General features: G+C 70.3%; 92 protein-coding genes, 2 rRNA genes and 1 pseudogene (2 of these 95 running past the window's edge). 52 read left to right on the forward strand and 43 right to left on the reverse strand.

Going from position 1 to position 113,700, the window contains the following annotated elements:
- Positions 1–2,298, forward strand: a 23S ribosomal RNA gene (locus tag AC6JA9_RS00905) (it extends 666 nt beyond the left edge of the window).
- 163 nt (positions 2,299–2,461) lie between these two features.
- Positions 2,462–2,578, forward strand: a 5S ribosomal RNA gene (gene rrf / locus AC6JA9_RS00910).
- A 71-nt stretch (positions 2,579–2,649) separates the two neighbouring features.
- Here rrf and AC6JA9_RS00915 read toward each other — a convergent pair.
- On the reverse strand, positions 2,650–3,537 hold the full coding sequence (locus AC6JA9_RS00915) for an SRPBCC family protein (protein ID WP_497958946.1): 888 nt from the start codon (positions 3,535–3,537) through the stop codon (positions 2,650–2,652).
- Entirely contained in the window at positions 3,534–3,893 is a 360-nt protein-coding gene (locus AC6JA9_RS00920) for an ArsR/SmtB family transcription factor (protein WP_497958947.1), read from the reverse strand. Before AC6JA9_RS00920 ends, AC6JA9_RS00915 begins: the two co-directional genes overlap by 4 nt.
- Positions 3,894–4,092: 199 nt before the next feature.
- On the opposite strand from AC6JA9_RS00920, the gene AC6JA9_RS00925 reads away from it, so the two are divergent.
- From AC6JA9_RS00925 to AC6JA9_RS00955, 7 genes are all read left to right on the forward strand, one after another.
- A complete protein-coding gene (locus AC6JA9_RS00925; RefSeq protein WP_426748542.1) occupies positions 4,093–5,220 on the forward strand; it encodes an outer membrane beta-barrel protein in 1,128 nt (375 codons plus the stop codon).
- 203 nt (positions 5,221–5,423) lie between these two features.
- Positions 5,424–5,513, forward strand: a complete 90-nt coding sequence (gene kdpF / locus AC6JA9_RS00930) for a K(+)-transporting ATPase subunit F (RefSeq protein WP_046710363.1) — start codon at positions 5,424–5,426, stop codon at positions 5,511–5,513.
- Positions 5,514–5,525: 12 nt separating this feature from the next.
- A complete protein-coding gene (kdpA, locus tag AC6JA9_RS00935; RefSeq protein WP_497958948.1) occupies positions 5,526–7,244 on the forward strand; it encodes a potassium-transporting ATPase subunit KdpA in 1,719 nt (572 codons plus the stop codon).
- A gap of 3 nt (positions 7,245–7,247) precedes the next feature.
- The gene (kdpB, locus tag AC6JA9_RS00940) at positions 7,248–9,308 is read left to right on the forward strand and encodes a potassium-transporting ATPase subunit KdpB (RefSeq protein WP_223752103.1); all 2,061 of its coding nucleotides are present in this window, start codon (positions 7,248–7,250) and stop codon (positions 9,306–9,308) included.
- 12 nt (positions 9,309–9,320) lie between these two features.
- Positions 9,321–9,977 (forward strand): potassium-transporting ATPase subunit KdpC, encoded by a 657-nt coding sequence (kdpC, locus tag AC6JA9_RS00945; RefSeq protein ID WP_223752102.1) that lies wholly within the window; start codon positions 9,321–9,323, stop codon positions 9,975–9,977.
- A gap of 228 nt (positions 9,978–10,205) precedes the next feature.
- The gene (locus tag AC6JA9_RS00950) at positions 10,206–11,372 is read left to right on the forward strand and encodes a sensor protein KdpD (RefSeq protein WP_223752101.1); all 1,167 of its coding nucleotides are present in this window, start codon (positions 10,206–10,208) and stop codon (positions 11,370–11,372) included.
- A complete protein-coding gene (locus AC6JA9_RS00955; RefSeq protein ID WP_497958949.1) occupies positions 11,369–13,198 on the forward strand; it encodes a HAMP domain-containing sensor histidine kinase in 1,830 nt (609 codons plus the stop codon). The genes AC6JA9_RS00950 and AC6JA9_RS00955 overlap by 4 nt, the downstream gene beginning before the upstream one ends.
- Before the next feature lie 123 nt (positions 13,199–13,321).
- Here AC6JA9_RS00955 and AC6JA9_RS00960 read toward each other — a convergent pair whose 3' ends face one another.
- Positions 13,322–13,786 (reverse strand): hemerythrin domain-containing protein, encoded by a 465-nt coding sequence (locus AC6JA9_RS00960; RefSeq protein ID WP_223752099.1) that lies wholly within the window; start codon positions 13,784–13,786, stop codon positions 13,322–13,324.
- Positions 13,787–14,131: 345 nt separating this feature from the next.
- Between AC6JA9_RS00960 and AC6JA9_RS00965 the strand changes: the two genes are divergently transcribed.
- Entirely contained in the window at positions 14,132–15,859 is a 1,728-nt protein-coding gene (locus AC6JA9_RS00965; RefSeq protein ID WP_223752098.1) for a hypothetical protein, read from the forward strand.
- A 211-nt stretch (positions 15,860–16,070) separates the two neighbouring features.
- On the opposite strand, the gene AC6JA9_RS00970 is transcribed toward AC6JA9_RS00965, so the two are convergent.
- Both AC6JA9_RS00970 and AC6JA9_RS00975 read right to left on the reverse strand, forming a co-directional pair.
- On the reverse strand, positions 16,071–17,093 hold the full coding sequence (locus AC6JA9_RS00970) for a sigma-54 interaction domain-containing protein (protein WP_483579377.1): 1,023 nt from the start codon (positions 17,091–17,093) through the stop codon (positions 16,071–16,073).
- Between the two features lie 6 nt (positions 17,094–17,099).
- A pseudogene (locus AC6JA9_RS00975) lies at positions 17,100–17,468 on the reverse strand (response regulator); the annotation flags it as partial.
- A gap of 206 nt (positions 17,469–17,674) precedes the next feature.
- Between AC6JA9_RS00975 and AC6JA9_RS00980 the strand changes: the two are divergent.
- The 7 genes from AC6JA9_RS00980 to AC6JA9_RS01010 all read left to right on the forward strand — a co-directional run bounded on the left by AC6JA9_RS00980 (position 17,675) and on the right by AC6JA9_RS01010 (position 23,224).
- Positions 17,675–18,037 carry a hypothetical protein gene (locus tag AC6JA9_RS00980; protein WP_223752097.1) on the forward strand — a complete coding sequence of 121 codons (363 nt, stop codon included), beginning with the start codon at positions 17,675–17,677 and terminating at the stop codon, positions 18,035–18,037.
- A gap of 144 nt (positions 18,038–18,181) precedes the next feature.
- Entirely contained in the window at positions 18,182–18,538 is a 357-nt protein-coding gene (locus AC6JA9_RS00985) for a hypothetical protein (protein ID WP_223782069.1), read from the forward strand.
- Between the two features lie 416 nt (positions 18,539–18,954).
- Positions 18,955–19,308: a hypothetical protein gene (locus tag AC6JA9_RS00990; protein ID WP_223782070.1), complete on the forward strand. Its 354-nt coding sequence runs from the start codon at positions 18,955–18,957 to the stop codon at positions 19,306–19,308.
- Positions 19,309–19,355: 47 nt separating this feature from the next.
- A complete protein-coding gene (locus AC6JA9_RS00995; RefSeq protein ID WP_223782071.1) occupies positions 19,356–19,850 on the forward strand; it encodes a PTS sugar transporter subunit IIA in 495 nt (164 codons plus the stop codon).
- 248 nt (positions 19,851–20,098) lie between these two features.
- The gene (locus tag AC6JA9_RS01000; RefSeq protein ID WP_223782072.1) at positions 20,099–20,596 is read left to right on the forward strand and encodes a PTS sugar transporter subunit IIA; all 498 of its coding nucleotides are present in this window, start codon (positions 20,099–20,101) and stop codon (positions 20,594–20,596) included.
- Between the two features lie 106 nt (positions 20,597–20,702).
- Positions 20,703–21,776 (forward strand): saccharopine dehydrogenase family protein, encoded by a 1,074-nt coding sequence (locus AC6JA9_RS01005; RefSeq protein ID WP_223782073.1) that lies wholly within the window; start codon positions 20,703–20,705, stop codon positions 21,774–21,776.
- 287 nt (positions 21,777–22,063) lie between these two features.
- Positions 22,064–23,224: a methyl-accepting chemotaxis protein gene (locus AC6JA9_RS01010; protein ID WP_223752091.1), complete on the forward strand. Its 1,161-nt coding sequence runs from the start codon at positions 22,064–22,066 to the stop codon at positions 23,222–23,224.
- 63 nt (positions 23,225–23,287) lie between these two features.
- Here AC6JA9_RS01010 and AC6JA9_RS01015 read toward each other — a convergent pair whose 3' ends face one another.
- From AC6JA9_RS01015 to AC6JA9_RS01045, 7 genes are all read right to left on the reverse strand, one after another.
- Positions 23,288–24,943 (reverse strand): formate--tetrahydrofolate ligase, encoded by a 1,656-nt coding sequence (locus AC6JA9_RS01015; protein ID WP_497958950.1) that lies wholly within the window; start codon positions 24,941–24,943, stop codon positions 23,288–23,290.
- Positions 24,944–25,208: 265 nt separating this feature from the next.
- Positions 25,209–26,363, reverse strand: coding sequence for a TSUP family transporter (locus tag AC6JA9_RS01020; RefSeq protein ID WP_497958951.1), 1,155 nt, complete (start codon positions 26,361–26,363; stop codon positions 25,209–25,211).
- The gene (locus AC6JA9_RS01025; RefSeq protein WP_497958952.1) at positions 26,360–26,962 is read right to left on the reverse strand and encodes a rhodanese-like domain-containing protein; all 603 of its coding nucleotides are present in this window, start codon (positions 26,960–26,962) and stop codon (positions 26,360–26,362) included. The genes AC6JA9_RS01020 and AC6JA9_RS01025 overlap by 4 nt, the downstream gene beginning before the upstream one ends.
- 114 nt (positions 26,963–27,076) lie before the next feature.
- Entirely contained in the window at positions 27,077–27,787 is a 711-nt protein-coding gene (locus AC6JA9_RS01030) for an MBL fold metallo-hydrolase (protein ID WP_408888465.1), read from the reverse strand.
- A 174-nt stretch (positions 27,788–27,961) separates the two neighbouring features.
- On the reverse strand, positions 27,962–29,245 hold the full coding sequence (locus tag AC6JA9_RS01035) for a sigma-54 interaction domain-containing protein (protein WP_497958953.1): 1,284 nt from the start codon (positions 29,243–29,245) through the stop codon (positions 27,962–27,964).
- A 299-nt stretch (positions 29,246–29,544) separates the two neighbouring features.
- Positions 29,545–30,816 (reverse strand): NAD(P)/FAD-dependent oxidoreductase, encoded by a 1,272-nt coding sequence (locus tag AC6JA9_RS01040; protein ID WP_223782078.1) that lies wholly within the window; start codon positions 30,814–30,816, stop codon positions 29,545–29,547.
- Between the two features lie 219 nt (positions 30,817–31,035).
- Positions 31,036–33,753: an AsmA family protein gene (locus AC6JA9_RS01045; protein ID WP_497958954.1), complete on the reverse strand. Its 2,718-nt coding sequence runs from the start codon at positions 33,751–33,753 to the stop codon at positions 31,036–31,038.
- 572 nt (positions 33,754–34,325) lie between these two features.
- On the opposite strand from AC6JA9_RS01045, the gene AC6JA9_RS01050 reads away from it, so the two are divergent.
- Together AC6JA9_RS01050 and AC6JA9_RS01055 are read left to right on the forward strand one after the other, a co-directional pair.
- Positions 34,326–35,681, forward strand: coding sequence for a DUF2254 domain-containing protein (locus tag AC6JA9_RS01050; RefSeq protein ID WP_223782491.1), 1,356 nt, complete (start codon positions 34,326–34,328; stop codon positions 35,679–35,681).
- Between the two features lie 22 nt (positions 35,682–35,703).
- Positions 35,704–36,174, forward strand: coding sequence for an MgtC/SapB family protein (locus tag AC6JA9_RS01055; RefSeq protein ID WP_223752083.1), 471 nt, complete (start codon positions 35,704–35,706; stop codon positions 36,172–36,174).
- Between the two features lie 7 nt (positions 36,175–36,181).
- On the opposite strand, the gene AC6JA9_RS01060 is transcribed toward AC6JA9_RS01055, so the two are convergent.
- Together AC6JA9_RS01060 and AC6JA9_RS01065 are read right to left on the reverse strand one after the other, a co-directional pair.
- Positions 36,182–38,059 carry a SulP family inorganic anion transporter gene (locus AC6JA9_RS01060; protein ID WP_497958955.1) on the reverse strand — a complete coding sequence of 626 codons (1,878 nt, stop codon included), beginning with the start codon at positions 38,057–38,059 and terminating at the stop codon, positions 36,182–36,184.
- 106 nt (positions 38,060–38,165) lie between these two features.
- On the reverse strand, positions 38,166–39,107 hold the full coding sequence (locus AC6JA9_RS01065; protein ID WP_223752081.1) for a LysR family transcriptional regulator: 942 nt from the start codon (positions 39,105–39,107) through the stop codon (positions 38,166–38,168).
- A gap of 71 nt (positions 39,108–39,178) precedes the next feature.
- On the opposite strand from AC6JA9_RS01065, the gene AC6JA9_RS01070 reads away from it, so the two are divergent.
- Both AC6JA9_RS01070 and AC6JA9_RS01075 read left to right on the forward strand, forming a co-directional pair.
- A complete protein-coding gene (locus AC6JA9_RS01070) occupies positions 39,179–39,754 on the forward strand; it encodes a peroxiredoxin-like family protein (RefSeq protein ID WP_497958956.1) in 576 nt (191 codons plus the stop codon).
- Positions 39,755–39,988: 234 nt separating this feature from the next.
- Positions 39,989–41,761 (forward strand): DUF885 domain-containing protein, encoded by a 1,773-nt coding sequence (locus AC6JA9_RS01075; protein ID WP_223782083.1) that lies wholly within the window; start codon positions 39,989–39,991, stop codon positions 41,759–41,761.
- A 30-nt stretch (positions 41,762–41,791) separates the two neighbouring features.
- On the opposite strand, the gene AC6JA9_RS01080 is transcribed toward AC6JA9_RS01075, so the two are convergent.
- The 4 genes from AC6JA9_RS01080 to AC6JA9_RS01095 form a co-directional block, all read right to left on the reverse strand.
- A complete protein-coding gene (locus tag AC6JA9_RS01080; RefSeq protein WP_223752078.1) occupies positions 41,792–42,238 on the reverse strand; it encodes a fibril protein in 447 nt (148 codons plus the stop codon).
- Between the two features lie 177 nt (positions 42,239–42,415).
- Positions 42,416–43,579: a 4-hydroxy-3-methylbut-2-enyl diphosphate reductase gene (locus AC6JA9_RS01085; RefSeq protein ID WP_497958957.1), complete on the reverse strand. Its 1,164-nt coding sequence runs from the start codon at positions 43,577–43,579 to the stop codon at positions 42,416–42,418.
- 154 nt (positions 43,580–43,733) lie between these two features.
- Positions 43,734–45,734, reverse strand: a complete 2,001-nt coding sequence (locus AC6JA9_RS01090) for a M56 family metallopeptidase (protein WP_497958958.1) — start codon at positions 45,732–45,734, stop codon at positions 43,734–43,736.
- Positions 45,731–46,132, reverse strand: coding sequence for a BlaI/MecI/CopY family transcriptional regulator (locus AC6JA9_RS01095; RefSeq protein WP_046710388.1), 402 nt, complete (start codon positions 46,130–46,132; stop codon positions 45,731–45,733). The genes AC6JA9_RS01090 and AC6JA9_RS01095 overlap by 4 nt, the downstream gene beginning before the upstream one ends.
- A gap of 403 nt (positions 46,133–46,535) precedes the next feature.
- Between AC6JA9_RS01095 and AC6JA9_RS01100 the strand changes: the two genes are divergently transcribed.
- Both AC6JA9_RS01100 and AC6JA9_RS01105 read left to right on the forward strand, forming a co-directional pair.
- A complete protein-coding gene (locus AC6JA9_RS01100) occupies positions 46,536–47,471 on the forward strand; it encodes a hypothetical protein (RefSeq protein WP_497958959.1) in 936 nt (311 codons plus the stop codon).
- Positions 47,472–47,535: 64 nt separating this feature from the next.
- On the forward strand, positions 47,536–48,234 hold the full coding sequence (locus tag AC6JA9_RS01105; protein ID WP_497958960.1) for a hypothetical protein: 699 nt from the start codon (positions 47,536–47,538) through the stop codon (positions 48,232–48,234).
- 112 nt (positions 48,235–48,346) lie between these two features.
- Here AC6JA9_RS01105 and AC6JA9_RS01110 read toward each other — a convergent pair whose 3' ends face one another.
- Positions 48,347–49,141, reverse strand: a complete 795-nt coding sequence (locus AC6JA9_RS01110; RefSeq protein WP_141330039.1) for a sterol desaturase family protein — start codon at positions 49,139–49,141, stop codon at positions 48,347–48,349.
- A gap of 299 nt (positions 49,142–49,440) precedes the next feature.
- Here AC6JA9_RS01110 and AC6JA9_RS01115 point away from each other — a divergent pair, with 299 nt between their 5' ends.
- Entirely contained in the window at positions 49,441–49,785 is a 345-nt protein-coding gene (locus tag AC6JA9_RS01115) for a hypothetical protein (protein ID WP_267698526.1), read from the forward strand.
- Positions 49,786–49,794: 9 nt separating this feature from the next.
- On the opposite strand, the gene AC6JA9_RS01120 is transcribed toward AC6JA9_RS01115, so the two are convergent.
- The gene (locus tag AC6JA9_RS01120; protein ID WP_223782089.1) at positions 49,795–50,934 is read right to left on the reverse strand and encodes a hypothetical protein; all 1,140 of its coding nucleotides are present in this window, start codon (positions 50,932–50,934) and stop codon (positions 49,795–49,797) included.
- Between the two features lie 18 nt (positions 50,935–50,952).
- On the reverse strand, positions 50,953–52,392 hold the full coding sequence (locus AC6JA9_RS01125) for a vWA domain-containing protein (RefSeq protein ID WP_223782090.1): 1,440 nt from the start codon (positions 52,390–52,392) through the stop codon (positions 50,953–50,955).
- Between the two features lie 363 nt (positions 52,393–52,755).
- Between AC6JA9_RS01125 and AC6JA9_RS01130 the strand changes: the two genes are divergently transcribed.
- From AC6JA9_RS01130 to AC6JA9_RS01140, 3 genes are all read left to right on the forward strand, one after another.
- Positions 52,756–54,276, forward strand: coding sequence for a M91 family zinc metallopeptidase (locus tag AC6JA9_RS01130; RefSeq protein WP_426748519.1), 1,521 nt, complete (start codon positions 52,756–52,758; stop codon positions 54,274–54,276).
- A gap of 976 nt (positions 54,277–55,252) precedes the next feature.
- Entirely contained in the window at positions 55,253–56,758 is a 1,506-nt protein-coding gene (locus AC6JA9_RS01135; protein ID WP_497958961.1) for a M91 family zinc metallopeptidase, read from the forward strand.
- 3 nt (positions 56,759–56,761) lie between these two features.
- Positions 56,762–57,406: a hypothetical protein gene (locus AC6JA9_RS01140; RefSeq protein ID WP_223782093.1), complete on the forward strand. Its 645-nt coding sequence runs from the start codon at positions 56,762–56,764 to the stop codon at positions 57,404–57,406.
- A 4-nt stretch (positions 57,407–57,410) separates the two neighbouring features.
- Here AC6JA9_RS01140 and AC6JA9_RS01145 read toward each other — a convergent pair whose 3' ends face one another.
- Entirely contained in the window at positions 57,411–58,067 is a 657-nt protein-coding gene (locus AC6JA9_RS01145; protein ID WP_223751984.1) for a hypothetical protein, read from the reverse strand.
- A 6-nt stretch (positions 58,068–58,073) separates the two neighbouring features.
- Entirely contained in the window at positions 58,074–60,929 is a 2,856-nt protein-coding gene (locus AC6JA9_RS01150; protein ID WP_223782095.1) for a PAS domain S-box protein, read from the reverse strand.
- A gap of 291 nt (positions 60,930–61,220) precedes the next feature.
- Between AC6JA9_RS01150 and AC6JA9_RS01155 the strand changes: the two genes are divergently transcribed.
- Positions 61,221–62,900 (forward strand): sensor histidine kinase, encoded by a 1,680-nt coding sequence (locus tag AC6JA9_RS01155; RefSeq protein WP_497958962.1) that lies wholly within the window; start codon positions 61,221–61,223, stop codon positions 62,898–62,900.
- Position 62,901: 1 nt separating this feature from the next.
- Here the strand turns inward: AC6JA9_RS01155 and AC6JA9_RS01160 are convergent, their stop codons facing one another.
- Positions 62,902–65,433, reverse strand: coding sequence for a sensor histidine kinase (locus AC6JA9_RS01160; RefSeq protein WP_497958963.1), 2,532 nt, complete (start codon positions 65,431–65,433; stop codon positions 62,902–62,904).
- Between the two features lie 99 nt (positions 65,434–65,532).
- Positions 65,533–66,048, reverse strand: a complete 516-nt coding sequence (locus tag AC6JA9_RS01165; RefSeq protein ID WP_141330071.1) for a GreA/GreB family elongation factor — start codon at positions 66,046–66,048, stop codon at positions 65,533–65,535.
- A 177-nt stretch (positions 66,049–66,225) separates the two neighbouring features.
- Between AC6JA9_RS01165 and AC6JA9_RS01170 the strand changes: the two genes are divergently transcribed.
- The 4 genes from AC6JA9_RS01170 (at position 66,226) to AC6JA9_RS01185 (ending at position 70,570) form a co-directional block, all read left to right on the forward strand.
- A complete protein-coding gene (locus AC6JA9_RS01170; protein ID WP_497958964.1) occupies positions 66,226–67,707 on the forward strand; it encodes a DUF6891 domain-containing protein in 1,482 nt (493 codons plus the stop codon).
- 145 nt (positions 67,708–67,852) lie between these two features.
- Positions 67,853–69,178, forward strand: coding sequence for an IS701 family transposase (locus AC6JA9_RS01175; RefSeq protein ID WP_223752272.1), 1,326 nt, complete (start codon positions 67,853–67,855; stop codon positions 69,176–69,178).
- A 129-nt stretch (positions 69,179–69,307) separates the two neighbouring features.
- Positions 69,308–69,589: a rhodanese-like domain-containing protein gene (locus tag AC6JA9_RS01180; RefSeq protein WP_141330090.1), complete on the forward strand. Its 282-nt coding sequence runs from the start codon at positions 69,308–69,310 to the stop codon at positions 69,587–69,589.
- 54 nt (positions 69,590–69,643) lie between these two features.
- Complete coding sequence (locus tag AC6JA9_RS01185; RefSeq protein ID WP_223751979.1) at positions 69,644–70,570, forward strand: DMT family transporter; 927 nt, start codon at positions 69,644–69,646, stop codon at positions 70,568–70,570.
- Positions 70,571–70,611: 41 nt separating this feature from the next.
- On the opposite strand, the gene AC6JA9_RS01190 is transcribed toward AC6JA9_RS01185, so the two are convergent.
- The 3 genes from AC6JA9_RS01190 to AC6JA9_RS01200 all read right to left on the reverse strand — a co-directional run bounded on the left by AC6JA9_RS01190 (position 70,612) and on the right by AC6JA9_RS01200 (position 72,540).
- Positions 70,612–71,541 carry an alpha/beta fold hydrolase gene (locus AC6JA9_RS01190; protein ID WP_223751978.1) on the reverse strand — a complete coding sequence of 310 codons (930 nt, stop codon included), beginning with the start codon at positions 71,539–71,541 and terminating at the stop codon, positions 70,612–70,614.
- A 327-nt stretch (positions 71,542–71,868) separates the two neighbouring features.
- Positions 71,869–72,114, reverse strand: a complete 246-nt coding sequence (locus AC6JA9_RS01195) for a hypothetical protein (protein ID WP_223751977.1) — start codon at positions 72,112–72,114, stop codon at positions 71,869–71,871.
- A gap of 207 nt (positions 72,115–72,321) precedes the next feature.
- Positions 72,322–72,540, reverse strand: coding sequence for a hypothetical protein (locus AC6JA9_RS01200; protein ID WP_483579325.1), 219 nt, complete (start codon positions 72,538–72,540; stop codon positions 72,322–72,324).
- Positions 72,541–72,799: 259 nt separating this feature from the next.
- Here AC6JA9_RS01200 and AC6JA9_RS01205 point away from each other — a divergent pair, with 259 nt between their 5' ends.
- Together AC6JA9_RS01205 and AC6JA9_RS01210 are read left to right on the forward strand one after the other, a co-directional pair.
- Complete coding sequence (locus tag AC6JA9_RS01205) at positions 72,800–74,104, forward strand: phytoene desaturase family protein (protein ID WP_473570884.1); 1,305 nt, start codon at positions 72,800–72,802, stop codon at positions 74,102–74,104.
- Positions 74,105–74,108: 4 nt separating this feature from the next.
- Positions 74,109–75,068, forward strand: coding sequence for a sigma-70 family RNA polymerase sigma factor (locus tag AC6JA9_RS01210; protein ID WP_497958965.1), 960 nt, complete (start codon positions 74,109–74,111; stop codon positions 75,066–75,068).
- Positions 75,069–75,090: 22 nt separating this feature from the next.
- Here the strand turns inward: AC6JA9_RS01210 and AC6JA9_RS01215 are convergent, their stop codons facing one another.
- Positions 75,091–75,906 (reverse strand): prolipoprotein diacylglyceryl transferase, encoded by an 816-nt coding sequence (locus AC6JA9_RS01215; protein ID WP_267698513.1) that lies wholly within the window; start codon positions 75,904–75,906, stop codon positions 75,091–75,093.
- Positions 75,907–76,379: 473 nt separating this feature from the next.
- Between AC6JA9_RS01215 and popC the strand changes: the two genes are divergently transcribed.
- From popC to AC6JA9_RS01235, 4 genes are all read left to right on the forward strand, one after another.
- On the forward strand, positions 76,380–77,807 hold the full coding sequence (popC, locus tag AC6JA9_RS01220; protein WP_141330969.1) for a subtilisin-like protease PopC: 1,428 nt from the start codon (positions 76,380–76,382) through the stop codon (positions 77,805–77,807).
- A 63-nt stretch (positions 77,808–77,870) separates the two neighbouring features.
- Positions 77,871–78,284, forward strand: coding sequence for a PopC secretion inhibitor PopD (gene popD / locus AC6JA9_RS01225; protein WP_046710407.1), 414 nt, complete (start codon positions 77,871–77,873; stop codon positions 78,282–78,284).
- Positions 78,285–78,567: 283 nt separating this feature from the next.
- Positions 78,568–79,011, forward strand: a complete 444-nt coding sequence (locus AC6JA9_RS01230) for an SRPBCC family protein (RefSeq protein WP_497958966.1) — start codon at positions 78,568–78,570, stop codon at positions 79,009–79,011.
- A 202-nt stretch (positions 79,012–79,213) separates the two neighbouring features.
- Positions 79,214–81,571, forward strand: a complete 2,358-nt coding sequence (locus tag AC6JA9_RS01235) for a lytic transglycosylase domain-containing protein (protein ID WP_497958967.1) — start codon at positions 79,214–79,216, stop codon at positions 81,569–81,571.
- Positions 81,572–81,628: 57 nt separating this feature from the next.
- On the opposite strand, the gene AC6JA9_RS01240 is transcribed toward AC6JA9_RS01235, so the two are convergent.
- The 5 genes from AC6JA9_RS01240 to AC6JA9_RS01260 all read right to left on the reverse strand — a co-directional run bounded on the left by AC6JA9_RS01240 (position 81,629) and on the right by AC6JA9_RS01260 (position 85,528).
- A complete protein-coding gene (locus AC6JA9_RS01240) occupies positions 81,629–82,375 on the reverse strand; it encodes an SDR family oxidoreductase (protein ID WP_223751970.1) in 747 nt (248 codons plus the stop codon).
- 217 nt (positions 82,376–82,592) lie between these two features.
- Positions 82,593–83,810 carry an aminotransferase-like domain-containing protein gene (locus AC6JA9_RS01245; RefSeq protein WP_267698510.1) on the reverse strand — a complete coding sequence of 406 codons (1,218 nt, stop codon included), beginning with the start codon at positions 83,808–83,810 and terminating at the stop codon, positions 82,593–82,595.
- Between the two features lie 3 nt (positions 83,811–83,813).
- Positions 83,814–84,290 carry an Lrp/AsnC family transcriptional regulator gene (locus AC6JA9_RS01250; protein ID WP_082164907.1) on the reverse strand — a complete coding sequence of 159 codons (477 nt, stop codon included), beginning with the start codon at positions 84,288–84,290 and terminating at the stop codon, positions 83,814–83,816.
- Positions 84,291–84,569: 279 nt separating this feature from the next.
- Positions 84,570–85,070, reverse strand: a complete 501-nt coding sequence (locus tag AC6JA9_RS01255; RefSeq protein ID WP_223751968.1) for a hypothetical protein — start codon at positions 85,068–85,070, stop codon at positions 84,570–84,572.
- Positions 85,071–85,132: 62 nt separating this feature from the next.
- Entirely contained in the window at positions 85,133–85,528 is a 396-nt protein-coding gene (locus tag AC6JA9_RS01260) for a hypothetical protein (RefSeq protein ID WP_223751967.1), read from the reverse strand.
- 600 nt (positions 85,529–86,128) lie between these two features.
- Here AC6JA9_RS01260 and AC6JA9_RS01265 point away from each other — a divergent pair.
- Positions 86,129–87,454: an AHH domain-containing protein gene (locus AC6JA9_RS01265; protein ID WP_497958968.1), complete on the forward strand. Its 1,326-nt coding sequence runs from the start codon at positions 86,129–86,131 to the stop codon at positions 87,452–87,454.
- Positions 87,455–87,471: 17 nt separating this feature from the next.
- On the forward strand, positions 87,472–88,038 hold the full coding sequence (locus AC6JA9_RS01270; protein ID WP_141330985.1) for an imm11 family protein: 567 nt from the start codon (positions 87,472–87,474) through the stop codon (positions 88,036–88,038).
- A 9-nt stretch (positions 88,039–88,047) separates the two neighbouring features.
- Here the strand turns inward: AC6JA9_RS01270 and AC6JA9_RS01275 are convergent, their stop codons facing one another.
- Complete coding sequence (locus AC6JA9_RS01275; RefSeq protein WP_497958969.1) at positions 88,048–88,986, reverse strand: TraB/GumN family protein; 939 nt, start codon at positions 88,984–88,986, stop codon at positions 88,048–88,050.
- A gap of 241 nt (positions 88,987–89,227) precedes the next feature.
- Here AC6JA9_RS01275 and AC6JA9_RS01280 point away from each other — a divergent pair, with 241 nt between their 5' ends.
- The 6 genes from AC6JA9_RS01280 (at position 89,228) to AC6JA9_RS01305 (ending at position 96,314) form a co-directional block, all read left to right on the forward strand.
- Positions 89,228–89,980, forward strand: a complete 753-nt coding sequence (locus AC6JA9_RS01280; protein WP_267698507.1) for a TetR/AcrR family transcriptional regulator — start codon at positions 89,228–89,230, stop codon at positions 89,978–89,980.
- A gap of 9 nt (positions 89,981–89,989) precedes the next feature.
- Positions 89,990–90,985: a 3-oxoacyl-ACP synthase III family protein gene (locus AC6JA9_RS01285; RefSeq protein WP_223751964.1), complete on the forward strand. Its 996-nt coding sequence runs from the start codon at positions 89,990–89,992 to the stop codon at positions 90,983–90,985.
- A 15-nt stretch (positions 90,986–91,000) separates the two neighbouring features.
- A complete protein-coding gene (locus AC6JA9_RS01290; RefSeq protein WP_267698506.1) occupies positions 91,001–92,554 on the forward strand; it encodes a class I adenylate-forming enzyme family protein in 1,554 nt (517 codons plus the stop codon).
- 124 nt (positions 92,555–92,678) lie between these two features.
- On the forward strand, positions 92,679–93,281 hold the full coding sequence (locus AC6JA9_RS01295) for a hypothetical protein (RefSeq protein ID WP_223751962.1): 603 nt from the start codon (positions 92,679–92,681) through the stop codon (positions 93,279–93,281).
- A gap of 190 nt (positions 93,282–93,471) precedes the next feature.
- Positions 93,472–95,130 (forward strand): hypothetical protein, encoded by a 1,659-nt coding sequence (locus AC6JA9_RS01300; RefSeq protein ID WP_497958970.1) that lies wholly within the window; start codon positions 93,472–93,474, stop codon positions 95,128–95,130.
- 2 nt (positions 95,131–95,132) lie between these two features.
- Complete coding sequence (locus tag AC6JA9_RS01305; protein ID WP_408888439.1) at positions 95,133–96,314, forward strand: alpha/beta fold hydrolase; 1,182 nt, start codon at positions 95,133–95,135, stop codon at positions 96,312–96,314.
- Between the two features lie 524 nt (positions 96,315–96,838).
- On the opposite strand, the gene AC6JA9_RS01310 is transcribed toward AC6JA9_RS01305, so the two are convergent.
- Positions 96,839–97,858: an alpha/beta hydrolase family protein gene (locus tag AC6JA9_RS01310; protein ID WP_497958971.1), complete on the reverse strand. Its 1,020-nt coding sequence runs from the start codon at positions 97,856–97,858 to the stop codon at positions 96,839–96,841.
- A gap of 156 nt (positions 97,859–98,014) precedes the next feature.
- On the opposite strand from AC6JA9_RS01310, the gene AC6JA9_RS01315 reads away from it, so the two are divergent.
- A complete protein-coding gene (locus AC6JA9_RS01315; protein WP_223782116.1) occupies positions 98,015–99,052 on the forward strand; it encodes a synaptic vesicle VAT-1 family membrane protein in 1,038 nt (345 codons plus the stop codon).
- Positions 99,053–99,160: 108 nt separating this feature from the next.
- Here AC6JA9_RS01315 and AC6JA9_RS01320 read toward each other — a convergent pair whose 3' ends face one another.
- From AC6JA9_RS01320 to AC6JA9_RS01330, 3 genes are all read right to left on the reverse strand, one after another.
- The gene (locus AC6JA9_RS01320) at positions 99,161–99,778 is read right to left on the reverse strand and encodes a serine/threonine-protein kinase (protein WP_223782117.1); all 618 of its coding nucleotides are present in this window, start codon (positions 99,776–99,778) and stop codon (positions 99,161–99,163) included.
- A gap of 143 nt (positions 99,779–99,921) precedes the next feature.
- On the reverse strand, positions 99,922–100,518 hold the full coding sequence (locus tag AC6JA9_RS01325) for a DUF4276 family protein (RefSeq protein ID WP_141328006.1): 597 nt from the start codon (positions 100,516–100,518) through the stop codon (positions 99,922–99,924).
- Positions 100,518–101,750, reverse strand: coding sequence for an AAA family ATPase (locus AC6JA9_RS01330; RefSeq protein ID WP_497958972.1), 1,233 nt, complete (start codon positions 101,748–101,750; stop codon positions 100,518–100,520). The genes AC6JA9_RS01325 and AC6JA9_RS01330 overlap by 1 nt, the downstream gene beginning before the upstream one ends.
- Positions 101,751–102,014: 264 nt before the next feature.
- Here AC6JA9_RS01330 and AC6JA9_RS01335 point away from each other — a divergent pair, with 264 nt between their 5' ends.
- The 4 genes from AC6JA9_RS01335 (at position 102,015) to AC6JA9_RS01350 (ending at position 108,010) form a co-directional block, all read left to right on the forward strand.
- A complete protein-coding gene (locus tag AC6JA9_RS01335; protein ID WP_223782119.1) occupies positions 102,015–103,535 on the forward strand; it encodes an acyl-CoA synthetase in 1,521 nt (506 codons plus the stop codon).
- A 531-nt stretch (positions 103,536–104,066) separates the two neighbouring features.
- Positions 104,067–105,569, forward strand: a complete 1,503-nt coding sequence (locus AC6JA9_RS01340) for a ricin-type beta-trefoil lectin domain protein (RefSeq protein WP_223782120.1) — start codon at positions 104,067–104,069, stop codon at positions 105,567–105,569.
- Between the two features lie 282 nt (positions 105,570–105,851).
- Positions 105,852–106,580, forward strand: coding sequence for a response regulator transcription factor (locus AC6JA9_RS01345; RefSeq protein WP_223751954.1), 729 nt, complete (start codon positions 105,852–105,854; stop codon positions 106,578–106,580).
- On the forward strand, positions 106,577–108,010 hold the full coding sequence (locus AC6JA9_RS01350) for a sensor histidine kinase (protein ID WP_497958973.1): 1,434 nt from the start codon (positions 106,577–106,579) through the stop codon (positions 108,008–108,010). Before AC6JA9_RS01345 ends, AC6JA9_RS01350 begins: the two co-directional genes overlap by 4 nt.
- On the opposite strand, the gene AC6JA9_RS01355 is transcribed toward AC6JA9_RS01350, so the two are convergent.
- Entirely contained in the window at positions 107,958–108,557 is a 600-nt protein-coding gene (locus tag AC6JA9_RS01355; RefSeq protein WP_223751952.1) for a DUF2378 family protein, read from the reverse strand. The genes AC6JA9_RS01350 and AC6JA9_RS01355 overlap by 53 nt on opposite strands.
- Before the next feature lie 100 nt (positions 108,558–108,657).
- Positions 108,658–110,310 carry a methyl-accepting chemotaxis protein gene (locus tag AC6JA9_RS01360; protein WP_497958974.1) on the reverse strand — a complete coding sequence of 551 codons (1,653 nt, stop codon included), beginning with the start codon at positions 110,308–110,310 and terminating at the stop codon, positions 108,658–108,660.
- 500 nt (positions 110,311–110,810) lie between these two features.
- Between AC6JA9_RS01360 and AC6JA9_RS01365 the strand changes: the two genes are divergently transcribed.
- Positions 110,811–111,176: a helix-turn-helix transcriptional regulator gene (locus tag AC6JA9_RS01365; protein WP_223751950.1), complete on the forward strand. Its 366-nt coding sequence runs from the start codon at positions 110,811–110,813 to the stop codon at positions 111,174–111,176.
- 54 nt (positions 111,177–111,230) lie between these two features.
- Here AC6JA9_RS01365 and AC6JA9_RS01370 read toward each other — a convergent pair whose 3' ends face one another.
- Together AC6JA9_RS01370 and AC6JA9_RS01375 are read right to left on the reverse strand one after the other, a co-directional pair.
- Positions 111,231–112,757, reverse strand: a complete 1,527-nt coding sequence (locus tag AC6JA9_RS01370; protein WP_223751949.1) for a response regulator — start codon at positions 112,755–112,757, stop codon at positions 111,231–111,233.
- Positions 112,750–113,700: the 3' end of a hybrid sensor histidine kinase/response regulator gene (locus AC6JA9_RS01375; protein ID WP_497958975.1), read on the reverse strand. Its footprint extends 1,095 nt past the window's final position; only the last 951 of its 2,046 coding nucleotides appear in the window; its start codon lies off the right edge, out of view; it ends in the stop codon at positions 112,750–112,752. Before AC6JA9_RS01375 ends, AC6JA9_RS01370 begins: the two co-directional genes overlap by 8 nt.

Raw genomic sequence — 113,700 nt, forward strand, 5'->3', positions numbered from 1 at the left:
GGTGGAGCCGGAGCGAAAGCGAGTCCTAAAAGGGCGAATTAGTTGCGTGTATTATAACCCGAAGCGGGGTGATCTACACATGGCCAGGTTGAAGTGCGGGTAACACCGCATGGAGGACCGAACTCATGAAAGTTGAAAATTTCTGGGATGAGCTGTGTGTAGGGGTGAAAGGCCAATCAAACTCCGTGATAGCTGGTTCTCCCCGAAAGATATTTAGGTATCGGCTCGGGCAATTCAATACTGGAGGTAGAGCACTGGAACGGCTAGGGGTCTCACCAGATTACCAAACCGTACCAAACTCCGAATGCCAGTAATTGTTAGCCCGGGACGCAGTCAGTGGGTGATAACGTCCATTGGCAAGAGGGGAATAACCCAGACCGACAGCTAAGGCCCCCAAATCTAGTCTAAGTGAACACTAGAAAGGATGTGGCAGGTCATTGACAACCAGGAGGTTGGCTTAGAAGCAGCCATCCTTTAAAGAAAGCGTAATAGCTCACTGGTCAAGACAGGCCGCGCCGAAAATGTAACGGGGCTCAAGACTAGTGCCGAAGCTTCGGGTCATACGTAAAGCGTATGGCGGTAGGGGAGCGTTCCAACTGCAGCGAAGGCCGACCGAAAGGGCGACTGGAGCGGTTGGGAGTGCTGATGCCGAAATGAGTAGCGATAAAGGGGGTGAGAAACCCCCTCGCCGTAAACCCAAGGTTTCCTGGGTCAAGTTAATCTTCCCAGGGTTAGCCGGAACCTAAGTCGAGGCCGAAAGGCGTAGATGATGGAAAGCGGGTTAATATTCCCGCGCCATCTTGCAAGCGTTGAACTAAGGGAGGACGGAGAAAGCTAGACGAGCTGACCGGCGGTTGTGTCAGTCTAAAGGCGTAGGGGTGTCGCGTACGAATAAAGGCGCGGCAGCTATCCTCGAGACCTTATGGCGCCCCGTAAGGGGTAAGTCGTCGATGCTCTGCTTCCAAGAAAAGTCCCGTAGGGAGCTTGCAGGGTGTCCGTACCGTAAACCGACACAGGTGGGTGAGGAGAAAATCCTAAGGCGCTTGAGAGAACTCTCCTCCAAGGAACTAGGCAAATTTCCACCGTAACTTCGGAAGAAGGTGGGCCTCTGGTAGGTGAAGGCGTACAGCTGGAGCCGAGAGAGGTTGCAGAGAAATGGCGGTAGCGACTGTTTACCAAAAACACAGGACTCTGCGAAGGCGACAAGCCGACGTATAGGGTCTGACTCCTGCCCGGTGCTGGAAGGTTAAGGGGATTCGTCAGCCGCAAGGCGAAGCGATGATCCGAAGCCCCAGTAAACGGCGGCCGTAACTATAACGGTCCTAAGGTAGCGAAATTCCTTGTCGGGTAAGTTCCGACCTGCACGAATGGAGTAACGACTTCCGCGCTGTCTCGGAGAGGGACTCAGCGAAATTGAAATAGCTGTGCCGATGCAGTTTACCCGCAGCAAGACGGAAAGACCCCGTGAACCTTTACTATAACTTGACAGTGACACTAGGGATTGACTGTGTAGGATAGGTGGGAGCCTTTGAAGCCGGGCCGCTAGGTTCGGTGGAGGCAACGGTGAAATACCACCCTGTTGATTTCTGGTGTCTAACCATGTCCCGTTAGCCGGGATTGGGACACTGTCTGGTGGGTAGTTTGACTGGGGCGGTCGCCTCCCAAAGAGTAACGGAGGCGCGCGATGGTTCCCTCAGCCCGATTGGAAACCGGGCGGCGAGTGCAATGGCATAAGGGAGCTTGACTGCGAGACGGACACGTCGAGCAGGTGCGAAAGCAGGTCATAGTGATCCGGTGGTCCTGAATGGAAGGGCCATCGCTCAACGGATAAAAGGTACTCCGGGGATAACAGGCTTATCTCCCCCAAGAGTTCACATCGACGGGGAGGTTTGGCACCTCGATGTCGGCTCATCGCATCCTGGGGCTGGAGCAGGTCCCAAGGGTTTGGCTGTTCGCCAATTAAAGCGGTACGCGAGCTGGGTTCAAAACGTCGTGAGACAGTTTGGTCCCTATCTGCTGTGGGCGTAGGATACTTGAGAGGCTCTGACCTTAGTACGAGAGGACCGGGTTGGAGGCACCGCTGGTGTACCAGTTGTCTCGCCAGAGGCATCGCTGGGTAGCCATGTGCCGATTGGATAACCGCTGAAAGCATCTAAGCGGGAAACCGACCTCAAGACCAGGTATCCCGGGCGCAAGCCCCTGAAGACCCGTCGAAGACTACGACGTTGATAGGCTGGGTGTGTAAGCGCGGTAACGCGTTGAGCTAACCAGTACTAATTGGTCGAGCGGCTTACTTCCCCCTATCTCTTGCGCGCCCCCTCAAGGGGAGTAAGGGACTCGGGGCCAAGGCCGAGGCTTGAATGCATGCGCATTCACCCGGAAGAAACTTCTAAAAGCACAGCGAGGCTTGATACTCGCAGAATGCTGCAACTTACCCTTCGTATGCACTGTCTCTATGTTTTCCGGTGGCAATGTCGGAGGGGTCACACCCGTTCCCATCCCGAACACGGAAGTTAAGCCCTCCAGAGCCGATGGTACTCCGCGGGAAACCGCGTGGGAGAGTAGGTCGCTGCCGGATTCTTTTTGAGAAGCCCTCGTCGCCTCGTGCGACGGGGGCTTTTCTTTTTTCCTCACGGCCCTCGACGCGCTTTACCGCGTGGCGAGGAGCTCGGCGAGTCGATCGAAGTTCTGCTCATTGGCTTCCTCGACGAAGCCGCGGACCTTCTCGACCTCCTCCTTCGACTCGAAGCGCATTCGCCAGGTGAGGCGCGTCTTGAGTCCCTCGTCCGCGAAATCGAGGCGCATCTCGAAGTGATGTGACTCCTGGAGGTGTCGGAAGACGACCCGCTCCATGGGGACCACCTGCGTGAACTCCTTGTGCATGGTGTATCGGGCTCCATCCGGTCCCTGCATCACGAAGCGCCACTGACCTCCTGGGCGGAGCTCAAATACCTCGAAGGTGTTCGTCGAGCCCTTCGGTCCCCACCACCGCGACAGCTGCTCCGGGTCGCTGAATGCCTGGTACAGCCGGTCTCGGGAGGTGTCGAAGCGCCGAGAGGAGACGATGTCTCGGGACTCCTCGAGCACCCGCCCCAGCCTGTCGAAGTGTTCCGCCGTGCCTCCCTCACGTGAGCGCATCCCATCCTCACCGTCGAGGAAGGTGGCTTGCTCGGTGAACACCATCCTCGTCCCGCCTGTCTTCGTCGCGTGCAACTCCACCGTGGCCAGTGACACGGACAGGTGCTTGTCGCCCACGTGCATGTCGTAGACGTAGACCAGTCGCTCGTCGGGGATGATGGAGTGGTAGCGCGCGGTGAAGACACTCGCGTGGCGCCCCTCGAACTGTCCGTGGAGCAGCTCCGTTCCGCCCACGCGGAAGTCGAGCTCACGCTTCACGAGGCGCCACCGCTCAGGCGGACCGATGAACCACTGGGCCTTCATCTCCACGTCGGCCCAGGCCGCGAAGACCCGGGCAGGAGAGGCTTTGTACGTGCGCTCGATGCTGAATGTGCCGTGAACGGCGGGACGTGCCTTCATGAGCTGCCCTTCTTTCGGGGGGAAGGCGTGGGGGATTCGGGGCCATCCAGCAACTCGCCCAAGCGGTCGAAGCGGCGCTCCCACAGGCCGCGCCGCGCGGAAATCCAGTCCTCGGCCACGCGCAGCCCCTCTGGCTGGATGTGACAGGAGCGCACACGCCCGACCTTCTCCGTGCGCACCAGGCCGCTCTCCTCGAGCACATGGAGGTGCTGAACGACCGCCGCGAGGGTGATGTCGAGCGGCTTCGCCAGGTCGCTGACCGACAACGAGCCCTGACTCAGGCGCTCGACAATGGCTCTCCGCGTGGAGTCACCCAGCGCCTGGAACACCCGGTCTACGGCGCCATGGTTTAGCATGGGCTTAAGTATGCGCTGTGCGCCCTGACTGTCAAGCCGTGGCTTAAGTGTTCGGTGCGGGCTTCAAGCTGCACGGCGACTGTGGAGTCATCGTGCAGGCTGCAATGCGCGCGGCGGCCAGCGCTGCCCAACCCCGCGATAGTCCTACGGATTCGTCAGAGGGTGGGTGGTACGCGCGGTGCTCATTGGATGGGCACCCATGTTGTCCATCGACTCCACTCAGCTGCTTCTCTCCCTGCTCCTCCGGCAGGCCGATGCGCCCCTGCCTGCTGCCGACACCACGGCCAACGACTCGGCGGCGACCCGCTTCCTCTCCCGGGTCCAGCCCGAGGGCGGCGTCGATGTGTACTTCGCCCACAACTTCAACCGCCCCGCGAACAAGGCCAGCTTCCTCCCCGGCACCGGCACGTCCGCCAAGCGCGATGGCGAGGTGTCCATCAACCTGGCCTCGCTGGGGCTGAGCGCCGAGCCCGCTCCCGTGGGCTTCAAGGTGCTCCTGGGCTTTGGAACGGGGGCGGAGGTGGTGCACTCGGCGGAGCCCGAGGGTGTCGCCTCTGGACCTGCTGCGTGGCGCTACGTCCAACAGGCGTCCGTGTCCTTCGCCACGGGGCCGCTGACCCTGGAGGCGGGGCTGTATCCCAGCCACATCGGGCTCGAGTCGTTCCAATCCCAGCTCAACTGGACGTACACCCGCTCGTGGATGGGCGAGTACTCGCCCTATTACCAGACGGGCATCAAGGGGACCTGGGCCTTCGACCCGGCGTGGAGCGCGCAGCTTCAAGTCCTCAATGGCTGGCAGACCGTGGGTGACAACAACCGCGGGCTCGCCGTGGGCACTCAAGTGGCCTACGCGGGCGAGCGCCTCTCCGCGGCCCTCAACACCTTCATCGGCGAGGAGGGCGCCACGGGCGACGAGGGGCTGCGCCTCTTCGCGGACGCGGTGGCGACGTTTCGTGTCCTGCCCTCGCTGTGGCTCGCCGCGACCGCGGATGTGGGGACACAGCGTCTTCCCTCGGGAACTCGCGCGAACTGGTACGCGGCGGGGCTCAATGCCCGGGTGCTGCTCGCGGAGCCCGTGGCGCTCGCCGCGCGTGTCGAGGCCTACCGGGATGCCGATGGCTTGATGACCGGCGTCGCGCAGACCTTGTCGAGCGGGACCGTCACGCTCGAGGTGAAGCCCGCGGAGCAGCTCACCCTCAAGCTGGAGGCACGGCATGACCGCTCGACGGAGGCGGTGTTCGCGGGCCGCGCCACGGCCGATGACGGCTCGCCCGTGCCGAAGGACACCGAGACGCTCGTCGTGCTCGGCGCCACCGCCTTCTTCTGATGTGCCCCCGGAGACCTTCCATGGATTTCGTCCTCGTCCTCGTCACCGTCGGATTCTTCACCCTCGCGCTTGGCTACACCCATGGCTGTGAACGGCTCTGAGCGCACCCTGCCCGCTTTCGTGCACCCCGCCGGATGCTCCCTCGCGCCGTGCACTTCGCTCATGCGCAGCTCCACTCCACGCCTCACCCGGAGTCCCCACTCATGACCTTCGAATACGCCGCCGGCGCCGTGCTCGCCGTCCTGCTCACCGTCTACCTCGTCTATGCCCTGCTCCGCCCCGAGCGCTTCTGAGGGCCCTCTCCAATGACTCTCATCGGCTGGCTGCAAGTCCTGTTGTTCTTCGCCCTCCTGCTCGCGCTGACGAAGCCGCTGGGTGTCTATCTCTTCCGTGTCTTCGAGTCCGAGGCGCGGCCGTTGCCCCGGCTGCTCGGCCCCGTGGAGCGGGGGTTGTTGCGCCTGAGTGGCGCGAGCGAGCGGCGTGAGCAGACCTGGGTGGAGTACTGCGGGGCCCTGCTGGCCTTCAGCCTGGTGAGCCTGCTCATCCTCTACACCCTCCAGCGGGCGCAACACCTGCTGCCCTTCAATCCCCAGAAGCTCGGCGCCGTGGGGCCCGACCTCGCCTTCAACACCGCCGCCAGCTTCGTCACCAATACCAACTGGCAGTCGTACGCCGGTGAGTCCACCCTGAGCTACCTCACGCAGATGGCGGGCCTGGCGTGGCAGAACTTCGTCTCCGCCGCCGCGGGGCTCGGAGTGGCGCTGGCGCTCGCTCGCGGCTTCACCCGACGACCGGGGCCCGAGGGCTCGAAGACGCTCGGCAACTTCTGGGTCGACCTGGTGCGCGGCACGCTCTACGTGCTGCTGCCCCTGTGCTTCGTCGCCGCCCTGTTCTTCGTCTCGCAGGGGATGCTGCAGAACCTCGCTCCCCATCACTCGCTGACGACGCTCGAGGGTGGGACGCAGACGCTCGCGATGGGACCGGTGGCCTCGCAGGAGGCCATCAAGATGCTCGGCACCAACGGCGGTGGCTTCTTCAACGCCAACAGCGCCCACCCGTTCGAGAACCCGACGCCGCTCACCAACCTGGTGCAGATGCTGCTCATCTTCGCCATCCCCTCGGCGCTCACCTACACCTACGGGAAGATGACCGGTGACACCAAGCAGGGCTGGGCCCTCTTCGCCGCCATGTCGTTGCTGTTCTTCGTGGGAGTGCTCGCCGCCTACTCCGCCGAGGTCCAGCCCAACGCCGCCGTGTCCGCCGCGCAGGTGGCCCACGTCGGCAACATGGAGGGCAAGGAGGCGCGCTTCGGCACCGCCGCGTCCACGCTCTTCGCCGTCGTCACCACCGATGCATCGTGCGGCGCCGTCAATGCCATGCATGACAGCTTCAATCCACTGGGCGGGCTCGTGCCGCTCGTCAACATGCAGCTGGGCGAGGTCATCTTCGGCGGCGTGGGCGCGGGCCTCTACGGCATCCTCATCATGGTCGTGCTCTCTGTCTTCATCGCCGGACTGATGGTGGGCCGCACCCCCGAGTACCTGGGCAAGAAAATCGAGGCCCGGGAGATGAAGCTCGCGATGCTCTACGTGCTCATCTTCCCGCTGTTCATCCTCGGGCTGTCCGCCGTCGCGGCCGTGCTCCCCCAGGGCGTGTCCTCGCTCAACAACGCGGGACCGCATGGCCTGTCTGAAATCCTCTATGCGTTCACCAGTGGCACGGCCAACAACGGCAGCGCGTTCGCGGGCCTCAACGCGAACACCCCGTTCTGGAACATCTCACTGGGGCTGGCCATGCTCGGCGGGCGCTTCCTGATGATTGTCCCCGCGCTCGCCATCGCCGGCTCCATGGTGGGCAAGAAGGTGGTGCCCGCGGGGCCCGGCACCTTCCCGACGAACGGCGTCCTCTTCACCGGCCTCCTGGTGAGCATCGTCGTCATCGTCGGCGCGCTCACCTTCTTCCCCGCCCTCTCCCTGGGCCCCATCGTCGAGCACTTCCTCGCCGGGGCCGGAAAGGTCTACTGAGCCATGAGCTCCTCGTCCTCGAAGCCCGCGTCACTCTTCGACGCGTCACTGCTCAAGCCCGCGCTGCTCGACAGCCTCAAGAAGCTCCACCCCCGGGATGTGGCTCGAAACCCCGTCATGTTCGTGGTGTGGGCCGGTAGCCTGCTCACCACCGTGCTGGTGGTGAAGGACCTCGTGTCGCCGCGCACCGACGGCGCGCCCCTCTGGTTCACCGTGTCCGTGGCCCTGTGGCTGTGGTTCACCGTCCTCTTCGCCAACTTCGCCGAAGCGGTCGCCGAGGGGCGCGGCAAGGCTCAGGCGGGGGCCCTGCGCAAGATGCGCAAGGACACCACCGCGCGCCGTCTTTCCGAGGGGCGCGAGGAGCGGGTGCCCGCGCCTGACTTGCGCAAGGGCGACCTGGTCGTCTGCGAGGCTGGAGACCTCATCCCGGGCGACGGCGAGGTGGTGGAGGGCATCGCCAGCGTGGATGAGTCCGCCATCACCGGCGAGTCCGCGCCCGTCATCCGTGAGTCCGGCGGTGACCGCTCCGCGGTGACCGGCGGCACCAAGGTGCTGTCGGACCGCATCGTCGTGCGCATCGCCGTCAACCCGGGCGAGTCCTTCCTCGACCGCATGATTGGTCTGGTGGAGGGCGCGGCCCGGCAGAAGACGCCCAATGAAGTCGCGCTGCACATCCTCCTCGTCGGGCTCACGGTGGTGTTCCTGCTGGCGTGCGTGTCGCTGGTGCCGCTCGCGCTCTACTCGGGTGTGCCGCTGTCGGGCACCGCCGTGGTGGCGCTCCTCGTGTGCCTCATCCCCACCACGATTGGCGGACTCCTGAGCGCCATCGGCATCGCCGGGATGGACCGGCTGTTGCGCAAGAACGTCCTCGCCATGAGCGGCCGAGCCGTCGAGGCGGCGGGTGATGTCGACACGCTGCTGCTCGACAAGACGGGCACGATTACACTCGGCAACCGCATGGCCACGGAGCTGCTGCCCATGCCCGGCGTGCGCCTGGAGGAGCTGGCCGAGGCCGCTCAGCTCGCGAGCCTGGCCGATGAGACCCCCGAGGGACGCTCCATCGTCACGCTGGTCAAGGACACCTACAAGCTGCGTCCTCGCGAGCTCCTGGCGCACCAGGCGACGTTCGTTCCCTTCACCGCGCAGACGCGGATGAGCGGGTGTGACCTGGTGGAGCCTCACGCGCGCAGCATCCGCAAGGGCGCGGTGGATGCCATCGTCAAGCATGTGCAGGGGCAGGGCGGCCCGGTGCCTTCCGAGTTGGCGCTGGCCGCGGGACGTATCGGAGACGCGGGCGGGACGCCGCTTGCTGTCGCGGAGGGCTCGCGACTGCTCGGCATCATCCACTTGAAGGACGTGGTGAAGGGCGGCATCCGCGAGCGCTTCGACCGCTTCCGCGCCATGGGCATCCGCACGGTGATGATTACGGGCGACAACCCTCGCACCGCCGCGGCGATTGCTCGTGAGGCCGGCGTGGATGACTTCCTCGCGGAGGCGACTCCCGAGGCCAAGCTCGCGCTCATCCGTACCGAGCAGGCCAAGGGCAAGCTGGTGGCGATGACGGGCGATGGCACCAACGACGCTCCCGCGCTCGCTCAGGCCGATGTCGGCGTGGCGATGAACACCGGCACCCAGGCGGCGAAGGAGGCGGGGAACATGGTCGACCTCGACTCCAATCCGACCAAGCTGCTGGAGGTCGTGGAGGTGGGCAAGCAGCTCCTGATGACTCGGGGCACGTTGACCACGTTCTCCATCGCCAATGACGTGGCGAAGTACTTCGCCATCCTGCCGGCGCTGTTCATGGGTGTGTTCCCCCAGATTGCTCCGCTCAACGTCATGGGGCTGACGTCGCCCTTCAGCGCCATCCTCGCCGCCGTCATCTTCAACGCGCTCATCATCATCGCGCTCATTCCCCTGGCGCTGCGCGGTGTGCGCTACCGGCCGCTCGGCGCGGCGGCGCTCCTGCGGCGCAGCCTGCTCATCTACGGGCTTGGCGGCGTCATCGTTCCCTTCGTCGGCATCAAGGCCCTCGACGTGCTGCTCACGGCCGTCGGTCTCGCTTGAGGACTGGTCATCATGGTCTCCACTCTCGTAACCGCGCTTCGTGTTGGTGTCGTCACCCTGGTGCTCACGGGCTTGCTGTATCCCCTTGCTGTCACCGGCGTGGCCTCGCTGCTCTTCCCCTCCGAGGCCCATGGCTCCCTCGTGAAGGACGAGCAGGGCCGTGTCGTGGGGAGCGCCCTCATCGGTCAGGGGTTCACTCGCGCGGACTACTTCCAGCCGCGCCCCTCGGCCGCCGGGAGTGGCTACGACGCGGCCGCGTCCTCGGGGAGCAACCTGGGGCCCACTTCGCAGAAGCTCCGGGACCGTGTCTTGGCCGAGGCCTCGCGGCTGCGTCGTGAGAATCCGGATGCGCAGGGCGCTGTTCCCGCGGAGTTGGTCACCACGTCCGCGTCCGGGCTGGACCCGCACCTGTCGCCGGAGGCGGTGCGGTGGCAGGTGCCTCGTGTCGCGAAGGCTCGCGGCGTGGCTCCGGAGCGCGTGCTGGCCGTGGTGGGCTCGCATGTGGAGGGGCGCACCTTCGGCGTGCTCGGCGAGCCTCGGGTGAATGTGCTGTTGCTGAACCTCGCGCTGGACCGACAGTTCGGTCGTCCGGCCGTCGAGCCCGGGGTCCCGATGGGTGGCGCGGTGGCTCCGTCCGCCACGCCTGCCCGGGGCGCGGCCAGCCCGTGAGGGCTGGGTTGTCGTCCGCAGCGTCGAGGACGGTCGACATCATGGCGCTGGAGCCGTCGACGGGAGTTGCTTCGTCGTCGAGAGTCGAGGACGTTCGCCGTCATGGCATTCGAAGGGCGTCGTGTCTCCTTGTCGAATCGAGGTCCTTCGACCTTCATCATGGGCCGGGTCGATGAGCGCTGAGCTGACTCGGCATGTGATTCGTTTGTCGCGCTCCGAGGTTCTCGGATGACCCCCCGTCGCTCGCGTGCGGAGGACTTCCTGGAGCTGGTCGAGCGCGGCCGGCGCGGTCGGCTCAAGCTCTACATCGGCTTCGCGGCCGGCGTCGGCAAGACGTACCGCATGCTCGAAGAGGCCCATGCGCTGAAGCGGCGCGGCGTGGACGTGGTGCTCGGCTTCGTGGAGACCCACGGACGCAAGGAGACCGAGGCCCTGGTCGCTGGACTCGAGGCCGTGCCTCGCAAGACGTACTCCTATCGCGACGTCCTCGTCGAGGAGATGGACCTGGAGGCGGTCCTCGCTCGCAAGCCCCAGGTCGCTGTCGTCGACGAGCTGGCTCACACCAACCTCCCCCTGTGCCGACATCGCAAACGCTACCAGGATGTCCAGGCGCTCCTCGACGCGGGCATCAACGTCATCGGCGCCTTCAACGTGCAACACCTCGAGAGCCTCAATGACCTGGTGGAACGCACCACCGGCGTCGTCGTCCGGGAGACGCTGCCCGACAGCTTCCTCAAGGGCGCTGACCAGGTCGTGAACCTGGACCTCGCCGTGGAAGACCTCCACGAACGACTCAAGGCCGGGAAGATCTACGCCGAGGACAAGGTGCCCCATGCCCTGGAGCGCTTCTTCACCGGCGAGAACCTGTCCACCCTTCGCGAGCTCGCCCTCCGCGAGGTCGCCGAGAGCCTGGACCGCGCCACCTCCGGACTGTCCTCCCGCTCCGGCGAAGACGAACCTCGCAAGGGCGCGTCCTGGGGCCGGGTGCTGGTCGCCATGTCCAGCCATCCTCCTCGCGCGGCCACCCTCCTGCGCCGGGGCTCGCGCATGGCCGGTCGGCTGAACACGGACTGGTTCGTCGTCTATGTCGAGACGCCTCGCGAGGCGCCCCACCTCATCGACGCCGAGGCGCAACGCCACCTGCTGGCCAACATCGAGAAGGCTCGCGAGCTGGGCGCCGAGGTGGTTCGTCTTCGCTCGAAGGACCCCGTCGAGGCCATCCTCGACTTCGCCCGCTCCCATGGCGTCGGCCACATCATGGTGGGCCGCTCGCACCAGCCCTGGTGGAAGCGCGCGCTGGGCCGCGCCGCGGATGTGCGGCTGCTCCGTGAAGGCGAGGGCTTCGACATCCATGTCGTCGCCTTCGAGCCCTCCTCCGAGGAGAAACGTCCATGACCCTGCGGATGCGATTGCTGCTGGCGCAGGCGCCCCTCGCGCTCGCGCTCGCGCTGGTGGGCCTGGTCGCCGTCATCACCCTGGCCCGCTTGGGGCGCTCCGGTCAGCGCATCCTCCAGGACAACTACCGCAGCGTCCTGGCCGCCCAGCGGATGACCGAGCAGTTGGAGCGCATGGACAGCGCCGCCCTCTTCATCGTCGCCGGTGAACGCGAACGGGGGCAGTCCCAGCAGGCTTCGCAGCGTCAGGTCCTGGAGGCCGAGCTGCGGCTGCAGGAGGGCAACATCACCGAGCCCGGTGAAGCCGAGTCCACCCGCCGGCTGCGCGCGGGCTGGGAGCGCTATGTGGCCGCTTATGACGCGTTCCTCTCGCTGTCGTCTCCCGAGGAGCAGAAGGCGGCTTACTTCCGGAGCATCGAGCCCGCGTTCCGCGAGGTGAGGGACGCGGCCTCCTCCGTCCTGGCGCTCAATCAGGACGCGATGGTGCACAAGAGCGAGGACCTGCGTCGGCAGAGCGACCGGGTGAACACGCTCATGGTGCTCGCGGTGCTGGTCGCGTTCGCAGTCGGATTGTTCGCCTCCACGTCCCTCACACATCGCGCGCTGCGGCCCGTGTCCGTGCTGTCCCAGGCCGTGCAGCGGCTGGGGCGCGGGGATTACGCCGTGCGCGCCACGGTGGAGGGCTCGGATGAAATCGCGCGGCTGGGCGAGGACTTCAACTCCATGGCCGAGGCGCTCCAGCAGTACCGACAGAGCAGCCTGGGGGAGTTGCTCCAGGCCCAGGCCGCGTCCCAGGCCGCCATCGATAGCCTCCCCGATCCGGTGGTGGTGTTCGGCGCGGATGGCGGGCTGCTCAACGTCAACCGCTCGGCCGAGGACGTGCTCAAGCTGGGGCTCGAAGGCGGCGGGGATGTGCTCGGGCGCGTGGTGCCGGAGGCGCGCGACGTGCTGGAGCGCGTGCGGGGACACGTGCTCGGAGGCAAGGGCGCCTATCAGCCTCGGGGCTACGAAGAGGCGGTGCGTGTGCCGCTCACCGAGGGCGACCGGTGGCTCCTGCCTCGCGCCAGCCCCGTGTACGGTGAGACGGGCGAGGTGGTGGGCGCCACGGTGATTCTCCAGGACGTGACGCGGCTGCGACGGTTCGATGAGCTGAAGAACGACCTGGTGGCCACCGTGGCCCATGAGTTCCGCACGCCCCTCACATCCCTGCGCATGGCCGTGCACCTGGTGGCCGAGGGCATGGTGGGGCCCGTGACGGAGAAACAGGCGGACCTGCTCTTCGCGGCGCGCGAGGACTGTGAGCGGCTGCAGGGCATCGTCGATGACCTGCTCGATTTGTCTCGCATCCAGGCGGGACAGCTCCGGCTCGAAGTCCGCCGCGTGTCCGCCGAGGAGTTGGTGCAGGCGGCGCTCGACTCGCAGCGCTCGGCGGCGGAGGAGCGTGGGGTGCGGCTGTCCCGGCTCGTGGGGCTGGAGGTGGAGACCGTGGACGTGGACCCGGAGCGGATGGGGCTCGTGCTCGGCAACCTGGTGGGCAATGGCGTGAAGCACACTCCCGCGGGGGGCGAGGTGGAGGTGCGGGTGGCTCGCGATGGCGCGCGCGTCCGCTTCGAGGTGCGCGACACCGGGGAGGGCATCGCCCTGGAGCAACAGGCGCGCATCTTCGAGAAGTTCTATCGCGCGCCAGGGGCTCCCGCGGGCGGCGCGGGGCTCGGGCTGTCCATCGTGAAGGAGATCGTCCAGGCCCATGGCGGAGAGGTGGGCGTCATCAGCGCGCCTGGGCGGGGAAGTACGTTCTGGTTCACCCTGCCGGGGCAGGCCTCGTGAGGTGACGCGCGGTCTTGCCAGGTCCAGCTCCCGAGGCAGGAGGGAACGACACGGGTGTGTCTGGCCTGCCTCGAGAGCGAAGCGGGGGCCTCGGCGGCTCCGTGGGGGAGTGCGCGTCCGCCGCTACACCGTGGCGCCGCCCCAGTCCTTCATCTCCTCGCGACGAATCCTCGAGGCCTCGCGGACCAGGTCCTTGCACGACATGCCGAGCTCCTTCTCGGTGACGTTCTTCGCCACCTGCGGAAGGATGTTCTTCTCCTCGTCCGCGACGTGCCGTTTGACGACCTTCTCCAGCGCGTCCACCTTCAGCTTCACCGCGTTCATGTCGTCGCGCATCCGCACGATGTCGCCCAGCAGTTGCGTCATCTCCTGGTGCTCCTCCTCCGCGTGCTGGATCTTCTCGTCGCCCACCACGCGCGTGGCCTTCGGATAGACCCAGCGCTCCTCGATGGTGCTGTGCAGCATCAGCGCCTCCGCGAGCTGGATGCAGAGCTCCTTGCGGCTCGTGTCGTCCGAGGCGTTGCGGAACGCGAGGAACAGCGCGTCGACTTCGCGGTGCTGCTGAATCAACAGGTCGATGACGTCCACGGGTGCAGTCCTTTCAGTGGGGTCGCTCCTCAACGGTCCGCACCGCTCCGGACCCCGGCAATCACTCGCCACGCCGTGCACGCTCCCTCGTCCCAGCCTTCGCGCGGAGGAGGGCAGGGGAGCGCTCCACTCGGAGCAGAGGGCCTGGCGGCCGCACTCCGAGTCTGGGCAGGACTGGAACTCACGAGGGATGCCCGAATTCTTGAAAACTGACGAAACTTCCGCCGCCAGCCCGGGAGAATGGGGGACCAGGACGCATTTCCCCACCCCAACCCAGTGAACCCGGCAGGGTCCGCGCCGCTCCGTGAGGCGTGTGCGGACGCCGGACCCCAACCAGGACCCCCCATGGGAATCGGCAGCATCATCGGTGGCGCGGCGGAGGCCGCCCGGCGAGCAGCGGAAGCGGCGAAGCGCGCGGCGGAGGCGGCGGCGAAGAAGGCCGCGGAGGCGGCGGCGAAGAAGGCCGCGGAGGCGGCGGCGAAGGCGAAGCAGGCGAAGGAGCAGATCGAGTCGGTCGCCAAGCAGCGCACGCAGGACGTCTTCGAGCGGGGCGAGGGGCTGGTCGAGGGCGCTCGCGACGTGAAGCAGCAGGTGCGCGAGACCGCGGGCGACGTCTTCGAGGGCGTGAAGTCCACGGCGGGCAGCGCCCTGCGCGACACCGTGCAGAAGGCGGGCCCCGTGCTCGACACGGCGACGGACATCGCGGCGGGCGGGCTCGACAAGCTGGGGCAGGCCATCCAGGACGCGCCGGCGCCCAACCCGCTGCAGGGCATCACCCAGGACATCGCCGGTGGCGTCCTCCAGGGCGCTGCGGACGTGGTCCGGGACCCGGTGGAGACCGCGGGCGAAATCAAGCAGGCGCTCAGCCTCAACCACCAGGTCGACCAGCTCAAGCCGGGCGAGAGCGTCTCCGTGGGGCTCAACGGTGAGGCGGATGTCTCCGGTGTCGGCGTCACCGCCAAGGGCGACCTGGCCGTCAGCCGCAGCGCCGAGGAGGGCGGTGGCTACACCGTCTCCGTGAGCGGAGAGGTGGGCGCGGGCGTCATCGCGAAGCTGGGCGCGAAGGGCGCGGCGGACGCGAGCGCCAGTGCCTTCGCCACGGCCGGCGCCAAGGTGGAGTTCCAGTTCGACACCGCGGAGGAGGCCAAGCGCGCCACGAAGATCATCGCGGCCTCGGCCGCCACGGCGGGGGCCTCGGCGAGCAACCCGCTGCTCGGCCAGGGGGTGAACCAGGTGCTGGGAGATCCGCTGTCGGACCTCGCGGGCCTGGGCGACAAGGTGAGCGCGGTGGAGCTCCAGCTGGGCGCGGAGGCGAGCGTCTCGGGTGAGCTGGGCATGAAGGGCCTGCCGGAGGTGCTCAGCGCGGGCGCGAGCGCGGGCGTGAGCGCCAATCAGGGCACCACGGCGCGCATCGAGATGGAGAACGGCCAGCCGAAGTCGCTGAAGCTCACGCAGTCGCTGGAGATTTCGGGCAACGCGGGCGCGAGCGCGGGCCTGGGGATTCCGAGCCAGGGCGAGGGTGGCACCAGCGCGTCACTGCCGACGAATGCCTCCGCAGGAGTCCAGGGCTCGCTGAAGGTGGAGCTGGAGCAGAGCATCGACCTGCCCGAGAACTTCAACCCGGCCGACTTCCTCAAGGACCCGAAGGGCACCGCGCGCGAGGTGGGCCAGACGGCCCTCCAGACGCATGAGGCGAAGCTGACGCTCACCGACTCGCGCCAGGGTTCCGCGCAGGCGCTCGGTCTGGGCGGGAGCGCGGGTCGCGAGGTGAAGGCGGAGATCAGCGGCAACCTCCAGGACATCGCGCGCAGCGGTGCGTTCAGCAGCATCGCGAACGGCGACGTGGGCCAGGCGGTGACGCAGCTCCGCGACAAGGTCGACATCAAGGCCACCGTGCAGGACAAGACCACGGTGAACGGTGACATCGGCGTCGGCGTGCACGCGGGCGTGGGCGGTGGCGAGGTGGGGCTCACCACCGAGCGCACCCACGTGGGCGAGGAGCGCGAGCTCAACGCCGCGCAGCTCGCGGAGCTGTACCTCACGCAGCGCTGGTCCGCGGGCATCCCGGGCTGACGCGCAACGCCGGGCGCGTGGGGTGCGCGCGCCCGGTGTCCCGTCTCACGGAAGGCTGGAGGCGCACGGTCGCGCCCGGTGTGGCGTTGGCTCATGCTCGGCCTGGCGTCGGCTCGTGCTCGGGCGCCTCATGTGACGGGGACTCATGCCCCTGGTCCCCGTCCCGTGCGCGACCTGTCCACCTTCCGCAAGACACGGGCTGCCCGTGGGCTCAGCTGTCTGCCTTGCCTCCGGATTCGTACTTCTTGCGCTTGCGCCACAGCGTGGACGCGTCGATGCCGAGCACCTTCGCGGCCTCGTCCAGCGTGGGCGCGGAGGCCATGACCCGCAGCGTGTGCTCGCGCTCCACCTCCTCCAGCGTGTGCGGCCCGCCCAACGCCACCACCGTGCCCGCCGCAGCGGCGATGCGGTCCGGGAACGCCTGCGGCTCCAGGACTCCCGCGGGCCACACGATGAGCGCCCGCTCGATGGCGTTTCTCAGCTCACGCACGTTGCCCGGCCATGGGTACGCGAGCAGCATCTGCTCCGTCGCGGGCGACAGCTCCGGCGTCACCGGCCGCTGTCCTGTCCTCGCGAAGAACGCCACGAAGCGTCTCGCCAACGCGAGCAGGTCCTCGGGCCGCTCACGCAGCGAGGGCAGCTTCACCTCGATGACGTTGAGCCGGTAGAACAGGTCCTCGCGGAACCGTCCCTCCGCCACGTCCTTCTCCAGGTCCCGGTTCGTCGCCGCCACCACCCGCACGTCCGCCTTGCGCGTGCGGCCTTCTCCCAGCCGCTCGAACTGCTTCTCCTGGAGGAAGCGCAAGAGCTGCGCCTGGAGCGACGGGCTCATCTCCGCGATTTCATCCAGGAACAGCGTGCCGCCCTCCGCCTGCTCCACGCGGCCGGGCTGGTCCTTCACCGCTCCCGTGAACGCGCCTCGCACGTGGCCGAACAGCTCGCTCGCCAGGAGCTGCTCCGACAACGTCGGACAGTTCACCGTGACGAAGGGTCTGCGCCTGCGCACGCTCATCGAGTGCAGGGCTCGCGCGAGCACGCCCTTGCCCGTGCCGCTCTCTCCTCGCAGCAGCACCGCCGCGTCGGAGGTCGCCGCTCGCGACACCAGCCCTATCGCCGCGTGCATCACGGGAGAGGAGGTGTCCAGCGTGGCCTCCGGCACCGCCTGCGCGAGCTGTCCCTCGAGGCTCTCCAGCTGCGAGGACAGCGCCCGGTGCTCCCGTGAGCGGTCCAGCACGTGTCTTATCTGCGCGGGCGTGAAGGGCTTGGGCAGATAGTCGCGCGCGCCCCGGCGCACCGCCTCCACCGCCGTGTCGAACGTCGCGTACGCGGTGATGAGCACCACGTCCAGGTTCGGTGACTCCGCGAGCAGGCGGGGCAGCAGGTCCAGGCCACTCGCGGTCCCCAGCTTCAGGTCGACGAACGCCAGGTCCGCGGGCCCCTGGGCGAGCGCCGCCAGCGCCGCCTCCGGCGTGGCCGCCTCTCGCACCTCGCAGCCGAAGCCCTCCAGGCAGACCCGCAGCGTGTGGCGGATGTTGCGCTCGTCGTCCACCACCAACACCCGCATCGGCCGCTCGCCGGAAACCGGGGTCGGCTCCATCCGTGCATCCATGCGTTGATTCTAAGTGCATCGGCCGCGCCCGGCCGTGTCTCGTTGGGGCTCGTGCGTCGTGTCGGGGACTTCCGCGCACCGCACCGTGCGATGCGCAACCCCGGGGCCGCTCCCGTCGTGCAGGCTGCAACCCGGGCCGCCACTTCTTCACACCCGCGACAACGAATCCTGGCGCGTCTCCCCTCATTCCGGTGGAACATGGGGCCATGGGTCCGAACGGGAACGAGGGGGAAGCGGAGAACATCTTCACCCGGGACAGGGCGCCCACCCGCAGCCAGAAGCGCGTCCGCCAGACGGTGACGCTGGGCCTCGTCGTGCTGGTGCTCGCCGGGGTGTGGGCCTACCTCCAGGGCGGAGAGAATCGCGCGCTGAACGCCTTGTCCCCCGCGCAGCGCGAGGCGCTCTTCCAGGAGACCCGCGACGACATCCGCCTGCTGTGCATGGGCGACGCCGGGCCCAAGCTCCTCAAGCGCTGCCAGAAGCAGGCAGAGTTCCTCACGCGCTTCTCCGAGTGCGACGAGGCGTGCCGACAGGAGCTCGCGCCCCTGTTGCAGCAGGCCGTGCGCTGACGTCGAGCGGGTGGGCCCTTGCGCGATGCATGGCTTCGCGCGCGCCTGCTTGCCGAATGCAAGGGTCCTGGACCTCGGTGATGGGAGCCCTGCTCGGAGGTGGCCTCGTGCCCTGGCGGCACGGGGTTTGCCCCTGGGGAGCCCATGCGTCCCGAGCTCCGTCTGGTCCCTGACTCCACTCCCCAGGCCCCCTCGGCGCCGCCCTCCCTGGCGAGCCCCTGGTGGAGGGACCTGCTCTGCATCCTCGCGCTGGGGGCCTCCCTGGCGCTCGTCGTGGGCTGGTTGGGCTCGGAGCGCCGCGCCGTGCTGTCCCTGGAGCCCGATGAGCGTGCCCTCGTGTTCCAGGAGTCGTGGGACGGCTTCCAGCAGCTGTGCTCGGCGCCTTCTCCGCCCGGCCTGATTCCTCGCTGCCGGGAGCAGGCCCGCTTCCTCCTGCTGTTCCCCGAGTGCCAGGGGACCTGTCAGGAGCAGGCCCGGCTGCACGGTCGGGCCCTTCGCTGACCGCGGTCCGCCAGCGCGGCTCGAACACGCTTCCAGTCCGCGACTCCGGAGCGCCGCGTCCGCGCTGCGGTGGCTCGACGCTCCGGTGAGCTCCTCCCACGGAATTCCGCCCTCGTGCCGGGGCTGGCATGCGTCCCCGACGTCGCGAGCGCCCTGGAGTGTCACGTCCCTCGTGGGCGCCGGGCGCGGTTTGCAGTCATCGCGGTCGGAGCGGAATGACACGGCGCTCGGGGGGAGACCTCGCGTGTCGCGAGGCTCGGTGGCCCTTGAGGTTGCGGTCTGCACGGTGGGGCCGAGCTCGCTCGGGGAAAAGTGGCCGGATTCCGGGCGTCTGGTGGTGGGGGTGGTCGGCACGGTGGATGCGATGGAGGTGCCTCGTGCCGGGCGATGTGCGGCCCGGTCCTTGGGAGGACTTCATGGTGCTGCGTCGATTCGTGAGGTCGATGGTTCGTCGGGAGGCTCGGCGTGAGCCTGGCCTGTTGCTCGGGGAGGCGCCGCTCAAGGCGGTGCGTCTGCTGGGCGCGGAGCGGCTGGCCGAGGCGCGTGGGCGTGCGGAGCATGCCTTGAAGGGGGCTCGGCGGTGCTCGTGCTGCCGAGGGTTGCTGGAGCATCTGCATGACCGGCTCGGCTCCACGTTGTTCCTGGATGATGACCCGGAGCAGCTCGCGCGGGCGTTCGACGCGGAGGAGCGCGATGGGTTCACGGCTCGCGTGCTGGCGGCGTGCATCGTCCTGTCGGGTCGCGAGCGGGTGGCGGCTCCGGCGCTCTGAGGTTCACGGTGGTGGGCCCGGGACTGCTCGGGCCGTGGGAGGTCGTCATGTTGAGGTGGACTGAGTTCCTGGAGGTCGAGGCCATCCGTCCGTCGCTGCGGGCGCGGGAGCGGGTGGGCGTGCTGCACGAGCTGGCGGGGATGATGGCGGATGAGGCGGGAGTGCCCGCTCGCGAGCTCGCCGTGCACCTGCTGGCGCGCGAGCAGCTCGGCTCGACGGCGATGGAGGGCGGCGTGGCGGTGCCGCACTGTCGACATGCTCGCGCTGGACGCATCGTGACGTGTCTGGGCATCCATCGGGGCGGGCTGGCCTTCGGTGAGCCCGAGGATGGACTGGTGCGCATCTACGTGGGCCTGGTGTCGCCGCCGGATACCGGGGGCCTGCACCTCAACGTGCTCTCCCGCATCGCCACGTTGCTGCATGACGCGCGTGTTCGTGACGCGCTGATGGCGGCGGCCTCTCCGGCGGCGGTTCGCGCGCTGCTGGTTCGCGCGGAGGAGGAGGTGCTCCCGCTTCGCGGTGAAGTGGCCGTGGCGCGCTGAGTCGTGCCCTCGGAGGCGAGGCTGTTGTTGCTCGCGTGGCAGCGCGGCGCGGGTTCGGGCGTCGCGGGTCCTGGTTTGGGGGAGTCCGAGAGCCTGAGAGGAGCGGGGTGGCTCGGACCTGGTCCGGAAAAACGCGAGAGAAGTGTGTAGTGGGCTCGAAGAATTCGCGGGGAGGGATGCGGATTCGCGAGCGCGGATGCATCTCTGCGCCGACTCGGGCGGTGGCGGCTTGCCCGAGGAGGTGCGGCATGTTGCGGTGGACGGATTTCCTGGAGGTCGACGCTGTCCGCCTGTCGTTGGAGGCGCGAGAGCGGGTGGGCGTGGTGCACGAGCTGGCGGGGCTGATGGCGGCCCGCGCCCGGGTGCCCGCGAAGGAGCTGGCGGAGCACCTGCTGGCGCGCGAGCGACTGGGCTCGACGGCGATGGCGGGGGGCGTGGCGGTGCCGCACTGCCGGCTGGTCGGTGTGCCGCGCATCGTCACGTGCGTGGGGATTCATCCGGAGGGCCTGGACTTCGGCGAGGCCAACGGCGGGCGCGTGCGCGTCTTCGTGGGGATGGTGTCTCCGCCGGACCCTGCGGGCCTGCACCTCAACGTGCTCGCGCGCATCGGCGCGCTCTTGCGCAACGCGAGGCTGCGTGAGGCGCTGCTCACCGCGCCGTCTCCGGCGGCCTTGCGCGCGCTGCTGGTCTGCGTGGAGGACGCGCACGTGAGCCAGCGCTCCGAGGCCGCCGTGGCGCGGTGGTGAGGCGCTCAGTCCTCGCGCGGACTTGTCGAGATAGCGAACAGATGGTGACGGGCCGGCCGATACGCCGGGCCTCCCGACGCGGCGCGTCCTGGTAGCGTCGCCAGCCGTGACGACGACCTCGACCACCTCGCCTCGCTGGCTGTTGTATGGCGCCTCCGGCTACACCGGCCGCCTCATCGCGGAGGAGGCCGTGCGCCGCGGCCACCGCCCTGTGCTGTCCGGCCGCTCCCGCGAGAAGCTCGCGCCCCTGGCGGAGCTGCTCGGCCTGGAGGTCCGCCCCGCGTCGCTCGACGACCCACGCCAGCTGGCCGCCGCCATGGACGGCCTGCCGCTCGTGCTCCACGCCGCCGGCCCCTTCGTCCACACCAGCGAGCCCATGCGCCTGGCGTGTCTCGCCGCCGGCGCCCACTACCTGGACATCACCGGCGAGATTCCCGTCTTCGAGGACTCCTTCCGCCACGACGCCGACGCCAAGGCCCGCGGCGTCTCGTTCATGTCCGGCGTCGGCTTCGACGTCGTCCCCACCGACTGTCTGGCCCGCTACGTCGGCGAGCAGGTCCCCGGCGCCACCGAGCTCGACATCGCCATCGCCGCCGTCTCCCAGGCCAGCGCCGGCACCACCAAGTCCGCCCTCATCCAAATCCCCGAGGGCGGCAAGGTCCGCCGCAACGGCCGGCTCGAGCCCTACCCCATGGGCCACGGCACCCGCCGCGTGCGCTTCAGCGACCGCGAGCGCTCCGTCATGCCCATCCCCTGGGGTGACCTCTCCACCGCGTTCCACACCACCGGCATCCCCAACATCACGACGTACATGGCCTTCCCCGCCAACAGCGCCCGCGTCCTGCGGTGGACCCACCCCATCCTCCGCCGCGCCCTGAAGCTCGCCCCCGTCCGCGATGGCCTGATGAAGCTCGTCGACGCCCGCGTGAAGGGCCCCGGGGCGGACCTGCGCACGTCCAGCCGCTCGTACGTCTGGGCCCAGGCCCGCGCCCCGGATGGCCGCTCCGCCCAGGCCTGGCTGGAGGTCGCCGAGGGCTACCTCTTCACCGCCCGTTCCTCCGTCCTCGCCGTGGAGGAGCTGCTCGCCCAGCCCACCCCCGGCGCCCTCACCCCCGCGGGTGCCTTCGGCGCCGACTTCGTCCTCCGCGTCGAGGGCTCCCGCCGCTTCGACGCCCTATGATGATCCACCCAAGTCCCGGGTCCGTTTGACCCCAGACTGGTGGAAAACCGCGCGGGGCCGGTGTGTGTCAATGAGCGGGGGTCCCTTAGCAGCCGGGTCTCAGTTGGCTATCCTGCACTTCGGCGGATCACCGGTCCGTCCGAGCTTCAGGGAGTCCACGGGGCTCCTCGGAAGGATGGCGACATGGACGGGCGCTGCAGGCTCCTCGGGGAGTCGCGCTTCAACTGCCGGAACCTGGCCGGGGCGGACGGGGTGCGTGGAGACTCGGGTGGGACGGAGGCCGTTCGGTGCGCTTGAAGCTGAAGCAGAAGGTGATGCTGTCCCCGGTGGCCGCGGCGGTGCTCCTCGTGGTCCTCGTCGTGGTGGCGCTGGCGGGCGGTCCGACGTGGCTGGTGGTCGTGCTGGCGCTCCTGGCGATGGGGACGACGGCGGGGCTCGCGTGGTGGCTGCACCGTGACCTGGCCGAGCCGCTGACGCGATTGTCCGAGGTGGCGCGGCGCATCGCGCATGACGGTGATTTGTCGCAGCCGCTGGAGCTGGGGCGGCAGGACGAGGTGGGCGAGCTGAGCCGGAGCCTGCAGGTGATGGCGGACCGGCTGCGCGACGTGCCGGCGACGCTGAAGTCCGTGGTGGAGGAGCTGTCCTCGGCGGCCACGCGGCTGACGCAGGCGAGCCAGGACCAGGTGAACTTCCTGACGAACCAGTCGCGCAGCCTCACCGAGGCGAGCACCACCATCGCCGAAATCGCGCAGACCTCCAGCATGGCCGCGAGCCGCGCGGAGATGGTGCTCAAGGTGGCCGCGCAGGCGGACCAGTTCAGCTCCTCCGGGCAGCACTCCATCGAGCAGAGCGCGGAGGGCATGCAGCAGATTCGCGAGCGCGTGGGCGCGCTGGTGGGCAGCATCGCGCACCTGAGCGACCAGGCCGTGCACGCCGGCGAAATCATCAGCAGCGTGAAGGATTTGGCGGACCAGTCCAACGTGCTCGCGCTCAACGCCGCCATCGAGGCCGCGCGCGCGGGCGAGGAGGGCCGGGGCTTCGCGGTGGTGGCGCGGGAGATGCGCGCGCTCAGCGGGCAGTCGCTCCAGAGCACGCAGCGCATCGGGAAGATCCTGCTCGAGATCAACCAGGCCATCCGCCAGACGACCTCCATCGCGGAGGGCGACAGCGAGAAGATGGAGCAGAACATCGAGCAGGTGCTGGCCTCGGCGAACTCGCTGAAGGAGATCACCACCGTGGTGCAGGAGAGCAGTCAGGCCGCGCGCCAGATTGTCGCCTCCGTCACCCAGCAGAACGCGGGCATCGCGCAGATGACCGAGGTGATGACGCAGCTGTCCTCGATGATGGCGGACGTGGTGACCTCCACCATGACGGCCGAGGAGGCCGTGACCCAAATCAACGCCACCCTGGGACGGCTCGAGTCGCTGTCCACGTCGTTCCGCGCGTAGCCCCTGGCGCTCCGGGCGGCCCCCTCGACGAGAGCGAGGTGAGGGCCGCCCGTCGAAGCCGCGTCACTCGCCCTGCATGAGCCCGGTGATGCGCCCGTCCTCGTGGACGGTGATGCGGCGGGCGGCGGGCTCGCGAGGCAGGCCCGGCATGGTGAGGATGTCGCCGGTGAGCGCGACCATGAAGCCCGCGCCCGCGGACAGGCGCACCTCGCGCACGGTGAGCGTGAAGCCGCGCGGCCGGCCCTGCTTCGTCGCGTCATCGGAGAGCGACAGGTGCGTCTTGGCCATGCACACCGGCAGCTCCGCGCCGCCCAGCTCGCGCACGGTTTCGAGGTCCTTGCGCGCGGAGGCGGTGAAGGCCACGTCGTCCGCGCCGTACACGGTGCGGGCAATCGCGCGGACCTTCTCCTCGGGGGACTGCTTCACGTCGTAGAGGAAGCGCGGGGTGGGTGGAGACGCGTCCGTGCCGTCGAGCATCGCGAGCACCCGGTCCGCCAGCTCCAGCGAGCCCTCGCCGCCGCGGGTGAAGCCGTCACACACCGCCATCTCCACGCCGCGCTCCCGGCCGAAGGCGCGCAGGGCATCCAGTTCCTCCTGCGTGTCCTGGGGGAAGCGGTTGACGCAGATGACCGCGGGCAGGCCGAAGGCGCGCACCGATTCGAGGTGCTTGTCCAGGTGGTCGAAGCCTCGCGCGAGCGCCGCGCCGTCCGGCTCCGCGACGCGGGCGAGCGGGGTGCCGCCGTGGTACTTGAGCGCGCGCAGCGTGGCGACGAGGACGACGCCGCGCGGCCACAGGCCCGTGCTCCGGCACTTGATGTCGAGGAACTTCTCGGCGCCCAGGTCGAAGCCGAAGCCCGCCTCCGTGACGACTTCGTCCGCGTACGCGAGGCCCATGCGCGTGCCCACCACGGAGCTGCACCCGTGGGCGATGTTGCCGAACGGGCCCGCGTGCACGAGCGCGGGGCCGCCCTCGCGCGTCTGGACGAGGTTGGGCATCAGCGCGTCCTTGAGCAGGGCGACCATGGCCGCCGCCGCGTCCACGTCCCTGGCGCGCACGGGCTTGCCGTCCGGTGCGTGGCCCACGACGACGCGGCCCAGGCGCTCCTCCAGGTCCTTGAGGTCCTCGGCCAGGGCGAGGATGGCCATGACCTCGCTGGCGGCGGTGATGTCGAACGCGCCCTCGCGCGGCACGCCGTGCGCCTTGCCGCCCAGGCCCACGATGACGTTGCGCAGGAAGCGGTCGTTCATGTCCAGCGCGCGCCGCCAGCGCACCCGCGTCGAGTCGATGGCCACCGGCTGGCCGTAGTACACGGCGTTGTCCACCAGCGCGGCGAGCAGGTTGTTGGCGCTGGTGATGGCGTGCAAATCACCCGTGAAGTGCAGGTTGATGTCCGCCGCGGGCTCCAGGCTGGCCTGCCCGCCGCCGGTGCCTCCGCCCTTCACGCCGAAGACGGGGCCGAGGGACGGCTCGCGCAGCGCGGCCACGGCGCGGCGTCCTCGGCGACGCAGGCCCATGGCCAGCGCCACGGACATGGTCGTCTTGCCCTCGCCCGGAGGCGTGGGGTTGATGGCGGAGACGAGCACGAGGCGGCCTTGTCTTCCGCCCTGCTTGCCGAGTGCACCGAGGGAAACCTTGGCGCGGTTCGTGCCCCACGGGTGCACGTCGTCGGGGGACAGGCCCAGTTCGGCGCCCACTTCTGCGATGGGTCTCAGCTTCATGCAGGGGACTCTCGACGCGCGCGGGGCACGGGTCAACCGATGTGGTGTGGGCCCGTCCGGGGCGGGACGGATATGGGCGCGGGGTGCGGTGCCGCGCGGCGGACGGATGTGGGGGCGCGCTGGGCGGGACGTGATGGCGATGCGGTGACAGGGCGGGGTGTGCGCCGCTGGTTGGGAGGTGCGGTGTGGCACTTGCTCGTGAGGCGCCTGGTGCTGATAGGCGAGCACCGTGACGCCGGGGTGTCCGCACGGAAGTGTCTTGGTGTCAGAGCCCTCGCGCCGTGGTTCGCTGACGGGCCGTGCGCAGGTGCTTTCGCACCATGAGGGTGGAGAGCCCCACGCCTGTCGCCAGGATGAGCCAGGGCCAGGCTCCCGCGCTGGCCAGTCGTCGTGTCAGGTCGCCGAGCGCGGTGCGCGGGAGTTGGGCCAGGAGCAGGAACGTCGCGGTGGCGAGCACGAAGAGGGCGAAGCCTCGGCGCAGGACTCCGGGGGCCACGCGTCCGGCGAATCTTCCTCCGAGCATGCTCCCCACGAGGGCGATGGCGAGCACCTCGCTCGTGAGGCGCCAGGGGAGCTCCGCATGGCCCAGATGGCCGATGAGCCCCGCGGCGCACTGGAGCGCGATGACCACCAGCGAGGTGGCGGTGGCCATCGGCGTGGACAGGCCGACCAACGTGAGCGCGGGGACGATGAGGAAGCCGCCTCCCGCGCCCACGAGCCCCGAGAGCGTTCCTACGCCCACTCCCTGCACCACCACGCGCACCACGGAGACGGAGGAACCGCTCGCGATGCTCGCGGGACGTGGCTCCTCGGTGCGCCCCAGGGACACGGAGGAATCGCTCTTGATGCTCGTGGGATGTGGCTTCTCGGTGGGCCCCATGGAGACGGAGGAGTTGCTCTCGATGCTCTCGGGACGTCGCTTCTCCGTGGGCCGCGTGTGCTGGTCGACAGCGGTCGAGATGCCTGGCTCGGCTTCCGTAACCTTCACTGCATTCTGTACGGACGTAGCTCGTGCGTCCGAGATGCCGGTCGTGACGTGGCCGCTCGTCACCGGCGTAGGTGCATCCGAGCGCAGCAGCATGGCGACCGAGGCCGCGACCATCACCCCCGCGAAGCACAGCAGCAACATCGTGGGCGACAGGAGCGGGTTGAGCTTTCCTCCCAGGAACGCCCCCGCCATCCCTCCCGCTCCGAACAGGAGCGCCGTGCGCCACCGCACCCGGCCCGCTCGCGCATGCAGCAGCGCGCCGCTCGCGCTCGTGACGCCCACCACCACCAGGGACATGGCGATGGCCGTGCGCGGCTCCACTCCCAGCACGTACACCAGGAGCGGCACCGTGAGGATGGAGCCCCCGCCTCCCAGCAACCCCAGCAACACTCCCACGAGCAACGCGCCCGCCATCCCCACGGCCCACATCATGGACGACTGCCTCCTCCAGGCTTCGCGACCGCGAGCAGGTCCCGGACCTCTCGCAGCGTCTTCTCGAACGCCGCCGCGTCTCCTCGCTCCTTCGGCGGCTCTGCCTGGAGCGCATCCAGCACCGCACCCAGTTCCTCGCGAGAGGGCTCCGGTGGCAGCGACTCCACCGCGGGCACGCGCATCCCCGTGAGCCTCGCGCGCAGGGTGTCTCGCACCTGTCCGAGGCTCGGGAGCGGCTCCGTCGTCAGTCGCACCACCGGCAGCGCATGCGCGTTCCACGCGAGCATCCCGCCCGCCAGGTTCATCACCCGAGTGAAGCCCATCGCCACCAACTGCGTGGCCGCCTTCGCGGACCTCGCACCCGAGCGACAGATGAGCAGCACCTCCGTGTCCCTCGGCCACAACGTCGCCGCCTCGCGCAGGGTGGCGAGCGGCGCCGGATGCACGCCCTCGAGGTGACCCAGAATCCCATCCAGCTCGACGGGCTCGCGCACGTCCACCAGGTGCAGCCCCGGGGGCCGCCCGGTCGCGAGCTGCTGGACGTCCACGTCGCGATAGCCCTCCGGCCGGGGAGGGGCGTTGTCGTAGAGGTGACTCAAGCTGCGGCTCCTTCGATTCGAGCAAAAGGGTCCCCGCTCCGCGTCCCTCGGGGGAGGCGGCTGGGGCTCTGGAGGTGCGGGACTGGCGACGTGCCCCAGCGGGCACGGGTCACATCACGCGGACGGTGACTGGGAATCCGCCGGGGCGGTGAGACCGCAGGCGCGATTGGCCGGCACGGCCACGTCCAGCTTGCGCGGCGGCGGAATCTGTCGCGACTTCATGAAGTGCACGAAGTCGTCCCGCGTCCTGCCCGCGAGGCGTGGGTTGTGTCGCTTCTCCTCGCCCACCGAGGACGACGTGAAGCCCGCGTAGTCATGGGCGGGGAACACCTCCGTCGCGTCGGGCAGGACGAACAGCTCGCGGGTGATGGAGTCGTAGAGCTGCCCCGGGTCTCCATTCTGGAAGTCCGTGCGGCCCGTGCCGCGCACCAGCAGCGCGTCCCCCGTGAACAGTCGGCCGTCGCACAGGAAGCTCAGGCTGTCGTCGGTGTGACCCGGCGTCTCCAGGACGCGCAGCTCCAGCTGGCCCACCCGCACCACGTCGCCATGCTGGAGCTGCCGGTCGACACAGGGCGCGCCCTTCGCTGACGCCATCACCCGGGCGCCCAGGCGCTCGCGCAGCTGCCCGGCGCCGGTGACGTGGTCCGCGTGCACGTGCGTCTCCAACACCACCACCAGCTTCAACCCCAGCTCCTCCAGCAGCCGGGTATCCCGCTCCACCTGCTCCAACACGGGGTCGATGAGCACCGCCTCCCGCGTCGCCGGGTCCGCCAACAGGTAGGTATAGGTCGAGGACTCCGAGTCGAAGAGCTGCCGGAAGAGCATGTCCACTTCCCTCCTGGGTTGGTCGCAGCGCATGTCCAGCGGTACTGCGAGCCCCATGCCAGCGATGCGGCTCCGAGTGACGGCCCGAGCGCGCCGGTCGTTGCACCCACTTCGAGGAAACAGGTGAAACACCTGGGTGAAACGGCCGCCCTGGATTCGAGGACGGTCGCTCGCTCAGCGCGCAGCTTCGCCCAAGGTCCGCAGGCGGCGCCAGAGTGTCACGCGACTGACGCCGAGCAGGCGCGCGGCCTCGGAGCGATTGCCGCCCGCCCGGGTGAGGGCCGCGCGTACCTGCTCCTCGTCGAGCGTGGCGCCGGTCGTCGCCACGGGGAGGTGGGTGAGCGCCTTCGCCTCGGAGAACTCGGGGGGCAGGTCCACCTCGCGCAGCACCGCGCCCTCGCCGATGACGTAGGCGTACTCCATGACGTTGCGCAGCTCGCGCACGTTGCCGGGCCACCCGTGGGACTCGAGCAGCTTGCGCGCACCAGGCGCGATTCGCTCCACACGCCGCGTCCCCCGCTGGTGCAGCTCGTCGAGGAAGCGCAGTGCGAGCGGAAGAATGTCGCCCCGACGTTCTCTCAAGTTGGGGAGAAAGATGGGGACGACACGCAGGCGGTACATGAGGTCCGCGCGGAAGCGGCCGGCCTCGACCTCGCGACGCAGCGCGCGGTGGGTGGCGGCGATGATGCGCACGTCCACGGGGACGGGGGCGCGGCCACCCACGGGGATGACGGTGCGCGTCTCGAGGACTCGCAGCATCTTCGCCTGGAGGTCGAGGGGGAGCTCCGCGACTTCATCGAGGAAGAGCGAGCCGCCGTGCGCGAGCCGGAAGTGTCCCGGGCTGTCTCGCACCGCGCCAGTGAAGGCGCCGCGCACGTGGCCGAAGAGTTCGCTCTCCAGGAGGTTGGGGGGGAGGGCCGCGCAGTTGATGGCTCGGAAGGGGCCCTTGCCGCGAGGGGACAGTTCGTGCAGCGCGTGCGCGATGTGCTCCTTGCCCGTGCCGGACTCGCCTCGCACGAGCACGCTCGATTCGGTGCGCGCGACCTTCTCGACGATGCGGAAGACGCGGCGCAGCTCCGCGTCCTGGGTCCACAGGCCGTGGAACACCTCGGCGCCCTCCAGGGCGGGAGGGGAGGTGTCCTGGCGGACGGTGAGCGCCCAGCCGTCCTTGCCGAGCGCCGTCGCGCGGACCCGGATGGTGCCTCCGGCGCGTAGCCTCGCGGTCGTCTCGCGTCCGGTGGTGAGGAGTGCGTCCAGGCGCTCGGCGCCACCCTGGAGGGAGAGCAGCTCCGTGAGCGGGGTGCCCTCGCGCACGGGGGCGACGAGCTGGGACTCCAGCGCGGAGGTCGCGCCCACGACGCGGCGCTCCGCGTCCACGAGGAGGACGGCGCCCGCGAGCGCGTCGAGCGCGGACAGGGCGAGCCGAGGCGGACGCTGCGGAGGGCGGGACGTGGGCATGCTCCGGGGTGCATAGCGCGGAGCGGGTTCGCGGGCACGCCCGCGACGGTCCGTTCGCCGCATGCGCGGCATGCCGTCGCCGTGGCGCAGGATGGCGCACGTGGCGGTTCATGCTCGGCGGCGCGGCCTGCCGCTGCCGTGGAGGAGGGGCGGCCATGCGCAGGCTCATGCCTGGCGGCGAGGCATGCCGTTGCCATGGCGCAGGTGCTGGCGACGTGCGCGGTGCGCGTGGCCGCTCATGCCTGGTGGCGTGCCGCCGCTGTCGCGCCGACGCGCACGGGGTGCACGCCCGCGGTGTCTCACGCCCGCCCGCGCAGCATGCCCTTCCAGTAGAGCTGCGGCAGGCCGTACTTCTTCATCAGCCACATGTCCCGTCGCTCCTGCATCGTGTCGATGAGCGGGAAGCTGGGCGTGGGCTTGCCGTCGTAGTCGAACTCCGCGAGCAGCAGCTTCCCGTAGCCCGTGGTCAGCGGACACGAGGCATACCCATCGTACCTCGCGGTGGGCGCACGGCCCGCCATGACGTCGCGCAGGTTGCGCACGAGCACCGGCGCCTGCTTGCGGATGGCGGCCCCCGTGCGACTCGTGGGCAGGTCCGACGCATCCCCGAGCGCGAAGACGTTCGGGAACACCGGGTGCTGGAGCGTGTGCTTGTCCGCGCGCACCCAGCCACTGCACGCCCCCTCGCGCGAGGTGAGCGGACTGTTCCGGATGAAGTCCGGCGCGCTCTGCGGCGGCGTGACGTGGAGCAGGTCGTAGCCCAGCGTGACGCGTGTCTTCTGCCCGTCCCGCATCGTCTCGAACGTCGCCTCTCGCCGCGCTCCATCCACCGCGACCAGGTCATGTCCGAAGTGCGTCTGGATGCCGTAGCGCTTCACCACGTCCTCCAGCACCCGCGCGAAGGGCTGCACCCCGAAGATGGCCTTCGCCCCCGAGCCGAACACCACCCGCGAGCGCTCCAGGATGCCCGTGCGTCGGAAGTGGTCGGCGGCCAGGTACATGATCTTCTGCGGCGCCCCCGCGCACTTCACCGGCGTGGCCGGATGCGTGAAGAGCGCCGTGCCGCCCTTGAACGCCTGGAGCATCCGCCACGTCTTGGGCGCGAGCCTCACGTCGTAGTTGCTGCTGACGTGCTCGGTCTCCAGCGCGTCGCGCAGACCCCGCACCTTGTCCCAGTCCAGCTGGATGCCCGGCGCCACCACCAGGAAGTCGTAGCCCACGCGCAGGCCGCCGCGCGTCCGCACCTCCTGCCGGACGGGGTCCACCTCCTCCGCGGCGTCCTTCAGCCACTTCACGCCCCGGGGGATGAGGTCGGCCTCGTCGCGCACGGTGTCCTCGACGCGCGCCTCGCCCGCGCCCACCAACGTCCAGAGCGGCTGGTAGTAGTGACGCTCGGAGGGCTCCAGGATGGCCACGCCCTTCTGCCCCAGCCTCGCGAGCCGCGCCGCCACGCAGATGCCCGCCGTGCCTCCGCCGATGATGAGCACCCGGTGACGCTCGCTCACGGGTGCCACGTAAGGCATGGGCGTCGTCGCCGGGTCGGTGCAGCCGCAGTCCTCGCTCGCGTCCATCGTGCTCGCTCCCTGCCTGGGTGAAGTCGGCAGGGGGCCTTAGCAGGGCGCATGCCACCATCGTCCCCGAGTGCGGCCCGTGTGTGCGCTGGCGCGCGGCGCTGTTTCACACTGTTTCAGGGTGTTTCATGCAACACGGCCCGGAGGAGCGAGCGCCCTGGAGAGGACGTCCGCTCGACCGGGCCGTGGGGGCTCCCGTCGTTGCGTGCGCTCGGAGCGCTACTTCCCGAAGATGCCGCGCAGGCGCTTCTTGGCTTCCTCTTCCGCGCGCTTCTTCGCCTCGGCCTCCAGGCGCTTCTTCTCCTCCTCGGCCTTGGCCTCCATCTCCTTGCGCTTCGCCTCGGCGTCGGCGCGCAGCTTCTCCTCGCCGCCCTCGATGGCCTGCTGCACCTGCTTGCCGCGCTCACCGCCGATGAGGTTGCCCGCGAGCGAGGACGCCGCCAGCTTCGCCAACGTCGTCACCGCCGGCTTCACGTCCACGCCCGTCACCTCGGGCTTCCACGCCGGACCCGTCAACTTCAGGCCCACCGGGATGTCCGACGGCGGCGTCACCTTGCCCAAGGTCAGCGTCTTCACCGTCGACGGCGTCAGCGCCACCGCGCCCGTGAGGTCCAGCGTGCCGTCCAGCTTGATGCCACCGTCGAAGCTCATCGCCGCCTCCGGCCGCGTCCACGTGATGGGCTTGGACAGCTGCGCGACGCCGTTCTTGATCTGCACGCCGAAGGGCAGGTTCTCGCTGAGCGACGTCACCTCGTTGCTCTTGAGCGCCTTGGAGGCGAAGGGGAGCGCCTTGGCGAGCGGCTCGGAGACGGACGACACCAGGTCCTTGCCCAGGAGCGTGCCGCCCAGGATGTTGCCGCTGATGCCGCCCAGCAGCGTCTCCTTGAGCTTCTCCGGCGTGTAGCCGATGCCCTTCACGTCCACGTTCCCGTTGAACGTGCCCGTCATCACCTTGCGCGGCGTGGCCTGCGCGATGGCGTCCGCCACCTGCACGCCCTCCACCTTCACCTTCGCCTCGAACGGGCGCTGCGGCGCCGCGGGGCCCAGGCGGATGCTCGTCCCGTCCGCGACCACCTTCCCGCCGAACACCCCCGAGGAGAACTTCTCCACGGTGATGAGGTCGTCCGTCATCTTCACCACGCCGGTGACGTTGGTGAGGTCCATCTGCGTGTAGCGCAGCGTGCCCACCGCGAAGCGGAGGTCGCCCCGGTAGCCGTTGAAGCGCGCGGGGTCCTCGGGAGGCAGCTCCGCGGACTCGGGCGCGGGCACCGTGCCGCCGTTGCGCGCCGCCAGCTCCTGCTCGTCGAACAGCAGCGCGTCCGCGTCCAGCTTGTTCGCCTTCACGTCCGCGGAGAACGTCGTCGTCTGCTTCTTGCCCGTGCCCGCCGTCGCGAACGACGCGCTGCCCGTCACCGTGTCTTGGAGGATGTTCGCCGTCATCTTCGGCACGTCCACCTTCATGCCCACGCCGCCCTTGCCGGGCGCGTACGTGCCCGCCGCGGCCAGCTCCATCCGCTGGCCCGGGGCCTTGTCCACCAGCAGGCCCGGGCGCAGGTCCACGCCGGACAGGTCCGCCTTCGCGTCGAACTTCAGCGCGCCGCCGCTCGCCGCCGCGCCCGTGAGGTTCGCGGTGAGCTTCATGGCGCCGCCCGCGTCCTTGGTGAGCTGCGCGGGCACCCGCAGGCGCACCGGCGTCAGGTCCACCGACACGTTGATGGCCTGCGCGGCCTGCGTCCCGCTGGCGCGCACGTCCAGGCCGATGGGACCGGCAATCATCCCCTGGAGTTGCTTCTTCAGCGGCGGGTAGTACTCGGCGAGCACGGCCGGGTCCAGGTTGCGCCCCACCAGCTCGAAGCCCTCCACCGACGGCGTGTCCGACAGCATGCCCTTCACGCGGCCCTTGCCGGTGATGTTCGCCGGGCCCAGGTCCAGCTTCAGCTTGTCGAGCGACAAGTCCCCCGTGGCCAGGTCTCCGGCGACGTCCGTGTCGAGCACCACGTCCAGCGCCTTGCCACCCTCGGCGCCCGCGAAGCGCAGGCCCAGCGCGGAGATGGCGCCGACCAGCCGCGTGGGGCCCTTGCCACCGGGCACCGCGCCGCCGAGCTCCGCCTTCCAGTCCGCGTCCAGCGTGCCCGCCTGCAGGCCCACGTCGGGCGGCAGGAAGGGACCCAGCGGGGACAGGTCAATCTTCTCCGCCTTGAGCGTCACGCGCTCCGGCGTGGGAATCAGCGTGGGCGGCAGCGGGGCCGCGTGCAGCGAGAGCTTCAGGTTCTGCTTCTGCGCGAGCACCGCCGCGGCCAGGTCCACCACCAGCGGCTTGCCGGCGCGCAGGTCCTTCACCTCGATGTCCAGGTCCTTCACCGCCAGCTCGCGCGCGCCCTGTCCCCCGGCGCGGTCGACGAAGCGGATGGTGCCGTCGGTGAGCGCCGCGCGCTCCACGTGCACGCCGGACAGGTCCGTGGGCTTCGACTCCTCCTCGGGCTTCGGCTCCTCGGGAGGGGACTGCTCCTCCAGGCGCTGGAGCAGGCGCTGCACGTTGGTGGTGCCGTCGGCCAGGCGCACCACGTTGACGGTGAGGCCGGACACCTCGGCGTTCTTCACCTGGATGTCCTTGCCGCTCGAGGAGAGCAGCGGGCCCACGGCCACGCTGACGTCCACCTTGGCGAGCGTCGCGAGCGGCAGGTCCTCGCCCTCCGCGGCGCCGATGGAGACGTCCTCCACCACCGCGCCCACGCTGGGGAAGAGCTGGGTGGAGATGTCGCCGATTTCAATCGGGCGGCCCAGCTTCTGCGAATACGTGGCGGCCTGCTCCCTGGCCGTCTTCAGCAGGATGGCGTCGAGCCGCCAGAGCACCACGAGCACGGCGACGACGAGGAGCGCGAAGACTCCCCCGAGCACGTACGGCCAGCGGCGCTTCTTCTTCACGACGTCGGACATCGCTTGGTTCCTCCTCAGGTGAGCGGCCCCGGGTCTCGGCCCGGCGCGGAGCCTGGGCTCACGTCGGGACGCTTAGCCCAGCCCGGGGCGTGCCGCACGCGTCTGGCGCGGCCACGTATCGGGGTGGCTCGGCGGGGGCCTCATCTCATCCCGGGACGGTGGAGGGGGCTGGAAATGCACGCCGCCAGGGCGCGGGGCCCGTCCGGTCGTCCCGGGGGCGAGAGCGGAGGCGCCAGCCGGCCCTCTGGCGCCTCCTTGCCACCCAACACGCTCCAGGTATCCACGGGCGCGCCGCGAGGGAAGGGGTGTGCTCCCGCTTTCGAGGTGGGCAGAGGTGTTACCGCGAGGCCGCCTCCCAGGTGGTGGAGCTCGTCGAGGCAGGTGCGGAGCGCTCACGGGCGGTGCGGACGCTCGTCTCGCGGGCCGGGCCCGCGTTGTGCCCGCCTCCGTGGGGGCCCAGCTTCGACGAAGAGGGGCTGGGGTCGGGCAGGGGCGGGGCGCATGGCACGGAGGTGACGCACATGGCGGGCGCACAGGCGTTTGCGCGGGCGGAGGCACGGCCGGGGCAAGGGATGCGGGCCCGGCCGCGAGAGGCCTTGCCCCTGCGCGGACGGGTGCGTCACCAGTCCTGGATTCCGCCCGTCGTGGGAGCCGCTCTCGGCGCCTGTCTGGCCGTGCTCCTGGTGGAGCCCTCCCCGACCCTCCTGCCCCGCCTGCTGAGTGGCGCGGCCTGGCGGGCCACGGCCGCCGAGGCGCGCGGCATGCTCTCCGCGGTGCTGGGCATCGCGCTGACCTCGCTGAGCATCGTGCTGTCCTTGTCCATGCTCGTGGTGCAGAACGCCGCGGGGCAGTATTCGCCACGTCTATTGCGTCTGTATCTGCATGGCACTGGCATCCGCGTGGTCATCCCGGTGTTCGTGGCCACGAGCGTCTTCTGCCTCGTGGCGGCGCATGAGTTCGGGTTCGTCTCGGGGCTGGAGCGCATGCCGCGACCGGCGCTCGCCCTGGCCATGCTGCTGCTCATCGCCTGCGAGGGGGCGCTCGTCTTCCAGGTGCTCCAGACCTTCCAGCTCATGCGCGTGGAGAACCTGGTCCGGCGGGTGCGTCAGGAGACGCTGACGGTCGCGCGCGAGCTCGAGCGGTTCCGCGAGGGGGACCTGGAGGCGCCACCTCCCGCGCGTGTTCGCGCGGCGGTGGCGATGCCGCTGCGAAGCCCTGGTGACGGCTTCATCGCCGCCGTCGATGCGAAGGCCCTGCTGGAGGTGGCGACGACGAAGCGCTGGGTCATCCATCTGGAGCGCGCCATCGGCGAGCCGGTGATTCGGGGGGAGCAGGTCGGCCAGGTCGAGGTGGAGCCTGCCCGAGGGCCCCCCTCGCGGCGGGAGCTGGTGGAGGCGATGGGCCGCGCCATCCGCCTGGACCACTGGCGGGACGAGGACCGGGACATTGCCCTGGGCGTGCGGCAGCTGGTGGACGTGGCCCTCAAGGCCTTGTCCCCTGGCGTCAATGACCCGTACACCGCCGTCGAGGCGCTGGACCAGCTCACGTTCCTCCTGTGCGAGCTGAGCCCGATGCGCCTGGGGCCCCGGGTGCTGGCGGACGACGCCGGGACGCCGCGCGTGTTCCTGCACGGCCCCACGCTGCGGGACTACCTGGCGTCGGTCGCGGAGCCGCTCCTGCGTTATGGCGCCTCGGAGCCCACCGTGGCGCTGCGGCTCATGCGCCTGGCCGCGGCCGTGGGGCAGCGCGCGCGGGACGCGGAGGACCGGTCCGCGGCGCGTGAGCTGCTGCGCTCCATCCCGACCGTCGCGGAGCGGGCGGCGGGACAGGGCATCGGGGTGGGCCCGCTGCTTCAGCGTCACGCCGAGGCGCTGGAGCGGGCGCTCGACGGAGGGCCCATGCCACCGCTTCCGGCCATCGGTTTCTGAGCGGGCGCGCGAGGAGTCAGGGATGGCGGCCGAGTTCGGGAGTGGAGAGATTCTGGTCCGGCTGCTCGTGGCCGGGGGGGCCGGCATCGTCCTGGGGCTGCCGTACCGCAAGCGGCCGGGCGGGGTCCGGACGCACTACCTGGTGACGTTGGGCGCCGCCCTCTTCTGCACCTCCGGGGCGAACCTGATGGCGACCCCCGGGGAGGCGCTGCGCATCATCCAGGGCGTGGCCTCCGGCATCGGGTTCGTGGGCGCGGCGAGCGTGCTCAAGCGGGGGAGCGCCATCTTCGGCATCACGACGGCCGCCTCCATCTGGATTGCCGCGGCGGTGGGCTGTGAGGCCGCGCTGGGCAACCCGTTGCTCGCCGCTTGCGTGGCGCCCGGCATCTCCGTGACGAGCTGGCTGGTGGGGCTGCTGGAGATTCGCGTCTTCCACCGCCGCAGAATCATGCGCGAGCTGCGTGGGGAGCAGAAGGAGGACCCGCCGCGCTGAGCCGCCGTCACTTCGGAGGGCCGTGGGACGTGTCGAGCCGCGCGAGGGTGCGACGCAGCTGCTCCAGCCGTCGGCGCTCCGCCTCATCCTCCGAGGAGTCGTGTGCCTCATCGACGAGCTCGCCCAGGCGGTGGAGCCCATCCCGGATGAGGGCCCACTCCTCCTCCGAGTGGTGGGCCCTGCGGGTGAGGTACTCGATGACGCCGTTGAGCGTCTGCGGCTGGAGGTCCCCGTCGCCCAGGCGGTCCGTCACCCCGGTCCTGTCCAGCAGGGCCTGGGTGGGCGCGAGCACGCGGGACAACATCAGCGTGATGTCGCGCTGGTCGAGCGACTCCTTCAGCTCACCGAGCATGTCCGCGCCGGGCACGTCCAGGTCCGCCGTCACCTCCAGGTCCAGCAGCACCGTGTGCACGGGCGCGCTCGACTGGTCCACGTGCGCGATGACGGCGTCGCGCAGCGCGGTGGCGTTGGCGAAGAAGATGCCCTCGTTCGGCCGGAGTATCAGCAGGCCCGGGACGCGCAAGGGCGCCGGGCGGCGGTGGATGTCGGCGAAGTCCAGGGTGCCCGGGACGCGGCCCAGCTCGCTCAGCCGGGGCTGGCTCGCCCGCCACACGAGGAAGGCCACCGAGAGCCCCACCGACACCATCAACCCGGGGAGCACGTCGAGCACGAGGACGCTCAGCAGCGCGCCCATGGCCAGCAGGAAGTCGGTGCGGCGCAGCGCGAAGAGGCGGCGCATCTGCTTCACGTCCATCATCCCCGCGGTGGCCAGGACCACGATGGCGGCCAGGGTGGCCTCCGGCAGCGTGCGGAACAGGGGCGTGAAGAAGAGCGCCACCAGCGCGAGCAGGGCCGCGGCGAGCAGGCTGGGCATCTGCGTGCGCGCGCCGGCCGCGTCGTTGGCCGCGGACTTCGAGAGGCTGCAGCCCACCGAGAGCCCGCGGAAGAGCCCGGCGCCCAGGTTGGCCGCGCCCAGGCCGATGAGCTCCTGGTTCGCGTCCACCTCGTAGCGGTGCTTCGACGCGAGCACGCGCGCGGGGCCGATGGCCTCCGCGAAGGTGACCAGCGCGATGCCGCACGCGCCCGGCAGCAGGCCCAGCAGGTCCTTCAAGCCGACGTCGGGAATCGCGGGACCGGAGAGGCCCGAGGGGATGTCGCCCACCACCTTCACGCCGTGGCTTTGGAGTCCCAGCAGGCCGATGCACGCGGTGCCCAGCACGAGCACCACGAGGGACGCGGGCAGCTTCGGCACCCAGCGGCCCAGCACGAGCAACAGCCCCAGGCTCACCGCGCCGACGACGAGCGTGAGCGGGTGTGTCTGCGGCAGGTGGGTGACGAGGTCCCAGAGCCGCTCGAAGAAGTTGCCGCTCCCGGCCTGGATGCCGAGCAGCTTGGGCACCTGCTTGATGGCGATGACGAGCGCGAGCCCGAAGACGAAGCCCGTGAGGAGTGAGTCGGAGAAGAACTGGGCGATGCGGCCCAGCTTGAGCACGCCGGCCAGGATGGAGATGACCCCGGCGAGCATCGCGAGCGCGGCCGTCAGCGCGATGAAGCGCGGGGTGCCGCTCTCGGCGAGGCTCGCCACCGTGGACGCGGAGAGCACGGCCACCGTGGCGGAGATGGCGACGACGAGCTGGCGCGACGTGCCCAGCAGGGCGTAGAGCACCAGCGCCACCGGGCCGGCGTAGAAGGCGGCTTGCGGTGGGACGCCCGCCAGCTCCGCGTAGGCCATGGCCTCCGGTATCTGCAGCGCGGTGATGGTGAGCGCCGCCACCAGGTCGCGCTTGAGCGAGCTGGGGCGCCACGCGGGGAGCCAGGTGAGGAAGGGCAGGTGGCGGGCGAGAGGGCGCGCGTGGGAGGTGTGTCGCTGAGGATGCGTGGACATGCGGCGGCCCTCCGGCCCATCGGGTCCCCGCACATTGGAGAGCGCACCCCTCGCGGGCATCGCCCGATGGGACGGGGCGGCCAGGGAGCCGGGTGGGCGCGAGCGCTCAGGTGGCGCGCGCGCCCGGGGATGCGCCGGGCTTGTGGAGCAGCGGGCGGACCGCCGAGAAGACCTGGTCCCGCACCCACCGGTGCGCGGCGTCGTGCTGGAAGCGCTCGTGCCACTGCATGGCGAAGCGGACGCGCGGCAGGGCGATGGGAGGTGGGCAGGTCTCCAGGTCCAGCGCGCGGATGGCGTCAGCGAAGAGCGGCATGGGGACGTTCATCAGCAGGTCCGAGTGGGCCAGCGCCTGGAGTCCGGAGAGGAACGACGGCGCCTCCAGGGCGACGTGCCGCCGCAGCCCCTGGCGCGCGAGCAGCTCCGCCAGGGGGTTGACCCGCTCGCCGCCGACATGGACGACGACGTGCCCGTGGGCCAGCCAGCGCGAGAGCGTCAGGCGCTGGCGCAGCGCCGGGTGGCCTCGGCGTCCGACGACGGCGAACCGTGGCTCGGCCAGCAGTCGCGCGTGGGTGGTGGCGTCCGCGAAGTGCGAGGGCGCGAGCGCGAGGCACAGCGGGCCCTCGGCGAGCAGTCGCGGCAGCTCCGGAGACAGGGGCCGCGCGCGCAGGCTCAGCCCTGGGGCCGTCCGCTGGAGGGCGGCGAGGAGGTTCGAGAGCACGGGGACGAACAGGTCCGGCATCACCAGCGTCAGCGCCCCGGTGTACGTCGCCGGGTCGAACGCCGCCGGGAGGCTCACGGCGGCCTCGAGCGCCCGGAGGGCCTCGGTGAGCCGGGGGGCGATGGCCTCCGCGCGCGGCGTGGGCACGAGCCCCGGGCCCGAGCGCACCAGCAAGGGGTCACCCAGCGACTCGCGCAGGCGCCGCAGCCGATGGCTCAGGGAGGACTGGCTGATGCCGAGGCGCCGGGCGGCGCGCGTGACGTGCCGCTCCTCCAGCAGGACCTGCAGCGCGTGGAGGTGCGAGGGGTCGAGGCGGTCGAAGCGCATCATCGAATGATGCCATGATGCTCATGTCGGAGATGAAGCAGCGCGATGGAGCCCCGCGTCGCTAGGTTGCGCGAATGGACTCCAACAAGCGCTCCCGTCTCCAGGTCGGCGAGGTCATCGCCCCCTTCCTCGTCACCACGCTCACCCAGGGCTCGCTGGAGCTCCCGCTGCGGAGCGCCGGCGCGCTCACGCACCTGCAGTTCCGGCGGTTCGCGGGCTGCCCCATCTGCAACCTGCACGTGCGCAGGTTCGCCGCCGCCCGGGAGCGGCTGGAGGCGGAGGGGGTCCACCCGGTGGCGTTCTTCCACTCCACCGAGGCGTCCATGCGCCCCTATCAGGGGGACCTGCCCTTCCCCGTGGTGCCGGACCCGGGGCGTCGTTGGTACCGACACTTCGGGGTGGAGCAGTCCCGGGTCTCGGCGCTCCATCCGCGGGCCATGCTGGCGGCCGTGAAGGGGCTGGCCTCCGTCCCCTCGAATCCCTTCGCGGGGGAAGGCGGGGCCCAGGGGCTGCCCGCGGACTTCCTCCTGGATGCCACGGGGCGGGTGCTCGCCCTCCATCGGGGACGCCACGCGGATGACCACTGGGAGGTGGAGGACGTGCTCGCGCTCGCGCGGACCGCGAGGGGCCAGGAGGCTCGCGCCTCGTGAGGGGCTCACTTCGTCGTCACGACGAGAACGCATCCTGACACGCGAGCGTCCGCCGCACGACGGACCCACGGGCGCGGACACGCAAGGGTGATTCACCACACGGTCAACCGTGACCTCGGGGGCGACGTGGCGGGTTGAGCGCAGGACGGCCTCCGACGTCTGCCCTTGTTTCCGCCTACCCCTTCCGGCGCACAGTGCGGACACTGGGGCCCGTCAATCTCGATGAGAGCCCTCATGCGTATCCGTGTCGCCGTCGTCCTGCTGGCCAGTGTCTGCGCGTGTGCCTCGCGCCCGAAGGAAGGAAGGGATGCGTCCTCCCTCCCCACGCCCTCGCACGCGGCCACCACCGCCTACTCCCACTTCATCCGCGAGTACCTCGACTGGTTCTCCGCCGCCAACCCCGTGCGCGCCACGCGCCTGGGCTTCCACAAGCACGACGCCCACCTGCAGGACGTCTCGCAGGTCGCGCTCGACCGGAAGGCGGAGGCGCTGCGCGGCTGGCTCACCCGGCTGGAGCAGGTGAACTGCTCGGCCCTCACCGGTGACGACGCCGTCGACGGCGTGGTGCTGGAGAACGCCATCCGCGCGGAGCTGCTGGAGCTGGAGGAGGAGCGCGTCTGGCGCCGCAACCCGGGCGCCTACGTGGGGCTCGTCTCCGGTGGACTGTCCAGCCTGTCCTCGCGCGACTTCGCGCCCCTGTCCGAGCGGATGATGGACATGCGCTCGCGCATGAACGACATCCCCCGCGTGCTCGAGGCCGCCAAGGCGAACCTCCAGGACGTGCCCCGCCTGTGGGCCGAGCAGGCCATCCGCGACGCGCGCGGCACCCAGGTGTACCTGCGCGTGGACCTGCCTCGCGCGCTCGAGGCCCAGGGCGCCGACAAGCTGCCCCCCGCCGAGCGCCAGGAGTTCGACGCCGCGCGCGCCAAGGCGCTCGAGCAGATGGAGGCCTTCACCGCGTGGCTGGAGCGGGATTTGCTCCCCCGCGCCACCGGTGACTTCCGCCTGGGCCGCGAGCGGTTCGAGAAGAAGCTGGCCCTGGAGGAGCACATCACGCTGAACGCGGACCAGCTGCGCGACATCAACGAGCGGGCCATCCGCGAGTACCAGGCCTGGGTGGCGCGCGAGACGGCCAAGGTGGACCCGACGAAGTCCCCCGCGGAGGTGATGGCCGCCCTGGTGAAGGACCACCCGCAGGCCGAGGAGCTCATCCCCCTGGCGCGCCAGCAGCTGGTGGAGCTGCAGCGCTTCGTGCGGGAGAAGGACATCCTCACGCTGCCCTCGGACTCGCTGCCGTCCGTGCGCGAGACGCCCCCGTACGAGCGGCTGGGCTTCGCGTCCATGGACACGCCGGGCCCCTTCGAGAGCAAGGCCCAGGAGGCCTACTACAACATCACCAACGTGGAGGCGGAGTGGTCCACCGAGGAGAAGGCGCAGCACCTGACGTACTTCAACCGCGCGGGCCTGCTGGGCATCACCGTGCACGAGGCCATGCCCGGCCACTTCGTGCAGCTGCTCTACGGGGCGAAGATTCCCACCGACGTGCGCAAGGTCTTCACCCCCGCCTCCGTGGTGGAGGGCTGGGCCCACTACGCCGAGCAGATGATGGTGGACGAGGGCCTGGGGCAGGGTGACCCGGCGGTGCGCCTGGGCCAGCTGCGCCGCGCGCTCCAGCGTCACGCGCGCTGGTACGCGGCGCTCGCGCTGCACGTGTACAACGAGCCGGTGGAGGCCGTGGCGAAGCGCTACGCGGAGATTGCCTACTTCGAGCCCTTCCCCGCGCTGCGCGAGGTGGAGCGCGGCACCTCCAACCCCACGTACCTGTACTACGCGCTGGGCCGCATGCAGATTCTGAAGCTGCGCGAGGACTACAAGAAGCACCTGGAGGCGAGCGGCAAGAAGTTCGTGCTGAAGGACTTCCACGACCGCTTCCTGCAGCTGGGCCTGCCCGTGTCGCTCGCGCGCAAGGTGCTCATCCCCGGCGACGAGGCGCCGTCGCTGGAGTAGCCGAGCACCCGCGCCCGACGCCTCGCGCGACTACAGCTCGATGACGTCCTCGGGCGTCTGGGGCGTGTCGCGCGAGGACAGGCCCTCGATGGTGAAGCCCCGGGGCGCGCGGATGGACGCCCCGTGGTTGGGGTCCAGGTACATGCGCACCGGGAGCCCCAGCCCGTCGTAGCTCACCTCGAACATCACCAGGTCCGCGTACTCCCGCGAGGGGCCCTCGTCACACGGCCCCAGCCGCTTCCAGGCCACGCGCTGTCCCTGGGGGCCGCGCAGCAGCTCGAAGAAGGCCAGGATGCCCGGGTTGCCCCAGCCCACCCGCACCGGGTCCTCCGCGCGGTAGCCGTAGGTGCCTCCCTCGTCCGGGAAGGTCGCGACGGGCGCGGCCTCCTGCCGGGGGGCCCTCACCACCGAGGGCCTCGACGAGGAACACGCCGAAAGCGCCAGCAACCCGACACACGCGATTCGCAGTGACACCATTGCACCCACCTCCTCCACGCCACCCGCGGCGAAGGTGTGGCCGGTGTCCGGCGCGTGCACGGCCTTCCCCCCGCGTTCCGTCGTCCAGTCGACGCTCCCACGCCCTGGCGGCGGGCCCCCGCCCGCCCGAGCGCCCCGGCCCCGGCGCCCCCTGGTCCTTCCAGAACCGGGCGCCGTCTACTTCCCGCCCTTCGCCTTGTCGCCCTTGGACATGGCGCGCATGAACGTCTCGTCGATGCCGTGGATGCGCAGGCGCACCAGCTCCTCCGGCGTGATGTTCGTGTAGCCCGCGTCGCGCAGCTTCTTCACGAAGTCCGCCGTGACGCCGTGGATGCGGAAGTTGACCAGCTCGTCCGACGTGAGCTTCGCGAAGCCCAGTTCGCGCATCTCCTTCACGAAGGCGGGCTTCACGCCGTGGACGCGGAAGTTGACCAGCTCGTCCGGGCCCAAATCCTGGAAGCCCATCCCGCGCATCTCCTTCACGAAGTCCGGCGTGACGCCGTGGATGCGGAAGTTGACCAGCGTGTCGGCCGCGAGGTCCTGGAAGCCCAGCTCGCGCATCTGCCGGGCGAAGTCCGCGCTGACGCCGTGGATGCGCAGCGAGACGATGTTCTCGGGACCCACGTCCTTGAAGCCCAGCTCCTTCATCTCCTTCACGAAGGCGGGCGTGACGCCGTGGATGTTCATGGCGATGAGGTCGTCCCACGCGAGCTTCGCGTAGCCCGCGTCCGCCAGCTCCTTCACGCGCTGGGGCGTGACGCCGTGGATGCGGCCCTGCACCAGCTCATCCAGGTCCAGCTTGTCGTAGCCCAGCCTCGACAGCTCCTTCACGTACTCGGGCGTGATGTCGAAGATGCCCACCATCAGCAGCTTCTCGACGGGGATGTCCTTGTAGCCCGCGGCCCCCAGGTCCTTGATGCGCTGGGTGGTGACGCCCGTGGCGGCGAGCTGGAACTGCTGGTTCGGCGTCAGCGAGGCGTAACCGAGCGAGGCCATGGCCTTGAGATAGGCGTCGCTGGGGGTGAAGCGGTAGTGGCCCGCGCCCTCGCCGTCCTGGAAGCTGCCGGTGAAGGCGAACGTGCCCGCCTCGCGCGGCAGGGTGAAGGTGGCCGGGCCGTCACCGGTGGACAGGCCCTGGAAGGAGGCGCGGGACTCGGTGAAGCCCAGCCGCCCCCGTCCCTTCCGCTCGTCCTCGGGGTGGCTCAGGTTGAGGTGGAGCTTGTCGGGGGACTTCTCGTGCGTGGACGCGCTCCACGTCCCGCGCAGCTCGCTCGCGGCGGACGCGGCGCTGGCCACCAGCATGAGGACACACAACAACCACGAGGACGACGCTCGGCGCATGGTGAGGCTCCTTCGATTCGAGGATGGAGCCCTCCCGTCCGGCGCGCCCCTCCGAGTGGGGCACGCCGCCGTGGGAAGGCGGTGATGGGAGGAGGGGTGTCCGGAGGCCGGAGGGAGAAAGCCCTCCGACCTCGGCGTGACGGTGTGACAGGTGTTACTTCGTGTCGCGCATGCGCCGGATGAACTCGGCGTCCACGCCGCCGGTGCGCAGGCGCACCAGCTCCTCGGGCGTGAGGTTCTTCAGTCCCGCGGCGTTCAGCTCGCGCAGGAAGTCCGGGTTGACGCCCACCGCGCGCAGCTCGGTGAGGACCCGCGGGTCCTTCGTGTCCACGCCCGCCGAGCGCATCTGCTCCAGCCACGCCGGGTTGACGCCCACCGCGCGCAGCTCCTGGAGCTGGTCCGCCGTCAGCTTCGTCAGCCCCGACTTGCCCAGCGCGCTGATGAAGCCCGGGTCCACGCCCACCGCGCGCAGCTCGATGACCTGCTGGAGCGGCAGGCCCGAGTAGCCCGCCTCCTTCAAGCCCTGGACGTACTGCTCGCTCACGCCCACGGCGCGCGCGTCCATCACGTCGCGCGGGTTCTTCGTCTCGAAGCCCGCGCCCGAGAGCGCCGCGACGTACTCCGGCGTGACGCCAAGGTGGCGCAGCTCCACCAACATGCCCGCCTCCAGCTTGCGGCCGAAGACCTCGTTCATCCGCTTCACGAACTCGGGGGTGACGCCCGCGTGGCCCATGCCCACCAGGTTGGACACGGTGGGCTCGAGGCCCATCCCGCGCAGCTCCTTCACCCGCTCCGGCGTGACGCCGGCGACCTTCAGCGCCACCAGCTGGTCCACGGAGAGCGGCTGCCCCGCGCCCACCCGGGTGCTCCCGTCGACGTCGTCCTCACGCTCGAAGTCCACCTTCACCTGCGGCGCGGCCGCGAGCTTCACCTTCGGCGCGAAGTCCACCTTCACGTCCATCGCGGGGAAGGGGGGCGCGGGAGGCGCGGCGGGAGCGGGAGGCGCGGGAGGCGCGGGGAGCATGGCGAGGGTGCGCGGAGGCGTCTGGGCCATCACCAGCGACGCCAGCGGCGCGGCGACGGCGAGGCCGCTGATGAGCGTGAGCACGGAGGCCCCCGCCACCCAGCGAGAGGAGCAGCGCGACGCGGGCGGGGACACGAGGCGGCGAACGCGCTCGGGCAGCGAGCCGCCCAGGGCGGACATGGCGTGGCTTTCGACGGCGGGCATCACGCGCAGCGTCTCCAGCGCGGTGAGGGCGCGGGCGTAGGAGACCGGGTTGGGGCTCGCGCCCACGGCCACGTCGTCGCAGCAGTGCTCGCGCTCCACGCGGATGACGTTGGACATCCACCGCACGGCCGGGTGGTAGAAGAACAGCGTCTCCACCACCACCTGCGCCAGGTTCACCGCGAAGTCATGCCGGCGGATGTGGGCCAGCTCATGCGCCAGCACCATCTCCAGCTGCCGCGCGGGCAGTCCGGACAGCGTGGACACGGGCAGCAGCACCACCGGCGACAGCCAGCCCACCGTGGAGGGCACGTCCACCTCCACCGACTGGAGCAGCCGCACCGCGCGCTTCAGGCCCAGCCGGCCCGACAGCGCGTCCAGCCGCTCCTGCCACTCCCGGGGCGCGGGCAGCGCGCGGCGCGCCAGCTGGTGCAGCCGCACCCACTCCGCCGTCAGCCGTCCGGAGCTGAGCCCCACGCCCGCCACCCACGCGAACACCAGCCAGCGCAAGAGCGTGGGGGCGGCCTTGCTCGCGCGCTCCCAGAGCCACGCCAGCGCCGTGGCCGGCGTCGCCTCACGCCAGTCGAAGCCCCGGTCGCGCGCGGCCTCGAGCGCGGGCCGGCTGTCGGCCCGGAGCGCCCGCGACACGCGCTCCATCACCTGCGCCCGCGCCGCCTGGAACGCCGGGGCCGCTTCGCCTCGCCAGGACGCGGACTGCTCGGCCCGGGCCCGCGTGGCGTGCCGCACGCCCGTGGCCACCGGCAGCGCCACGGCCAGCACCAGCGCGCCGCACGCCAGGGCATAACGCGCGTTCGCCGCGTGACGGCCCACCATCAACAGCGCCGCCGCCAGCCCCACCGCCACCAGCGCGCCCTGCCAGAGCGAGTGCACCAGCGCCCACCCCAGCGACTCCATCACCAGGCTGCTCATTCGTCCGCTCCTTCCAGGGAATCGAGCAACTGACGGAGCTGCGCCAGCTCCTGGGGGCTCGTCTTGCGCGAGGACAACGCCTGCATGGCCAGCCGCGCCGGAGAGCCACCGAAGGCGCGCTCCACCAGGTCCGTCACCAGCTGCCGCTGCGTGCGCTGCTCGGTCGCCTTCGCCCGGTAGACGTGCGCGCGCTGCGTCTCGTCGCGCTCCACCAGGCCCTTGTCCGTCATGATCTGCATCAGCTTCAGCACCGTCGTGTAGCCCGGGCCCGCGTCCCCTGGCTCGCGCCGCGTGAGGACCTCATGGACCTCCCGCACCGTGCTGTCTCCTCGCTCCCACAGCACCCGCAGGATGGCCAGCTCGCCATCCGTGGGGCGCGGCAGCACCGCCTCGCTCATGACTCCCTCGCTTCGAACATCCACGAGGCCATCATACGAACGGATTCGTAGATGTCAACGAAGGTCTTCGTAGATGCCGCCCGTGGGGTGGGATTCACTCCCGAGGTGTGGGTGACGTCAGCGCAAGGGCCGTAGCTTCCCCAGCGGGACGCCTGCCTGCTCCCAGGTTTTACCCACGAGGAGAAGAATCCGTTTTTCCGAGTGGGAAGATTTCTTCCCACGGAGGGAAGCGCGAGGGCCACGCAAGCTTCCCCCGGGTCCAGGCAGGTCGTCCTGGGGGGAGGTGGGTGCGTTGCCGCGGATGCGACCTGACAGGTCGGGCGCGTGGCACATCCGGTGAAAAAGGGTCTGCCCGGCGCGGGTCATCGGGGCTCGAGCCGCGAAGCAAAGACGAGGCAGACACATGAAGGCGTTGAGCAGTTGGATGGGGGCGGCTTGTGCCGCGGTGGTGGGGTTCTCTGGAGTGGCCCAGGCGCACGATTTGACGTGCACCAAGCTGGTGAATGGTCAGGCGTCGGTGCAGGCGACGACGTATCCGTTCACCGCGAACTACAGCTTCCAGGTCAACAACGTGCATCCGACGTTGCCGTCCATCCTGTTGACGGCCACGGACCCGTTGCTGGCGGGTGAGGGGTTCGTCTTCAATCCGCCGCCGCCGGTGGTGATTCCGGTGGGCGCGTCGGTGACGTCGAACTTCAGCGTCACCCTGGACACTGTCGAGGAGTGCCGGGCGCTGGCGCTGCTGGACGGCCTGCCGGACAACAACATCGACAACACGTTCACCGCGGGCTTCGACCTGGGCAGCTCGCTGTGCACCGCGCGCGTGACCTGTGGAGACCCCTCGGGCGAGGTGTGCGAGAACGCGACGCGTGGGCTGGACTTCTGGCGCAACCACATCCCCGCGGTGCAGCAGTGCCTCGCTGGCGGGCCCATTCCGCTGGGCAGCATCGGCATCGTCATCGGCCTGGCGGGCGCCGAGGGCATCCTCTGGGGCAACCCGGACCGCTACCCCATCACCAACCTGCCGCGCAGCCAGCTGGACCGCATCCGCTTCCTGGCCGGGCGTGAGCTGTTCGTCGCCACGTGCAACCAGCGTGTGTTCGGTGGCGTCACCGTCCCAGCCAACCTGCTCGAGCTCATCCTCACCGCGCTGGGTACGGTCAACTGCGCGGACCTGACCAGCCTCACCACGCAGCTGAGCACCTACAACAACTCCTGCACCACGGCGCCGTTCCCGGGCGGGTTCGACCCCGGTCCCTCGACGCCGGAGGCCGCGGAGGCGCTGGGCATCGACCCGACCATTCCCACGGGGCTGTTCTGCATCCCGCCCCTGCCGTGAGCGTCGGCGTCCCAATCCATTCCAGACACATCCGAATCACTGAAAGTCTTTGAGGTATCAAGTCATGAAGAAGTTCCTGATGTCGACCCTGTGGGCCTCGGCCCTGCTGTTCTCCGCCTGCGGCGGGGATGATTCCCGCCAGGTTCCTGGCAATGAAGACCCCGGCGTGGAGACGCCCGTCCCCGGCGGCGAGGACCCCGGCCCCACGCCCGGTGGCGAGGACCCGGGCCCCACGCCCGGTGGCGAGGACCCGGGCCCCACGCCCGGTGGCGAGGACCCGGGCCCCACGCCCGGTGGCGAGGACCCCGGCACGCCCTCCACGCAGAGCTTCGAGCTGCGCCTGAAGGGCGAGAGCCTGATGGACTTCACCTCGCTGAAGGTGCCCATCTCCGACGTCACCATCACCGCCGAGGGCAAGCCGGTGAACGTGCAGGTGGTGTCGAACCTGCTGGAGATCGCCGACCCCATCCACGCGCCGCTGGCCGCGCGCTTCACGGTGCCTCCCGGCGTCGACAAGGTGCAGGTCACCGTGTTCTTCAACGCCATGGGTGACTTCGCCCGTCACTCCGTGCAGGCCTCGCAGCTCGACGCCCGCGTGGCGCCCATCACCTTCGAGGCGAAGGTGTCCGACCTGAGGACGCGTGGCCGCGCGGTGCTCCACCTGGATGTGTCGCGCTCCATCGTGGACACCTCCGTGTCGGGCTCCAACGGCCTGGTGGAGACCAGCACGCTGCTGCTGCCCTCCGGCGCGGTGAAGTTCTAGCCGACACGGTAGGGGTGAGGCTCCCGGAGGGCGGCAGCGCGGCGCCCTTCGGTGAGCCCTGACAACGGGCGGGTCCTCCTCGTGGGGTCCCGCCCGTCGCCGCGCTCGGGGACTACTCGGGCTGGGTGCCCTGGCCGTCCTTGCCCTGCCAGAAGCGCTTGGGGTGTCCGTCCCCGCGCGTGCCGTTGGACAGCCGGTCCACCCACGGATAGCGCTGGGCCTCCTCGGCGGTGTAGCCCAGGTTGAAGACGGTGGGGCTCTTGGGCAAATCCCCCGCCTTGGCGTAGTAGGTGCCGAAGAGCCGGTCCCAGAAGTAGTTGGTGATGCCGTAGTTGCCCTGCTCGTTGTGGAAGTGATGCGACAGGTGCAGGCGCTTGATGTCCTTCAGGAAGCCCAGCTTCGGCGTGTAGTTCAGGTGCTGGATGCAGTGGCAGAACTCATAGAAGCACGTAATCACCATGCCCCAGCCCAGCGCCGCCGCCGCGCCCGCCTTGCCGCCGATGAGGTAGCCCAAGGGCGCCATCACCCCGCCCACCGTGGGCAGCACGTTGGCCAGCGCGCCGAACAGCACGCGCAAGTCATTGGGGTCCTGGTGGTGGTCGAAGTGGATGCGCTTCCACGTGGCCGCGGTGAGGGGCGACTTGTAGAGGAAGCGGCTGTGCAGGATGTGCTTGTGCACCAGGAACCAGCCGAGCGGGAACACCACGCTCGCGGCCGCCATGGAGAGCAGCGTGCGCACGGGGCTCTCGAACCACTTCACCGCGTACACCAGGCTGACGATGCCCACGGTGATGTAGGCCAGCACGGCGTAGTAGGTGAAGAACGAATAGACCAGGTCGCCCAGCGTCATCCGGTCGAGGTTGTGCTTCCGGTTCTTCAAGAACGAAAAGGGTGCGCTGACCGCCACGGTATGCCTCGCAGGTGGACGCTGCCCTTGGGGGCAGTGGAGCAGGTGGGCCGCGCCATGCCCGCCGGCCTGGGGCATGCGGCGCCGCTGTGAGTAGCAGGGCCCGGGCGCGCTCGCGCCACAATCATCCGGCCGGCTTTTACGTTTTTCTGCGGCCCAAGAGAAGCACCGCTGCTGTGCGTCCCCCCGGTGGGACGCCTGCCCTCCCGCCCGGGTGGGGGCCGAGTCGGCCGGTGGACTTCCCGGCGGGAAGCGCGGAGCCCATGTTCGACGCAAGAGATCAGCGCGGGGAGGCCCTCATGGCGGAAAAGGCTGGGGAAGACAAGGCGCGAGGGAGCAGGGCTCGGGGACAGGCCGCGGTGACGACGCGGCGCACCCAGCCGATGGAAGGGGAGGACCGGGGCTCGCTCGCCCTACGTCGGCCCACCTCGGAGTACCGCGCGGCGGCCGAGGAGCAGGCGGCGCGGGTGCGCGAGGAAATCGAGGCGGCGCTCCTGGTGGCACGCGACACTCGCGAGGCCATCGAACGTCGCATCGCGGACGAACTGCACGCGCCGCCCGGCAGCTTCCGGGCGCGGGCGCAGCAGCAGAAGCCCAAGCAGCGCCGGACGGCGGCGCGCAAGAAGAAGAGCCAGGCCTCCTGAAGGCGGCGCCTAGCTGTTGAGCCGCGTGGCCGCGCTGGTGGCGGGGCGCGCGGCGTCGTCCACGGGGGCGGGCGGCGTGGCGGACTCCTCGCCCAGGCCCTTGAGCCTGCGCGCCAGCTGCGCGGCCTGCTCTCCCTTGGTGCCCAGCTCGTGGCCCTGCGCGCCGACGAAGGACACGCGGGCGCGCTCCAGGAGGGCCACCTGGGCGTGGAGCTGGGCGAGCAGCCGCTCCTGCTTGCGGCCCAGGGCATCCAGGTGGTTGAGCTCCTCGCCCAGCGAGGACGCGGCGAGCTCCAGCTGGCGTCGCGCCACGGTGTCCTGGGTGGCGGCGGCGCGGGCGCGAAGCTCCTTCACCTGCGCGTCCACGTCATGGGCCACCACGGAGTCGAGCTGCGCGGTGAGGCCCGCGTGGGCCTCCGCGAGCGAGAAGCTCTCCGCGGCCATCTTCTCCACCACGCCGAGCAGCTCCTGGCGGCCGGGGCTCGCGGGCAGGCGCAGCGCGGAGCTCTTGCACTGCTGATACAGCCCGAGCGCGCGCGTGGTCAGCTCCTTGGCTTCACCCGAGAGCGTGCCCTGCAGCGTCTTGCCCCGCGCCTCGACGGCGTCGGTGTGCAGCACCAGGTGCGACATCAGCGTGCCGGTGCTCCAGAAGAGCGCCACGCAGGCGTAGCCCACCACCAGCGAGACGAGCGCGGTGTTCCCGAGAAAGTGGGCATCCAGCACCTGCTGCACGTACAGGCCCACCGGGGTGAGCACACCCGCGGCGGCGGCGCTCAGGGCGACGGGGACGGGCGCGCCGGGCTGTTCGCGGCCATGGCCCAGCCACGTCACCAGCGCGGCGGCGATGCAGCCCGCCACGCTCTGGGCCAGGGGCCACGGAGCGGAGAAGAGGAAGGGGAAGACGGGCAGCACGGTGAGGGCCGCGCGCAGCCCCCAGCCGCCACCCTTGGCCGTCCGGGCGGCGGCGAGCGCCGCGCCCAGCACCGCGAAGTAGCCCGGCTCCAGGGTGAGCCGGACGACGGGCTCGAAGGGGGCCCACAGGCGCAGCGCCAGCGCGGCGAAGATGCCCATGCACGCTCCACCCCCCAGCGCGCGCAGGGTGCGGGACTCGAACTCCTCGCGGTGGAGGATCTGCAGGGAGAGGGCCATGGGGCTGCACCGTCCTGACTAGTAGGCGTTGTTCTCGCCGAAGTTCTTCATGGTCTTCTTGTAGAGCTTCAGCGACTCGCGGCGGACCTCGTCGTCACTCGATGCCCCCTCATAGGCTGCCTGGGTCTGGTCCAGCTCCGCAAGCTCCCCCGAGAGCGCGTCCGCGGACGAGCCGAAAAGCTTCCGGGCGTTGCCCAACAGACCCATGGCGGCGCCGCGGTTGCCGCGCTTCATCTCCTCCGCGGCGGCGCGCATCTGCTGGGTTCCCAACGCTCGCACGGCGTGCACGCGCACCTCCCGGTCCAGGTTGGCGCGCACCAGCGAGGCGTCCTGGGTGACGACGGCGGACAGGGCCAGCTTCGTCTCGGCGCGCATGTCGCGGGGGACGTCCATGTAGCGCACGCTGGCCTGGAGCAGCGGGAGCGCGTCGGACGTGACCTGGGTGTTGAGCGTCAGCTTCACGACGACGCGGATGGACTGCTCGCCAGCCAGGTCGTACAGCGGCACCTTGAGGGTGGTGCCCTCGCGGGTGGAGGGCAGGCCGAGCACCTGCGCGTCGCGGGCGACGGGGGGCAGCTCCAGGCGCAGCTCCACCTGACGGGCGACGGTGCTGGTGGCCTGGTCCAGCTCGCGGGAGAAGACCTCCGCCAGCCGGGCCGAGTCCTCGATGAAGCCGGAGAAGCCGCCGCCCTGCTCGGCCATGCCGCGCATGAGGGAGGCCTGGTAGTCCTCGCCCACGCCGAGCGCGCTGACGGTGATGCCCTCATCGCGCAGCTGGCGCGTCAGGTGGAACAGCTCCGGCTCGGTGACGATGCCGGTGGTGGGCTGGCCGTCGCTCAGGAGGATGGCGCGGCTGACGCGGTACTCGCGCAGGTGGGGGCGCAGGGCGACGGCGGCCTCGGTGAGACCGCCGCTGATGTTGGTGGAGCCGTCATCGCGGATGTTGGCGATGGCGGAGAGCAGCTCCTGGCGGACGGCCTCGGTGACGGGGCGGCTGGGGAGGACCTTCACGTCGGTGCCGTAGTGGATGAGGGCCAGCCGGTCCTCGGCGGTGAGGCGACGCACCAGCTCCACGGCGGCGCTCCTGGCGTCGGCGAGCTTCTGGCCGCTCATGGAGCCGGAGCGGTCCACGACGAGGGCCAGGTTGACGGGGACGCGGCGGGCGGCGGTGGGGTTGGGGCGGGCCTTGACCTCCAGCCACGCGAAGGCCTCGCTGGGGCCCGTCTGGATGTAGCTGCCGGACAGCTTGCCGGAGAGGACGAGGGCGCCGTCATCCGGCAGGGACATGACGTGCGGCAGCAGGGTGGTGGCGGGGGGCTCGTCGGGCTGGGCCACGGTGTGGCTGGTGTCGGTGACGGGCGGGGCAGGAGGCGCGGGCGGCGGCGGAGGCTTGCCCAGCGAGAGCGCGCCCAGGGCGAGCAATCCGGCGGCGGACAGCAGCAGCAGGGTGCGGTTCATGCGGTTCCTCGGGGTGTGTGGCTTTGGCGGGAGGGACACTCGCCCGTCCGCCCCCCGGACCGCATCGGTCACCGGGAGGAGGGTCCCCCCGATGACCGATAACCCAGACGTCAGACATTGCGGCGCGAGGCATTCCGGGTCGCTGGACACCTCACCGTCCCGCTGGGTTCCCGGAGTCGGCGGATCCGGACCCCGAGGTGTCGCTCGGGGAGGATGGGGCGGATCATCATTTCTTCCCGAGAACCAAGAATCGAAGCAACTGCTCTCCGGGGATTCCGATAATCGGGAAGGTCGGAGCTTCTCCGACCGCGACTTCAGAGGGTCGGGACCGCACTGGGAGCGCGCCCGCCAGGAGAGGAAGACATGTCCACGATTGGCAAGACGGGTTCGCGCACCCCCACCTATGTGAAGCCCGAGCCGAAGGCGGAGACGGCGAAGCAGCCGGCCCAGGCGCAGCGCAACGCGGTGAAGACGGCGGTGGACCAGCGGATGAAGGACGGCTTCGACGCGGCCCCGGCTCGCGCGGGCTCGGCGTCCCGGCCGCAGGTGCTCACCGAGACGCGCACCACGGAGAATGCTCCGCCGAGCCCTGGTGGTGGGCTGGGCAAGGCCATCGCGAAGATCGCGGAGAAGGTGAAGCAGGCCGCGGGTTCGGCCACGGCGCCGCAGGTGAGCACGAACGCGAACGGTCAGACGGTGGTGGACCTGGGCGCGGGGAACAACACCGCGACGGTGACGATGAACAAGAGCGGCGGGCTGGTCATCAAGTCCGGCTCGGACACGGTGACGCTGTCGCCGGAGCAGTCGCGGAACGCCATCATCAACGGCGGCGCGGGTAACGACTCCATCACCGTGGACAAGAACGTCACGGTGGACGTGACGCTGGACGGTGGCGAGGGCAACGACAAGCTGACGGGTGGCGCGGGTCACGACACCATCCGCGGTGGCGCTGGCAACGACACCATCATCGGCGGCACGGGCAACGACTCGGTGTCCGGTGACGACGGCGACGACTACGTGGAGGGTGGCGCGGGCGACGACCTGGTGCAGGGTGGCGCGGGCCGCGACGTGCTCTACGGCCTGGACGGCAACGACTTGCTCAACGGCGGCGAGGGCCGCGACTACATCGACGGTGGCGCGGGTGACGACACGGCCACGGGTGGCGCGGGCGATGACCAGGTCATCGGCGGCCGCGGCGACGACACCCTGTCGGGTGGCGAGGGCAACGACGCGGTGGCGGGCGGCGCGGGCAAGGACACGGTCAGCGGCAACGCCGGCGACGACAAGCTCTACGTCGAGGAGGGCGAGGAGACGGCGGACGCGGCCGAGGGCGAGCGGACCATCGTCGACATGACGGACGCGGACCAGCGCGGCAGCTCGGTGAAGGTGGAGGGCTCGCCGGAGTTCCAGGCGCGCGTGCAGTCGGACCTGGACGCGATGCGCTCGCTGCCGTCGGGCCAGGAGCTGCTGGGCACGCTGGACAAGAGCGGCCGCTCGACGACGATTCGCGAGACGTCCGGTGGCAACACGGCGTCGGGTACCAACTTCAACGATGGCTTCTTCAACGCGGACGGCACGCCGGGCAAGGGCTCGGATGCGTCGGTGAACTACAACACCACGCGCATCTCGCTCGGTGGCGACGAGTGGATGAACCGTCCCCCGATCGTCGGTCTGTTCCACGAGCTGGTGCACGCGTCCGACATCGCGAACGGCACGCTGGCGAACGGCTCGAAGGACGGCGTGCGCAACCTGGAGACCTCGGCGGTGGGTCTGCCCATCGACCTGGACCAGAACCCGGCCACGCCGGACGTGGTGCAGCCGGGCCGCCCGGGTGAGAACGTCCTGCGCGACGAGCTGAACCTGCCCACCCGTCCGCACTACTAAGCCGCGCATCGATGTGAGCCGCCGATGATGGCGGGGGGCCCTCCCCGGGCGCCCCGCCTCTGGCACGGCTTCGACGTGGATTCAGGGCCGCGCAGGGCTGTGCCTGCTCCACGTGGGGGCGTGCTTCGCTCAGGCATGTGCCTCCGGCATGGCTTCGACGTGGATTCAGGGCCGCGCAGGGCTGTGCCGGCTCCACGCAGGGGCGTTCTCTGCTCGGGTATGCGCCTCCGGCGCGGCGTCGATGTGGACTCAGGGCCGCGAGGGGAGGTGCCTGCTCTACGTGGGGCTCTGCCTGGGCACGCGCCTCCGGCACGGCTTCGACGTGGATTCTGGGCCGCGAGGGGAGGTGCCTGCTCCACGTGGGGGGCTCTGCCCGGGCACGCGCCTCCGGCGTGGCGTCGATGTGGATTCAGGGCCGCGCGCAGGGATGTGCCTGCCCCACGGCGGGGGGCTGCTCAGGCACGCGCCTCCAGCGTGGCCTCAACGTGGATTCAGGGCCGCGCGCAGGGATGTGCCTGCCCCACGGCGGGGGGCTGCTCAGGCACGCGCCTCCAGCGTGGCCTCAACGTGGATTCAGGGCCGCGCGCAGGGACGTGCCTGCCCCACGTTGGGGGCGCGCTCCGTTCGAGCACTCGCCTCTGGGGCTGCGTCGACGCCAATTCAGGGCCACGCAGGGATGTGCATGTTCCACATGGGGGCTCTGCCCGGGCACTCGCCTCTGGCGCCGCGTCGACGTGATGCAGGGCACCATGTGCTGGGTTGATTCGCACTCCTCTCCGCCAACCCCCTGGAACAACAGGCTCTTTGTGCGACGCGGACGCGTCGCGCGCCAGCGACTCGGTCCCGCGCCCCCATGGAACGAGTGATCCGCGCCCTGCCCCGGGCCTCGAAGCAACTGGCGTCCTGAGGTCCCGATAATCAAGGAGTTCGGCGTTGGTCCGCCTCACAGGCACGGGCCGCCTCAGGGAGAAGCCGCATGTCCACGATTGGGAAGACCGGTTCGCGCAGCACCTCGTACGTGAAGCCCGAGCCGAAGCAGGAGACGGCGAAGCAGCCGGCCCAGCGCCCCAACGTGGTGAAGACGGCGGTGGACCAGCGGATGAAGGACGGCTTCGACGCGGCTCCGACGCGCGCGAGCGCCCCGTCCCGCACCGGTGGCAGCGACTTCGAGGGCGCGCCTCCTCCTGGCCCTGGTGGTGGACTGGGCAAGGCCATCGCGAAGATCGCCGAGAAGGTGAAGCAGGCCGCGGGGTCCGCGACGGCGCCGCAGGTGAGCACGAACGCGAACGGCCAGACGGTGGTGGACCTGGGCGCGGGGAACAACACCGCGACGGTGACGATGAACAAGAGCGGCGGGCTGGTCATCAAGTCCGGCTCGGACACGGTGACGCTGTCGCCGGAGCAGTCGCGGAACGCCATCATCAACGGCGGCGCGGGCAACGACTCCATCACCGTGGACAAGAACGTCACCGTCGACGTCACCCTGGACGGCGGCGACGGCAACGACACGCTGAAGGGCGGCGCGGGTCACGACACCATCCGCGGCGGCGCGGGCAACGACACCATCATCGGCGGCACGGGCAACGACTCGGTGTCCGGTGACGACGGCGACGACTACGTCGAGGGTGGCGCGGGCGACGACCTGGTGCAGGGTGGCGCGGGCCGCGATGTGCTCTACGGCCTGGACGGCAACGACTTGCTCAACGGCGGCGAGGGCCGCGACTACATCGACGGTGGCGCGGGTGACGACACGGCCACGGGCGGCGCGGGCGATGACCAGGTCATCGGCGGCCGTGGCAATGACCGGCTGAGCGGCGGTGAAGGCAACGACGCGGTGGCCGGCGGCGAGGGCGCGGACACCGTCAGCGGCGATGCCGGCGACGACAAGCTCTACGTCGAGGAGAACGAGACCACCGACGGCGCCGCGAGCGAGCGGACCATCGTCGACATGACCAACGCGAGCCAGCGCGGCCGCTCCGTGACGGTGGAAGGCAGCGCGGACTTCCAGGCGCGCACGCAGTCGGACCTGGACGCGATGCGCTCGCTGCCGTCGGGCCAGGACCTGCTGCGCACGCTGGACGACAGCGGCCACTCGACGACCATCAAGGAGACCACCAGCGGCAACTCCGCGTCTCCCGCCAACCGCGATGATGCCTGGTTCAACACGGACGGCACGCCGGGCAAGGGCACCGACGGCACGGTGAACTACAACACCACGCGCACCTCGCTCGGCGGCGAGGAGTGGATGACCCGTCCTCCCATCGTGGCCCTGTTCCACGAGCTGGTGCACGCGTCCGACTACGCCAATGGCACGCTGGCGCGCGGCGAGAAGAACGGCGTCAACAACCGCGAGACGTCCGCGGTGGGCCTGCCCATCGACCTGGACCAGAACCCGGCCACGCCGGACGTGGTGCAGCCGGGCCGCCCGGGTGAGAACGTCCTGCGCGACGAGCTGAACCTGCCCACCCGCCCGCGCTACTAGTCCATGCGGACCCTGCTCCAGGCTGGCGCCCTCGGCATGGCGCTGGCCATAATCGTCGGCTGCACGCGGGCGGAGCGCCCGGTGAATGCGGGAGGAAGCGTGGCCCAGGCGGACGTGGTGGAGCTGAAGGTGGAGTCGGTGTCGAGCGGGCCCGAGGGGCTCGCCGTCTCGTACGCGGTGCACAACGGCTCGCCGCGCGAGGTGCTGCTCGTGGACGGCCTGCCGGAGTGGGGGCCCACGGGCTACGTCGGCCTCGCCCCCGAGCGCGCGTACGTGGAGCTCTCCGGTGACGGCGCCGTGCTGCTGCGCGCGCTGGTGCCCGTGCCGGAGAACCTCGACGTGGAGGCGCCCGAGGTCCCCACCGTCAGCGCCCTGGCGCCCGGCGCCACCGTGTCCTCGCGTCTGGTGGTGCCCCTGCCGCTGCGCACGTCGCTGCCCTATCCCCAGGGCACGGAGACCACGCTGGAGCTGTCCGCCGTGCGCGAGCTGCGCCTGCGCGTGGGCTACCTGCCGGACGCCTCCGAGGTGCGGCTGCACGGCACGACGGAAGCGGGCGGGCGCACCTTCCGCACCGCCGAGTATGGCCAGGTGGTGACGCGTCAGCGCCTGCTGGACAGCGGGCCGCTGTCGCTCGACGGCGTGAAGTAGTCCGTCAGGGCGTGCGCCATAGCAGGCACGCCGGCGCGTCGTGTCCCGGCATGGCCAGCACCTGGAACGACGCCTCACGAGGCAGCGCGCGGAAGGCCTCCGACTCCACGGCCTTCCGCACCGCCTCACGCGCGCACTGGAGTGAGCGCACCACCAGCAGCTTCTCGAGCGGAGCGAACACCTCCAGCGCGCGAAGCCCGCGGTCCTCGGCCAGCTCCAGCAGCGCATCGCCCACCGAGCCCAGCCCGAAGCCGCCGCAGGTGTCGAAGTTGGTCGCGCTGGAGTCCAGCACGTTCTCCTCCGCGGTCTCCTCGTAGTGGTGCTCGACGAGCCCCTGGCCCCACACCTCCTGGGGCACGTAGGGGCTCACGTCGCCGCCCGCCCAGTAAAGCAACAGGCCCGACAGCGGCCGGACGCGGGCGCGGCGCACGCCGTCCAGCTCCTCCCAGACGTACGCCTCCTGCCGCAGGTAGCGAGGCTCGCGGTACATCCCGAAGCTCTTCACCAGCCCCGCCGTCATCACCGCGACGAGCCCCGCGTCCACGGCCTGGGCCTCGGCCACCTGCGCGCTCACCTGCTCGAACCCGTCCGACTCGCGCACCTGTGCGAGCAGCCGCGCGGCGCATGTCTCCAGCTCTCGCAGCTCCTCATCGGTCCACACGCGGCGTCAGGCCTCCGGAGGTCGCAGGCGGACCAGGTCATCCACCACGCGCCGCACGCGCCCCTCGTCGAAGGGCTTCTCCAGGAGGAGATTGGGGATGCTCGCCAGGAACTCGCGGGCGCCCGTGGTGAAGGCGCCGCCGGACACGAAGACGAAGCGCCCCTCCAGGCCCGCGTGCGCGCGCCGCACCAGCTCGTACACGTCGCGCCCCGTCAGGTCCGGCATCATCACGTCGCACAGCACCGCGTCCGGCTTCAGCCCCTGCTCGAGCAGCTCCAGCGCCTGTCGCCCGCTGCACGCCACCTCCACCTCGTGGCCGCGCAGGATGCGCTGAAGCACGCGGCCCACGGCGGGCTCGTCGTCCACCACCAGCACGCGTCCCCTCGGCGGACCCACCGGCGCGCCCGAGGGCTCCGGCGACGTGGCCACCGCGCGCGCCTCCGGCTCCGTGGTGGGCAGCACGACGCGGAAGGTGGTGCCCCGGCCCGGCTCGCTCTCCACGGTGATTTCACCGCCCAGCCCGTGGACGATGCTGTGACAGATGGACAGGCCCAGCCCCGTGCCCACGCCCACGGGCTTGGTGGTGAAGAACGGGTCGAAGATGCGGTCGATGACCTCGCGGGCGATTCCCACGCCCGTGTCCTGCACCTCCACCACCACGCGCGACAGCCCGTCCCGCCGCGTCGCCAGCCGGATTTCGTGCCGGTGCGCGGAGCCCTCGGGGATGGCCTGCGCGGCGTTCACCACCAGGTTGAGGAACACCTGGCTCAGCTTGCCCTCGTTCGCCATCACCGAGGGGATGTCGCCGTACTCCCGCTTCAGCTGCGCGCGGTGGCGGATTTCATTCGCCGCCATCATCGCCACCGACTCCAGCACCGTGTGCACGTCCAGCGGCGACACGCGCTCCTCGTCCGGACGGGAGAACGTCTTCAGCTGGCGCACAATCTGCCGCACCCGCTCCGCGCCCTCGCAGGCCTCGTGCAGCACCTCGCCCCACTCGGCCAGGTCCGGCTCGCCGCGCAGCCGGGCCTGCAGCGCCGCGGCGCCGTCGCCCGGGGGCAGGTTTCGGCGGAACTCGTCCGACAGGAAGCTCAGGTTGGACAGCACGAAGGCCAGCGGGTTGTTGATTTCGTGCGCGATGCCCGCCGCCAGCGTGCCCACCGAGGCCAGCCGGTCCGCGAGCGTCAGCCGCGCCTGCAGCTGCCGCTGCTCCGTCACGTCGCGCGCGATGGACACCACCGCGGGCTGTCCGTCGAAGCGCAGGGGCAGCGAGACGACCTCCGCCACGCGCGTGCGCCCGTCGCGCCGCACCAGCCGCCGCTCGCCCGTGAGCGCGCCCGCGCGCACCGCCTCCACGCCGCGCATGTCCTTGACGAACTCGGAGAGCTGACGGCCCACGAGCTGCTCGGCCCGCTCGAAGCCCAGCGTGCCCACCAGCGCCGCGTTCGCGTAGACGATGTGCCCGTCCCGCTCGATGGCCGCCGCGTCCGGCACGCCCTCCAACAGCGCGCGGAAGCTCGCCTCGGACAGCCGCAGCGCCTCCTCCGCCTGCCGGCGCTCGGTGATGTCGCGCGCCAGGCCCTCCACCGCCACCATGCGGCCCATGGCGTCCGTTACCGGCACCACCACGTGCTCCAGCCACAGCATGCGGCCGTCCGGGTGCAGGTAGCGCACCGTCACCGGCGCCCCCGCCGACGCGCGCGGCGCCTCGAGCAGCTGCTCCAGCGCGGCGCGGTCCTCCGGGTGCACGCGCCGGTACCACAGGTCCGCGTCGCCGTAGTGCGCCACCGGCCCGTAGCCCAGCTTCGCGTGCGCCACCCGGCTGACGTAGACGAAGCCCCGGGGCGCCTCGCGGCGGTACAGGTACAGCACGTCCGACGCGTTCTCCGCGAGCTGCCGGAACCGTCGCTCACGCTCGCGCAGCGCGCGCTCCGACTCGCGCCGCTCCAGCGCGACGGAGATGGCGCCCGCCGCGGCGGACAGCAGGTCCACCTCCAGCCGGTCCCACCGCCGCGCCTCCGAGCAGTTGTCGAAGCCCACGAAGCCCGTCAGCGCCCCCTGCACGCGCAGGGGCAGCACCAGGATGGAGAGGATGCCCTGCGGGTCCAGCAGCGCCCGCTCCACCTCGGGGAAGCTCGCCACCAGGCCCTCGATGACATCGCCCCGCGACAGCGTCGTCTCCCAGCGCTCCAGCACGGGCACCATGGGCACGTTCTGCAGGTCCGGGTTGTCGATTTCCGCGTGCACGCCCGGCGCGCACCACTCCGCGCGCTGGCTGCACATCCGCTCACCGGATGGGCCCGGGTGCAGGTCGAAGACGTAGACGCGGCTGGCCCCCGCGGCGAGCCCCAGCGACGACAGCACGGAGCCGTACAGGTCTCCGCCATCGCGCACCGCGAGCAGCCGCTGCTGCATCTCCACCAGCGCCGTGAGGTAGCGCTCACGCCGCGCCAGCGCCCCGTCCGACGCCTTGCGCTCGGTGATGTCGTTGAGCGTGCCGGACGTGCCCACCAGCTCGCCGTCCTCGCCCACCATCACCCGGCCGAAGACCTCCACCCAGCGGAAGCCTCCATCGCGCGTCAGGTAGCGCACCTCGATGCGCACGTGCTCCACCTCGCGCGTCATCAGCCGGCGCAGGTTCTCCCGACAGGGCGCGTGGTCCTCCGGGTCCACGAAGTCGAGGAACGACTTGCCCAGCGACACGTCCACCGCGTGGCCGGTGATTTCCGTCCACGCGCGGTTGAGGAACGTCCACCGGCCCTGCACGTCCGTCTGGAACACCACCTCCTTCAGGCTGTCGATGACGAGCCGGTAGCGTCGCTCGTGTGGAGTCCAGTCTGGCCTGGGGGGCGGCGTCTGCATGTTGAGGCTCGAGGAAGTGGACGGCGCTCATCCGGACGAGGAGTCCGGACGATGTGCAACTATCCAACGATTCAGGATTTCCTGCAGTCCAAGCAAGGGGGCTGGCCTGACCCCGGGGCAGGGATTCGGACCGCGTGCCGTTGGATGTTGTGCGAGGGCGGGGAGTTGTCTTCCTTCAGGCGGGTGGGGATGCCACCATGCCACGAGCGGAAAGTCCCTGAACTCATGTCCTCTGGCCGCGCCCAGCTTTCTTTGATTCATCAGGCGCTCGCGGAACGGGCGGAAGCCCGGTTGAGCGATGCGGCGCTGCGCCTGCTCGTGGAGCAGACGGGCGAGGCCGTGCTGCTGATGGATGCGACGGGCCGCGTGCTCGCCTTCAACTCCGAAGCCGGGTCGCGCTTTCGTATTCCCCCGCCCGAGAGAATCGAGCCTCACGGCAATCTTCCAGGCTGCGTCTGGGTTCGGTTGGACCAGGGCGGTGGGGTGCCCGCGGTGTCACCGCTGTCCCGGGCGCTCGCGGGCGAGGGGGTGCGCGACGAGCGCTGGGGCCTGCGCCGTCCGGACGGCACGCGGGTGGTGCTCGAGGGGAGCGTGTTCCCGGTGGGGCAGGAGCCCGGCGCGAAGCCGGCCGGCGTGCTGCTGCGCGCGCGGGAGGTGATGGAGGAGCCGCGGCTGGACGCGATGCGCGCGGCGCGGCTGCTCGCGGAGGCGGGCGCGCTCCTGGCCGCGGAGCTGGAGAACGAGGAGCGGGTGGAGCCGCTCTTGCGGCTGCTCGTGCCCACGTTGGCGGACGCGGGGGTGTTCTTCCTGGGGGCCGGCGGCGAGGCGGTGCGCGCGGCGGCGGCGGTGCACGCGGAGCCGGAGCGCCACGTCCTGCTGGTGGACATGCTGCGGCGCTACCCGCCGGACCCGCTGGACCCGCGCGGGCTGCCGGCCCTGTTCCTCACCGGGCGCACCGAGCGGGTGGCCGAGCTGTCGGACGCGCACGTGGAGGCCCTCACCCGGGACTCCGAGCACGCGCGGCTGTTCGCGCTCCTCGGGGTGACGCGCTACCTGGGCGTGCCGTTGGTGGCGCGCGGACGCGTCATCGGCGCCCTGGCGCTGTTCCGCTCGGAGGGGGCGCCCGCCTTCGGTGACGAGGAGGAGCGGGTGGCGGAGGAGCTGGCGCGCCGGGCGGCGCTGTCCCTGGACAACGCGCGGCTGTTGCGCGAGGCGCGCGAGGCGGTGCGGCTTCGCGACGAGTTCCTGGGCATCGCCAGCCACGAGCTGAAGACGCCGCTGACGCCGCTGCACCTCAAGGTTCAGCTGCTCCAGAAGCAGGTGGACGTGCTGGCCGCCCACGGCAAGCCCGTGTCCGCCGAGCGCGTCTCCGAGACGCTGGACGTGGTGCAGCGCCAGGTGCGCAAGCTGACCAGCCTGGTCGACAACTTGTTGGACGTGTCGCGCATCACCGCCGGCCGGCTGAAGCTGGAGCTGGAGGAGATGGACCTGGCGAGCGTGGCGGCGGAAATCCTCTACCGCTTCGCGCCGTCCGCGGCCCAGCTCCACTGCTCGCTGGAGATGCACGCGCCGGTGCCGGTGCTGGGGCGGTGGGACCGGCTGCGGCTGGAGCAGGTCGTCACGAACCTGCTGTCCAACGCGCTGAAGTACGGCGCGGGCCAGCCCGTGCGCCTCACGGTGGAGGCGGACGGGCGCACCGCGCGCCTCACCGTGGAGGATGGCGGCATCGGCATCTCCGCGCAGGACCTGCCGCGCATCTTCGAGCGCTTCGAGCGCGCGGTGAGTGACCGGCACTACGGCGGCCTGGGGCTGGGCCTCTACATCACCCGGCAGATTGTGGAGGCGTTCGGCGGCACGGTGAGGGCCACGAGCGCGCTGGGGCAGGGCTCCACCTTCGTGCTGGAGCTGCCCCGGGGCGACATCCCGGACGAGTGGCTGTCCGTGCCGGGCGCGCCCGAGCCTGGGCCCTGAGTCACGCGGCCGCGTCGGACACGGCGGGCGGCGCGACGTTGCGCGGCAGCCGGACGTGGAACGCGCTGCCCTGCTGTGGCCCCGGGCTCTCCGCCCAGATGGTGCCGCCGTGGCGCTCCACGATTTCGCGGCAGATGAACAGGCCCAGGCCCAGGCCGCCGTAGTGGCGCGCGGTGGCGTTGGAAGCGCGCGCGAAGGGACGGAACAGCCCCGCCAGGCTCTCCGGGGGGATGCCGATGCCCTCGTCCTTCACGTGCACGTGGATGCTGTCGGGCGCCTCCTCCAGCGTCACGCGGACCAGGCCCCCCTGGGGCGAGTAGCGCACGGCGTTGCTCACCAGGTTGGTGAGCACCTGGTCCAGCCGGGGCGCGTCCCAGTCGCCCTCCACGGGGTGCTCGGGCACGCGCAGCTCGAAGGTGACGCCGCCCTCGCCGCGCAGCTCGAAGCGCTCCATCACCTCGCGCAGCACGGGCCGCAGGTCCACGCGCTGGCGCTCCAGCTCGAAGCGTCCGCCCTGGATGCGCGCGGTGTCGAGCAGGTCATCCACCAGCCGGGCCAGCCGCTCCGTCTGCCGCGCCATGGAGCGCAGCGCCTTGAGCAGCCGCTCGCGCTCCGGGAAGTCGCCGCTCTTCTCCAGCCGCTGGAGCGTCAGGGCCGCGAAGCCCTTGAGCGGCGTGAGGGGCGTGCGCAGCTCGTGGCTCGCCACGCTGAGGAACTCCTCGCGCGCGCGCACCGCTTCCTTCAGCTCCGCCTGCGTGGCGCCGGTGCGGTCCGCCATCTCGTTGAAGCCGCGCGCCAGCTCTCCCAGCTCGTCGTCCTCCTCCACCTCCACGCGGCGGGTGAGGTCGCCCGCGGCCAGGGCGGCGGTGGCCTCGCGCAGCGTGCCCAGCCGGCGGATGACGTCGCGCGCGACGAGCTGCGAGAGCGCCAGGGCCAGCAACACGCCCATCAGCACCAGCCCCACCACGGCCGCGCTCATGCGCGTAATCGCCGCGTACGCCACGCCCAGCTCCTGCGTCACCACGACGCTCCAGGGCGAGCCCTCCACGGGCGCCTCGGCCGCGAGCACGCGCCGGTCCGCCGCGTCGAACGCCTCCAGCACGCCGCCACCGGGCCGCGCCAGCTCCTCCTGCAGCGCCTCCGGCAGGTGCGCGGAGCCCAAGAGCTGGGCGCCCGGCGCGGTGTCCCGGAGGATCTTCTGTCCGCGCCGGTCCAGCACCTGCACGCGGAAGCGGCGCGACGCGGGCGTGGCGGCCTCGCTCAGCCGCTCCAGCGAGAGCAGCCCCACGAGCAGGCCCCGGCGCGCGCCGTGGAGGTCGAGCTGGAAGGGCAGGGCCACGGCCACGAGCGGCTTGTCGGGCGGGCGGGTGAAGGGCAGCGACAGCGGCAGCTCCCCGGGCGCGGGGGCCTGGGGGAACAGCTCCCGCATCTGGAAGCCCCAGCCCTCCAGTCCCTCGGAGGTGGCCAGCACCGTCGCGCGCTCGTCGAGCACCAGCGCGGCGTGGAAGGTGCGCTCGCGCGCGGCGAGGTTGGAGAGGTACGGCCGCAGGGACTCGCGCTCCCCGCTCATGAGCGCGGCGCGGAAACCCGGTGACTCCAGCAACAGGTACAGCGATTCGCGCGAGTCATCCAGGTAGCGCCGGGTGAAGTCCGCCTCGCCCGCCGCCGCGTAGCGCGTGTCGTCGCGCACCTGCTTCTCGATGGCCTTCTGCGCCAGGTACGCGGCCAGGCCCCCCAGCGCGAGCAGCGGCACCAGGCCCGCGAAGGCCAGCCCGCGCAAGAGCTTCCAGCCCACTGTGCGCGGCGCGCGCGGCCGCCAGCTCACCGCCTGCGCGACACACGCGAGCGCCAGCACGGTGTAGACGCTGGCGCCCAGCCACGACGCGCCCCGCGCCAGCGCGTACGCCAGCAGCGAGAAGGGCACCGCGAGCACGCCCATCAGCAGCGCGGGCACGCGCGGGTGCAGCCAGCGCGCGGGCAGGAGCAGCCCCACGCCGCCCGCCGCGAAGAGCAGGCCCACCAGCGGCCGCAGCGGGGCCAGGTGCGCGTAGACGGACAGCGGGAAGCGCTCCGGCACGGACAGCAGCGCCACGCCGAACGCGGTGCCGGTGAGGGCGGCGAGCCCCCGCAGCATGGCGCGCTGGCGCAGGGCGGGAATCCCCTCCAGGAGCAGCCCGACGAACAGCAGCGGGTACAGCACGATGCCCGTGAGGCTGCCGGGCAGCACGTTGAGCACCCACCAGTACAGCGCGATGGCCACGCCCAGGAGCAGGCGTCCGCCCACGTCCAGCCAGCGCGGCGCGCGCGGATACAGCAGGGCGCCCATCAGGGCGATGCTGCCGGTGAGGTACACGACGCCCAGCAGCCGCACGTACGGGTACAGGGGCCGGAACGCGGCCACCCGGAACTCGTAGGGCACGTACGTCATCAGCACGCCGAACAGCAGGCCGATGAGCGCCGCGGGCCAGGTCAGCGGCAGCAGGGTGGCGGAGTCGGGCGCCTCGGAGGCGCGCGCTGTGGGGAGTGGGGACATCTTCCCGGATTCAGGCGTGGCCGGGCCCATGGTTCTAGTGCTCCCTCGCCGAGCGTCGGGGGCCTGACACCCCGGACGACCAGGGCGGGACACCCGGCGTCAGGCGACCTCGAGCACCGTCCACTCGCGCACCTCGCCCGCCAGCGTCACTTCGATGGTGTCTCCCGCCTTGCGGCCCATGAGCGCGCGGCCCACCGGGGATGCGGGGGTGATGACGGACAGGAAGCCGTCGCCGCCGGGGCCCGTCAGCTCCGTGCCCGCGCCCACGGGCAGCACGAAGAAGGTCCGCTCCGCGAAGCCCTCCTCGTCCTCGGTGCTGACGTCCACCAGCGCGCCCAGTCCCACCGGGCCCTGGCGCGAGAAGCGCGGCATGGGGGCCTGGCCGAAGTGCGTCAGCGCCTGGAGCTCCTCCTGCACCCGGCGGGCGCGGTTGGCCTGCCCCGTGGCCAGGCTGCCGAACTCCAACGCCGCGCGGCCGTCCTCCTTCTTCTCCGACTCGGTGGCCAGGCTGCGGGCCGCCTCGCGAGCCTCGGCCTCGGCCCTGTGGGCCAGCCGGTCGCTCTGCTGGAGGCGCTCGGCGAGCTGGAGGAGCAGTGCCTGCTTGTCGAGTGACATGATGGCACAGAACTGTAGCGCGCCTGGGCACCGGCTCCAGTTTTCCGTCGCCACCGGGTACCTGCTCGCGGCCTCGCGCCGTGTGGGCCGATGCGACATCCCGTGCACCTGGGCGTTCTTCCTCGTGGCAAGCCCGTACACGGCCCGTGCCCACACCCACCGGGAAGGACGCGACAGATGGAGAACGAGGAGCTGCGGGGGCACATCCGCGAAGTCGCTCGGGAGGTGCTGGGCGAGGCGCTCTCGCTGGGCGTCACCACCTGGCACGCGCCGCCTCGGGGCTACGTCAACGTCGACGAAGTCGACCCGGACACGGGACAGGTCGCCTTCCGCACCCTGACGTCGACGCTGGGCGAGGTGCACCTGCGGCTGTGGGCGAAGCAGCAAGGCCTGCTCGAGGAGGTCGAGGCGCTGGCGAAGCGGCTCAGGGCGCTCGCCCCGCGTCCTCCGTCGGAGCAGGAGCAGTGGGAGCTGCGGGTGCTCGCGCTGGCGCAGGAGGTCCTGGAGCCCGCGGGGCACGACGCCGTGGTCGAGTGGCGGGGGGACGGCCATCTGGAGGTGGGCGTGCACACCTTCGACAGGCGCGAGTGGCGCTTCCAGCTCGAGACGCTGGCGACCACGCGCGGGGATGTCCCGGAGCCGGGATGCGCGCGGCGATTGGGGCTGGAGGCCCAGGCCCTGGCGCTGGCGGCGAAGCTGGGGGCGCTGGGATTCCAGGCGATGAGGGACCCGGAGCCCGAGGACGAGGCCGCGCGGGTGCCGGGCGTGGTGGAGGCGGTGCTCGAGCAGTTCGAGTACGGCCACCACCCGTTGAACAGCCTCTTCGACTACCTGGGCATGCCGGACTGGGATGAAATTGACGACGACCGGCTGCGGCGTCGGGTGCTGGAGCAGGTCTGCGCGCACGTGCGGGCGCGCGCCGAGGAGGAGAAGACCTGGCCGGACGTCATCCCCGCGGACCGGCTGGAGGCGGCGTTCGACGTGCTGCGCGCGCGGGGCTTCGTGGCGGAGATGTCCGCGTCCACCACGATGAGCGGCGGGTGGGAGGTGTCGCGCGAGCTGGCGGACCTGCGCCGGGAGCAGGGCGAGACGATTGTCGGCACGGTGTTCTTCGACCATCAGGACGCGGCCTCCGCGATGGAGGGCCACCCGCTGCACCTGGCCTATGGGCTCGTCAACGACGCGGAGGACGACGCGCGCGAGGACGAGCGCACCGAGGCGGAGGACGCGAAGGTGAGCGAGGACGCGGCGGCGGTGGGGCGCACCATCGTCGAGGTGCTGCGCGAGCACGGCTTCACGCCGGAGTGGAGCGGCGACGCCAGCAGCCGAATCACCCTGAAGCCGGCCTTCGTCTGGCGGCGTCGGCGCGCGCGGGTGGACACCGCCGAGACGTGGTCCTTGGGTGAAGGCAACCGAATCCTGGCGCTGCTGGTGGAGTTCCTGCCCAGGCTGCGCGCGTTCGAGTTCTTCCCCGGGGACGGCGTGGGGGTGCACGAGCTGCGCTCGGACAGCCTGCGCGAGCTCACCCTTTGCTACGACCGGGAGGAGGCTGCGAAGGACGCTCTCGCCACGGTGGTGGCCCAGGCGCGCGAGCGCTTCCCCGCGCTCCAGTCGCTCACGGTGAGGGCGGGCGGCTTCGAAGAGACGGTGGAGCTCTGACTCGACTTTCGCCCTTTTGGGGTGGGATGCCCAAGCAGGGGGCCGAGAGGAGAGAGGGCTGAGGGTTGGTAAAGAGCGGCCATCGAGACCAGCTGAGAGAGGTGTCCGGCAAGACACGCCTCTTCCAGCACCTTCGAGGTCTGCGATGGCCGCTTCCCATTTGTATGCACTGCTTCGAGTCCTGCAGCTGGTTCGGCCGGCGTTCACCGAGCCCTCGTTCCTCCGCTTCCTGGTGCTGTTCGCCGGCTGGGTGTGCAGTGGAGGCACGCACGCCGTTACCGAGGCGCTGGTGGCCGCAGGAGTGTCGGGCGTGCAGCACCATGCGGCCTTCCATCGCTTCTTCTCCCGGACGCGGTGGAGTACGGACGAGGTAGGCCGACTGCTCCTGTTGAAGCTGGCGGCATTGGGACCCGTGCGGTTGGTACTCGATGACACCCTTTGCAGTCACAAGGGGCCGAAGGTTTTCGGCCTGGGCAGTCACCTGGATGCGGTTCGCTCCACCCGGGCCATGCGCGTCTTCTGCTTCGGCCACGTCTGGGTGACGCTCGCGGTGCTGGTGCACGTGCCCTTTGCTGCGCGCCCCTGGGCACTGCCCGTTCTCTTCCGGCTCTACCGCACCCAAGCCGAGTGCCAGAGGAGGGACATCCGGCACCGGAAGAAAACGCAGTTGGGCCGAGAGTTGGTTGAGCGTGTCCTCAGCTGGCTGCCAACGGGCCCTTTGGAACTGGCCGCGGACGAAGCGTACTCATGCAGCACCCTGCTCAAGGGGTTGCCGCAGCGGCTCGTCTTCGTCGGAGCCATGCGTCCAGATGCAGTGCTGACGCGCCCGCGCGTGCACCGCTGCCGCTCGCGGAAAACGGGCCGCTGGCTGACGCGTGACGTGCCGGTGCCCAAGCCCGAGGCCCTTGCCAGAGATTCAGCACTCCCCTGGATGCGGCTGACAGCCCAGCTCTACGGCCGCTCGCAGCAGGTGGACTACAAGGAGGTAGTGGCCCGGTGGAGGAGTGCTGCCGGCGAGCGGATGCTCAAGGTGGTCGTCGTGCGGATGACAAGTGGAAGCCGCCCCCTGCGAGTCTTCTTCTGCACCGCCCCCTCCCTGTCTGCCCTCGAAGTGGTGGAACGGTATGCCTTCAGGTGGAGCATCGAAGTGCTCTTCCGGGACTTGAAGCAACTGCTTGGCTTCGCCGACTCGCGGGCCCGCCGTCGCCTGGCCGTGCTTCGCACCGCTCCCTTCGCTGGCTTGAGCTACACCCTTCTCGTCCTCTGGTACCTGGAGCTCACCGCCAGCTGGCAACAGATGAGGTGGCCTCTGCGCCCCTGGTACACCACCAAGACCACGGTCAGCTTCGCGGATGTCCTCCGCCTGGCTCAATCCTCCCTGGCCCGGGCCCGCTGGCATTCGCCGCGTCGACTTCGCGCCAACTTACGTGCTGCCTCTCGCGCCCCGCCATCTCTGGAGAGCGCGGAGTAGACCGCCGCGCTCTCTCCCTCGCTCTAAAATGGCGAAAGTCGAGTCTGAGCCGGGGGATGTGCCTTGAAGGGAACAGGACCCGCGCGACGAGCGAGCCCTGCCCCGGGCAAGTAGGGCATGCTGTCGCCCATGACGCCCCAGGAACTGTCACAGAAGGCCCGGCAGCTCGTCGCCGATGGCGCGGTGCTGCTGGACGTGCGCACCCCTCAGGAGTTCCAGCAGGGACACCCCGAGGCCGCTCGCAACATCCCCGTGCAGGAGCTGCCCCAGCGCGTCAAGGAGGTCGGCCCGCCCGGCACCCCCGTGGTGGTGTACTGCGCCGCCGGAGGCCGCAGCGCGGTGGCCACACAAATTTTGCGCGCCAATGGTTTCCCGGACGTCTTCGACCTGCGCTCGGTGAACAACTGGTGACCGCGGGGCCGTGCGAGGCCTGGGCCCCGCGCGACGCGTGACAAGGCGGGCGGCATGGAGCAGCGTGCCGTCGCTCCCGTCATGAACCGCACCGCTGGTTTCCTCATCGTGGCCCTGTCCGGTGCGTGCTTCGGCGCGCTCGGGCTCTTCGGGCGCCTGGCCTACGCGGCCGGCGCGGACGTCTCCACGCTGCTGTTCCTGCGCTTCACGCTGGCGGGCTCGGTGCTCGGCGCGGTGATGGTGGCGATGCGCCAACCGCTGCCCAAGGGGCGCCTGCTGGTGTCGCTCATCCTGCTGGGCGCGGTGGGCTACGTGAGCGAGGCGGGCGTGTACTTCGCCGCGCTCCAGCACGCGCCCGCGGGGCTGGTGGCGCTGCTCTTGTACTCGTTCCCGGCGCTGGTGGCCCTGCTCCAGGTGTTCGTCTTCCGCGAGAAGCTGGGGCGCATCAAGTGGGTGGCGGTGGTGCTGGCCCTGTGCGGCACGGGGCTCACGGCGGACCTGAGCCAGGGTGGGGTGACGCCGCTGGGGGTGACGCTGGGGCTGTTGTCCGCGCTGCTGTATGCCGTGTACGTCGTCACCAGCGCGCGCGTGGCGGGCCGCGCGGGGCCGCTGGTCTCCAGCACCGTCATCCTGATGTCCGCGGGGCTCACCTTCGGACTGGCGACGCTGGTGAAGGGGCCGTCCTTCCCCACGACGACGCTGGGCTGGGCCGCGGTGGTGGGCCTGTCGCTCATCTCCACCGTGGCCGCCGTGTTCCTCTTCTTCCTGGGCATGGCGCGCATCGGCCCGGTGAACACGTCGCTGGTGTCCAACATGGAGCCGCTGACGGCGGTGGTGCTGAGCGCGCTCTTCCTGAACGAGCGGCTCAGCCTGCGCCAGGGCCTGGGCGGGGTGCTCATCCTCACGGCCGCCGTGCTGCTCGCGCGCTCGGATGTCCCGGGGCAGAGCCTGAAGCCCGAGGGCGCGGATACCACCGCGTGAGGCACACCCGCCGGGAGTGCCTCACGCGGGCCGTCGAGGGACTACCGCGTCACGCGCTTGATGAACTGACTCACGTCGCGCACGAAGGTCCGCGGCAGCTCCGCGTGGGGCGCGTGGCCGGTGTCGGGGTAGAGGATGAAGCGCGCGTCGGGCAGCGCATTGACGAGCGCCTGCTGCTGCGCGACGGGGAAGAAGCCGTCCTGGTCTCCGCCCACCACGAGCACGGGCACGCGGATGGAGCCAAGGCGCTGGGAGTGGTCCTCCGCGATGAGCCCGTCGAGCGAGTCCTGCCACACGCGCGCGGGGACCTTCAGGCTCTCCGACACGAGCGTGTCCAGGTAGGAGGCGGGCACGGGGCGCACGAAGGTGCTCGACTGGAACTCGCGCACGAAGTCGGGGTCGACGGTGCCCACCTGCTCGTCGACGACGGACTTCAGGCCCAGGGCCACCTCGTTGCCCGCGACGGTGGGGGCCGAGCCCACCAGCACCAGCGCCTCCACGCGGCGCGGGTGGTCCAGCGCCACCTGCTGCGCGATGAAGCTGCCCATTGAGTGGCCGACGAGGATGGCGCGAGGCTCACCCACGGCGTCGAGGAAGGCCGCCACATCCGCCGCGAAGTGCTGCTGCGTGTAGCAGCACGCGGGGCGGGACGAGTCGCCGTGGCCGCGCTGGTCCAGCGCGTAGATGTGCAGGTCGCGTGAGAAGCGCGACAGGTTCAGGTCCCAGGTGTGGTGCGAGTCCGTGTAGCCGTGCAGGAAGACGACGGCGGGGCCACGCCGCGAGCCCTGCTCCACATAGCGGAGCGTCACGCCGGTGCGCAGGCGGATGGAGCGCTCGCGGGGCGCGGAGGACAGCTCGCTCGACTGCGTCAGGCTCTCGGTGTCCGCGGGAGCCGCGGCGGGCTCCGCCTCGGGCGCGGGGCCGCAGGCGAGCAGGGGAAGCGTGAGCAGGGCGGCGAGGAGCGTCTTCATGGATGCGTGCCTTGTCCAGTCCCGGCGGGGAATCCGCCGTGCACGCATCATCCTACGACTACCTCTGACATTGCCTCGGTTGTCACGACGTGTGGGGTCGTCTTCGCTCCAGGTCCGAGGTGAAACAGACCCGGTCGAGATGTCTCACGCCACTCGGAGCGGAAGGTTCTTGTCGCGGCGAAATCTGTATCAAGTCCGTGTCGCGAACCTGGCTTGACGATGCGCGAAGACGACGTCTCGAAGGGCCAGGTCCGCACGCCCATGACGTGCCGCGACGTAGGGCGGGGCCACGGTTTTCAGCGATGGGCCGCGCTGGCGCGAAGCGCTTCAGGGCTTGTCGCTGGCGGTCTTGGACTCTTCTTGCTTCGCGTCCGGAGCATCCGAGGAGCGGTCCGGTCCGTACACGGGCTCGCTGGAGGGATTCGGCGGTGGCTCCTGGAAGGTCCGGCTGCCGCCGCGGTCGCTCGGGTGGCCGACCTCGTGTCCGGGGAAGAGCGCGCGGGCGAGCCACCAGTAGTTGCTGCAGCCCGTGAAGAAGAGACTGGCGATGACGGCGACGGCGATGTTTCGCATGGCATGCTCCAGCGGCGCTGAATCCCGCACCGTAACCGGGTTCGTCGCAACCGGCGCGGGATGGAATCGCCGGCGGGAAGGGCTCACGAGGGCCTGACACCCGAGCGGCGGAAGCTGCGCAACCCGCCCCTGTCGTCGGGCCGCGACGCGTCGCGTCCCAGGGCTCAGGCGGGCACCGTCGCTTCGTCGAGGCGACCGACCGGACGTTCAGGAGGCATCGTTGGAGGTCCGGGCGTCGGAGCCCGACGGCGAAGGGGCGGGGCCGTAGACGGGCTCATCGCTCGGGTTGGGGTCCGGCAGCTTGAACGGCTTCGCGCGCTTCGCGGCGGTGCGATTGCCGCCGTTGACCTGGATGCCGTTCACGTGGTTGCAGCCAGTGAGCAGCAGCCCGGTGATGATGACGATGTAAGAGATGGTGCGGCGCATGTCGTCCCCCTTCGCGAAGCGGGAGCCACCCTATCACCGACCCGCGCGCGCCCGACCAGGACGCGGCTCGGGTGGCCGTCCTCGACTGTTGGCGTTTCGTGGACGCGTGCGCGAGCCGCGGCGTTTCGCGCCTGGCCCCAAGGCCCGCATGCGGGCTGTTCGTCGAGGGGCGGCGCGGCCCGCTGTAACCTTTCGCCGCCCATTTTCGTGGAGTCGTCGAACGCCGGGATTTCCCCCGGCGGTGCGACGGAGGACGGACATGGAGGCGAAGAAGGTGGCGGTGGTGGGAGGAGGGCTGGGCGGCCTGGCGACGGCGGCGCTGCTGGCGCGCGGCGGCTGCGCGGTGACGCTGTACGAGCGCTCCAAGCACCTGGGCGGTCGCGCGCAGACGACGGACGTGGAGGGCTTCCGCTTCAACCTGGGGCCGCATGCGCTGTACCGGGCGGGGGCCGGCATGCGGGTGCTCGGGCGCCTGGGCGTGAAGCCGCGGGGCCGCGTCGCCGGAGAGTCGGGCGGCTCCTACGCGCTGCGCGCCGGCAGACTGCACACGCTGCCGCGCGGGCCCGTGTCACTCTTGACGACGGATGTGTTGCAGTTGAGCAGCAAGCTGGAGATGGCGCGGCTGCTCGCGAGCCTGCGCCGCGTGGACACGGAGCCGCTGACGCACGTGCCGATGCGCCAGTGGCTCGACACGCGCATGTCCCGGGAGGACGGGCGCGCCCTCGTCGCCGCGCTCGTGCGCGTGGCCACCTATGCCTCGGACCTGGACGCGCTGAGCGCGGAGGCCGCGGTGACGCAGGTGCAGCTCGCCATCGAGGCCGGCGTGCTCTACCTCGATGACGGCTGGGCCGCGCTGGTGGACGCGGTGGCCGCCGTGGCGAAGGCGTCCGGCGCGACGCTGGAGCTGTCCGCGCGCGTCGAGGGCGTGGTCGTCGAGCAGGGCCAGGTGCGCGGCCTCCGGCTGTCGGATGGCTCGGTGCGCGCGGCGGACGCGGTGGTGCTCGCGGGGAGCCCCAGGGACGTGGCGTCGCTGCTGCCCGAGGACGCGGTGCTCGCGAAGGAGGCGGAAGGCGCCACGCCCATCCGGGCCGCCACGCTGGAGCTGGGCCTGTCGCGGCTGCCCAGGAGCGAGTCCCTCTTCGCGCTCGGCGTCGATGGCCCATGGTACGCCTCGGTGCACTCGGCCTATGCCCGGCTGGGGCCGGAGGGCGGCGCCATGGTGCACGTGATGAAGTACCTGTCGCCGTCCGCCCCCGAGGCGACCGAGGCGGAGCTGGAGGCGGTGATGGACGCGCTGCAGCCGGGCTGGCGCGAGGTGCTCGTCGCCCGCCGCTTCCGGCCCGCGCTGGTGGTGAGCCACTGGCTCCCGACGGCGAGCACGGGCGGCCTGTCGGGGAGGCCCGCGCCCGCGGTGCCGCACGTCGCGGGCCTGTTCCGCGTGGGAGACTGGGTCGGCGGGGAGGGGATGCTCTCGGACGCGTCCTTCGCCAGCGCGGAGTCCGTGGAGCGCGCGCTGCTCCATCACGCGGAGGTGGCGCCGCGTCGCCTGGCGGTGGGAGCCTGAGGCCATGTCGGACCTGTCGCGAGGGGTGTTGGAGGAGGCGGCGCGCGAGCATGAGCGCTACCTCTGGGGCCTGTGCTACCGGATGACGGGCGTGGCGGCGGACGCGGACGAGCTGGTGCAGGAGACCTTCGCCCGCGCCCTCGCCTCACCGCCCGCGCGGCACGAGGAGCTGCGCCCCTGGCTGACGCGGGTGGCGGTGAACCTGGCCCGGGACTCGCTGCGCCGTCGCCGCCGCGAGGGCTACGTCGGCACGTGGCTGCCCTCACCCCTGGAGACGGGGGACGAGGAGGTGCCGCCCGCGGTGGAGGCGAGGCTGCCCGGAGGCGGCTCCACCGAGGGGCGCTACGAGCTGCTGGAGAGCGTCTCCTTCGCCTTCCTGCTGGCGCTGGAGGCGCTGACGCCCAAGCAGCGCGCGGTGCTGCTGCTGCGCGACGTGTTCGACTCCTCCGTGCGCGAGGTGGCCCAGGCGCTGGGCATGAGCGAGGCGCACGTGAAGGTGGTGCACCACCGTGCCCGGGCGGCCATGGCCGCGTACGAGGGCGAGCGCTGCGTGCCGACCAGGGACCTCCAGCAGCGCACGCTCGCGGCGCTGGAGGGCTTCATGGCGGCGCTGCTCGAGCGGGACGTGGCCGCGGCCGAGGCGCTCCTGTCCGTCGACGTGAAGGCGCTCTCGGACGGCCGGGGCGAGGTGCGCGCCGCGCTGGTGCCCGTGGTGGGCGCGCGCCGCGTGCTGACGTTCCTGACGAAGCTGATGGAGCTGCGCGGCTCGCCGCGAGCGGTGGAGCTGCAGTGGCTCAACGGCCTGCCCGCGCTGGTGATGATTCTCGCGCCCGCGAAGGACCCGATGCTCGCGACGCGGGCGGTGGTGCGCGTGGACCTGGGCGCGGATGGCCGCATCGCCCACATCCACTCGGTGCTCGCCGAGCGCAAGCTCGCGAACATCCGGATGCCCGAGCCCGCGTGAAGGGGCCCGGGCGTGGGGTGGCTCAGCCCGCGCGTCGGTGCGTGGGGTGGCTCGTGTGGGAGCCCTCGCCCGGCGCGGCGGCCTGGGCGCTCGGCTCGCGGCGGCGCAAGAGGCCCCACAGGCCGTAGGCCACCAGCGCGAAGCAGCCGTACTGCGCCGGCGTCATCCCGAAGTAGCGCGCGTCCACGTAGCTCATGTCCGTGGCGCGCAGGAAGTCGAAGCCGAAGCGGCACGCCGCGTACAGAATCGCCAGCAGCGGCAACAGCCGCCCCTTCATCTTCTCCACGTCCCGCAGCGCGTACAGCAGGCCGGAGATGGCGAAGAGCGCGATGGCGTCGTACATGCCCAGGTCGTGGCGGGGACCGTTGGGGAACGCCACCGCCAGGAAGAAGTCGGTGCGCACGCCCGGGTGGTCATGCACCGCGAAGCACCCCAGCCGCGCCACCGCCCAGCCCGGCGCCACGCCCAGCGCGAACGCATCCGCGTAGTCGTTGAAGCGCAGCTTGCGGTGCCGGAAGAAGAAGATGGCCGCGATGATGCCGCCGACGAGGCCGCCGAAGGACGACAGCCCATCCCAGACCTTCAGAATCTGGAACGGGCTCTTGGACAGCTCCTCCGGGTGGTAGAAGAACAGGTGCACCCAGTGTCCCACCAGCACGCCCACGCCCACGCCCCAGGGGGCGTAGTCGGCGAGCGGCGTGGGGTCCAACCCCTGGCGCTTCGCCTGGCGGCCAAGCAGGTTGGCGGCCAGCAGGATGCCCGCGGCCACGAAGATGCCGAAGGGCTCGATGGTGAGGGGCCCCAGCTTCAGCGAGGGGGCATGCCAGTAGGGAATCACGTCGATGGCTCCAGAGGACGGACCGTCCGCCCCACTTAATCCGTCGGGGGCGACGTAGGCGAACAATTGTGGGGACCCGAACTTCCCCCTCGCTCCGCCCTGTCGCCCGGACGGCCCGGGTCGGCTGGCGGACACCCCTCCTGTGCCGCTCCGAGCAGTCAGAGGGCCTCCTTCATACTTCCCGACGCTCCAGAAAGTCCCGCCAGGACCGAAACAGGGGGGCTCAGGCGTCTACAGCTTGGAAACCCTGCTTTAATTGTCAGGCCGGTCCTGTCCAATCTCACAATGGCTTCAGGGATTCCGGGAGGTCTCATCACGCCGGGCGGGAGGTCCCGGCAGCCGCGCGCCCAGCCAGCGCGCCTTCACATCCGCCGGGCTCGCGAGGCTCCGGGCATGGCGGACGCGGTCTGGATGCGGGTGGCCCTTGTCCGTCGCCCTCCGCGTTGCACGGTGGTTCAAGGAGTCGACAACCCATGAAGTCCTACCTGTTGGTCCCCAAGGAGTCCATCGAAACACAGGCCCGCGTCGGGCCTCGCGGCACGCAGCAGGGTGAGCGCGTGTTGCCGCGCACCACGGCGCTTCGCTTCACCGTCGCCAACCGCGCGCCGGACACGCTGTCGCTCCTGGGCCTGCGCTCGGCGACGCTGCCCGGTCCCCGTCCTCCCGTCAGCGGGCAGGAGGCGCGCAAGCGCGTCGCGAAGGGCTCGAAGGTGAAGCGCCCCACCACCCGTGGCGCGGACGCGACCACCCCGCCCTTGCCCGGCGCTCCTGTCTCGGAGCAGACGGGGAGCGAGGCGGGCAGCTTCCGCTTCATGCCGCTCATCGGCGCCACCATGGCCCACTTCTACTCGGACGCCACGGAGGCCGAGGCGCGCGGCGAGCTCGCCGCCGACTTCGAGTTCATCCCCGACGTGGTGCCCCTGTCGTTCCCCGGACCGGTGTCCGCCGGACAGTCCGGCCCGCGCAACCGGGGCATGAGCTCCCTGGCCGAGCGCGAGTGGCCCGAGGAGAGCGGTGTCCCCCTGGCCCACGCCCAGGGCATCCGCGGCGCCGGCGTGCTGCTCGGCGTGCTCGACACCGGCGTGGACGCCGACCACCCCGAGCACGCCGCCAGGGTCATCCAGTTCCGCTACGTGTCGCTGTTCCCCAACTCGCCGCACAATCCGGCGCGGGACATCCGCGGCTTCGACCCGGACGGCCACGGCACCCACGTGTGCGGCATCGCCGCGGGCACGCACCACGGCGTCGCCCCGGAGGTGGACCTCTACGTCGCGTCCGTCATCGAATCGGAGACCATCCGCACCAGCCTGGGCCGCGTGGCCGCCGGCATGGAGTGGCTGCTGCACCAGTTCAGCAGCCCGCAGAACGTCACCCGCCCCGCGGTGGTGAACCTGTCCCTGGGCTTCCCGCTCAAGCCGCCGCCGGGCATCTCGGAGGCCGACTACCGCCTCAACCAGCGCGCGCTGCAGACCATGATCCGTCGGCTGCTCGACAGCAACGTGCTGCCTGTTGTCGCGGCAGGTAACAGTGGACCCGACACGGTTGGTTATCCAGCCGCCTTTGACGAGTCCCTGGCCGTCGGTGCAGTCGACTTCGAGCGCAACGTGGCTCATTTCTCCGCCAGCGGTGTCGTGGAGCGCCGCGTCGTACCCGACGTCATGGGTTACGGAGTCAATGTGTACTCGAGCACCGAGCGGCGTTGTAACAACCAGGCGTTCTACGAACGAATGAGTGGCACCAGCATGGCGGCGCCTTATGTAGCCGGTATCGCGGCGCTCTATCGGTGCCGCGCCCCTGACTTGACGGCGCTCGAGGTGCGGGATTTGATTTTGGCCAATGCGGTCAAGCTTCCTCGCTCTGGTGGTCACCGAACGGGCAAGGGCCTGGCTGTCTTCAGGTGACGGTGGTGGGTCGAAACCGGGGTCGGCGCCAGTCGAGCGCCGGGCCCGGGGGAGGATGAGGCCATGAGCAGAAAGAATGGCGAACCCGGAGACGGCTTCGCGGCGGGGGTTCCCCGCGTCTCCTCGGGTGTGCGAGCCTTGCCAGGCATGGCCAGCGCGCGCACGCAGCCCGAGTGGATCGACATCACCGTGATGCCCCGGGAGACGCCCGCGCCTCCCCGCGCGCGCGCGCCCGCACGGCCCCCGCCCCTGTCACGGGCGGAGGTCCAACGGGCCGGGCTGGCGGAGAGCGCTCGCTTCCACGAGAGCTTCATGCGCTGGCTCGAGGCGCACCACCTCCTGGGCTCCGTGCGTTCGGTGAGCGAGCCGGGCTCCATGCCCATGCTCCACCTGCGCTGCGCGCCTCGCGTGCTGGACCAGCTGCGGCGCGCTCCGGAGTTCGAGGCGGGCGCGATGATGCCCGTCGACCTCTACTAGCGGTGGGTGCCCCTCGCCGTGCACCCCTGGTCTGGGCTCCCCATCCGATGTCCCGGAGGGCGGCCCGTGGTGGCTCGTTCCACCTGGCGGCGCGGAGAGCGAGTCCCGGCTTCCAATCCGGGGAACTCACGGTATCTCCGCTTGTTCCTGATTAACTTAGAAACTCGCGATTCGCCTGTCATCCCGCAATCGTCCCGGGAGGCATGTGAGCGTTGGCTTCACACCGGTGACGGCGTGGGTGTGACTTTGCAGTGGCCAGAAGCGAAGGGCGCGAGGGGGGTGGATGTTCCAGTTGAGGACCGAGGCCTTCATCGACGCGTCACCTGACGCCGTGTGGGCCGTGCTGTGTGACTTCAAGGCCTATCCCCTGTGGAACCCGTTGATGTTGGAGGCGCACGGGAGGGTGGAGGTGGGCGCGCGGGTGGCGATGAAGGCGCGCTCGCCGGATGGCTCGGGGCGGGTGTTCGGCTTTCGCGCCACGCTGACGCGGGTGGAGCCACCCATGAGGTTGGAGTGGACGGGCGGCGTGCCGGGGCTGATGTTCGGCCGGCACGGGTTCGAGCTGCGCCCCGAGGGCTCCGGGACGCGGCTGGTGCACGGCGAGGACTTCAGCGGCGTGGTGACGTGGTTCATGGGCAAGCCCCGGCGGGACGCGTTCCGGGCCGCCTATGAGGGGATGAACCGCGCGCTCGCGGAGCGGGTGAGGGCACTCTCCACCCCCGCGTGACGTCGTCTCCGGAGGCACCCTGGCGCAGGCGCACCCACGTGCGCGCGAGGGGGCTTCCGTTGGCTTTCTGGCAGTGACGCGCGGACACGTCGCGCGCGTGTATCGCCTGGACGACGGGTGCGCGTGTGGCGTGCGCGCAGCCCGGTCCCAACTCCGCCCGGCGTGCAAATCCTCAGCGGCCCGAAACGCGACGAGGGCATGCATGGATGGACGACGTCGGCTGCGCGCGAGTGCCATGGCGGTGTGCGTGGCGTGCGCGGGCCTGGTGGGCGGCGCGGGCTCCGCGTGGGCGCAGGCTCCCGAGGAGGGCGAGCCGGGTGAGGTGCTGTCGGAGGAGCAGCTCGAACAGCTCCTCGACACTCCCGCCGAGCAGCCCTCGGGCGCGGAGCTGTCCGTGGCGTCGTTCGGCCCGGAGCAGCTCGCGCCCTACTTCGCGGAAGGGGTTCTCGCGCGGGCGCATTCGGAGGTGCGGAGGGGACGCTTCGCGAAGGCGCGCGCGCTGCTCGCGGACCAGGAGCCCACGTTGCCGGTGCGCTTCCTGCGGGCGCAGAGCGCGCTGCTCGGCCGCGACTACTCAACTGCCGCGGAAGAGCTGTCGGCGCTGGCGGTGGACTATGTGCCGTTGAAGGACCACTGCCTGCTGTGGGCGGCGCAGGCGAACGAGAAGCTGCGCAGGTTGGAGCTGGCCGCCTCGCAGTACCGCGAGGTGAGCTCGGGCTCGCCGCTGTACGCGGAGGCGCGCTTCAGCCTGTCGCGCGTGCTGCAGCGGCAGCGGGACATCCCGGGGGCGCTGCAGGCGCTGCAGGAGCTCATCGACAGCCGACAGGCGCGGGGACCGGATGCGCTGCGGATGAAGGCGCTGCTGGCCATCTGTGACCTGGCGCGGGCGCAGGGGCTGTACAACGTCGAGCACCGCGCGCTGCTGGAGGTGTGGGCCACGAGCCCCCTGTCGCGCGAGGCGCAGCGCGCGAAGGAGCGGCTCAAGGGGCTGCCCTTGCCGCTCAAGTGGAAGGTGCGCCGTGGGGAGGCGCTGGTGGAGCTGCACCGGCACGGGCCCGCGACGGAGCTGCTCGCGGGGGTGATGTCCCAGGTGGACCCGCCGGATGAGCTGTCGTGTCGGGCTCACCTGGCCTTCGGGCGCGCGCTGCGCAAGGAGCGCCAGCACCGCCGCGCCATCCAGATGCTGACGCCGGTGGTGGAGAAGTGCACGTCGGCGGAGTACCGGCCGCAGGCGCTCTACGTGCTGGGCTATTCGCAGTCGGTGGTGGACCCGAGGTCGGCCATCACCACGTACGCCACGCTCGCGCGCGACTATCCCGAGCATGGGTACGCGGATGACGCGCTCTTCTTCGAGGCGTGGCTGCTGCAGCGCACGGGGCAGCTGGATGAGGCGCTCGCGCGCTACCAGGAGACGGCGGAGCGCTACCCGGCGGGCAACTTCGCGTCGGAGGCGCTCTTCCGGGCCTTCTGGCTGCACACGCGGCGCGAGGCGAAGGCGGAGGCGCTGTCGGCGCTCGAGGCGGTGGAGCGGCTGCCCGCGGCGTCGCGCACGGACGAGGCGCTGTGGCGGGCGCGGTACTGGCGCGCGCGGGTGCGCGAGCCCGTGCCCCTGACGAGCGCGACCGCGCTCGATGACTACGAGCAGCTGGCCACCGAGCGGCCCGCGACCTGGTACGGGATGCTGGCGCGCTCGCGGTTGGCGATGCTGGCGCCGGAGCGGCTGGGGCGGCTGTCGCCGGTGCCTGGGGCGAGCGGGGCCGCGGAGGAGCCCGCGGACGAGGTGTGGCCGCTGCCGCCGGGGCCGCTGCGTCACGACGTGCGCTTCGCGGCGGGCGTGGAGCTGTTGCGCTTGGGGCATCCGGGCGCGGCGGACGAGCTGCTCGCGGTGAACTCGCGAGGGCTGTCGGAGGCGCCGGCGCGGCTGCTCTACCAGACGATGGTGCGCACGGGGCGCAAGCGGGCTGCGCGGCAGGTGGCGCGCGAGTCGCTGCGGCGCGAGGTGCAGGGGCCGCTCAGCCCCGAGTCACGTCCGGTGTGGGAGGCGACGTGGCCGTTGGCGTTCCGCAACGTCATCCAGCGGTACTCGAAGGCGTCCAAGGTGGACCCGGATTTGATGCAGGGGCTCATCCGCGAGGAGAGCCGCTTCCGTCCCACGGCGCGCTCGTCCACGGGGGCGCTGGGGCTGGCGCAGCTGATGCCGGCGACGGCGAAGCAGGTGGCGCAGGCGCTGAAGCTGGGGGACGTGGGTGAGTCGAACCTGCTGCAGCCGGCGCAGAACGTGCGACTGGGCTCGGCGTACCTGGGGCAGCTGTTGCACCGCTTCGGTGGCAACGTCGCGTACGCGGTGGCGGCGTACAACGCGGGGCCGCACGCGGTGGACCGCTGGCGTCAGGCGCTGCCGCAGGCGGAGCTCGACGAGTGGGTGGAGCACATCGCGTTCGACGAGACGCGCGAGTACGTGAAGCACGTGCTCGGCAGCTACGGCGCCTACAAGCTGCTCTACACGGGGCAGCCGGTGATGTTGCACCCGACGAAGGTCGAGGCCGCCAGCCGGCGATAGCGGCGTGTGCGGCGCGTCTCCTCGGGGTGACGGAGACGCGCCCGCACTGCGACGGCCTTAGAAGCTAAGGCCGCCGTCGACGTCGATGGTGCGGCCGTTGAAGTAGTCACACTCGAGGATGAACTTCACGGCCAGCCAGATGTCCTCGGGCAGGCCGATGCGGCCCACGGGGATGGCGGAGACCAGCGCGTCGCGGGCCTTCTGGTTCATGCCCTGCGTCATCGGTGTCTCAATCATGCCCGGCGCCACCGCGCCCACGCGCACGCCGAACGGGCCGAACTCGCGCGACCACGTCACGGTGTTCGCCGCCAGCGCCGCCTTCGCGGACACATAGTTGGACTGACCACGGTTGCCGTGCCGGGCGATGGACGACATGTTCACCACGACGCCGGGCTTCTGGTCCGTCTCCACCATCTTCGCCACCACCTCGCGCACCATCAGCGTGGCGCCCGTGAGGTTGACGCCGACGACGGCGTTCCAGTCCGCGGTGGACAGCTTCTTCACCTCGCCCGTCGTCCGGTCCTTCTTCACCAGCAGCGCGTCGCGGAGGATGCCCGCGTTGTTGATGAGGCCGTTGAGCCCGCCCATCGCCCCGTGCGCCCAGGCCACGAACGACGTGATGTCCGCCTCCGACGACACATCCAGCTTGCGCCGGTGGATGCCCGCGGGCAGCGCCGCCAGCTTGTCCTCGGCCACGTCGCCCACCGCCACCTGCGCGCCCGCCTCCATCAGCCGCTGCGCGAAGTGCGCACCCATGCCCTGGGCGCCGCCCGTCACAATCACCTTCAGGTCCTTGAGCTGCATGTCTGTCTCTCTCCGGTGTGTTGGGGCGGCCTGTCGAAACCCACCTGTGGGCCCGTGCCGCCGGGAAACCCGCCGCCAAGGCTACGCAACCCGGCCCGCCCTGGCCAGCACCGATGGAGTTGAAACCTGAATCGACATTCAACTTGGGCGGAAACGAAAGCGCCGCGTCGGGTGTCCGACGCGGCGCGGCACGGTCTTGAGGTGTCAGGGGCGCGGCTTAGAGCGCGCCGGAGATGACGCCACCCAGCCGCTTCATGCCCTCGGTGATGAGCTCGGGCGGGCGGTTGGAGTAGTTGAGGCGGATGAACTCCGAGCGCGGGTCGCTGGCGAAGAACGGGCTGCCCGGCACGAAGGCCACCTTCTGGTCGATGGCGCGCGGCAGGAGCGTGTCCCCGCTCAGGCCGGGCGGCAGCCGGGCCCACAGGAACATGCCGCCCTCCGGGTGCGTCCAGCTGGTGCCCTGGGGCATGTAGGCCTTGAGCGCGTCCAGCATGGCGTTGGCGCGCTGGCCGTACACGGGCGTGAGCGCGTCCAGGTGCGCGTAGTAGTCGAAGTCCTTGAGCAGCCGGGACACCGCGCGCTGGGCGAGGGTGGCGGTGTGCAGGTCCGTGGACTGCTTGGCGATGGTGAGGCTGCGCACGAAGTCGCGCGGGCCCGCCACCCAGCCGATGCGCAGGCCGGGGGCCAGCGTCTTGGAGAACGTGCCCAGCGAGACGACGACGCCCTGGTCATCGAACGCGGCCAGGGACGGCAGGTGCTCGCCGCGGAAGCGCAGCTCGCCGTACGGGTCGTCCTCGAGGATGAGGAAGCGGTGCTGCTGGGCCAACTCCACCAGCTTCTTGCGGCGCTCCAGCGCCAGGGTGGTGCCCTTGGGGTTCTGGAAGTTGGCGACGATGTAGAGCAGCTTGGGCTTGCACGTGGCCAGCACCCGCTCCAGGTCATCCATGCGCATGCCCTGGTCGTCGCTCTCCACGGTGGCGAACTTCGCCTCGTAGCCGCCGAAGGTCTGCAGCGCGGCCAGGTAGCTGGGGTTCTCCACGATGACCAAATCGCCCGGGTCCAGCAGCACCTTGGCGACCAGGTCGATGCCCTGCTGCGAGCCGTTGGTGATGAGGACCTGGTTGGCCTCGCAGACGCGGCCCTTCCTGCCCAGGTGGCCGGCAATCCACTCACGCAGGGGGCCGAAGCCCTCGGTGGTGCTGTACTGGAGGGCGGCGGGGCCCTCGTCGGCCATGACCTGGGCGTGCGCCTGGGCGATGGCCTGGACGGGGAACAGCTCCGGGGCGGGCAGGCCGCCGGCGAAGGACAGGATGTCCGGCCGCTCGGCCACCTTGAGGATTTCGCGCACCGCGGACGTCTTGATGCGCGACATGCGTTGGGCGAGTCGCCAGACCGGCGGCGGGGGAAGGGGTGCGCTCATGGCATCGGCGCTCATCTTTCACTCTCCTTTGGCGAGCTCGGGAGGCACGCGGACGTGCGTGTCCTCCTTGATGGACGACAGGACGATGACGGTCTGCGTGCGGGTGACGCCGGCGATGGTGCGCAGCGTCTCCACGAGGAGCGAATCGAGCGTCCGCGTGTTGGCCGACTTGACCTTCAACAGATACGAGTCCTGCCCGGCGACGCGGTGGCACTCCAGCACGTCGGGCAGCGCGAGGACCTTCTTGGCGAAGCCCTCGAAGTACTTCGGATGTTCGATGCTCACACCGATGAAGGCGGTGATGTCCTTGCCCAGCTTCGTCGCGTCCACGCGCGCCGCGTAGCCGGTGATGACGCCCCGCTCCTCCAGCTTGCGGATGCGCTCGGCCACCGCGGGCTGCGACAGCCCCACCGCGCGCGACAGCTCCAGCTGCGTCGCGCGGCCATCGCGCTGCAGCAGGTCCACTAGGCGGAAGTCGAGCTCATCCATGGGCATCGGCGGGTCTGACCTTATTTTTATAAGTGCTTCGAGGTTTCGACAGCTAAATTAAATTTGGCGTGCAAAATAAGCAAGTGGTGTGGAAGTGCAAGGGTGAACGACGTGGGAGGTCGTCCGGCTGTCCGTTCGCTCACGGGCAGTCGGGGCCCCACGGGCTCGATTGCACGCGTGGTGCCGGGGAGCGGACAGGTGTGCGGCGCGGGGGAAAGGGAAGCGCGGTCGCCACGGTGGGCGCGGGCGTGACCCGCGCGGGCGAAGCGGAGGGCCTGCGCCGTCTCAGAATGGTGCGCCGCCGGTCTGCACCTGCAGTGCCTGGCTGTTGATGGCGGTGAGGAGCCGACGCAGGGCCTCGGTGCGCTGGTCCGGCGTCATGTCGGCGAGCGCGGCGCGGAAGGCCTGGGCATCGTCGCTCGTCCAGCGCCGGACGCGGAGCGCGGCGTCGACGAGCCGTTCGCCTTCCTGCGCGGCAGCGAGGTTCTCGGCGGAGGCCGGGACGCTGGCCTCGGGGGTGAGGGCCTGGCGCGAGTCGGGTGAAGGGGCGGTCCGAGCCAGCAGCGTGTCGAGCACCGCGCGCTGGCTCGCGAGTTCACGGAGGACCCGCTCATTCACGTCCGGAGAGGGTGAGGAGGCTCGCGCCAGGAGCGTGTCGAGCACCGCGCGTTGGTTCGCGAGCTCGTGGAGGACCTGCTCGTTCGTATCCGGGGCGGTCTGGCGTCCGGCGAGGAACGCGGTGGCGCAAGCGCCCAGCAGGAGGAGGGGCTTCGACAGAGGTGTCATCGCGGAGGGCGGCCCATGAGGATGCACGCGAAGGGGGCGCGCATCCCCACGGGCCTTCGGGCTTACGGCTGCTTGGGCGCGCCATGCGACGCGTTCGTCACGTGGAGGGACGTACAGGAGGTCCACGCGTCCCAGTTGAAGACGAGGTAGGAGTCGGTCGTGATGGAGCGCGCGGTCGCCACCAGGTCCGCGTTGGTCGACGAACAGCCGCCGTAGTTGCCGGCCGAATCCATCGCGAAGCAGCCGAGGGTGGGCGCGCTCCCCACGTACGTGGTGATGGAGCAGCCGATGAACTGCCGGGTGTCCGCGCTGTTTCGCGCGTCGCCCATCGAGCCCGAGGCGTTCATCGCGGACAGGTTGACGAGGACGGTGTTGGTGCTCTTGGCGCCTGCCCAGGCCGCCGTCCCGATGAGGGCCGTGATGCCGATTCCCACGAGCTTCGCGGTGTACTTCGTCATGGATGTCTCTCCTGGAGGAAACGGGATGTCTCTCCGGGCGGCAGGATGGCGTTCACGGTCCGTGAAGGCAAACATCGCGAGACGCGGGGTTCGTGAGACACCCCGGGTCTGGATTGCGTCGCCCGCGGCTCACCGCGGGATTGCCAGGGATTGAGAGCGAAGCCGTGTCGGGTGTATCGCCGAGGACTCACGGCTCTTCCGTTTCGAGAAGATGAGGCGCGCGAGGCTCAGGACGGAGCGCCATGGGTGCGCAGCTCGAGGGTGTTGGAGTTGAGGGTGGTGACGAGTCTGCGGACGACCTCGTCTTGCTGTGATGCGGTCAGGCGGTTCAGCGTGCGGCGCAGGGCGCTGGCGTCCTCGTCTGTCCAGCGTCGGGAGGCGATGGCGTTGTCGATGACCTTGTGACCCTCCTGGAGGGCGGCGAGCGCCTGCGCGGAGGTCTCTGTCGGAGGTGTCTTGGCCGGACTTCGGGCCGTGTCGGCGTCTGCTCCACGAGCGCCGCTCGCATCGCCTCGGCTTTTGGATGGACACCGCCGTGGAACGTCGGACTGCTTTGCTATTGCGTCCCGAATCTCGCGAAGTCATGTGCACGGGGGCTGGATGAGCGCGCATCGCTTCATCGTGTGGGTGTTGGCGCTGACCTTGATGGGCTGTTCGAGCACGCGGGTCGTCCGACTGGACTCAGGCCAGGGCGTGCCAGAGGTCCATGTGCCCTTCGAGGAAGAGGACGCGGGGCCGGTGGAGTTGGACGACGATGAGTTCGAAGAGGCCCTGGTGGTGCTCGCCCGGGACGTGAAGCCCTTCGAGCACCCGTTGAGAGAGGCCCGCGAGCGCTTCGGCGTGCCGGAGCGAAGTGGTGTGTACGAGTACCAGCCTCAGGGCCTCAAGCTCATCCCGAGCGGGGACGGGGACGTCGGAGGACTCCGGTTGCTGGAGACGTACGCCGATGACGCGCTGACACGGGACTACGGGCGCTGGTGCGAGCGCAAGTCGCAGCCTGGAGACTGTCTGCGCCTGCTGGAAGAGGGACCGTTGCTGGGGAGTGACGGCCGGTATTCGTTGGCGCTGGCCATCGCGATGGACGCGGTGTGGGAGGAGACGGCGGAGGCGCTGGAGGATGCGACGGACCCCCAGGCGTTGCTGGCGACAGTGACGGCGTCCGTGAGCATGTACTTGCTGTTGTGGGCACTGCCCGAGCCCGTGTCCAAGGGTCTGGCTTCGTTGTTGACGGCGACAGCGATTGCGTACTTGGGCGTGGACACGGTGTGGCGGGTGCTGGATGGGTGGGTGGTGCTGGTGCGGCGGGTGGATGAGGCGCGAACGTTCGAGGAACTCGAGGCCGCGGGCGAGGCCTACGGCGAGGTGCTCGGGGAGAACGCGGCGCGCGTCTTCGTGATGCTCGCGACGGCGGCGATTGGGAGCACGGCGGGGTTGGCGGCGAAGGCGTCAGGGCTGCCGGGCTCGGCGCAGGCGGCGGTCGCGGTGGAGTCGCAGGCGGGCTATCGGTACATGGCGGTGGGAAGCGTGCGCTCGGTGGCGATGTCGGCCGAGGGCTTCACGGTGGCGCTGGCGCCTCATGCGGTCGCCATGGCGAGCGGGCGCACCGAGAAGCACCACCTCGCGACGAACAAGAACAGCAAGTCCGCCGCGCGCGGAGGGCCTTGGACCCCGAGGTTCGAGAGACTCTTCAAGCGGGCTGGGATGAAGCTGAAGGACCCCGAGAACATCGTGCGCGTCGATGGGCACAAGGGGCCTCATCCAGAGGCATACCACCAACGCATCCTGGATCGTTTGCGCGAGGCGCTCGGTGACTGCCGCCGGGTGGATGAGTGTCGCGCAGTGCTGACGCGCTCGCTCAAGCAACTGGGCGACGAAGTGGCGACGAAGGGGACGGAGCTCAACATCCTCGTCACTCGGGGCGGATAGCCGCTAGAAACGACGTCATGCCAAGTCGCTATTTCAGGCTGGATGAGGACGTCCGAGCTGGATACTGGTACCTGGGCGACATCGAAAGCGCCCCGGGCCAGGAGGTGGACGACCCCTGGATGTTCATGGCGGGGCAACCCATCCAGGTCCAGGGGCCTCTCTGGGTGTCCATCGATGCGCCAGGAAAGCCGCTGGACTTCTGCCTCGCGGGCGTGGGGGTTGTCCCCATCCTCCACGTGAGGCTGGCGACCCTCTTCATGGAGATGGCTCCCGACGACGTGCAGACCTTCCCCGTGAGCATCAAGGGCCAGCCGGACCAGTACGTCATCCTGGTGGCCACGAAGGTCATCCACTGCATCGACGAGCAGGCGTCCAAGGTGCAGTTCTGGGACCCCAAGCACGCGCCGCCCGGGAAGGAAGGGAAGTACTTCGCGGTGGACGACATGCGCATCGACACATCGAAGGTGGGCGACGCCAAGGTCTTCCGCACCAAGGGTTGGCGCACCGCCCTCATCGTCTCCCAGGACCTCAAGCAGGCCCTGGAGCGCCTGAAGCCCAATGGCGCGAAGTTCACCCCCGTGTAGCCCCGCCCCTCACTCCACCGCCGCATCCCGAGGCAGCTGCCGCACCGTGTGCCCCTTCTTCTGCAAGAGCGCCACGATGCCCTCCGCGCCCACCACGTGCCCCGCGCCCACCACCACCAGGTGCACGCGCGGCTCACCCAGGAGTCCCTCCAGCCGGTCCGCCATCTGCACGTTGCGCTCGAAGAACACGCGCTCGTACACCGGCCGGTAGGTCTCATCCTTCGCCCCCTCCAGCAGCAGCCCCGCCATCCCCTCCGCGTCACCCGCCTGCCACGCCGACGTGAGCGCCTCAACAATCTCCCCCGGCCCCTGCTCCCGCCGCAGCTGGTCCCTCAACATCAAGTCCTGCAACGACTCCGGCGTGCCCGCGAGCATCCGCAGCTGCCCGTCCGCCGTCTCCAGCTCCACCACCTGCTTCTTCACCCCGTGCGCCTTGTCCAGGAACGCCCGGTCCACGCCGTGCCCCTGCTTGTAGCCCGCCGCCTCGAACTCCAGGTTGTTGAGCACCAGCCCCGCAAGCCACGGCCGCAGCCGCTCCAACCCCTTCACCTCCACCCCCAGCCGCGTCGCCGCTCTCCCCAACAGCTCCCGCGTCGCCGGGTCCAGCCGCTGCGTCAGGCTCTGCCCCTCCGGCAACATCCCCAGCTCGCGCACCAGCTTCCCCATCGAGGCCGCGTCCGTCCTCGTCGTGTCCACCTCCACCGCGAGCACCTCCGCCTTGCCGAACGCCGCGTCCATCGACGCCGGCAACGCGAGCGCCCCCGGCTTCCCCATGTGGATGGACCCCACCAGGTACGCAGTGCCTCCCCCTGTCCCCTTCACCTCCCAGAGGAACGCCTTCCCCGTGTCCACCGGGGTGTACTTCCGCGCGGCGGGAGTCGACGCGCAGCCCGCGCCGAGCAGCACGACCAACAGCAAGGACCACGGCAGGGACGACGCGCGCTTCATGGTGTGGGCTTCCCCCAGATGGTCCACCCATCGAACCACCCGGGCACGCACTGCGTCGAGGAACAACGTCCCCGGGGCCTGGGGACGCCCGCGCTGCCTCGAACGGCTTCCGGAGTACGCTTCCTCACAGAAGACACGAGGTCTTCCGGTGACGCCCTGCGTCGCCCACAGTCCATGACGCGCGGAGCCATTCTCCGCGCTTTGACAACCCCATTGAGCGGGTGCTACCGCTAGGTGAAACATGAATCGGCCTTCAACTTCTCCAGACCGCTCCGGACCCGTGACACCGCGAGGTCAGCGGACGCGTGCGAAGCTGCTGAAGGCCGCCGAGTCGGTCTTCGGGGAGAAGGGCTACGAGCGCGCCTCCATCGCGGACATCACGCGCAAGGGCGGCGTGGCGCTCGGCACGTTCTACGTCTACTTCCCGGACAAGCAGTCCATCTTCGTCGAGGTGGTGGACGACCTGGGCACGCGCCTGCGCCGGCTCATCGCGGACTCCACCTCCAAGTGCGACAACCGCATCGACGTGGAGCGCGAGGGCCTGCGCACCTTCTTCCAGTTCGTGCGCCAGCACCCCAACCTCTACCGCGTGGTGCGCCAGGCCGAGTTCGTCGACGCCGACTGCTACCGCCGCTACTACGACCGCTTCGCCAAGGGCTACGTCACCGGGCTGTCGCGCGCCATGGAGGAGGGCGAGGTGCGCCGCATGGACCCGGAGGCGCTCGCCTACTGCCTGATGGGCATCGGTGACTTCCTGGGCATGCGCTGGGTGCTGTGGGAGGAGGACCCGGGCCTGGAGCGCGTGCTCGACACCGCCATGGGCCTCATCCGCCACGGCCTGGACTCCCGCCCCGCGCCGCCCCCGGGCCGCAACACGCTCAAGCCCTCCAAGCCCGCCGCCAAGGCCGCGCCCTCCCGCGCCGCCCCCACCAAGACCGCGAAGAAGAACACCCTGCGTCCCGCGCGCCGTCCGGCGCGGAGCGCCCGGAGCTGACGAAAGCACATGCGATACGCGCAGATCCTCTCCACCGGCCGTTACGTCCCCGAGAAGGTCCTCACCAACGCGGACGTCGAGAAGATTCTCGGCGAGCCCGTGGACGAGTGGCTCCAGCAGAACGTGGGCATCAAGCAGCGCCACGTCATGGCGGACTCCCAGGCCACCAGTGATTTGTGCGTCGCCGCCGCCCGGCAGGCCCTGGAGCGCTCCGGGACGAAGCCCGAGGAGCTGGACCTCATCATCGTCGCCACCGACACGCCCGACTACCTGAGCCCCGCCACGTCCTCCGTGGTGCAGGCCAAGCTGGGCGCCCCCAACGCCGGCACCTACGACCTCAACTGCGCGTGCGCGGGCTGGGTGACGGCGCTGGACGTGGGCTCGAAGACGATTGCGGCGGATGACAGCTACCGGCGCATCCTCGTCGTCGGCGCGTACGGCATGACGCGCTACGTGAACTGGAAGGACAAGAAGACCTGCACCCTGTTCGCGGACGGCGCGGGCGCGGTGGTGCTGGGCGCGGGCGACAAGCCCGGCTTCATGGGCGCGAAGCTGCTCGCCAACGGCGAGTACCACGACGCGCTCGGCATCTACACCGGCGGCACGAACCGCCCCGCCACCGCGGAGACCCTGCCCCTCACCGGCGGCAAGCCCGCCGTGCAGTTCGTGCGCAAGTTCCCCTCCACCTTCAACACCGAGCGCTGGCCCATGCTGCTGGACCAGCTGCTCAAGCGGCAGGACCAGACGCTGGACGACGTGAAGCTCTTCGTCTTCACCCAGCTCAACCTGCGCACCATCGAAGCCACCATGAAGGTGCTCAACCAGCCCATGGCCAAGGCGCACTACACGATGGACAAGTGGGGCTACACGGGCTCGGCCTGCATCCCCATGACGCTGGATGACGCGGTGGTGCAGGGGAAGGTGAAGACGGGGGACCTGGTGGCCTTCTGTGCCAGCGGCGGTGGGCTCGCCATGGCCTCCGCCCTCTACCGCTGGACGGCCTGAACCTTGGAGGCGCGCATGTTCATCGGAGACTGGATGGGGCGGGGCGCCCTGTACTGGCCCGAGCACGTCGCGGTGGTGGACACGGCCAAGGGCGACGCCGGCCGCTTCACCTACCGCACCCTGAACGCGCGCGCCGAGGCGCTCGGCGGCTGGCTGCGCGACGTCGCCGGGGTGAAGCCCGGGGACCGCGTGGGCCTGGTCGCCCACAACGGCGTCGAGTACCTGGATGCCCTCTTCGCCTGCGGCAAGCTGGGCGCCATCTTCGTCCCCTACAACTGGCGTCTGCACGCCGCCGAGCTGACCGACCTGGTCCGCTCCATCCGCCCGCGCGTGCTGCTCTTCGGCGACGACTTCCGCGACGCCGTGGCCCAGGTGCGCGAGAGCGTGGGGGACTCGCTCTGCCTCGTGGCGCTGGAGGCCCAGGGCCTGCCCGGCGCCGCCCCGTATGCGCAGGTGCTCGCGCACCGCCCCACCGCGCCCGTGCGCAACGACGCCGTGTCCGAGGAGGACACGCTGTGCCTGCTGTTCACCGGCGGGACGACGGGGCGCTCCAAGGGCGCGTGCGTCAGCTACCGCATGGTGGCGTGGAACACGCTCAACACGCTGGTGCACGAGGTGCGCCCCGGCGACGTCACGGTGACGCACACGCCCATGTTCCACACGGGCGGGCTGCTCGTGTACACGCTGCCTTTGCTCACCGCGGGCGGCACCGTGGTCATCATGCGCCGCTGGGAGCCGGAGGAGCTGCTCGCGCTGATTCCCCGCGAGAAGGTGTCGCTGTTCTTCGCGGTGCCCACGCAGTACCAGCAGCTCCTCGACTCGCCGCGCTTCCAGTCGACGGACTTCTCGTCGGTGCGCTTCATGACCAGCGGCGGGGCGGCGCTGCCGGTGCCGCTCATCCAGGCGTGGCAGGCGGTGCACGCGGTGCCCTTCAAGCAGGGCTTCGGGATGACCGAGTTCGGCCCGGGAATCTTCAGCATGGGGCCCGAGTTCGCGGTGTCCAAGGCGGGCTCCATCGGCCGCCCCAACTACTTCATCGCCGCGAAGCTGGTGGACGACGACGGCCGCGAGGTGCCGACGGGCGACGTGGGCGAGCTGGTCCTGAAGGGCCCCTCCATGTGCTCGGGCTACTTCGAGGACGAGGCCGCCACGCGCGAGGCCATCGACGCCGATGGCTGGTTCCACACCGGCGACCTCGCGCGCCAGGACGCGGACGGCTTCTTCACCATCGCCGGCCGCAAGAAGGACATGTTCATCTCCGGCGGGGAGAACGTGTACCCGCTGGAGCTGGAGTCCGTGCTGTACGAGCACGCGGCCGTGCAGCAGTGCTCGGTCATCGGCGTGCCGGACGCGAAGTGGGGCGAGGTGGGGCGCGCCTTCGTGGTGCTCAAGCCCGGCGTGGACTGCACGGGTGATGCGCTGCTCGAGCACCTGCGCGGCAAGGTGGCGCGCTTCAAGGTGCCCAAGCGGGTGGTGCTGGTGGAGCGCCTGCCGGTGTCCGCGGCGGGGAAGATTCTCAAGCGCGAGCTTCGCGAGGCGGCCATCGCCGCCGACGCCGAGGGGCGATGACGCCCACCGGCTCCGACGCACCGCGCTGAAACACTGTCTGGGCGGGCATGTCTGGGGTTGGCCCTGCATGCCTGTCGTCTGTCGTGACACCCCGGCGGTGACGCCGGAACGAAGGGAGCACCACATGAAGAAGAAGCTGCTGTCCGCGGTCATGGTTTGCGCGCTGGGCTTCGTCGGCTGCGGAGATGACGACGGCGACCCCACCCCGACTCCCCAGGCCCCCAAGCTCGACAGCTCCGCCAACATCCTCGCGTTCCTCGAGGGCAAGTCGATGATCATGGAGGGGGCCAACATCCCCAGCCACCCCAACGGCTTCAGCGAAGATGTCGACTACGGCGCGGCGTCCCAGTGTTACCAGAGCGTCACCATGTCGGTGGCCGGTGGCAACTTCAAGGTCGACAGCATCCCGGGCACCATCGCCGACGGCGCCTGCAATCACGACGCGCCGAAGAACCCGCTCTCCTTCACGTCCAACACCGTCCTCATCGAGAACGTGGCGGCCGACGGGAGCTGCTTCGACGTGACGTTCTCCTTCCCGGGCGGCCTGGTGCAGGAGGGCCGCGGCGGCTTCACCGCGGACCAGAAGACGCTCAAGCTGGAGCTGTTCTTCAAGAACCAGGCGACGGGCAGCCGCTGCGCCAACGGCGCGGTGGGCACGTCCAGCTCCGTGACGCTCAACGGCCAGCCCTTCACGGGCAACGCCGTGCAGACGTACTCCATCCGCTAGCCCGCTTCACCTCGTGCCGGAGGGAGGGTGCGCTCCCGCCCTCCCTTCCGGACGGAGGTCCGGACGCGGGTGCTCTTCGCCCGCGTCCTCGGGGAGCCTGGCCGTACTTGAGCCATCGACAGTCATCGACAGTGGTGACATCCGAGCCCGGTGTACCGGGAGCGCCCCGCCGTGCGGGGCCGAGGTGGATATGACGGGAAGTGGGTTCGAGGCACGCGAGACGCTGCGGCGCAACGCGAGGATGCTCGCGGCGCTGGGCCTCGTGGGACTGGCGACGCCGGCCGCCGCGCAGAGCACCCCGGTGCCGGGGCTGTACGCCGAATGGCAGGAGGAGAAGAGCCGCGAGGAGGACGCCGAGCCTCGTGAGTTCAGCCTCATCAACTACTTCTTCACCCGCGTCTCCATGACGAACCAGATTGGTGACCCGGCCGGCCTGCGTGGCGTGGCGCTGGGGCCCATCGGCTCGCGCGTGGGCAGCGCGGTGAGCACCGAGCCGAGCCGCTCGGCGTACTTCATCGAGCAGCGCTGGATTCCGGTCATCGAGTACAGCCCGTTCTTCGTCGACGGGCTGGCGTCCTTCCGCGCGCAGTTCGAGGTGGACTTCCTCTGGGGGCGCTCGGCCAACACCATTGGCCAGAACGAGGGCGGCGGCTTCAACGCCGACCAGGTGAACATCCAGACCAAGAACGTCAACGTCGCCATCTACCCGACGCGCAACCCCAGCCAGCTCACGCTGCTGGTGGGCACCCAGCCCGTCTACGACAGCGCCCATGACCCGACGCGCACGCCGCTGTCGGACCTCACGCGCACCGGCTACAAGCTGACCTTCCTGGGCAGCGACGCGACGGGCCTGTCCATCTTCAGCGGCCTGAAGGGCAACGCGCGCCTGAGCCTGTTCCCGCTGGGCAGCGCGCAGGCGGACCGCGCCACGCGCAACGACCCGCGCCTGAAGTACATCTGGCTGGCGATGGCGGACTACGTCTACCCGGTGCGCCCCAACACCAACGTGGGCGTGTCCGCGTGGGCGCTGAACGACGACACCAAGGGTGACGCGTACGCCTTCGAGGGACTGGTGAAGAGCGGCCCGTCGTCCACGGGCCTGCCGGGCTTCACCGGCACGGCGCGCTTCAACATCAACCGCCCCACCGGCACCGTCTTCTGGGCGGGCGCGCACTTCAACCACAACATCGACTTCCGCAACGGTCGGCTCGGGGCCTCCGGCTTCGTGATGTACAACGGCGGCAAGTACAAGAGCGACGACCCGGAGAACTCGCCCATCGACGAGCTGAGCATCTCCGGCGTGTCCGCCAACCTGGAGGTCATGTACCAGTGGGGCCGCGGCCCCGGCGACGTCGTCACGCTGGAGGGCATGTTCTCCACCGGTGACTCCAACCTGGAGGACGACAAGTACACGGGCGCCTTCACGCTGAACCAGTACGGCCTGCCGGGCGCGGTGTGGTTCAACCACAAGATGCTCATCCTGTTCCCGTTCACCAGCACGGTGAACAACTACACGGGCGCGGTGACGGACATCTCCAACCAGGGCTACGGCCTGCGCGCGGGCATCGCCTCGGCGTCGTGGGACATCGTGCCCAACAAGCTCAACCTCAAGGTGGCCACGGGCCTGGCGAACTCGGGCGCGGACCCGACGCCCTGGGTGGCCGAGGTGCGGCGCGGCCGGTTCATCGGCGCGGAGGTCAACGCGGAGCTGCGCTACCACATCCGCTACCTGATGACCGTGGGCCTCCACGGCGGCTACCTCTTCCGCGGCAGCTTCTACGACGGCTCGGCCACCGTGCGCAGCGACCCGTGGGCGGCCTTCACCACCTTCACCTGGTACGCGTTCTGACCATGAGCACCTCCCGCGCTTTCACCGCGTTGCTCCTCGCGGCGGGGTTGTCCTCCGCCGGTTGCGTGCGCTCGTATGCTGGCGAGTCCGCGCTGTCCTTCCAGGACCTCGACTACTCCACGGCCGGCACCAAGCAGGCCTGGCCCGTGCACCGCGTGGCCCTGCCGGACGTCACCGCCCGGTATGGCCTGGCCAGCCCCCTCCACGTCTCGTACGTGGATTTGCCCGCGCCCTCGCCCGAGGCGAAGACGGTCATCTTCGTGCACGGCCTGGGCTCGTATCTGAAGTTCTGGCAGGCGCAGCTGGACGTGTTCCACGCGAAGGGCTACCGCGTCGTCGCGGTGGACCTGCCGGGGTACGGCAAGTCCGACAAGCCCGCCACGTTCCCGTACACCACCGAGGCCATGGCGGACGCGGTGGCGGAGCTGGCGCGGGTGCTGGGCGTGGAGAAGCCCATCCTCGCGGGGCACTCCATGGGCGGGCAGACGTCGCTGTCGTACGCGCTGCGCTACCCGGACGCGCTGGAGGCGCTGGTGCTGGTGTCTCCGGCCGGGTTCGAGAAGTTCTCCTGGAAGGAGAAGCAGTGGTTCCGCCGGGTGATGAGCTCGGACTTCATCAAGGCGGCGCCGGAGGCGGGCATCTGGGGCAGCGTGCGTCAGGGCAACTTCATGCACTGGCGGCCGGAGCTCGAATGGCTCATCCAGGACCGCGTGCGGCTGGCGAAGTCGCCGGAGTTCGACGCGTACGCGTACGCCAACGTCCGCACGGTGCGGGGCCTGGCGAACAACGACTTCGTGCGCGACAACCTGCACCGCGTCTCGGTGCCCACGCTCATCGTCTACGGCACGGATGACCGGCTGATTCCCAACCCGTTCCTGCACGGCGGCGAGGCGCGCGAAATCATGGAGTACGGCGCGTCCCGCATCCCCGGCGCAGCGCTGGCGCCGATGAAGGGCTGCGGGCACACGGTGCAGCTGGACTGCCCGGAGCCCGTCAACGAGGTGTTGCTCGCGTTCCTGGCGGACCCCGCGGCGGCGAAGCCGTTCGTGGCGCAGACGAAGCCCGAGGACAAGGCGCCCAAGCCGAGCGAGCCCGCGCCCGTGCCCGGCGCGCCGGAGACGCAGCCTTCGCCGACGCCCGCGCAGGACGATACGCCGGCGCCGTCGGACGGGCCGAGGCCGTAGGGTGAGACATGGCCTCGCGCCGAGAGGAAGACCGGCCTCGGCGCGAGGGGCGCGCATGGCGCCCTCCGGAGGATGAGACGACGCCCGCCGTGGAGACGCGCGGCGGGAGGCCCCCATCTCCTGAAGCTCGGAGGGAGTGAAGACAAGCAGCGCACGCGACCGGGTGGGCATAGGGCACCCAGGTCGTGAGCGCGCGGCAAGGCTCGAAGTGGAGAGGTGACCTCCGACTGGGAGGAGGTCCCCCGCGACGAGGTGTCGCGCTCGCGCTGGAAGCGGGTGGGGCGGCCTCATCCTGAAACCTGGATGAGGCCGCCCGGGACTTCGCGCGCCTTCGCGAGGCGGCGAGCCGGCCCGTGTCCACTCCCCCACGGCGTGGACGACTGTCGACTCACACCTCTGCGGCGGGCGCGCGTTGCGCGCAGGTCCGCGCGCGATGTCCTGACTTCAAGTGACTCCCACGTCGGGCCCGTGCTCCCGGCGACGTCTCAGGTGACGACGCGCCGGGAGACGAGAGCGGGGTGTGGCTACGGGACGACGTGGTTGCGCACCATGCTGTACTGCACCGCGCCGGTCAGGTCCTTCGAGTTGTAGTGCCCGTAGGGATAGGCCGAGTACACCTTCTCACCCTGCTGCCCGGGGATGCGCGAGGTGTAGTCGCCGTACACGATGCCGCCGTAGCCGATGATTTCGTCGGCCGTGGAGTAGATGCTGTAGCGGTACGCGCCCTCGTAGCCGCTCGTGGCGCGCAGGTTGTCCAGGAACGTGGAGCGCCCGTACACCACGCCGAAGTACAGGTAGCCCGGGTACAGGCCGTTGGTGGAGCCGCACGTCGGCGTGGTGGGGCCCGTCTGGTAGCAGGACGTCAGGCCCAGGTTCGCGCCGGCGATGCCGACGAACGTGTCGACGGAGTTCGTCAGCGGCGCGCCGACGTTGTACGCGCCCCCGTTGGCGGAGTCGTTCGCGGTGCCGCCGAGGATGGCCTTGCGTGCGAGCGTCACGCCCATCGAGTGGGAGATGATGTCCACCTTCGACGCGCCGGTGTACGCCTTCACCGCCTCGATGAAGCGGCGCACCCGCATGATGTTCGGCTTCGAGTGGTACTGCACGGCGGTCTGCATGATGTCCGCCGGGCCCCACGTCAGCGCGTACAGCTCGCTCGTCTTGTAGCCATTGGCCAGGAAGTAATCGAGCGACGCGCTCCACCCCGACTGGCCCGCGGTGCCGGTGCCCACCGCCTTGTCGGAGTTGCCGTGGATGAAGATGACGGGCGTGTTCACCACGGTGTCGGTGCTGCTGGCCCTGCCGCCGTAGCTGCCGCCGGCGAGCTCGTACCGCGCGAAGTTGTCGTCCTTGTAGCCGTTGGCCAGGAGCCACTGCTGGAAGTGCGGCGTGATGCCCGCGGTGGAGGCCGCGGACGCGGTGGAGCCGAGCTGCTCGGTGATGGGCGCTTCGGGCGTGACGGGCTCCTCGTGCCCCTCGCCGCAGCCGGTGAGGGCTCCGACGAAGAGGGGGGCCATGAGGAACAGCGAATGCCGCAATCGCATGGTGGACTCCTTCGGTTGTGGGGGATGCAAACGCGCTCGGACCGAGACATGTCTTCGAGCGCGAGACGCAGTGTAGAGACATCTCACGCGAGCGTCGTCATCCGAGTGGACGCGCGCGCACGTTGTCGCGCTGCGTCGCGTGATAGTCATCGGGACATGCGCGCACGCAAGGTGGTCATCCCGAAGGCCGGTGGTTACGAGCAGCTCCGCGTCGAAAACCTGAATCAGGTTTCACCTGGGAGCGGGGAGGTGAGGGTGGCCACCCAGGCCATCGGGGTGAACTATGCGGACTGCGTCATCCGCATGGGCCTGTACGCCTCCGCGAAGGAGTATGTGGGGTGGCCGATTACCCCCGGCTTCGAGTTCGCCGGCACGGTGGACGCGGTGGGCGAGGGCGTGACGGACCTGGCACCCGGCGACCGCGTCTTCGGCGTGACGCGGTTCGGCGGGTACGCCACGCACGTGGTGGTGCCCCGGCACCAGGTGTTCTCGCTGCCGTCGAAGCTGACGATGGAGCAGGCGGCGGGGTTTCCCGCGGTGTTCCTGACGGCGTACTACGCGCTGTTCGAGCTGGCGCACCCGAGGCCGGGAATGAATGTGCTGGTGCACTCGGCGGCGGGCGGGGTGGGCAGCGCGTTGTTGCAGCTGGGGCGCATCGCCGGGTGCCGGATGGTGGGCGTGGTGGGCGGCACGCACAAGGTGGAGGCGGCGAGGGCGCTGGGCGCGGACGTGGTCATCGACAAGAGCCGTGAGGATTTGTGGAAGGCCGCGGAGGCGGCGTCACCCAAGGGCTACGAGGTGGTGCTGGACGCGAACGGGCCGTCGACGCTGAAGGACAGCTACCGGCACCTGGCGTCGCCGGGGAAGCTGGTCATCTACGGGTTCCACTCGATGCTGCCGCGCACGGGCGGCAAGCCGAACTACGCGAAGCTCGCGTGGGATTGGCTGCGCACGCCGCGCTTCGACCCGCTGACGCTGACGAACGACAACACGAGCGTGCTCGCGTTCAACCTGTCGTACCTGTTCGAGCAGCGCCTCGTGCTGGAGGACAGCATGGCGCGGCTGCTCGCGTGGGTGGAGGAGGGGAAGGTGGTGTCGCCGAAGGTGACGACCTTCAAGCTGGATGACGTGGCCCAGGCGCACCAGGCGCTGGAGTCCGGCACGACGGTGGGCAAGCTGGTGCTGGTGCCGTGAGCGGTGGGCTTCAGTCGCCGGTGCCCAGCTCGGTCCCCGAGGTGGGCCGCTGCCTGCACAGCATCTGGAGGAGCACCACGCCCACGGCATGGACATCCGAGCCCGCATCTACCGCCTCGCCCCGGTCCTGCTCGGGGGAGAAGTGCTGGAACTGGCCTTCACCACGCCCGCCTCGGTATGCACCCGGCCGGCCATCCGCGCCTTGGCGATGCCGAAGTCGGAGAGCTTCGTCTTCCCTTCATAGCTGATCAGGATGTTGTCCGAAGAGACGTCGCGGTGCACCAAGCCGAGCGGCTCGTCGCGCAGCGCGTGCGCGTAGTGAAGCCCGCAGCACAGCTCGATGGCGATGGGGGCCGGGAGCAAGGACATGCCCTTTTCCTTGGAGCGCTCGAGCACCTGGGGCAGGGACTGTCCGTCCACCCACTCCACGGCCAGGAAGTACGCGTCCTCCGCTTGGCCGAAGCCGAACACTTGCACGACGTTGCCGTGGCTCAGGCCCACGCAGAGGCGGGCCTCGACGAGGAACATCTCCGTGAAGGCCGGATTCGCGCCGAAATGGCTCAGCACGCGCTTGATGGCCACGAACTTGGAAACGCCGGACGCGGCGGGGTAGCGGGCCCTGTAGACCTCCGCCATCCCTCCGCTGCCTGGTCGCTCCAGCAGTTCGTACCGGGCGAATTGGATGACGCCCGTGCCGCCCATGCGCGTGAATGCGGTGAGCGTCAAGGTAGATGTCGGGTGAGTCGGGTCAGCGCGGCTTCGTCACTTCGTGCTGCACGGGGGGCTGTTCGCGGAGGGGTTGAGGCGCCGCGCCGGGGGCTGCGCTGGGCTGGCTGGATGCGCCACCGTTTGGAGGCGGTGCATGCGGTTTACGGCGTTCGTGGTGGAACGGCCACGTCGAAGATCCGGCCAACGTCGCGGAACAGCTTGTCGAAGGAATCCGCCCTTCGTGCCATTGTCAAATCAAAGACACTGGTGAAGGCTGGCTGGTCCAGCGTTTCGCTATAGCCCTCGCCCATCCGCTCACTCAGCCACCCTTTGCAGTTGCGTATCTTTTCGGGCTCTGGAGGAGCCTGGAGGCTCGCAGGCAGTCCTCGCTTGCCCTGGAGTGACTCAGCTGCCGCGATGAACCAGGCCTCATACTCCCGATGCGCTACGACCACGGAGATGGACCGGTCCGCTCGTTGTTTCTGGGCCCAGTCCAGGAGCCTAGGGCCCAGGACACAGGGTTTGTCGTCGTCGGAGTCGAGCAGTACGAGCAGTCGCCCACCATCCCCGACCCTGCGAGCCATGAGTTCGATGGCGCGTTGCAGTTCGAGCTCCTTGACGAGTTGTCCTCGGGAGACCCGATAGGGGGGCAGAATCTGCGCCTGAACCGAGGGCGCCAAGTGTTGAAGGATTCGACGGATGAGAAGCGGCAGGGCCTGGACTTCACCATGCCCTTCAACGATGAGACCGAGCTTCATCAGAGGTCCCGCTCCCAGAGCTGCATCTGCTTGGCTTCGGGGACGGCATCCAGGTCAGGAACCAACTGGTTGGCCTTCAAGAGCTCTCCTGCGGTGTACAGCTTGTCGCGCAGGACGGAGCGGGTCGCCTCGTCCACTCGGGCGATCTTCGTCTTGCCCTGGCTGGCGACGACAGAGACGAGTTCCTCCGGGACGATACTGGGGTCATCCAGCAACTCAGGGCTGTGGCTGGTCACGATGACTTGTGCATGCTGCGACCCATCGCGAAGCGCATCCCGCAGGATACCGGCTGCGGCGGGGTGAAGAGCACTCTCCGGCTCCTCGATACCTACGACGGGAATGCGATGCTCGGTCCGAGCTTGGAAGAGGGCAACAAGGATGCCTAACGCACGCAGCGTGCCGTCGGACATGTTGATGGCGGGAAAGCGCAAAGGTTCCTTGGCGCCCTCGACGCTCTGACGGAACTCAAGCGTCTCCATGTGTCCCACTCGTTTGGGGTCGACTCCTTGGAGCGACGGGACGATGCGGCCGAGATACTCCTCGATGCGCTGCTTCGTGGTTCCATTGTTCTGCTTCTCGAGGCGCTCGAGAACACTAGAAAGGTTGAAGCCGTCCCGGGCCAGCAATTCACCCTTGTCGGGTGGCTGCAGTGCCCGGAGTTGGTCCGGGTTCAAGTTGTAGAATCCCATGTTCGACAACATGTCGAAGACGGGACGGAACTCAGGGAGTCCTGCTGCGTTGACCAGGTAGAGTCGGTCCGCAGATGCTGGTGGTGCGACTTGGGCGGGCTTCTGCACGACGTCGCCCTCCTTCACCCGATAGCGCGTGTCTCCTACCGCGCATTCTTCGCGCTGAACGACATAATCGCCGTGTGAGCGCGCGCCGACTCTGAACGAAAGGTAACCCGTCTCTCCACTGGGAAGCTGAAAGTCGATGTGAATGCCAAAGTGGGTGGGGTGGCCACTCGACCGGCGTCGCACCTCCTGTACTCCTCCTCGGTCTCTGAGCGCATGGTCCAGAGACGTCCGGAGTGCGTCCGTGATGAGGCGAAGTGCATCGAGGAAGTTGCTCTTGCCAGAGCCGTTTGGACCGACGAGGAACGTCAACGGTCCCAGGTTGACGTCGCACACTTCGATGCTGCGGTAGTTGCGCAGCCGAACTCGGGTCAGAAATGGGGTGCGACTTCCTGGGAGGTGGAAGGAGGTCTGCCAGGAACTCTGGGGGGATGACATCAGGACTTCTCCGTTCATGGCACGCTGAGGCTGGACGTTCCCTGTCGGTCTGCAGGGCAGGGCATCTGACGGTATCGAGCGGAAGCAGTCAAAAGAGATGCTTCAATGCGGTGCGTGAGGGGCCCGCGATCGCAGCCCGAAAACTGGAATCCAAGGGTGCGCCGAGGTCATCATGCTGCTCCGCAATGGGGGAACGGCAAGTCCCAAGGGACGCTCACTCGCGTCGGCTGCGCGGAACTGGCGGCGCTCGGCTACCGTGCGCCCATGCCCATCGTCCATGACTGGCTGGCCCGACGCGCGGCCCTGGACCCCGACCACCTCGCCCTCGTCGACGCCACCCAGGGCGGACGTCGCACCTCGTATCGTGAGTGGGACGCCCGTGCCTCGCGCACCGCTGCGTACCTGCACCACGTGCTCGGTGTCCGGAGAGGCGAGCGCGTCGCGGTGCTCGCCCACAACCGCGTCGAGACGCTGGACCTGCTCTTCGCCTGCGCGAAGCTGGGCGCCATCCTCCAGCCGCTCAACTGGCGTCTCAGCGCGCCGGAGCTCTCTGGCATCCTCATCGACGGGGAGCCGGCAGTGCTCGTGTATGGCTCGGAGCTGCGGGCCCAGGCCCTCGCCGTGCGCGAGGATGCGCCCTTCGTGCGCCACTGGCTCACCTTCGACGCGCCGGGCGCGGACGAGCGGCACTTCGTTCCCGAGCGGGACGCGGCCCCCGAGTCTCCGCTGCCCTCGCTGGAGTTGGAGGCCGAGGCGCCGTGGGTGCTCTGCTACACGGGCGGCAGCACCGGTGTGCCCAAGGCCGCGGTGCTCACCCATGGCTCCATCGCCGCGAACGCCGTCAACACGGTGGTGAGCTGGGGGCTCACGTCCGACGACGTGGCCGTGCTCAACGCGCCGCTGTTCCACACGGGAGGACTCAATGTCTTCACGCTGCCCCTGGTGTACGTGGGCGGCGCGTCCGTGGTGTGCAAGGGCTTCGAGGTGGAGCAGGTGTTCGACCTCATCGAGCGCCGCGAGGTGAGCCTCTTCTTCGGCGTGCCCACCATGTTCATCGAGCTGCAGCGTCACGCGCGCTTCGAGGCGATGGACTTCTCCCGCCTCAAGCTCGTCGTCAGCGGCGGCGCGCCGTGTCCGCCGCCCGTGTTCGAGCGCTTCTTCGCCAAGGGCGTGGCCTTCAAGACGGGCTATGGCCTCACGGAGGCGGGGCCCAACAACTTCTGGCTCCCGCCCGCGGACGTGCGCCGCAAGCCGGGCTTCGTCGGCGTGCCGCTGTTCCAGGTGGAGGCCCGCATCGACGGCGAGCGTCAGCCCGGGGACGTGGGAGAGTTGCTGCTGCGCGGGCCTCACGTGTGCGCCGGTTACTGGCGGCGTCCCGAGGAGACCGCGCGCACCATCGTCGATGGCTGGCTGCACACCGGCGACCTGGCCCTGCGCGACGCGGAGGGCTGCTTCAGAATCGTCGGCCGCCACAAGGACCTCATCATCTCCGGCGGCGAGAACATCTACCCCGCCGAGGTGGAGAGCGTGCTCGCCGGACACCCCGACGTCGCCGAGGTCGCCGTCATTGGCGTGCCTGACGCGAAGTGGGGCGAGACACCGCGCGCGCTCGTCGTGCCTCGCGCCGGGACGACACCCACCGCCGAGTCCCTGCTGTCGTTCTGCGAGGGACGACTGGCGCGCTACAAGACACCGCGCTCCGTGCGCTTCGTCGATGCGCTGCCGCGCACCTCCGCTGGCAAGGTGGACCGTCGCGCGCTGTCCGCCTCGCATGGTCAGCCCTGAGCGAGCGCCCATCGTCTGACGCGTCTTGCCTCCGTCTCGGGCGAGCACCCATCGTCTGACGCGTCTTGCCTCCGCCTCGTGCGAGCACCCATCGTCTGACGCGTCCTGCCTCCGCCTCGTGCAGGCGCCCGACCTCTGACGCGTCTTGCCTCCGTCTCGGGCGAGCACCCATCGTCTGACGCGTCCTGCGCCCGCTTCGTGCGGGCGCCCACTCCATGACGCGTTTTGCCCGATGCATCCGGACCGCGGGCCTGCTCCCGAGTCGCGCGCTGGATGTGTGGGCAGACGTCTCAACGGGGCGCCGACCCTCTGAATTATTCCACTGAGTGGAGAAACATGGCCGCTCGGCAGTTCCGTCCAACCTGCGTGGTGTCCGGGACTTTATTCTTCGTCCGTCAAAAGTGTCGTGATTTTCTGTGAATACTTGAATTGATTGACTCGGGTCACAAATCCCGCTTCCGATGGTCCGCGAGGCGTCGTGGACGCTGGTGTCCGCGTGCGCCGGTCCCCCGTTCAGAAAGGAAGCCCCCGATGAACCGAAGACTGCATGCGCTCCGGACCGCGACGGCGTTGTTCACCACCCTGACCCTCCCTGGCGCCGCGCTCGCCGCGAGCGAGGACGTCTCTCCCGAGGTGCTCACCGCGATGCAGCGGGACCTGGGGCTCACCGCCGAGCAGGCACGTCAACGACTGGAGACGGAGGCGCTCACGGCGCGCGCGGAGCAGACGCTGAGGAGCGAGCTGGGTGCGTCCTTCGGCGGCGCGTGGCTGAACGAGGCGGGAGACCGGCTCGTCGTCGGCGTCACCACCGCCGCGGGAGAGCAGGCGGCGCGGCGCGCGGGCGCGGAGCCTCGCTGGGTGACGCGCACGGAGAGGGAGCTGGACGCGCTCAAGGAGGCGCTGGACCGGGGCGCCGACGTGGCCAGCAAGGACATCCATGGCTGGTACGTGGACCTGCCCACCAACAGCGTGGTGGTGCTCGCCCGGGACGCGGCGGTGGTGAACGCGGAGCGCTTCGTCGCGGAGAGCGGCGCGGCCGACAGCGCCGTGCGTGTGGTCATCTCCCAGGAGAAGCCCCGCCCCTTCTACGACCTGCGCGGCGGTGACGCGTATTACATCAACGGCAACACGCGCTGCTCCATCGGCTTCCCCGTGGCCGGAGGCTTCGTCACCGCGGGCCACTGCGGCGGGGTGAACTCCTCCACCCAGGGCCACAACGGCGCGGGCCAGGGCACGGTGCGCGGCTCCTCCTTCCCGAACAACGACTACGCCTGGGTGCAGGTCAACGGCAACTGGGCCTCGCAGCCGTGGGTCTACAACTACGCGGGCGGCAACGTCATCGTCGCGGGCTCCGCGGAGGCGGGCATCAACGCGTCCGTGTGTCGCTCCGGCTCCACCACCGGCTGGCGCTGCGGCGTCATCCAGGCGAAGAACGTCACCGTCAACTACGACGTCGGCCCCGTGTACGGGCTCACGCGCAGCAACGCGTGCGCGGCGGGCGGCGACTCGGGCGGCTCGTTCATCTCCGGCAACCAGGCGCAGGGCGTGACGTCGGGCGGCTCGGGCGACTGCTCCACCGGCGGCACCACGTACTTCCAGCCGGTGAACGAGATCCTCTCCGTCTACGGCCTGTCGCTCACCACCAACGGCGGCGGGGGCCGTGAAATCGTCGGGCTCGCGGGCAAGTGCATCGACGTGGACCACTCCAACACGGCCAACGGCACGGCCATCCAGCTGTGGGACTGCAACGGCTCCAACGCGCAGAAGTGGACCTTCCACGGCGACGGGACGCTGCGCGCCTTCGGCAAGTGCATGGACGTGACGTGGGGCTCCACGGCCAACGGCGCGCTCATCCAGCTCCACGACTGCACGGGCAACCCCGCGCAGCAGTTCGTCTTGAGCGGCGCCGGGGACCTGGTCAACCCGCAGGCCAACAAGTGCGTGGACGTGTCGGAGTGGAACACCAACAACGGCACGCGGCTGCAAATCTGGGAGTGCGCCGGAACCGCGAACCAGAAGTGGTACCTGCGCTGACCTGCGCCTCCCCGGAGCGCCGGGCCGGACGGGACGGCGGATGCCCGTCCGGCTCCTGGGCGGGCGGAGTCGTCCTGTAACAAATCGTCATCCGGGGGACGCACCCCGGACACATCCCGGTGCCACCGTTCGAAGCGTGGCCCGGGAGCTCGACTGCCCTCGCTGGACCCGGCTGGAGCCCGGCGAGCGGCGGACAGACTCCTCCCGCCTGCTCCCGGGCCACCGCTCCGCTGTTACCCTCCCGGTGGGAAGGTCCGCGGAAAGGCAGGAGGCTTGGAACCCATGGAACAGCTCAGCCGTCCCTCGCTGGAGGAGGGCACCATCCAGGTCCTGCTCGTCGAGGATGACGAGCGGCTGGCGCGGCTCACCGCCCGCTACCTGCAGGAGCACGGCCTCGTGGTGACGCTGGCACACAGCGGCTCCGACGCGCTCGTCGAGTCCAACCGCCACGTGTTCGACGTCATCCTCCTGGACCTGATGCTCCCCGGCCGCGATGGCCTGGAGGTGTGCCGGGATTTGCGAGGCCGCACCGACGTCCCCATCATCATGGTCACCGCGCGCGGCGAGGAGGCCGACCGCGTGCTCGGCCTGGAGACGGGCGCGGACGACTACCTGGCCAAGCCCTACTCCTCGCGCGAGCTGCTCGCCCGCATCCGCGCCCAGGTGCGCCGCGCCCGGGGCAAGGTGGGGCCTTCCTCCCAGCCCGTGCAGGCCGGACGGCTGATGATGGACCCGCGCAGCCTGCGCGCCACGCTCGACGGCCGCGCGCTGCACCTCACCACCTACGAGTTCAGCCTGCTGCGCGTGCTGGCCGAGCGCGCCGGTCGCGTGCTCAGCCGCGAGCAGCTGCTGGATCTGGTGAAGGGCAGCGCGGACGAGGTGTTCGACCGCTCGGTGGACGTGCACATCTTCCGCCTGCGCCAGAAGCTGGAGGTGGACCCTCGCAACCCCCTGTTGCTGAAGACGGTGCGCGGCGCCGGCTACATGCTCGCGACCGGAGAGGAGTCGTGAGTCGTCGTCCGCGCACTCCCGGCCGCCTGCTGTTCCGCATCTACCTGGTGGGAATCGCCCAGCTCGTGCTCGTCGTCGCCACGCTGTTCGCGGCGCGCTCGTTCGTCGTCGACAAGCCGCTGCGGCACGGCTTCATCCGTCACGCCGCGTACAACATCCGCGAGTGGGAGGAGCTGCTCGAAGACCCGGTGGCGCTCCAGGCCTCGCTGGACCGCGCCGCGCGGCTGCTCGAGGCGAAGGTGACGCTGCGAGACGCCTCGGGGCGGCTCATCGCCACCAACACCTCCGCGCCCTCGCCCGAGCTCACCCCCGTGGAGCTGGACGAACTGACCCTGCACGGCGAGCGGCTGTCGCGCGGCCGTCCGCCTCACTCGCTCACGCTGCCGATTCCGGAGGAGGGGCCGCTGGAGGCGTACGCCACCATCATCACCCGTCCCCCCGAGCCGCCGCCGGGGAACACCGCGCTGGTGGTGTGCGCGGTGCTGTTGTCCACGGCCATCACCTCGCTGGCCTTCGCGCGCACGCTGGCCCGTCCGCTCCAGCGGCTCGCCGAGGTGGCGCGCGCGCTGGGCGAGGGGAAGCTGGACACGCGCACCGGCATCCGGCGTCGCGACGAGCTGGGGCAGGTGGCGGAGGCCTTCGACGAGATGGCCTGTCGGCTCACCCACCTCTTGCGCTCGCAGAAGGAGCTGCTGGCCAACGTGTCGCACGAGCTGCGCACGCCGCTGGCGCGCATCCGCGTGGCCCTGGACCTGGCGGAGGAGGGCAACGCGGAGACCGCGCGCGAGATGCTCTCCGACATCACCAGTGACCTGGCCGAGCTGGAGCAGCTGGTGGATGACGTGCTCACCGCGGCGCGGCTGGACCTGGCCACGGGGAACGCGGGCGTGGGCGCGCCGCCGCTGCGCCAGGAGCAGGTGGAGGTCCAGAGCCTGGTGGACAAGGCCGCCTCACGCTTCCGCACCGCGCGGCCGGGCCGGGTGCTGGATGTGAGCGTGGAGGGCTCGCTGCCGCCCGTGGAGGTGGACCCGGTGCTGCTGCGCCGCGCGCTGGACAACCTGCTCGACAACGCGGGCAAGTACTCGGAGCCGAAGAGCCCGGTGCGGCTGCGAGCCCAGGCCGCGGGGACGCCGGACACGCTCTCGCTGGAGGTGGCGGACGAGGGCATCGGCATCGAGTCGGAGGACCTGCTGCGCGTGGGCACCCCCTTCTTCCGCACGGACCGCAGCCGCGCCCGGCGCACCGGTGGCATCGGCATGGGCCTGGCGCTGGCCCGACGCATCGTCGATGCACACGGCGGCACGCTGACGCTGGAGAGCCAGCCGGGCGTGGGCACCACGGCGCGCATCCTGTTGCCCCTGCCTCCGTCGGAGCTGACTACAGGCCGACGTGAAACGTCGTCACCGCCCGCGCATCGTCGTGGCGCGTGAGCGTCACCCGGGCCGTGGGCGCGCCGCTGTGCTGGAAGGCGAACGTGAGCAGGCCCCGCATGAAGTGCGGCGGGTCCGCCCGGCGGCGGGGGTGGTCGAGGAACTCCCGCACCGGGTACAGGCTCAGCTCCCAGCCCCCGTCGTCACCCGTCGGCGTCACCGACGCGTCGAGGAAGTTGTTGATGGAGCGCAGCGAGCGCGCGAGCCGCAGCAACATCTTCTCCGGGCCCACCACCTGGGCGAAGTCCTGCAGCGCCGTGCCCAGCCGCGCCTGGATGAACGCCTGCCCGAAGCGCAGGCCCAGCTCGTACTCGGCCTCCTCGCGCTCCAGGTGGGGCAGGGTGGTGGCGGCCAGCAACTGGATGCTCTGCGGCCACACCGCGCAGGGGTAGGCCGTGTGCAGGGGCCGCAGCGCGAAGATGCCCTGCCGCTCCAGCGCCTTCTGCGTGAGCTCCGTCAACGGGGCCGCCGCCGACAGCAGCGTCTCCAGCGCATATCCGAACACCACGGGCTCGCGCCCGGGGGCCCGCGTCAATGCCAGCGCCATGTCTGCTACCTCCATGTGCGGATGAAGGACGTCCATCCAGGTTGGAGCAGCAGACTGCCCGGCCCGGCTGTCCCGGGCGTTGCGCGGGTGTGAAGAAAGGTTAACGCCCGGAGCCCGGGGGCCCGCCCAGGGTGAATCGGGAGGCCAACTCCTGGAGCCGTCCCGCCCGGGCCCGCAGGTCCTCCACCGAGCGGGCGATGCGCTCCACCCCCGACACGGACTCGGCCGAGCGCTCCGACAGCGCCTGGATGCGCTCGGCGATGGCCTCACCGGAGGAGGACTGACGCGCGTTCTGCTCCGCCAGCGCCTCCACGCGCTCGCCCAGCTCCTTCACGCCGGACAACAGCCGCGCCAGCGCCAGCGCCGCGGCGGACGACAGGCCCATGCCCTCGTCCACCTTCGACGTGCCCCGGCGCATCAGCTCCACCGCCGCGGTGGTGTCCGCCTCGTGCTTCGTCAGGAGCACCTGCACCTGGTCCGCCGCCTCGTGCGTGCGCTCCGCCAGCTTGCGCACCTCGCCGGCGACCACCGAGAAGCCCTTGCCGTGCTGGCCCGCGCGCACCGCCTCGATGGCGGTGTTCACCGCGAGCATGCGCGTCTCGTCCGCCACCGCCTGGATGAGCTGGAGCATCCGCGACGTCGCGCGGCCGGAGGCCTGCAGCTCCTCCACCGTGCGCGCCGAGCGCTCCACCACGTCGACAATCTCCACCATCTTCCGCGACGCCTGGTCCACCGCGGCGCCGCCCTCGCGCGCCACCTGCCCGTGGCTCGACGCCGAGCGCGCCGCCACCCGCGCGTCCGCCGCGCCCAGCGAGACATGACGGCTCATCTCCTGGACGGCGCTGGCCGCGCGCTCCAGGGACTCCGCCTGCTCGCGCGTCGTGCGCGACAGCCCGTCCGCCGAGACACGGATGCGCTCCGCGTCCGCCGCCGTGTCACCCGCCGCCCGCGTCAGCGCGCCCACCACCTCGCCCAGCCCCGTCACCATGGTGTTGAACGCGCCGGTGAGCTGGCCCACCTCGTCCTCCGTCCGCGCCTCCACGCGCACGGACAGGTCTCCGCGCGCCACCTGGTGCGCCGCCAGCGCGAGCGCGCGCACGGGCCTCACCACGCGCCGCGAGACGTACACCCCCGCCAGCGCCGCCAGCACCAGCGCCCCGCCCACGGCGATGAGGATGCGCTGGCGCACCGCCGCCACCTCCCGGTCGATGTCCTCCACGTACACGCCCGTGCCCAGCACCCAGCCCCACGGCTCGAAGAGCTTCACATAGCTCTCCTTCGGGATGGGGTCCGGCGAGCCCGGCCGCGTCGCCTCGTAGCCCAGCGCGCCCTCGCCCCGCGCGCGCACCAGCGCGACGATGTCCGAGAACACCGCCCGCCCGCGCACGTCGCGGTAGCCCTTCATGTCCTGCCCCACCATCTTCGGCAGGTGCGGGTGCATGACCAGCCGCGTGTCCAGGTCGTTGACCCAGAAGTACTCCACCTGCGAGTAGCGCAGCGTCGACAGCAGCACGGACGCCTGCCGCTGGGCCTCGTCGCGCGTCAGCGTGCCCTCGCGCTCGCGCGCCTCGTACACCCGGAGGATTCCGTACGCCGTCTCCACCGCCTGCCGCAGGCCGCGCACCCGGTCCGCGTGCAGCTGCGCGCGCAGCTGGGGCAACACGTAGCCCAGGATGGCGACGAGCAGCGGCAGGGCGACCACGCCCATCGCCACACAGAGCTTCACCAGCAGGTTGCGCCGTCCGAGCGCCATCGGCGCGCAAGACTAGTCCTCCCGCCCTCGGCGCGCGCGACTCCCACGGTCGTCCCCCCGTCGATTGCCACCGGTGGTCCCAGGTCTCATCGTCCCCGGCGCACGCCGTGTGTGGCAGGGCGAGCGTCGCGGCCCGCCTGCCTGCCCCGGTCCGCCGCCACACGCGGGCGATGACGGGGCGACGCGTCCGACAGGGGATACAACCTTGCGGGGTGGCCCTGGCGGCAGGACTCCCAGGCACCGTAGGAAAATCGACGCCCGACGTCTCAGGTCGTCCCCTCCCAGGGGCTCTCCCCCCGACTTCGGGGTGCCGGGTTGAGCGTGGAAGACAGCTCTTCCGTCGAGAGAAAGGGGCGGGTAGCGAGGTACTCGGAACCCCGAAAGTCTCCCTCTACAGCGGTGACCCGCTGGGTGAACAACCTGAGGCTGACCCGACAAGTTCTGTCTGTCTGCCTCTATACGTCCTATGCCAGCGGCCAAACGTTTCGGGTCGGTAAGGCATGGACAAGAAACTGGCAACCACCATCGGAGCGGGAGCAAGAGCCGCGCGGTCCCGGCTGGAGCTCACCCAGGCTGACGTGGCCGAGCGCATCGACGTGGCCACGGAGGTGTATGGGCGACTGGAGCGCGGCGGCATGCTTCCCAGCGTGCAGACGCTGCTGAAGCTGTGTCACGAGCTGCATGTCTCCGCGGACGAGCTGTTGGGGCTCGCGTCGCAGGGCGTGCAGCCCTCGCGCGTCAGCGAGTCGTCGTCGTCCCCACCCGAGCGGCCCGAGGTGCGCCGCCTGCTTCGCACCGTGCGTCAGCTCGAGGCCCCCCACGTGAAGCTCCTGGGGCTGGTGGCCAACGCCCTGGGCCGGCGCTGAAGCGCCCCGCCCGAAGCAGTGAAGGGCGCCGGCCCGCGCCCACCCCCGCCTCCCTCACAGATTGGACAGCAGGCGATCCAGCTCGTCGGGCTTCACCGGCTTGACGATGTGCAGGTCGAACCCCGCCTCGAGCGCGCGGTCATGTCCCTCCGGCCCGCCGTAGCCGGTAATCGCCACCAGGCGGATGTCGCGGCCGATGCGCATGCGCAGCTCCCGCGCCACCCGGTAGCCGTCCAGCCCCGGCAGGCCGATGTCCACCAGCGCCAGCTCCGGCGGCTTCCTCACCGCCAGCTCCACGCCCTGCAGGCCGTCCGGCGCCACCTCGACGTCGTGGCCCCACAGCTCCAACAGCTCGCGCATGGCCTGGCGCGCGTCCGGGTTGTCCTCCACCAGCAGGATGCGCCGGCCCCCGCGCGACACCGTGTTGACGGGCGGCGCCAGCGACACCTCGTGCACGTGCAGGAGCGGCAGCCGCACCACGAACTCGGCGCCCAGGCCGGGGCCGGGGCTCACCGCCTGCACCTGTCCGCCGTGCAGGTGCACCAGCTGGCGCACCAGCGTGAGGCCGATGCCCAGGCCCCCGCGCGTGCGCTCCAGCGAGGTGTCCGCCTGCGCGAACAAATCGAAGATGCGCGGCAGCACGTCCGGAGGGATGCCGATGCCCGTGTCGCGCACGCGCACCACCGCCTGCGCCGTGCCGTCCACGCCCTCCTTCTCCACGCGCAGCGAGATGTGCCCGCTGTCGGTGTACTTGGCCGCGTTGTCGAGCAGGTTGGTGAAGACCTGCTCCAGACGCGTGGCGTCGCCGCTGATGAGCAGCGGCCCCTCCGGCAGCGACACCTCCAGCCCCAGCCCGCGCGCCTCGGTGATGGGGCGGATGACCTGCACCACCTGCAAGAGCACCGCGCGCAAATCCAGCCGGCCCGAGCGCAGCTCCACCTTGCCTCGGGTGATCCGGCTCACGTCCAGGAGGTCATCCACCAGCCGCGCCAGGTGGTTCGTCTGGCGGTGGATGATGCCGCGCATCCGCGCTTCCTTCGTGTCGTCCGTCGGCTTGCGCTCCAGGATGCCGATGGCCGTCATGATGGCGGCGAGCGGGTTGCGCAGCTCGTGCGCGAGCATGGCCAGGAACTCGTCCTTGCGCCGGTCCATCTCCGCCAGCTCGTCCGCGCGCCGGCGCGCCGCCTGCTCCGCGTGCCGCAGCCGCAAGAGCGAGCGCACCGTGGCGATGAGCTCCGAGGACTCGAAGGGCTGGGTGAGGTACGCGTCCGCGCCGCCGTCCAGGCCGCGGGCCTTCTTGTCGGACGTGACGAAGGTGGCGGACGTGTGCATCACCGCGATGGCGGCGGTGTCCGGGTTGGCGCGCAGCCGCGCGCAGACCTCGTAGCCGCTGATGTCCGGCAGCTTCACGTCGAGGACGACGACGTCCGGGCGGTGCTGCTCGGCCATGAGCAGCGCGGACATGCCGGTGGCCGCCTCGATGACGTGGTAGCCCGCCATCTCGAGGATGCGGTTGACCAGGTATCGGTTGGCGTCGTCGTCGTTGACGTTGAGGACGGTGGCCAGTCGAGGTTCAACCACGGCGCCCCTCCTGTGGGGTGTGCGAGCCCAGGCCCGCCTTGGCCAGCGCGTCGCGGATGCGACTGATGGCCACCTCGCGGCTCAGGGTGTGCTTGGCGAGGATGGCCGCCGTCTCGTTCGCCAGTCGTGCCCGCTCGTCCTCGCGCAGCTCGTGCGAGGTGTGGAGGATGACGGGAATCTCCCGCGTGCGCGGGTCCGCCTTCAGCTCGTCCAGCACGTCGAAGGCGGTGATGTCCGGCAGCACGAAGTCCAGGAAGATGAGCTGTGGCACCTGCTCGCGCGCCAGCCGCACGCCGTCCTTGCCACCGGCGGCCTCCAGCAGCACGTAGGGCATGTCCTTGAGCAGCTGCTTGAGCAGGTAGCGGTGCACGTCGTCGTCGTCGATGATGAGCAGCCGCTCCACGGGGCCGTTGCGCGCCAGCTCCTGGAGCTTCTTCTGCAGGCGGACCTCGTCCACCGGCTTGAGCCAGAACTCGTCCGCGCCCAGGGCGCGCGCCTTCTGCTCGCGGTCCGTCACCGTCACCACGAGGATGGGGATGTCGCGCGTGGCCTCGCCGTTCTTCATCTCCGCCAGGAAGTTCCAGCTCGTCTCGCCCTCCAGCATCACGTCCAGCACCATGGCGGCGGGCCGCACGCGCTGGAGCACCCGGCGCGCGTCGTCCGTGCTGCGCACCGGCAGCACCTGGAAGCCCGAGCGGGCCAGGTACTTCTCGTAGAGGAACAGGGTCTGCCGGTCGTCCTCCAGCACCAGCACCGGCGCGCGGCTGGTGTCCAGGTGCTGGCTGCGCTCGGACAGCCCCGCCATCTCCGACACTTCCATGTGCACGCGCGGCAGGGTGATGGTGAAGGTGGAGCCCTCGCCGGGCGCGCTCTGCAGCGTGAGCGTGCCGCCCAAGAGCTCCACCAGCCGGCGCGCCAGCGGCAGGCCCAGGCCCGTGCCCTT

Source organism: Myxococcus sp. MH1 (assembly GCF_059738865.1).

Excerpts from the sequence above, each read along its gene's own strand:
- AC6JA9_RS01090 (WP_497958958.1), bottom strand. The coding sequence starts at position 45,734 with ATGAGCAGCCTGGTGATGGAGTCGCTGGGGTGGGCGCTGGTGCACTCG.
- AC6JA9_RS01045 (WP_497958954.1), bottom strand. The coding sequence starts at position 33,753 with ATGTCCGACGTCGTGAAGAAGAAGCGCCGCTGGCCGTACGTGCTCGGG.
- AC6JA9_RS00925 (WP_426748542.1), top strand. The coding sequence starts at position 4,093 with ATGTTGTCCATCGACTCCACTCAGCTGCTTCTCTCCCTGCTCCTCCGG.
- AC6JA9_RS01270 (WP_141330985.1), top strand. The coding sequence starts at position 87,472 with ATGCCAAGTCGCTATTTCAGGCTGGATGAGGACGTCCGAGCTGGATAC.
- AC6JA9_RS01080 (WP_223752078.1), bottom strand. The coding sequence starts at position 42,238 with ATGGTGTCACTGCGAATCGCGTGTGTCGGGTTGCTGGCGCTTTCGGCG.
- AC6JA9_RS01180 (WP_141330090.1), top strand. The coding sequence starts at position 69,308 with ATGACGCCCCAGGAACTGTCACAGAAGGCCCGGCAGCTCGTCGCCGAT.
- AC6JA9_RS01130 (WP_426748519.1), top strand. The coding sequence starts at position 52,756 with ATGTCCACGATTGGCAAGACGGGTTCGCGCACCCCCACCTATGTGAAG.
- AC6JA9_RS01070 (WP_497958956.1), top strand. The coding sequence starts at position 39,179 with ATGGACTCCAACAAGCGCTCCCGTCTCCAGGTCGGCGAGGTCATCGCC.
- AC6JA9_RS00965 (WP_223752098.1), top strand. The coding sequence starts at position 14,132 with ATGGGAATCGGCAGCATCATCGGTGGCGCGGCGGAGGCCGCCCGGCGA.
- AC6JA9_RS01190 (WP_223751978.1), bottom strand. The coding sequence starts at position 71,541 with ATGAAGACGCTCCTCGCCGCCCTGCTCACGCTTCCCCTGCTCGCCTGC.
- AC6JA9_RS01360 (WP_497958974.1), bottom strand. The coding sequence starts at position 110,310 with ATGGCGCTCGGACGGCGCAACCTGCTGGTGAAGCTCTGTGTGGCGATG.
- AC6JA9_RS01310 (WP_497958971.1), bottom strand. The coding sequence starts at position 97,858 with ATGCGATTGCGGCATTCGCTGTTCCTCATGGCCCCCCTCTTCGTCGGA.
- AC6JA9_RS01260 (WP_223751967.1), bottom strand. The coding sequence starts at position 85,528 with ATGACGAAGTACACCGCGAAGCTCGTGGGAATCGGCATCACGGCCCTC.
- AC6JA9_RS01065 (WP_223752081.1), bottom strand. The coding sequence starts at position 39,107 with ATGATGCGCTTCGACCGCCTCGACCCCTCGCACCTCCACGCGCTGCAG.
- AC6JA9_RS00915 (WP_497958946.1), bottom strand. The coding sequence starts at position 3,537 with ATGAAGGCACGTCCCGCCGTTCACGGCACATTCAGCATCGAGCGCACG.
- AC6JA9_RS01335 (WP_223782119.1), top strand. The coding sequence starts at position 102,015 with ATGCCCATCGTCCATGACTGGCTGGCCCGACGCGCGGCCCTGGACCCC.
- AC6JA9_RS01340 (WP_223782120.1), top strand. The coding sequence starts at position 104,067 with ATGAACCGAAGACTGCATGCGCTCCGGACCGCGACGGCGTTGTTCACC.
- AC6JA9_RS01255 (WP_223751968.1), bottom strand. The coding sequence starts at position 85,070 with ATGACACCTCTGTCGAAGCCCCTCCTCCTGCTGGGCGCTTGCGCCACC.
- AC6JA9_RS01265 (WP_497958968.1), top strand. The coding sequence starts at position 86,129 with ATGAGCGCGCATCGCTTCATCGTGTGGGTGTTGGCGCTGACCTTGATG.
- AC6JA9_RS01015 (WP_497958950.1), bottom strand. The coding sequence starts at position 24,943 with ATGAAGCTGAGACCCATCGCAGAAGTGGGCGCCGAACTGGGCCTGTCC.
- popC (WP_141330969.1), top strand. The coding sequence starts at position 76,380 with ATGAAGTCCTACCTGTTGGTCCCCAAGGAGTCCATCGAAACACAGGCC.
- AC6JA9_RS00920 (WP_497958947.1), bottom strand. The coding sequence starts at position 3,893 with ATGCTAAACCATGGCGCCGTAGACCGGGTGTTCCAGGCGCTGGGTGAC.
- AC6JA9_RS01165 (WP_141330071.1), bottom strand. The coding sequence starts at position 66,048 with ATGTCACTCGACAAGCAGGCACTGCTCCTCCAGCTCGCCGAGCGCCTC.
- AC6JA9_RS01185 (WP_223751979.1), top strand. The coding sequence starts at position 69,644 with ATGGAGCAGCGTGCCGTCGCTCCCGTCATGAACCGCACCGCTGGTTTC.
- AC6JA9_RS01095 (WP_046710388.1), bottom strand. The coding sequence starts at position 46,132 with ATGAGCGAGGCGGTGCTGCCGCGCCCCACGGATGGCGAGCTGGCCATC.
- AC6JA9_RS01160 (WP_497958963.1), bottom strand. The coding sequence starts at position 65,433 with ATGTCCCCACTCCCCACAGCGCGCGCCTCCGAGGCGCCCGACTCCGCC.
- AC6JA9_RS01200 (WP_483579325.1), bottom strand. The coding sequence starts at position 72,540 with ATGCGCCGCACCATCTCTTACATCGTCATCATCACCGGGCTGCTGCTC.
- AC6JA9_RS01365 (WP_223751950.1), top strand. The coding sequence starts at position 110,811 with ATGGACAAGAAACTGGCAACCACCATCGGAGCGGGAGCAAGAGCCGCG.
- AC6JA9_RS01105 (WP_497958960.1), top strand. The coding sequence starts at position 47,536 with ATGAAGAAGTTCCTGATGTCGACCCTGTGGGCCTCGGCCCTGCTGTTC.
- AC6JA9_RS01345 (WP_223751954.1), top strand. The coding sequence starts at position 105,852 with ATGGAACAGCTCAGCCGTCCCTCGCTGGAGGAGGGCACCATCCAGGTC.
- popD (WP_046710407.1), top strand. The coding sequence starts at position 77,871 with ATGAGCAGAAAGAATGGCGAACCCGGAGACGGCTTCGCGGCGGGGGTT.
- AC6JA9_RS01235 (WP_497958967.1), top strand. The coding sequence starts at position 79,214 with ATGGATGGACGACGTCGGCTGCGCGCGAGTGCCATGGCGGTGTGCGTG.
- AC6JA9_RS00980 (WP_223752097.1), top strand. The coding sequence starts at position 17,675 with ATGGGTCCGAACGGGAACGAGGGGGAAGCGGAGAACATCTTCACCCGG.
- AC6JA9_RS01060 (WP_497958955.1), bottom strand. The coding sequence starts at position 38,059 with ATGTCCACGCATCCTCAGCGACACACCTCCCACGCGCGCCCTCTCGCC.
- AC6JA9_RS00950 (WP_223752101.1), top strand. The coding sequence starts at position 10,206 with ATGACCCCCCGTCGCTCGCGTGCGGAGGACTTCCTGGAGCTGGTCGAG.
- AC6JA9_RS01175 (WP_223752272.1), top strand. The coding sequence starts at position 67,853 with ATGGCCGCTTCCCATTTGTATGCACTGCTTCGAGTCCTGCAGCTGGTT.
- AC6JA9_RS01205 (WP_473570884.1), top strand. The coding sequence starts at position 72,800 with ATGGAGGCGAAGAAGGTGGCGGTGGTGGGAGGAGGGCTGGGCGGCCTG.
- AC6JA9_RS01000 (WP_223782072.1), top strand. The coding sequence starts at position 20,099 with ATGTTGCGGTGGACGGATTTCCTGGAGGTCGACGCTGTCCGCCTGTCG.
- kdpF (WP_046710363.1), top strand. The coding sequence starts at position 5,424 with ATGACCTTCGAATACGCCGCCGGCGCCGTGCTCGCCGTCCTGCTCACC.
- AC6JA9_RS01300 (WP_497958970.1), top strand. The coding sequence starts at position 93,472 with ATGACGGGAAGTGGGTTCGAGGCACGCGAGACGCTGCGGCGCAACGCG.
- AC6JA9_RS01195 (WP_223751977.1), bottom strand. The coding sequence starts at position 72,114 with ATGCGAAACATCGCCGTCGCCGTCATCGCCAGTCTCTTCTTCACGGGC.
- AC6JA9_RS01055 (WP_223752083.1), top strand. The coding sequence starts at position 35,704 with ATGGCGGCCGAGTTCGGGAGTGGAGAGATTCTGGTCCGGCTGCTCGTG.
- AC6JA9_RS01245 (WP_267698510.1), bottom strand. The coding sequence starts at position 83,810 with ATGAGCGCCGATGCCATGAGCGCACCCCTTCCCCCGCCGCCGGTCTGG.
- AC6JA9_RS01120 (WP_223782089.1), bottom strand. The coding sequence starts at position 50,934 with ATGGCCCTCTCCCTGCAGATCCTCCACCGCGAGGAGTTCGAGTCCCGC.
- AC6JA9_RS01100 (WP_497958959.1), top strand. The coding sequence starts at position 46,536 with ATGAAGGCGTTGAGCAGTTGGATGGGGGCGGCTTGTGCCGCGGTGGTG.
- AC6JA9_RS00990 (WP_223782070.1), top strand. The coding sequence starts at position 18,955 with ATGGTGCTGCGTCGATTCGTGAGGTCGATGGTTCGTCGGGAGGCTCGG.
- AC6JA9_RS01170 (WP_497958964.1), top strand. The coding sequence starts at position 66,226 with ATGGAGAACGAGGAGCTGCGGGGGCACATCCGCGAAGTCGCTCGGGAG.
- AC6JA9_RS01330 (WP_497958972.1), bottom strand. The coding sequence starts at position 101,750 with ATGTCATCCCCCCAGAGTTCCTGGCAGACCTCCTTCCACCTCCCAGGA.
- AC6JA9_RS01150 (WP_223782095.1), bottom strand. The coding sequence starts at position 60,929 with ATGCAGACGCCGCCCCCCAGGCCAGACTGGACTCCACACGAGCGACGC.
- AC6JA9_RS01250 (WP_082164907.1), bottom strand. The coding sequence starts at position 84,290 with ATGCCCATGGATGAGCTCGACTTCCGCCTAGTGGACCTGCTGCAGCGC.
- AC6JA9_RS01135 (WP_497958961.1), top strand. The coding sequence starts at position 55,253 with ATGTCCACGATTGGGAAGACCGGTTCGCGCAGCACCTCGTACGTGAAG.
- AC6JA9_RS00995 (WP_223782071.1), top strand. The coding sequence starts at position 19,356 with ATGTTGAGGTGGACTGAGTTCCTGGAGGTCGAGGCCATCCGTCCGTCG.
- AC6JA9_RS01040 (WP_223782078.1), bottom strand. The coding sequence starts at position 30,816 with ATGGACGCGAGCGAGGACTGCGGCTGCACCGACCCGGCGACGACGCCC.
- AC6JA9_RS01035 (WP_497958953.1), bottom strand. The coding sequence starts at position 29,245 with ATGCCCACGTCCCGCCCTCCGCAGCGTCCGCCTCGGCTCGCCCTGTCC.
- AC6JA9_RS01115 (WP_267698526.1), top strand. The coding sequence starts at position 49,441 with ATGGCGGAAAAGGCTGGGGAAGACAAGGCGCGAGGGAGCAGGGCTCGG.
- AC6JA9_RS01075 (WP_223782083.1), top strand. The coding sequence starts at position 39,989 with ATGCGTATCCGTGTCGCCGTCGTCCTGCTGGCCAGTGTCTGCGCGTGT.
- AC6JA9_RS01275 (WP_497958969.1), bottom strand. The coding sequence starts at position 88,986 with ATGAAGCGCGCGTCGTCCCTGCCGTGGTCCTTGCTGTTGGTCGTGCTG.
- AC6JA9_RS01305 (WP_408888439.1), top strand. The coding sequence starts at position 95,133 with ATGAGCACCTCCCGCGCTTTCACCGCGTTGCTCCTCGCGGCGGGGTTG.
- AC6JA9_RS01210 (WP_497958965.1), top strand. The coding sequence starts at position 74,109 with ATGTCGGACCTGTCGCGAGGGGTGTTGGAGGAGGCGGCGCGCGAGCAT.
- AC6JA9_RS01280 (WP_267698507.1), top strand. The coding sequence starts at position 89,228 with ATGAATCGGCCTTCAACTTCTCCAGACCGCTCCGGACCCGTGACACCG.
- AC6JA9_RS01315 (WP_223782116.1), top strand. The coding sequence starts at position 98,015 with ATGCGCGCACGCAAGGTGGTCATCCCGAAGGCCGGTGGTTACGAGCAG.
- AC6JA9_RS01325 (WP_141328006.1), bottom strand. The coding sequence starts at position 100,518 with ATGAAGCTCGGTCTCATCGTTGAAGGGCATGGTGAAGTCCAGGCCCTG.
- kdpC (WP_223752102.1), top strand. The coding sequence starts at position 9,321 with ATGGTCTCCACTCTCGTAACCGCGCTTCGTGTTGGTGTCGTCACCCTG.
- AC6JA9_RS01140 (WP_223782093.1), top strand. The coding sequence starts at position 56,762 with ATGCGGACCCTGCTCCAGGCTGGCGCCCTCGGCATGGCGCTGGCCATA.
- AC6JA9_RS01290 (WP_267698506.1), top strand. The coding sequence starts at position 91,001 with ATGTTCATCGGAGACTGGATGGGGCGGGGCGCCCTGTACTGGCCCGAG.
- AC6JA9_RS01020 (WP_497958951.1), bottom strand. The coding sequence starts at position 26,363 with ATGATGTGGGCCGTGGGGATGGCGGGCGCGTTGCTCGTGGGAGTGTTG.
- AC6JA9_RS01030 (WP_408888465.1), bottom strand. The coding sequence starts at position 27,787 with ATGCTCTTCCGGCAGCTCTTCGACTCGGAGTCCTCGACCTATACCTAC.
- kdpB (WP_223752103.1), top strand. The coding sequence starts at position 7,248 with ATGAGCTCCTCGTCCTCGAAGCCCGCGTCACTCTTCGACGCGTCACTG.
- AC6JA9_RS01285 (WP_223751964.1), top strand. The coding sequence starts at position 89,990 with ATGCGATACGCGCAGATCCTCTCCACCGGCCGTTACGTCCCCGAGAAG.
- AC6JA9_RS01085 (WP_497958957.1), bottom strand. The coding sequence starts at position 43,579 with ATGCGCCGAGCGTCGTCCTCGTGGTTGTTGTGTGTCCTCATGCTGGTG.
- AC6JA9_RS00985 (WP_223782069.1), top strand. The coding sequence starts at position 18,182 with ATGCGTCCCGAGCTCCGTCTGGTCCCTGACTCCACTCCCCAGGCCCCC.
- AC6JA9_RS01355 (WP_223751952.1), bottom strand. The coding sequence starts at position 108,557 with ATGGCGCTGGCATTGACGCGGGCCCCCGGGCGCGAGCCCGTGGTGTTC.
- AC6JA9_RS00955 (WP_497958949.1), top strand. The coding sequence starts at position 11,369 with ATGACCCTGCGGATGCGATTGCTGCTGGCGCAGGCGCCCCTCGCGCTC.
- kdpA (WP_497958948.1), top strand. The coding sequence starts at position 5,526 with ATGACTCTCATCGGCTGGCTGCAAGTCCTGTTGTTCTTCGCCCTCCTG.
- AC6JA9_RS01230 (WP_497958966.1), top strand. The coding sequence starts at position 78,568 with ATGTTCCAGTTGAGGACCGAGGCCTTCATCGACGCGTCACCTGACGCC.
- AC6JA9_RS01295 (WP_223751962.1), top strand. The coding sequence starts at position 92,679 with ATGAAGAAGAAGCTGCTGTCCGCGGTCATGGTTTGCGCGCTGGGCTTC.
- AC6JA9_RS01240 (WP_223751970.1), bottom strand. The coding sequence starts at position 82,375 with ATGCAGCTCAAGGACCTGAAGGTGATTGTGACGGGCGGCGCCCAGGGC.
- AC6JA9_RS01050 (WP_223782491.1), top strand. The coding sequence starts at position 34,326 with ATGCGGGCCCGGCCGCGAGAGGCCTTGCCCCTGCGCGGACGGGTGCGT.
- AC6JA9_RS01125 (WP_223782090.1), bottom strand. The coding sequence starts at position 52,392 with ATGAACCGCACCCTGCTGCTGCTGTCCGCCGCCGGATTGCTCGCCCTG.